General features: G+C 61.3%; 115 protein-coding genes and 2 tRNA genes (2 of these 117 cut by a window edge). 61 read left to right on the forward strand and 56 right to left on the reverse strand.

The window, feature by feature from the left end:
- The 6 genes from topA to BW967_RS04255 form a co-directional block, all read left to right on the forward strand.
- Positions 1 to 1687, forward strand: the 3' portion of a protein-coding gene (topA, locus tag BW967_RS04230; protein WP_076483806.1) for a type I DNA topoisomerase. 1016 nt of this gene lie to the left of the window's left edge; 1687 of the gene's 2703 nt are visible here — the last part of the coding sequence; its start codon lies beyond the left edge, outside the window; the stop codon is at positions 1685 to 1687.
- 77 nt (positions 1688 to 1764) lie between these two features.
- Positions 1765 to 2517 carry a CoA transferase subunit A gene (locus BW967_RS04235; RefSeq protein WP_076483807.1) on the forward strand — a complete coding sequence of 251 codons (753 nt, stop codon included), beginning with the start codon at positions 1765 to 1767 and terminating at the stop codon, positions 2515 to 2517.
- 2 nt (positions 2518 to 2519) lie between these two features.
- On the forward strand, positions 2520 to 3149 hold the full coding sequence (locus BW967_RS04240; protein ID WP_076483808.1) for a CoA transferase subunit B: 630 nt from the start codon (positions 2520 to 2522) through the stop codon (positions 3147 to 3149).
- Positions 3150 to 3260: 111 nt separating this feature from the next.
- Positions 3261 to 4262 carry a lysylphosphatidylglycerol synthase transmembrane domain-containing protein gene (locus BW967_RS04245; protein WP_308811420.1) on the forward strand — a complete coding sequence of 334 codons (1002 nt, stop codon included), beginning with the start codon at positions 3261 to 3263 and terminating at the stop codon, positions 4260 to 4262.
- The gene (locus BW967_RS04250; RefSeq protein ID WP_076483810.1) at positions 4259 to 5551 is read left to right on the forward strand and encodes an FAD-binding oxidoreductase; all 1293 of its coding nucleotides are present in this window, start codon (positions 4259 to 4261) and stop codon (positions 5549 to 5551) included. The genes BW967_RS04245 and BW967_RS04250 overlap by 4 nt, the downstream gene beginning before the upstream one ends.
- Before the next feature lie 3 nt (positions 5552 to 5554).
- A complete protein-coding gene (locus tag BW967_RS04255; protein ID WP_076483811.1) occupies positions 5555 to 6286 on the forward strand; it encodes an SDR family oxidoreductase in 732 nt (243 codons plus the stop codon).
- Positions 6287 to 6304: 18 nt separating this feature from the next.
- On the opposite strand, the gene BW967_RS04260 is transcribed toward BW967_RS04255, so the two are convergent.
- Entirely contained in the window at positions 6305 to 7090 is a 786-nt protein-coding gene (locus tag BW967_RS04260) for a crotonase/enoyl-CoA hydratase family protein (RefSeq protein ID WP_076484003.1), read from the reverse strand.
- Positions 7091 to 7197: 107 nt separating this feature from the next.
- Here BW967_RS04260 and BW967_RS04265 point away from each other — a divergent pair, with 107 nt between their 5' ends.
- The 3 genes from BW967_RS04265 to BW967_RS04275 all read left to right on the forward strand — a co-directional run bounded on the left by BW967_RS04265 (position 7198) and on the right by BW967_RS04275 (position 9277).
- Positions 7198 to 8316 (forward strand): pyridoxal phosphate-dependent aminotransferase, encoded by a 1119-nt coding sequence (locus BW967_RS04265; protein WP_076483812.1) that lies wholly within the window; start codon positions 7198 to 7200, stop codon positions 8314 to 8316.
- A 58-nt stretch (positions 8317 to 8374) separates the two neighbouring features.
- Entirely contained in the window at positions 8375 to 8770 is a 396-nt protein-coding gene (locus BW967_RS04270; RefSeq protein ID WP_076483813.1) for a DUF6858 family protein, read from the forward strand.
- A 120-nt stretch (positions 8771 to 8890) separates the two neighbouring features.
- Entirely contained in the window at positions 8891 to 9277 is a 387-nt protein-coding gene (locus BW967_RS04275) for a DUF305 domain-containing protein (RefSeq protein WP_076483814.1), read from the forward strand.
- Between the two features lie 3 nt (positions 9278 to 9280).
- Here BW967_RS04275 and BW967_RS04280 read toward each other — a convergent pair whose 3' ends face one another.
- A complete protein-coding gene (locus tag BW967_RS04280; protein WP_076483815.1) occupies positions 9281 to 10483 on the reverse strand; it encodes a pyridoxal-phosphate-dependent aminotransferase family protein in 1203 nt (400 codons plus the stop codon).
- Between the two features lie 254 nt (positions 10484 to 10737).
- Here BW967_RS04280 and BW967_RS04285 point away from each other — a divergent pair, with 254 nt between their 5' ends.
- The 3 genes from BW967_RS04285 (at position 10738) to BW967_RS04295 (ending at position 13796) form a co-directional block, all read left to right on the forward strand.
- Positions 10738 to 12402 (forward strand): ABC transporter ATP-binding protein, encoded by a 1665-nt coding sequence (locus tag BW967_RS04285; protein ID WP_083951959.1) that lies wholly within the window; start codon positions 10738 to 10740, stop codon positions 12400 to 12402.
- A 34-nt stretch (positions 12403 to 12436) separates the two neighbouring features.
- Positions 12437 to 13168 (forward strand): CAF17-like 4Fe-4S cluster assembly/insertion protein YgfZ, encoded by a 732-nt coding sequence (gene ygfZ, locus BW967_RS04290; RefSeq protein WP_076483817.1) that lies wholly within the window; start codon positions 12437 to 12439, stop codon positions 13166 to 13168.
- 307 nt (positions 13169 to 13475) lie between these two features.
- Positions 13476 to 13796: a DUF6280 family protein gene (locus BW967_RS04295; protein ID WP_076483818.1), complete on the forward strand. Its 321-nt coding sequence runs from the start codon at positions 13476 to 13478 to the stop codon at positions 13794 to 13796.
- Between the two features lie 95 nt (positions 13797 to 13891).
- Here BW967_RS04295 and BW967_RS04300 read toward each other — a convergent pair whose 3' ends face one another.
- The 3 genes from BW967_RS04300 to BW967_RS04310 all read right to left on the reverse strand — a co-directional run bounded on the left by BW967_RS04300 (position 13892) and on the right by BW967_RS04310 (position 17581).
- Positions 13892 to 15298, reverse strand: a complete 1407-nt coding sequence (locus tag BW967_RS04300) for a hypothetical protein (RefSeq protein WP_076483819.1) — start codon at positions 15296 to 15298, stop codon at positions 13892 to 13894.
- 123 nt (positions 15299 to 15421) lie between these two features.
- Positions 15422 to 16810 (reverse strand): TolC family outer membrane protein, encoded by a 1389-nt coding sequence (locus tag BW967_RS04305; RefSeq protein WP_076483820.1) that lies wholly within the window; start codon positions 16808 to 16810, stop codon positions 15422 to 15424.
- 120 nt (positions 16811 to 16930) lie between these two features.
- On the reverse strand, positions 16931 to 17581 hold the full coding sequence (locus tag BW967_RS04310) for a protein-L-isoaspartate O-methyltransferase family protein (RefSeq protein WP_076484004.1): 651 nt from the start codon (positions 17579 to 17581) through the stop codon (positions 16931 to 16933).
- 456 nt (positions 17582 to 18037) lie between these two features.
- Here BW967_RS04310 and BW967_RS04315 point away from each other — a divergent pair, with 456 nt between their 5' ends.
- Both BW967_RS04315 and BW967_RS04320 read left to right on the forward strand, forming a co-directional pair.
- Entirely contained in the window at positions 18038 to 19108 is a 1071-nt protein-coding gene (locus BW967_RS04315) for an ABC transporter substrate-binding protein (protein ID WP_076483821.1), read from the forward strand.
- Between the two features lie 137 nt (positions 19109 to 19245).
- Positions 19246 to 19319: transfer RNA gene (locus BW967_RS04320), tRNA-Cys, on the forward strand.
- A gap of 68 nt (positions 19320 to 19387) precedes the next feature.
- On the opposite strand, the gene BW967_RS04325 is transcribed toward BW967_RS04320, so the two are convergent.
- Genes BW967_RS04325 through BW967_RS04335 form a run of 3 tightly spaced genes read right to left on the reverse strand, consistent with a single transcriptional unit; the run spans position 19388 to position 21273 of the window.
- Positions 19388 to 20416: a site-specific integrase gene (locus BW967_RS04325; RefSeq protein ID WP_076483822.1), complete on the reverse strand. Its 1029-nt coding sequence runs from the start codon at positions 20414 to 20416 to the stop codon at positions 19388 to 19390.
- Complete coding sequence (locus BW967_RS04330; RefSeq protein ID WP_076483823.1) at positions 20413 to 20601, reverse strand: hypothetical protein; 189 nt, start codon at positions 20599 to 20601, stop codon at positions 20413 to 20415. The genes BW967_RS04325 and BW967_RS04330 overlap by 4 nt, the downstream gene beginning before the upstream one ends.
- A 6-nt stretch (positions 20602 to 20607) precedes the next feature.
- Complete coding sequence (locus BW967_RS04335; protein ID WP_076483824.1) at positions 20608 to 21273, reverse strand: hypothetical protein; 666 nt, start codon at positions 21271 to 21273, stop codon at positions 20608 to 20610.
- Between the two features lie 95 nt (positions 21274 to 21368).
- Here BW967_RS04335 and BW967_RS04340 point away from each other — a divergent pair, with 95 nt between their 5' ends.
- A complete protein-coding gene (locus BW967_RS04340; protein ID WP_076483825.1) occupies positions 21369 to 21629 on the forward strand; it encodes a hypothetical protein in 261 nt (86 codons plus the stop codon).
- Between the two features lie 43 nt (positions 21630 to 21672).
- Here the strand turns inward: BW967_RS04340 and BW967_RS04345 are convergent, their stop codons facing one another.
- Both BW967_RS04345 and BW967_RS04350 read right to left on the reverse strand, forming a co-directional pair.
- Positions 21673 to 21930 carry a hypothetical protein gene (locus BW967_RS04345; RefSeq protein ID WP_076483826.1) on the reverse strand — a complete coding sequence of 86 codons (258 nt, stop codon included), beginning with the start codon at positions 21928 to 21930 and terminating at the stop codon, positions 21673 to 21675.
- The gene (locus tag BW967_RS04350) at positions 21927 to 22163 is read right to left on the reverse strand and encodes a hypothetical protein (protein WP_076483827.1); all 237 of its coding nucleotides are present in this window, start codon (positions 22161 to 22163) and stop codon (positions 21927 to 21929) included. The genes BW967_RS04345 and BW967_RS04350 overlap by 4 nt, the downstream gene beginning before the upstream one ends.
- Positions 22164 to 22263: 100 nt before the next feature.
- On the opposite strand from BW967_RS04350, the gene BW967_RS04355 reads away from it, so the two are divergent.
- The gene (locus BW967_RS04355) at positions 22264 to 22515 is read left to right on the forward strand and encodes a hypothetical protein (protein WP_076483828.1); all 252 of its coding nucleotides are present in this window, start codon (positions 22264 to 22266) and stop codon (positions 22513 to 22515) included.
- 180 nt (positions 22516 to 22695) lie between these two features.
- Here BW967_RS04355 and BW967_RS04360 read toward each other — a convergent pair whose 3' ends face one another.
- From BW967_RS04360 to BW967_RS04400, 9 genes are all read right to left on the reverse strand, one after another.
- Positions 22696 to 23760 (reverse strand): phage portal family protein, encoded by a 1065-nt coding sequence (locus BW967_RS04360; protein WP_076483829.1) that lies wholly within the window; start codon positions 23758 to 23760, stop codon positions 22696 to 22698.
- A 1-nt stretch (position 23761) separates the two neighbouring features.
- Positions 23762 to 24316 (reverse strand): HK97 family phage prohead protease, encoded by a 555-nt coding sequence (locus tag BW967_RS04365; protein ID WP_076483830.1) that lies wholly within the window; start codon positions 24314 to 24316, stop codon positions 23762 to 23764.
- Entirely contained in the window at positions 24316 to 25578 is a 1263-nt protein-coding gene (locus BW967_RS04370; protein WP_076483831.1) for a phage major capsid protein, read from the reverse strand. The genes BW967_RS04365 and BW967_RS04370 overlap by 1 nt, the downstream gene beginning before the upstream one ends.
- Entirely contained in the window at positions 25571 to 25921 is a 351-nt protein-coding gene (locus BW967_RS04375; protein WP_076483832.1) for an HNH endonuclease, read from the reverse strand. The genes BW967_RS04370 and BW967_RS04375 overlap by 8 nt, the downstream gene beginning before the upstream one ends.
- Positions 25912 to 27564, reverse strand: coding sequence for a terminase large subunit domain-containing protein (locus BW967_RS04380; protein WP_108188604.1), 1653 nt, complete (start codon positions 27562 to 27564; stop codon positions 25912 to 25914). The genes BW967_RS04375 and BW967_RS04380 overlap by 10 nt, the downstream gene beginning before the upstream one ends.
- Positions 27561 to 27872 (reverse strand): head-tail connector protein, encoded by a 312-nt coding sequence (locus BW967_RS04385; protein ID WP_076483833.1) that lies wholly within the window; start codon positions 27870 to 27872, stop codon positions 27561 to 27563. Before BW967_RS04385 ends, BW967_RS04380 begins: the two co-directional genes overlap by 4 nt.
- Before the next feature lie 187 nt (positions 27873 to 28059).
- Entirely contained in the window at positions 28060 to 29331 is a 1272-nt protein-coding gene (locus BW967_RS04390; protein ID WP_245826433.1) for an AAA family ATPase, read from the reverse strand.
- A complete protein-coding gene (locus BW967_RS04395; protein ID WP_076483834.1) occupies positions 29331 to 29519 on the reverse strand; it encodes a hypothetical protein in 189 nt (62 codons plus the stop codon). Before BW967_RS04395 ends, BW967_RS04390 begins: the two co-directional genes overlap by 1 nt.
- Positions 29516 to 29788 carry a hypothetical protein gene (locus BW967_RS04400; RefSeq protein ID WP_076483835.1) on the reverse strand — a complete coding sequence of 91 codons (273 nt, stop codon included), beginning with the start codon at positions 29786 to 29788 and terminating at the stop codon, positions 29516 to 29518. Before BW967_RS04400 ends, BW967_RS04395 begins: the two co-directional genes overlap by 4 nt.
- Positions 29789 to 30391: 603 nt before the next feature.
- Here BW967_RS04400 and BW967_RS18675 point away from each other — a divergent pair.
- The 3 genes from BW967_RS18675 (at position 30392) to pdxY (ending at position 33545) form a co-directional block, all read left to right on the forward strand.
- Positions 30392 to 30550, forward strand: coding sequence for a hypothetical protein (locus tag BW967_RS18675; RefSeq protein ID WP_175610415.1), 159 nt, complete (start codon positions 30392 to 30394; stop codon positions 30548 to 30550).
- A gap of 1 nt (position 30551) precedes the next feature.
- On the forward strand, positions 30552 to 32492 hold the full coding sequence (locus BW967_RS04405; RefSeq protein ID WP_076483836.1) for a hypothetical protein: 1941 nt from the start codon (positions 30552 to 30554) through the stop codon (positions 32490 to 32492).
- A 201-nt stretch (positions 32493 to 32693) separates the two neighbouring features.
- Positions 32694 to 33545, forward strand: coding sequence for a pyridoxal kinase (pdxY, locus tag BW967_RS04410; protein ID WP_076483837.1), 852 nt, complete (start codon positions 32694 to 32696; stop codon positions 33543 to 33545).
- 50 nt (positions 33546 to 33595) lie between these two features.
- Here pdxY and lepA read toward each other — a convergent pair whose 3' ends face one another.
- Entirely contained in the window at positions 33596 to 35395 is a 1800-nt protein-coding gene (lepA, locus tag BW967_RS04415; RefSeq protein ID WP_076484007.1) for a translation elongation factor 4, read from the reverse strand.
- Between the two features lie 128 nt (positions 35396 to 35523).
- Between lepA and BW967_RS04420 the strand changes: the two genes are divergently transcribed.
- Positions 35524 to 35712, forward strand: a complete 189-nt coding sequence (locus BW967_RS04420) for a heavy-metal-associated domain-containing protein (RefSeq protein WP_076483838.1) — start codon at positions 35524 to 35526, stop codon at positions 35710 to 35712.
- A gap of 165 nt (positions 35713 to 35877) precedes the next feature.
- Positions 35878 to 36177 carry a hypothetical protein gene (locus BW967_RS04425; RefSeq protein ID WP_076483839.1) on the forward strand — a complete coding sequence of 100 codons (300 nt, stop codon included), beginning with the start codon at positions 35878 to 35880 and terminating at the stop codon, positions 36175 to 36177.
- Here the strand turns inward: BW967_RS04425 and BW967_RS04430 are convergent.
- Positions 36162 to 36611, reverse strand: coding sequence for a low molecular weight protein-tyrosine-phosphatase (locus BW967_RS04430; RefSeq protein ID WP_076483840.1), 450 nt, complete (start codon positions 36609 to 36611; stop codon positions 36162 to 36164). The genes BW967_RS04425 and BW967_RS04430 overlap by 16 nt on opposite strands.
- A 28-nt stretch (positions 36612 to 36639) precedes the next feature.
- Between BW967_RS04430 and BW967_RS04435 the strand changes: the two genes are divergently transcribed.
- Both BW967_RS04435 and rpmB read left to right on the forward strand, forming a co-directional pair.
- Positions 36640 to 37335, forward strand: a complete 696-nt coding sequence (locus BW967_RS04435) for an NAD-dependent deacylase (RefSeq protein WP_076483841.1) — start codon at positions 36640 to 36642, stop codon at positions 37333 to 37335.
- Between the two features lie 128 nt (positions 37336 to 37463).
- Entirely contained in the window at positions 37464 to 37751 is a 288-nt protein-coding gene (gene rpmB / locus BW967_RS04440; protein ID WP_076483842.1) for a 50S ribosomal protein L28, read from the forward strand.
- Positions 37752 to 37806: 55 nt separating this feature from the next.
- On the opposite strand, the gene meaB is transcribed toward rpmB, so the two are convergent.
- The gene (meaB, locus tag BW967_RS04445; RefSeq protein ID WP_083951961.1) at positions 37807 to 38799 is read right to left on the reverse strand and encodes a methylmalonyl Co-A mutase-associated GTPase MeaB; all 993 of its coding nucleotides are present in this window, start codon (positions 38797 to 38799) and stop codon (positions 37807 to 37809) included.
- Between the two features lie 122 nt (positions 38800 to 38921).
- Here meaB and BW967_RS04450 point away from each other — a divergent pair, with 122 nt between their 5' ends.
- Both BW967_RS04450 and hrpB read left to right on the forward strand, forming a co-directional pair.
- Entirely contained in the window at positions 38922 to 39650 is a 729-nt protein-coding gene (locus BW967_RS04450; RefSeq protein WP_245826435.1) for a DUF3108 domain-containing protein, read from the forward strand.
- A 7-nt stretch (positions 39651 to 39657) separates the two neighbouring features.
- Positions 39658 to 42096 (forward strand): ATP-dependent helicase HrpB, encoded by a 2439-nt coding sequence (gene hrpB / locus BW967_RS04455; protein ID WP_076483844.1) that lies wholly within the window; start codon positions 39658 to 39660, stop codon positions 42094 to 42096.
- Here the strand turns inward: hrpB and BW967_RS04460 are convergent.
- The 3 genes from BW967_RS04460 to BW967_RS04470 all read right to left on the reverse strand — a co-directional run bounded on the left by BW967_RS04460 (position 42093) and on the right by BW967_RS04470 (position 45384).
- A complete protein-coding gene (locus BW967_RS04460; protein WP_076483845.1) occupies positions 42093 to 43031 on the reverse strand; it encodes a class I SAM-dependent DNA methyltransferase in 939 nt (312 codons plus the stop codon). The two genes, hrpB and BW967_RS04460, sit on opposite strands and share 4 nt — an antisense overlap.
- A 175-nt stretch (positions 43032 to 43206) precedes the next feature.
- Complete coding sequence (argF, locus tag BW967_RS04465) at positions 43207 to 44133, reverse strand: ornithine carbamoyltransferase (RefSeq protein ID WP_076483846.1); 927 nt, start codon at positions 44131 to 44133, stop codon at positions 43207 to 43209.
- Positions 44134 to 44202: 69 nt separating this feature from the next.
- Positions 44203 to 45384, reverse strand: coding sequence for an aspartate aminotransferase family protein (locus BW967_RS04470; RefSeq protein ID WP_076483847.1), 1182 nt, complete (start codon positions 45382 to 45384; stop codon positions 44203 to 44205).
- Positions 45385 to 45711: 327 nt separating this feature from the next.
- Between BW967_RS04470 and BW967_RS04475 the strand changes: the two genes are divergently transcribed.
- The 6 genes from BW967_RS04475 (at position 45712) to BW967_RS04500 (ending at position 53268) form a co-directional block, all read left to right on the forward strand.
- Positions 45712 to 47673 carry a heme lyase CcmF/NrfE family subunit gene (locus tag BW967_RS04475; protein WP_076483848.1) on the forward strand — a complete coding sequence of 654 codons (1962 nt, stop codon included), beginning with the start codon at positions 45712 to 45714 and terminating at the stop codon, positions 47671 to 47673.
- A 3-nt stretch (positions 47674 to 47676) separates the two neighbouring features.
- Positions 47677 to 48129 carry a cytochrome c-type biogenesis protein gene (locus BW967_RS04480; protein ID WP_076483849.1) on the forward strand — a complete coding sequence of 151 codons (453 nt, stop codon included), beginning with the start codon at positions 47677 to 47679 and terminating at the stop codon, positions 48127 to 48129.
- Positions 48130 to 48409: 280 nt separating this feature from the next.
- Positions 48410 to 49186 carry an enoyl-CoA hydratase-related protein gene (locus tag BW967_RS04485; RefSeq protein WP_076483850.1) on the forward strand — a complete coding sequence of 259 codons (777 nt, stop codon included), beginning with the start codon at positions 48410 to 48412 and terminating at the stop codon, positions 49184 to 49186.
- 48 nt (positions 49187 to 49234) lie between these two features.
- Positions 49235 to 49320 (forward strand) — tRNA-Leu (locus BW967_RS04490).
- Between the two features lie 118 nt (positions 49321 to 49438).
- A complete protein-coding gene (locus BW967_RS04495; protein WP_076483851.1) occupies positions 49439 to 51226 on the forward strand; it encodes an ABC transporter transmembrane domain-containing protein in 1788 nt (595 codons plus the stop codon).
- Positions 51227 to 51375: 149 nt separating this feature from the next.
- A complete protein-coding gene (locus BW967_RS04500; RefSeq protein ID WP_076483852.1) occupies positions 51376 to 53268 on the forward strand; it encodes an acyl-CoA synthetase in 1893 nt (630 codons plus the stop codon).
- 111 nt (positions 53269 to 53379) lie between these two features.
- Here BW967_RS04500 and BW967_RS04505 read toward each other — a convergent pair whose 3' ends face one another.
- From BW967_RS04505 to ettA, 3 genes are all read right to left on the reverse strand, one after another.
- A complete protein-coding gene (locus BW967_RS04505; protein WP_076483853.1) occupies positions 53380 to 53517 on the reverse strand; it encodes an entericidin A/B family lipoprotein in 138 nt (45 codons plus the stop codon).
- 181 nt (positions 53518 to 53698) lie between these two features.
- Complete coding sequence (locus BW967_RS04510; RefSeq protein WP_076483854.1) at positions 53699 to 54745, reverse strand: SIR2 family protein; 1047 nt, start codon at positions 54743 to 54745, stop codon at positions 53699 to 53701.
- A 60-nt stretch (positions 54746 to 54805) separates the two neighbouring features.
- Positions 54806 to 56461: an energy-dependent translational throttle protein EttA gene (ettA, locus tag BW967_RS04515; RefSeq protein ID WP_076483855.1), complete on the reverse strand. Its 1656-nt coding sequence runs from the start codon at positions 56459 to 56461 to the stop codon at positions 54806 to 54808.
- A gap of 123 nt (positions 56462 to 56584) precedes the next feature.
- On the opposite strand from ettA, the gene BW967_RS04520 reads away from it, so the two are divergent.
- From BW967_RS04520 to BW967_RS04530, 3 genes are all read left to right on the forward strand, one after another.
- Positions 56585 to 57346 (forward strand): ion channel, encoded by a 762-nt coding sequence (locus BW967_RS04520; RefSeq protein ID WP_083951933.1) that lies wholly within the window; start codon positions 56585 to 56587, stop codon positions 57344 to 57346.
- A gap of 231 nt (positions 57347 to 57577) precedes the next feature.
- The gene (locus tag BW967_RS04525) at positions 57578 to 57994 is read left to right on the forward strand and encodes a hypothetical protein (protein ID WP_076483856.1); all 417 of its coding nucleotides are present in this window, start codon (positions 57578 to 57580) and stop codon (positions 57992 to 57994) included.
- 601 nt (positions 57995 to 58595) lie between these two features.
- Entirely contained in the window at positions 58596 to 59012 is a 417-nt protein-coding gene (locus tag BW967_RS04530; RefSeq protein ID WP_076483857.1) for a hypothetical protein, read from the forward strand.
- 73 nt (positions 59013 to 59085) lie between these two features.
- Here the strand turns inward: BW967_RS04530 and BW967_RS04535 are convergent, their stop codons facing one another.
- The 3 genes from BW967_RS04535 to BW967_RS04545 all read right to left on the reverse strand — a co-directional run bounded on the left by BW967_RS04535 (position 59086) and on the right by BW967_RS04545 (position 62115).
- Complete coding sequence (locus BW967_RS04535) at positions 59086 to 59478, reverse strand: hypothetical protein (RefSeq protein ID WP_076483858.1); 393 nt, start codon at positions 59476 to 59478, stop codon at positions 59086 to 59088.
- 133 nt (positions 59479 to 59611) lie between these two features.
- Positions 59612 to 61237, reverse strand: a complete 1626-nt coding sequence (locus BW967_RS04540) for a calcium-binding protein (RefSeq protein WP_108188603.1) — start codon at positions 61235 to 61237, stop codon at positions 59612 to 59614.
- Positions 61238 to 61371: 134 nt separating this feature from the next.
- Positions 61372 to 62115, reverse strand: coding sequence for an N-formylglutamate amidohydrolase (locus BW967_RS04545; protein ID WP_076483860.1), 744 nt, complete (start codon positions 62113 to 62115; stop codon positions 61372 to 61374).
- Between the two features lie 132 nt (positions 62116 to 62247).
- On the opposite strand from BW967_RS04545, the gene pyk reads away from it, so the two are divergent.
- From pyk to BW967_RS04595, 10 genes are all read left to right on the forward strand, one after another.
- A complete protein-coding gene (pyk, locus tag BW967_RS04550) occupies positions 62248 to 63693 on the forward strand; it encodes a pyruvate kinase (protein ID WP_076483861.1) in 1446 nt (481 codons plus the stop codon).
- Between the two features lie 30 nt (positions 63694 to 63723).
- On the forward strand, positions 63724 to 63954 hold the full coding sequence (locus BW967_RS04555) for a hypothetical protein (RefSeq protein WP_076483862.1): 231 nt from the start codon (positions 63724 to 63726) through the stop codon (positions 63952 to 63954).
- 121 nt (positions 63955 to 64075) lie between these two features.
- Positions 64076 to 64276, forward strand: a complete 201-nt coding sequence (gene rpmI / locus BW967_RS04560) for a 50S ribosomal protein L35 (RefSeq protein ID WP_076484010.1) — start codon at positions 64076 to 64078, stop codon at positions 64274 to 64276.
- Positions 64277 to 64292: 16 nt separating this feature from the next.
- Positions 64293 to 64661, forward strand: a complete 369-nt coding sequence (gene rplT / locus BW967_RS04565) for a 50S ribosomal protein L20 (protein WP_076483863.1) — start codon at positions 64293 to 64295, stop codon at positions 64659 to 64661.
- 124 nt (positions 64662 to 64785) lie between these two features.
- A complete protein-coding gene (gene pheS, locus BW967_RS04570) occupies positions 64786 to 65868 on the forward strand; it encodes a phenylalanine--tRNA ligase subunit alpha (RefSeq protein ID WP_076483864.1) in 1083 nt (360 codons plus the stop codon).
- Positions 65868 to 66398 carry a hypothetical protein gene (locus BW967_RS04575; protein ID WP_076483865.1) on the forward strand — a complete coding sequence of 177 codons (531 nt, stop codon included), beginning with the start codon at positions 65868 to 65870 and terminating at the stop codon, positions 66396 to 66398. The genes pheS and BW967_RS04575 overlap by 1 nt, the downstream gene beginning before the upstream one ends.
- 176 nt (positions 66399 to 66574) lie before the next feature.
- Positions 66575 to 67093, forward strand: coding sequence for a DUF4760 domain-containing protein (locus BW967_RS04580; protein WP_139327795.1), 519 nt, complete (start codon positions 66575 to 66577; stop codon positions 67091 to 67093).
- Between the two features lie 134 nt (positions 67094 to 67227).
- On the forward strand, positions 67228 to 67509 hold the full coding sequence (locus BW967_RS04585) for a YrhK family protein (RefSeq protein ID WP_076483867.1): 282 nt from the start codon (positions 67228 to 67230) through the stop codon (positions 67507 to 67509).
- 9 nt (positions 67510 to 67518) lie between these two features.
- Positions 67519 to 69927 (forward strand): phenylalanine--tRNA ligase subunit beta, encoded by a 2409-nt coding sequence (pheT, locus tag BW967_RS04590; RefSeq protein WP_076483868.1) that lies wholly within the window; start codon positions 67519 to 67521, stop codon positions 69925 to 69927.
- 78 nt (positions 69928 to 70005) lie between these two features.
- Complete coding sequence (locus tag BW967_RS04595; protein ID WP_076483869.1) at positions 70006 to 71619, forward strand: GMC family oxidoreductase; 1614 nt, start codon at positions 70006 to 70008, stop codon at positions 71617 to 71619.
- Here the strand turns inward: BW967_RS04595 and BW967_RS04600 are convergent.
- From BW967_RS04600 to BW967_RS04610, 3 genes are all read right to left on the reverse strand, one after another.
- Complete coding sequence (locus BW967_RS04600) at positions 71616 to 72344, reverse strand: rhomboid family intramembrane serine protease (RefSeq protein WP_076483870.1); 729 nt, start codon at positions 72342 to 72344, stop codon at positions 71616 to 71618. The genes BW967_RS04595 and BW967_RS04600 overlap by 4 nt on opposite strands.
- A 42-nt stretch (positions 72345 to 72386) precedes the next feature.
- Positions 72387 to 72803: an META domain-containing protein gene (locus BW967_RS04605; protein ID WP_076483871.1), complete on the reverse strand. Its 417-nt coding sequence runs from the start codon at positions 72801 to 72803 to the stop codon at positions 72387 to 72389.
- 74 nt (positions 72804 to 72877) lie between these two features.
- Positions 72878 to 73720 carry a MerR family transcriptional regulator gene (locus tag BW967_RS04610; RefSeq protein WP_083951935.1) on the reverse strand — a complete coding sequence of 281 codons (843 nt, stop codon included), beginning with the start codon at positions 73718 to 73720 and terminating at the stop codon, positions 72878 to 72880.
- Between the two features lie 112 nt (positions 73721 to 73832).
- Between BW967_RS04610 and BW967_RS04615 the strand changes: the two genes are divergently transcribed.
- The 3 genes from BW967_RS04615 (at position 73833) to BW967_RS04625 (ending at position 76354) form a co-directional block, all read left to right on the forward strand.
- Positions 73833 to 75116: a 4-aminobutyrate--2-oxoglutarate transaminase gene (locus BW967_RS04615; RefSeq protein ID WP_076484012.1), complete on the forward strand. Its 1284-nt coding sequence runs from the start codon at positions 73833 to 73835 to the stop codon at positions 75114 to 75116.
- Between the two features lie 3 nt (positions 75117 to 75119).
- On the forward strand, positions 75120 to 75587 hold the full coding sequence (locus tag BW967_RS04620; RefSeq protein WP_083951937.1) for an Lrp/AsnC family transcriptional regulator: 468 nt from the start codon (positions 75120 to 75122) through the stop codon (positions 75585 to 75587).
- A gap of 110 nt (positions 75588 to 75697) precedes the next feature.
- Positions 75698 to 76354, forward strand: a complete 657-nt coding sequence (locus tag BW967_RS04625) for a GcrA family cell cycle regulator (RefSeq protein ID WP_076484014.1) — start codon at positions 75698 to 75700, stop codon at positions 76352 to 76354.
- A 64-nt stretch (positions 76355 to 76418) separates the two neighbouring features.
- Here BW967_RS04625 and BW967_RS04630 read toward each other — a convergent pair whose 3' ends face one another.
- On the reverse strand, positions 76419 to 77687 hold the full coding sequence (locus BW967_RS04630; RefSeq protein ID WP_076483872.1) for an OmpP1/FadL family transporter: 1269 nt from the start codon (positions 77685 to 77687) through the stop codon (positions 76419 to 76421).
- Between the two features lie 158 nt (positions 77688 to 77845).
- Positions 77846 to 79012 (reverse strand): hypothetical protein, encoded by a 1167-nt coding sequence (locus tag BW967_RS04635; protein WP_139327796.1) that lies wholly within the window; start codon positions 79010 to 79012, stop codon positions 77846 to 77848.
- Between the two features lie 669 nt (positions 79013 to 79681).
- On the opposite strand from BW967_RS04635, the gene rimO reads away from it, so the two are divergent.
- From rimO to pnp, 3 genes are all read left to right on the forward strand, one after another.
- The gene (gene rimO, locus BW967_RS04640) at positions 79682 to 81076 is read left to right on the forward strand and encodes a 30S ribosomal protein S12 methylthiotransferase RimO (protein ID WP_076483874.1); all 1395 of its coding nucleotides are present in this window, start codon (positions 79682 to 79684) and stop codon (positions 81074 to 81076) included.
- A gap of 217 nt (positions 81077 to 81293) precedes the next feature.
- Positions 81294 to 81500: a cold-shock protein gene (locus tag BW967_RS04645; RefSeq protein ID WP_076483875.1), complete on the forward strand. Its 207-nt coding sequence runs from the start codon at positions 81294 to 81296 to the stop codon at positions 81498 to 81500.
- Between the two features lie 332 nt (positions 81501 to 81832).
- Entirely contained in the window at positions 81833 to 83980 is a 2148-nt protein-coding gene (gene pnp / locus BW967_RS04650; protein WP_076483876.1) for a polyribonucleotide nucleotidyltransferase, read from the forward strand.
- 72 nt (positions 83981 to 84052) lie between these two features.
- On the opposite strand, the gene BW967_RS04655 is transcribed toward pnp, so the two are convergent.
- Positions 84053 to 84268, reverse strand: coding sequence for a DUF1127 domain-containing protein (locus BW967_RS04655; protein ID WP_076483877.1), 216 nt, complete (start codon positions 84266 to 84268; stop codon positions 84053 to 84055).
- Positions 84269 to 84488: 220 nt separating this feature from the next.
- Between BW967_RS04655 and BW967_RS04660 the strand changes: the two genes are divergently transcribed.
- From BW967_RS04660 to BW967_RS04680, 5 genes are all read left to right on the forward strand, one after another.
- On the forward strand, positions 84489 to 85925 hold the full coding sequence (locus BW967_RS04660; RefSeq protein WP_076483878.1) for an aldehyde dehydrogenase family protein: 1437 nt from the start codon (positions 84489 to 84491) through the stop codon (positions 85923 to 85925).
- A gap of 60 nt (positions 85926 to 85985) precedes the next feature.
- Positions 85986 to 86774, forward strand: a complete 789-nt coding sequence (locus BW967_RS04665; RefSeq protein ID WP_076483879.1) for an exodeoxyribonuclease III — start codon at positions 85986 to 85988, stop codon at positions 86772 to 86774.
- Positions 86775 to 86842: 68 nt separating this feature from the next.
- Complete coding sequence (locus tag BW967_RS04670) at positions 86843 to 87754, forward strand: thioredoxin family protein (RefSeq protein ID WP_076483880.1); 912 nt, start codon at positions 86843 to 86845, stop codon at positions 87752 to 87754.
- A gap of 26 nt (positions 87755 to 87780) precedes the next feature.
- Positions 87781 to 88419, forward strand: coding sequence for an LON peptidase substrate-binding domain-containing protein (locus BW967_RS04675; protein WP_076484015.1), 639 nt, complete (start codon positions 87781 to 87783; stop codon positions 88417 to 88419).
- A 68-nt stretch (positions 88420 to 88487) separates the two neighbouring features.
- Entirely contained in the window at positions 88488 to 88640 is a 153-nt protein-coding gene (locus BW967_RS04680; RefSeq protein ID WP_245826447.1) for a Trm112 family protein, read from the forward strand.
- A 3-nt stretch (positions 88641 to 88643) separates the two neighbouring features.
- Here BW967_RS04680 and BW967_RS04685 read toward each other — a convergent pair whose 3' ends face one another.
- Positions 88644 to 89870 (reverse strand): UbiH/UbiF/VisC/COQ6 family ubiquinone biosynthesis hydroxylase, encoded by a 1227-nt coding sequence (locus tag BW967_RS04685; RefSeq protein WP_076484016.1) that lies wholly within the window; start codon positions 89868 to 89870, stop codon positions 88644 to 88646.
- Positions 89871 to 89960: 90 nt separating this feature from the next.
- On the opposite strand from BW967_RS04685, the gene BW967_RS04690 reads away from it, so the two are divergent.
- The 4 genes from BW967_RS04690 (at position 89961) to BW967_RS04705 (ending at position 96389) form a co-directional block, all read left to right on the forward strand.
- Entirely contained in the window at positions 89961 to 91277 is a 1317-nt protein-coding gene (locus BW967_RS04690) for an amidase (RefSeq protein WP_076483882.1), read from the forward strand.
- Positions 91278 to 91395: 118 nt separating this feature from the next.
- Positions 91396 to 92574: an aminotransferase class I/II-fold pyridoxal phosphate-dependent enzyme gene (locus BW967_RS04695; RefSeq protein ID WP_076483883.1), complete on the forward strand. Its 1179-nt coding sequence runs from the start codon at positions 91396 to 91398 to the stop codon at positions 92572 to 92574.
- Positions 92575 to 92586: 12 nt separating this feature from the next.
- Positions 92587 to 95700 carry a DNA translocase FtsK gene (locus BW967_RS04700; protein ID WP_076483884.1) on the forward strand — a complete coding sequence of 1038 codons (3114 nt, stop codon included), beginning with the start codon at positions 92587 to 92589 and terminating at the stop codon, positions 95698 to 95700.
- A gap of 89 nt (positions 95701 to 95789) precedes the next feature.
- Positions 95790 to 96389: a LolA family protein gene (locus tag BW967_RS04705; protein WP_076483885.1), complete on the forward strand. Its 600-nt coding sequence runs from the start codon at positions 95790 to 95792 to the stop codon at positions 96387 to 96389.
- A 3-nt stretch (positions 96390 to 96392) separates the two neighbouring features.
- Here BW967_RS04705 and BW967_RS04710 read toward each other — a convergent pair whose 3' ends face one another.
- Positions 96393 to 96968, reverse strand: a complete 576-nt coding sequence (locus BW967_RS04710; protein ID WP_076483886.1) for a transglycosylase SLT domain-containing protein — start codon at positions 96966 to 96968, stop codon at positions 96393 to 96395.
- Positions 96969 to 97189: 221 nt separating this feature from the next.
- Here BW967_RS04710 and hspQ point away from each other — a divergent pair, with 221 nt between their 5' ends.
- Positions 97190 to 97516: a heat shock protein HspQ gene (gene hspQ, locus BW967_RS04715; RefSeq protein ID WP_076483887.1), complete on the forward strand. Its 327-nt coding sequence runs from the start codon at positions 97190 to 97192 to the stop codon at positions 97514 to 97516.
- A gap of 6 nt (positions 97517 to 97522) precedes the next feature.
- Here the strand turns inward: hspQ and BW967_RS04720 are convergent, their stop codons facing one another.
- Both BW967_RS04720 and BW967_RS04725 read right to left on the reverse strand, forming a co-directional pair.
- Positions 97523 to 98020: an ATP-binding protein gene (locus BW967_RS04720; RefSeq protein ID WP_175610416.1), complete on the reverse strand. Its 498-nt coding sequence runs from the start codon at positions 98018 to 98020 to the stop codon at positions 97523 to 97525.
- Positions 98010 to 98357 (reverse strand): STAS domain-containing protein, encoded by a 348-nt coding sequence (locus BW967_RS04725; protein ID WP_076483888.1) that lies wholly within the window; start codon positions 98355 to 98357, stop codon positions 98010 to 98012. The genes BW967_RS04720 and BW967_RS04725 overlap by 11 nt, the downstream gene beginning before the upstream one ends.
- Positions 98358 to 98522: 165 nt before the next feature.
- Here BW967_RS04725 and BW967_RS04730 point away from each other — a divergent pair, with 165 nt between their 5' ends.
- A complete protein-coding gene (locus tag BW967_RS04730; protein ID WP_076483889.1) occupies positions 98523 to 99176 on the forward strand; it encodes a pseudouridine synthase in 654 nt (217 codons plus the stop codon).
- Positions 99177 to 99179: 3 nt separating this feature from the next.
- On the opposite strand, the gene BW967_RS04735 is transcribed toward BW967_RS04730, so the two are convergent.
- The 15 genes from BW967_RS04735 to madB all read right to left on the reverse strand — a co-directional run.
- The gene (locus BW967_RS04735; RefSeq protein WP_076483890.1) at positions 99180 to 100148 is read right to left on the reverse strand and encodes a bile acid:sodium symporter family protein; all 969 of its coding nucleotides are present in this window, start codon (positions 100146 to 100148) and stop codon (positions 99180 to 99182) included.
- A 91-nt stretch (positions 100149 to 100239) separates the two neighbouring features.
- Positions 100240 to 100812, reverse strand: a complete 573-nt coding sequence (locus BW967_RS04740; protein WP_076484018.1) for a biotin transporter BioY — start codon at positions 100810 to 100812, stop codon at positions 100240 to 100242.
- Positions 100813 to 100817: 5 nt separating this feature from the next.
- Entirely contained in the window at positions 100818 to 101474 is a 657-nt protein-coding gene (locus BW967_RS04745; protein ID WP_076483891.1) for an energy-coupling factor transporter transmembrane component T family protein, read from the reverse strand.
- Entirely contained in the window at positions 101471 to 102232 is a 762-nt protein-coding gene (locus BW967_RS04750) for an energy-coupling factor ABC transporter ATP-binding protein (protein ID WP_245826437.1), read from the reverse strand. The genes BW967_RS04745 and BW967_RS04750 overlap by 4 nt, the downstream gene beginning before the upstream one ends.
- A 68-nt stretch (positions 102233 to 102300) precedes the next feature.
- On the reverse strand, positions 102301 to 103065 hold the full coding sequence (madM, locus tag BW967_RS04755; RefSeq protein ID WP_076483892.1) for a malonate transporter subunit MadM: 765 nt from the start codon (positions 103063 to 103065) through the stop codon (positions 102301 to 102303).
- Between the two features lie 6 nt (positions 103066 to 103071).
- Positions 103072 to 103452 (reverse strand): malonate transporter subunit MadL, encoded by a 381-nt coding sequence (madL, locus tag BW967_RS04760; protein WP_076483893.1) that lies wholly within the window; start codon positions 103450 to 103452, stop codon positions 103072 to 103074.
- Between the two features lie 62 nt (positions 103453 to 103514).
- Entirely contained in the window at positions 103515 to 103724 is a 210-nt protein-coding gene (locus tag BW967_RS04765) for a biotin/lipoyl-containing protein (protein WP_076483894.1), read from the reverse strand.
- 24 nt (positions 103725 to 103748) lie between these two features.
- Positions 103749 to 104477, reverse strand: a complete 729-nt coding sequence (gene mdcG, locus BW967_RS04770) for a malonate decarboxylase holo-[acyl-carrier-protein] synthase (RefSeq protein WP_076483895.1) — start codon at positions 104475 to 104477, stop codon at positions 103749 to 103751.
- Between the two features lies 1 nt (position 104478).
- Positions 104479 to 105579, reverse strand: a complete 1101-nt coding sequence (locus BW967_RS04775) for an acyl carrier protein (RefSeq protein WP_076483896.1) — start codon at positions 105577 to 105579, stop codon at positions 104479 to 104481.
- A gap of 32 nt (positions 105580 to 105611) precedes the next feature.
- Positions 105612 to 106505, reverse strand: a complete 894-nt coding sequence (gene mdcE / locus BW967_RS04780) for a biotin-independent malonate decarboxylase subunit gamma (RefSeq protein WP_076483897.1) — start codon at positions 106503 to 106505, stop codon at positions 105612 to 105614.
- A 23-nt stretch (positions 106506 to 106528) separates the two neighbouring features.
- Entirely contained in the window at positions 106529 to 107485 is a 957-nt protein-coding gene (locus BW967_RS04785; RefSeq protein ID WP_076483898.1) for a biotin-independent malonate decarboxylase subunit beta, read from the reverse strand.
- Positions 107486 to 107500: 15 nt separating this feature from the next.
- On the reverse strand, positions 107501 to 107818 hold the full coding sequence (gene mdcC / locus BW967_RS04790; RefSeq protein WP_076483899.1) for a malonate decarboxylase acyl carrier protein: 318 nt from the start codon (positions 107816 to 107818) through the stop codon (positions 107501 to 107503).
- Between the two features lie 15 nt (positions 107819 to 107833).
- Positions 107834 to 109507: a malonate decarboxylase subunit alpha gene (gene mdcA, locus BW967_RS04795; protein ID WP_076483900.1), complete on the reverse strand. Its 1674-nt coding sequence runs from the start codon at positions 109505 to 109507 to the stop codon at positions 107834 to 107836.
- Positions 109504 to 110313 (reverse strand): biotin--[acetyl-CoA-carboxylase] ligase, encoded by an 810-nt coding sequence (locus BW967_RS04800; protein ID WP_245826439.1) that lies wholly within the window; start codon positions 110311 to 110313, stop codon positions 109504 to 109506. The genes mdcA and BW967_RS04800 overlap by 4 nt, the downstream gene beginning before the upstream one ends.
- A 109-nt stretch (positions 110314 to 110422) precedes the next feature.
- Positions 110423 to 111165, reverse strand: partial view of a Na+-transporting malonate decarboxylase, carboxybiotin decarboxylase subunit gene (gene madB, locus BW967_RS04805; RefSeq protein WP_076483902.1) — the 3' portion only. The gene runs 466 nt beyond the window's last position; the window shows 743 of its 1209 coding nt (coding positions 467-1209); its start codon lies beyond the right edge, outside the window; its stop codon occupies positions 110423 to 110425.

Consider the following 111165-nt stretch of genomic DNA (forward strand, 5'->3'; position numbering starts at 1 on the left):
GCACGAATGCATTCGCCCCACCGATATGAGCACCAGCCCCGACAAGCTGAAACTGGCCGATGATCAGTGGAAGCTTTACGACCTGATCTGGAAGCGCACGCTGGCCAGCCAAATGGCGGCGGCGATGATGGAGCGCACCACGGTAGATGTGGGCTCCGCCGATGGTCAGGTGGAACTGCGCGCCACCGGCCAAGTGCTGACCTTTGACGGCTTTCTCAAAATCTACGACCAAGGCCGCGATGATGATGAGGGCGAAGACGGCGCGCGCCTGCCGCAAATCATGCAAGGCGAGCCTGCCAAGAAGGGCGAGATCACGCCCGAGCAGCACTTCACCCAGCCGCCGCCGCGCTACACCGAGGCGACGCTGGTCAAGCGGATGGAAGAATTGGGCATTGGGCGGCCCTCCACCTATGCCTCGATCCTGACAACGATCGTGGACCGTGGCTATGTCCGCAAAGACAAAAACCGGCTCATTCCCGAAGACACCGGGCGGCTGGTGACGGCGTTCCTGACCAATTATTTCCGCCGCTATGTGGAATATGATTTCACCGCCGATATGGAGACGGAGCTCGACGACATCTCTGCCGGGGATCGCCACTATAAAGAGGTGCTTGCCCGGTTTTGGCGCGATTTCTCAGCCGCGATTGGCGAAACGGCGGATCTGCGCATCGGCGAGGTGCTGACCAAAATCGACGAGGTTTTGGCCCCGCACCTTTACCCGCCGCGCGCCGATGGCGGCGATCCGCGCGCCTGCCCGCTGTGCAACGAGGGCCGCTTGCACCTGAAAACCGCGCGTTCGGGCGGGGCCTTCATTGGCTGCGGCAACTACCCCGAATGCCGCTATACCCGACCGCTCTCTGCCCCCGGCGATGATGAAACCGCCGCCCTTGATGGCAAGGTTCTTGGCCAAGACGAAGGGCAAGACATCACGCTCCGCATTGGCCGCTTTGGGCCTTATGTGCAAAAAGGCGAAGCTTCCGAAGAAGTGCCCAAACCCCCCCGCGCGAGCCTGCCCAAGGGCTGGTCGCTCGAAAGCATCGACCTTGAGCGCGCGATGATGCTTTTGTCCTTGCCGCGCCAAATCGGGGCCCACCCCGAAGATGGTGAACCCGTTGAAGCCGCGATTGGCCGCTTTGGCCCCTATGTGAAGCACAACAAAACCTATGCGAACCTGCCCGATGTCGAAGAGGTCTTCACCATTGGCATGAACCGCGCGGTTGAGGTGTTGGCGCAAAAACTCGCCCGAGGTCCGGGCCGGGGGGCTGCGGCGCAACCGCTCAAAGATTTGGGCGAACACCCCGATGGCGGGCCGGTGCAGGTGATGCCGGGGCGCTATGGGCCCTACGTCAAATGGGGCAAGGTCAATGCGACGCTTCCCAAAGACGTTGAACCCGCCGATGTGACGATGGAAATCGCCCTGCCGCTTCTGGAGGCGAAAGCCAGCAAAGGCGGCAAGAAAGCCACCGCCAAAAAGCCCGCCGCCAAGAAAGCGCCCGCGAAAAAGCCCGCCGCCAAGAAAGCGCCCGCGAAAAAGGCGGCTGCCGAAAAAACGACGGCAGCGAAAAAGACCACTGCCAAGAAAACAACCGCCAGCAAAACCACTGCGGCGAAAAAAGCGCCCGCCAAAAAGGCAGCGCCCAAGAAAGCAGCCGAGCCAACGCCCGGCGATGACGTGATTGAGGGCTGAGCCAACGCCGCAACGCGGCAATTGACTTGCGCCCCGGGCTTCGTCACAACTTTCCGAAGGGATTTCGGGAGGTTTAGATGAACAAAATATATGGCTCGGCGAAAGAGGCCCTTGAGGGGCTTCTGTTCGACGGGATGACACTGGCCGCGGGAGGGTTTGGCCTATGTGGGATCCCGGAGCTTTGCATTGATGCGCTGGTCGAAAGCGGAGTGAAGGATATCACCATCGCCTCGAACAACTGCGGCGTCGATGGCTTCGGTCTGGGCAAGCTGCTCGACACCAAGCAAATCAAGAAGATGATCTCGTCTTATGTGGGCGAGAATGCCGAATTTATGCGGCAATATCTGTCGGGTGAGTTGGAGCTGGAGTTTAACCCCCAAGGCACTTTGGCCGAGCGGATGCGCGCGGCGGGCCACGGCATTCCGGGCTTTTACACCAAGACCGGCGTCGGCACGGTGATTGCCGAGGGCAAAGAGCACAAAGACTTCAACGGCGAGACCTATATTCTGGAAACCGGCATCTTCGCCGATGTCTCGATCGTCAAAGCGTGGAAGGCCGACACTTCGGGCAACGCGATTTTCCGCAAGACCGCGCGCAACTTCAACCCGCCCGCCGCGATGTGCGGCAAGGTCTGCGTGATGGAGGTTGAAGAAATCGTGCCGGTGGGCAGCCTTGACCCCGACCACATCCACCTGCCGGGCATCTATGTGCACCGCCTTGTGCAGGGCCAGCATGAAAAGCGCATCGAACAGCGCACCACGCGCAAACGCGCGGATGCCACCACCCCGGCGGGGGCCGGTGGCGGCTGCGGCGACAAAGGGGAGGCGTGATCATGGCGTGGGATCGCAACCAAATGGCGGCGCGCGCCGCGAAAGAGCTGAAAGACGGCACCTATGTGAACCTTGGCATCGGCATTCCGACCTTGGTGCCGAACTTCATCCCAGAGGGCGTCTCGGTCACGCTGCAATCGGAAAACGGCATGCTGGGCATGGGCCCCTTCCCCTATGAGGGCGAAGAAGACCCCGACCTGATCAACGCGGGCAAGCAAACCATCACCGAACTGCCGCAAACCGCCTATTTCGACAGTGCCACCAGCTTTGGCATGATCCGTGGTGGCAAGATCGCGATGGCGATTTTGGGTGCGATGGAAGTCAGCGAAGAGGGCGATCTGGCGAACTGGATGATCCCCGGCAAGCTCGTCAAAGGCATGGGCGGGGCAATGGATCTTGTGGCTGGCGTCAAGCGCGTGGTGGTTGTGATGGATCACACCAACAAGCACGGCGATTCCAAGGTTTTGCACAAATGCACCCTGCCGCTCACCGGTAAAGCGGTTGTGGACCGGATCATCTCCAACCTTGGCGTGATGGATGTCGTGCCGGGCGGGTTGAAAATTGTGGAACTCGCCGATGGCGTGACCGAGGCAGAGTTGCGCGCCGCAACCGAGGCCACCATCGTCGACTGAGCAAACCGCAAAAGCCCCGCCCAGCGCGGGGCTTTTCTTCGTTAAAATTGTTCGCGAACCCGCAACAACATCATATTCCTGCCCCAATTAACCACTAGATGCAGGGCAATGATGAGCCTGAGCCAAAATACGCCCCCTGCCCCCTCCTCCCTCCGCCGTTGGCGCGACAAAGCGCTGATCCTCGGGCTTTTGGCGCTGGTGGGCCTTGGGCTTGCGGGTCTTGCCTCGGCCACGGGCTGGGAAGAAACTTGGGCGCAACTGACTCGCCTGCATCTTTGGCAGATCATCGCGCTTTTGGGGCTGTCGCTTGCCAATTACGGGATGCGCGGCCTGCGCTGGCACATTTTGGCACGCCGTTTGGGGCTGCCGACACATCTCGCCCAAGATTTCCGCCACTACCTTGGCGGTTTTGCCATGTCGGTCACGCCGGGCCGGGTGGGGGAATTGGTGCGGATGCGCTGGCTCAAACGCGAAACCGGCTGGGCGGTCGAACGCACCGCGCCCTTGGTGCTGATGGACCGCGCCGGTGATCTGGCGGTGATGGGGCTGATCTTGGCACTGGCCATCTCGCTCGCAGCAGGCGGGATTGCGGGGGCGCTGCCGGTGACGGTGCTTGCGCTTGCTGCCGCGGTGGTCGCCACGCGCCCCAAACTCCTCGCCGCACTTGTTACGCTCGCCTATCGCGCCTTGGGCCGCTTGCCGCGCATTTTTGCCCGCGCCCGTCAGGCCGCGCGCTCGCTTGCACGGTTCAGCCACGGCCCGACGCTGACGCTTGCGCTCACGCTTGGCTTTGCGGGTTGGATGGCAGAGGGCTATGCCTTCCATCTGCTTTTGGGCTTTATGGGGGCCGACATCGGGCTTTGGAAAGCGGTTGCAATCTTTGTCTTTTCCACGCTCGCGGGCGGCCTCACGGGCGCACCGGGTGGCCTTGGCGGGGCCGAGGCGGCGATGGTCGCCCTTCTCAGCCTTGATGGCGTCCCGCTTGAGGTCTCTGTCCCCGCAACGGCGGTGATCCGGCTCACCACGCTTTGGTTCGCCATTGCGATCGGGCTTGCGGTCTTTCCGCTCGCCGAGCGCGCCTCGCTCCACGCGCCGCAAGGAGGCGGCCAATGACCAAAGACACCCATTATACCGGCTGGGGCCGCGCGCTGCGCGCCAAAGGCCCGGTCGCCCGCCCCGAGAAACTCCGCCATCTGGCAGAGTTGCCGCCAACGCCAGCTTTTGGGATGCGCCGCTCCTATGGCGATGCGCCGCTCAATTCAGGCGGGGCGATGGTGGATATGAGCGGCTTTGATCGGTTTCTGGCCTTTGACCCGGAAACCGGCTGCCTCACCGTTGAAGCAGGCGCCCGGATCGGCGATGTTGCCACCGCCTTCGTGCCGCAAGGCTGGATTCCGGCGGTGATGCCCGGCACCGGCTTTGCCACCGTGGGCGGCTGCATCGCGCAAGACGTGCATGGCAAGAACCATCATCACGTTGGCAGCTTTGGCGCGCATGTGACCGAGATTGTACTGTTGCAAAATGGGGTCGAACTGACCGCCACCCCCGGCACGGCGCTGTTTCAAGCCACCGTTGGCGGGCTTGGCCAAACCGGGGTGATTTTGCGCGCCACGCTGCGGCTGAAGCGTTGCGATGGCAATCTGATGCTAGTCACCGAACGCCGCGCGCGCAATTGGGAAGAGCATCTTGCGTTCTTGGATGCCTCTGAAGCCAGCTATACCGTCGGCTGGATTGATGCGACCGCGACCGGCCCCGCGATGGGGCGCGGCATTGTCGAAGAAGGCGAAATCGGCAAAGGCTTGGTGAAAGAACGCAAGCGCACCGCGAAAGTGCCGCTTGATGCGCCGCATTTTGCGCTGTCTTCGCCCGTCGTGCGCGCCTTCAACCAAGCCTATTACCACCGCGTGCCCGCGCATGGCCGCACCATTGCGCGCCCGATGGCGGATTTCTTCTTTCCGCTCGATAAAATCCACGACTGGAACCGCCTTTATGGGCGGCGCGGCTTTCACCAGTTTCAATGCGTGGTGCCGCTTTCCTCGGCCCGTGCGCTGCGCGCGATGATGGAGCGGATCTCCACTTCGGGCCTTGCCTCGCCCTTGGCGGTGCTCAAGCGCATGGGGGCGGGACGCGCCGGTTACCTCAGCTTCCCGATGGAGGGCTATACGCTCGCTATCGACTTTCCAAACCGCGCCGCGGCGCGCGATTTGATCCGCACGCTAGAGATTGAAACCGCCGAAGCGGGCGGGCGGCTTTACTTTGCCAAAGACGCTTTGGCCGAGGGTGCGCGCATCCGCACAATGTATCCAGAGCTTAATCTCTGGCAGGAAGAGGTCGCCCGCGCCGACCCGACCGGCGCCTATCAAACCGACCTTGTGAGACGCTTGAACCTGAGGAGTGCCTGAGGCATGCAAAACTGGATCGTACTCGGGGCCACCTCTGGCATGGCCCGCCCCTTCCTGCGCCGCTTGGCCATTGATGGCGCCCGGCTGATGCTGGCGGGCCGTGATATGGAAGAGCTGGAAACGCTCGCAAAAGACTGCAAATTGCGTGGCGCCGCCGAGGTGGAGGTGATTGCCTTCAACATCCGCGACACCGCCGCCTTCCCCGCGCTGATCGACAAACTCGCCGCCACGCAAGGCGTGCTGAACCTTGCCTGTTTTGTCGGCACCATGCCCGAGCAAAGCGCAATTGATGCCGACCCCATGCTGATCGACGAGGTGGTGACCGACAATTTCACCGGCCCGGCCAAATTCCTGTCGCTGCTTGCGCCCGTGATGGAAGCGCGCGGCGAGGGCGTGATTGTGGGCGTGGGCTCGGTCGCGGGCGACCGTGGCCGCGTGGGCAACTATGTCTATGGTGCCGCGAAGGCGGGCTTTGCGACCTATCTTTCGGGCCTGCGCAACCGCCTTGGCCGCAAGGGCGTGCATGTGATGACGGTGAAACCCGGCCCGGTGGAAACGCGCATGACGGAGGGAATGAAACTGCCCTTCATGGCCAAACCCGAGCAAGTGGCCGAAGATATCATGGGCGGCATCGAACGGCGCGCCAATGTGCTTTACACCGCGCGGATCTGGTATTTCATCATGATGGTGATCCGCGCGATCCCGGAGCCGATCTTCAAGAAAATGTCGATCTAACGGCAGACTGGCGCGCGCCTAGTCAAACCTTGGCGCGCGGCCCTGCATATTCGCGGCAATCACCTCCATCTGATCGGGTTTCCCGATCAGATCGGTCTGCTCGCGGCTTTCGCGCTCCAGCACCTCCGCCTCGGGCGCGGTACAGGCGACCTCGATCAACCGCTTCGCCGCGCGAATGGCCGAGGGAGATTTGCCTGCAATCACCTGCGCCAACGCCATTGCACGGGCAAGAGGATCTTCGGCAATCTCGGTCACGAGACCGATTTGCAGCGCCTCTTCGGCGCTCACTTCCTCTGCCGTCCATGTCATGCGGCGCAGATGATCGGCGCGCAAAATCTCGGGCAGGGTCACCATGCCGCCCATATCGGGCACAAGGCCCCATTTCATCTCCATGATCGACAGCCGCGTGCCCGGCGCGGCAATGCGCAAATCGGCCCCCGCAGCCAGTTGCAGACCCGCGCCAAAAGCCACGCCGTGGAGCGCCGCAATCACCGGCACCGGCAGCGCCCGCCAAGCGAGTGAAAACTGCTGAAACCGGTTTGCCGCCCCATGACTGCGCGGCATGATCAGCCCCTCGGGGTCACCCAAAGCAAGGGCCGAGAAATTCGCGACATCAAGCCCCGCGCAAAAGGCGCGCCCCTCGCCCGTAAGCACCACAGCGCGCAGGGCTGGGTCGGCCGCCAAATCCTCCGCCACAGCGATCACCGCGTCGATCATCTCAAAATCGACCGCATTCATCTTTTCGGGGCGGTTGAGCCGCACCACGGCCACGCCCCCCGCGCGTTTTACACTGACCCGGTTCATCATCCCCTCCGCTTTGCCCCATCCAAGCACAAAGCCCGCCCCCGCGCGCGCATGACGCTGCGAAACATGCTTTACGGCTTAGCGCTTTGCCCCTAGCCATAAGGCTTATGACCCAGCCCCGTTACACCCCGCTTGTTGCCGCCCTGCCCGCCACCGTGCCCTTTGTCGGCCCTGAAGCGCAGGAGCGTGCCCGTGGCCGCCCCTCTGCCGCACGGCTTGGCGCAAATGAAAACGGCTTTGGCCCCTCGCCACGCGCGATTGCGGCTATGGCCGCAGCCGCAGGCGATGCGTGGATGTATGGCGACCCGGAGGTGCATGACCTGAAGGCAGCGCTCGCCGCGCATCACGGTTGCCGCCCCGAAAACGTGGTCATTGGCGAAGGGATCGACGGGCTTTTGGGCTATCTCTGCCGCCTGCTGTTGGAACCCGGTGACCCGGTGGTCACGTCCGAAGGGGCTTATCCGACCTTCAACTTCCATGTCGCGGGGTTTGGCGGGATGCTGCACACGGTCCCCTACCTAGGCGATCATGAAGACCCGCAGGCGCTTTTGGCCAAGGCCATCGCGCTGCGCCCCAAGCTGATGTATATCGCCAACCCCGATAACCCGATGGCCTCGCATCACCCCGGCCAAACCATTGCCGAGATGGTCACGCAGGTGCCCGAGGGCACTTTGATGGTGCTGGATGAAGCCTATGTCGAATTGGCACCTGAGGGCACCGAAGCCCCGATTGACGCCGATGACCCGCGCGTGATCCGGATGCGCACCTTTTCCAAGGCACATGGGCTGGCGGGCGCGCGGGTGGGCTATGCGCTTGGCCACCCCGATCTGATTTCCGCCTTTGACAAGATCCGCAACCATTTTGGCATGAGCCGTATTTCCCAAGCGGGCGCACTGGCCGCGCTGTCTGACACGACATGGCTGGCCTATATGCGCCGCTTGGTGGACGGCGCGCGCGAAACCATCGCGCAGATCGCACGCGACAATGGGCTTACGCCGCTTCCTTCGGCCACCAATTTCGTGGCGGTGGATTGCGGGCAAGACGGGGCTTTTGCCACAGCGGTTTTGGAAGAATTGGCCGCCGCCGATGTGTTTGTCCGCAAGCCCGCCGTGGCCCCACAAGACCGCTGCATCCGCATTTCTTGCGGCCCAGAGGCTGAGATGAAAGCCCTCGCCACCGCGCTGCCTAGCGCCTTAAAACGCGCCCGCGACAGAACGTCCGGTTGACCCGCTCGTCAACCCTGTGCAGCCATTCGAAAAGATACATCCAAGGGAAAGGTCAGACATGAAACAGTATTTGCTGATGGAGAAATATCCGGTCTTCGATCTGACCCTGCCGAAGGCAGAAACCAGCTGTGCCACCGTCGATGACGTGATGGCCAAGCTGAAAGAGAAAATCGACGCCCACCCCAAGGTCGCCTATATCGCCACCTTCGACCATTACGCGCATACGACCGTGATCGAAGGCACGATCGACCGCTCGATCTTGGCCGCGCAGAACATCGTTTTCTGCTTTGGCGTTGCGCTGCCCAATGCCCATGTGCTGGCCGTGCGCCCGCGCGCGATTGGCGTGGCCGATCTGGGCGATGCGTTCCACCTGACCTTCCTTGAGCCGCCGATGGAATTGGCGACGAAGGAAATGGAAGCTTGGTGCAAATCGCTTGCCGATCTGAAAGCCTAAGACTTCAACACCTTGCGAGCCTGCGCCTTTTGGGGCGGGCTCACGCGTCTCTCGCGCGGCCTTGATTTGATGCGCCCGCTCTGGCGCGCCACTGTGACGGCACCGATGAAGGAGTCGTCCATGTCCCCCCGTACCCGTCGTCATATCGCTTTGCTCAGCCCCTTGGCTTTCGCGCTGGCCTTTGGGGCCTATGCCGATGATCTGCCCGCACCGATGATGCGCAGCGCAGCCACCGCCACCGCCGATGCGGCCCCCTCAACCGCAGCGTTTGAGGCGGCAAAGGCGCGAATGGCCACCGATATGGCCGCCCCCTATACCGGTAATGCCGATCTGGATTTTGTCCGCAGTCTGCTGCCACAAAAACAAGCCGCCGTGGATATGGCGCAGATTGTTGTTGAGAACGGCGCCGATCCAGACTTGCGCCACCGCGCCGAGGCGATGGCGGCCCAAGATCAAGCCGAGATTGAATGGCTGATGGGCTGGCTCGAAAAGCATGGCCAGCCCTAAGGCTTAAGCGCCCGCGGCCACCACTGCGGCTGCCGCCTGAATGCCACCCGCGCCATGCGAGATGTTGAGCGCCTGAAGCCCTGCTTCCATCACCGCAAGCACGCCAAGGGTCATATGCGCGTTCACATGGCCCATATGCGCGACGCGCAGAAAATCATCGGCCTCGGCGCTGCCCATCGCCGCCATGCCAAGCCCAATGCCCAACGTCACGCCCGCTTCCGCCTCGCACCAGCGGCGCAGCCGTTCGGCCCCGCCCTGCCCGATCCGCGCGGCGGTGACAGAGCCCGCCCGGAACGCCGGATCAGCGACATTGAGCGCCAGATCTCCGCCCTGCCCCCAAGCCTCAAAGGCCGCCGCCACAGCGCGTGCGAGGGCCTGGTGGCGCGCCCAAACATGCGGCAGACCTTCTTCGTCCAAGATCATCTTGAGCGATTCCGCCATGCCGAAAAGGTGATGCGTCGGCGCGGTGCCACAGAAATGTTGGTAGTAGAAATCTGGCGCGATGCGCGGCGCCCAATCCCAATACGGCGTACGCAGATCGGCGCTGCGGCTCACCGCCAGCGCCTTATCGGACACCCAGACAAAGCCGAGCCCCGGCGGCACCATCAGCCCCTTTTGGCTGGCCGCGATCATCACATCGACGCCCCAGTCATCAAACCGGAACGCATCGCAAGCCAGCGAGGCAATACAATCGACCGCCAAAAGCGCCGGGTGCCCCGCCGCATCCATTGCCGCACGCACCGCCGCCACATCATTGCGGATCGAGGTCGCGGTATCGACATGGGTGAGGAACACGGCCTTGATGTCATGGCCCGTATCGGCGCGCAAAGCGGCCTCGACCCGGTTCGGGTCCACCGGCGTGGTGAGCCCAAAATCAAGCGCCTCGACCGTCACCCCCATCGCCTCCGCCTGCGCGGCCCAGCCCTGCCCAAAGCGCCCGGTTTGCAAAGAAAGCACCTTGTCGCCCCGACTGAAGATATTGGCGATGCTCGCCTCCCACGTGCCGTGGCCGTTGCAGATATAAATCGCGACATGGCTCGTGCTAAGCGCCACACGGCGCAGATCGGCCACCACCTGCCCGGTCAGATCAACCAGATCGCCTTCATAGATATTGGGCGCCGAGCGGTGCATCGCCGCCAACACGCGTTCGGGCATCACCGAAGGGCCGGGAATGGCAAGATAGGAACGACCGTGGGCAAGGCTCATGACAGATCTCCGGGCTTGAACGCACTATCGGTAGTAAGCCGCGCGGGGGTGGTCAACGTTTGGGCTTGTAACGGTCACAAATCCCGCCTGCCTTGCCGCCAAAGGGCAATCGCGCTATCCCAAACCTAGCCAGAATTCATCCGTCAGAGGACCGCGTGACCCAGCCAAAAGATACCGCGCCGAAGGCGGCCTACAGTTCGCGCGTTCTTTTTGGGCGCATCTGGCGCGGCTATCTGCGTGAGCATTGGCCGAAAATGGCGCTGGCCGGGCTTTTGATGGCGGTCGAAGGCGCCTGCCTTGGCGTGCTGAGTTGGATGCTTGAGCCGCTTTTCGACAAGGTTTTCGCCGCCGGCCAATCGGGCTTGATCTGGGTCGTTGGCGGGGTGATCTTTTCACTTTTCGCCATCCGTGCCGTCACCTCGGTCGGCGCGCGCGGCTTGCTGACGGATGTCGCCCAACGCTCTTCGAGCGCGATGCAAGTGGACCTGTTGCGCCATATCCTGCGACTGGATCAAAGCTTCTTTCAAGACAACCCGCCCGGCGCCCTGATCGAGCGGGTGCAAGGCGACACGATGGCCGTGCAAGGCGTGTGGCAGGTGTTTATCACCGGCGCCGGGCGCGACGCGGTGGCGCTGATTTCGCTTTTCACAGTGGCCGTTTCCATCGACTGGCGCTGGACTTTGGCGGCGCTGGTCGGCGCACCGCTTCTGGTAGCCCCGATCGCGCTGGCACAACGCTATATTCGGCGCAAAACCCAGCAAATGCGCACGCAATCGGGCGACCGCGCCACCCGGCTGGATGAGGTTTTTCACGGCATCTCGGCTGTGAAGCTCTACCAGATGGAAGCCTATCAGACGGAACGGTTTGAAAAGCTGGTGGTCGCGATCCGCAAAGCGCTCGTCAAAATGACGCTTTCGCAATCGACGATCCCGGCATTGATCGACCTTGTGACCGGGCTTGGCTTCTTTGCCGTTCTGGTACTAGGCGCTCCCGAAATCGTTGAGGGCAAGCGCACCGTGGGCGAGTTCATGTCCTTCTTCACGGCGATGGCGCTGGCCTTCCAACCCTTGCGCCGGCTTGGCGGACTGTCTGGCACATGGCAGATTGCAGCGGCGAGCCTTGAGCGGCTCTATCTGGTGTTTGACATTCAGCCTTCGGTGCAAACCCCCGCCGCGCCGCTCCCCAAGCCCGCAACCACCGCAGTGCAGTTTGACGATGTGCGCTTTTCCTATGGGACGAAACCGGTTTTGCGCGGGCTGTCCTTCACCGCAGAGGCGGGCAAGACCACGGCGCTTGTTGGCCCCTCGGGCGCGGGCAAGTCGAGCGTGTTCAACCTGCTGACCCGCCTGATCGACGCCCAATCGGGCACGATCTCCGTGGGCGGCGTGCCGGTGACAGCGGTGGATCTGGTGGCGCTGCGGCAGATGTTTGCCTCGGTCAGCCAAGACGCGGCGCTTTTTGACGAAACGATCCGCGAAAACGTGTTGCTTGGGCGCAGCGATATCAGCGAGGCAGAGCTGCGAAATGCGCTTGATGTGGCCTATGTCTCCGAATTCGTCGATGCGCTGCCCGCCGGGCTTGATACGCCCGCAGGGCCGCGCGGCTCGGCGCTTTCTGGCGGCCAGCGTCAGCGGGTGGCGATTGCCCGCGCGGTGCTGCGCGATGCACCGATTTTGCTGTTGGATGAGGCCACCTCGGCCCTCGACACCGCCTCTGAGGCGAAGGTGGCGCAAGCGCTCTCGCGGCTTTCGGAAGGCCGCACCACTTTGGTGATTGCGCACCGCCTCTCCACTGTGCGTGATGCTGACAAAATCGTCGTGATCAACGAAGGACAGGTTGTTGAGGAAGGCACGCATGATGTGCTGATGGCACAAGGCGGTGCCTATGCCACCCTGTGCAAGATGCAACTTGTCGAATGACAGTCCCCGCCCATATCGGGGGAAGGAGGCAACCATGCGCAGTATTTATGAAATTTCCGGCCCGGATCGCGTGCATTTCCTGCAAGGGCTTGTCAGCAACGATGTGAAGAAGCTTTCCGAAGGGCCGATCTATGCGGCTTTGTTGACGCCGCAGGGAAAGTATCTCGCGGATTTCTTTTTGGTGCCCCAAGGCGACAGCGTGCTTTTGGACATTGATGCCAGTTTGGCTGAGGCCACCGTGAAGCGGCTGATGATGTATAAGCTGCGCGCCGATGTGGCGATTACCCCGACCGATTTGCAAGTCGCGCGCGGCACCGGTCCCGCGCCCGAAGGCGCGGTGCAAGACCCGCGCCACCCAGAGCTTGGCTGGCGGCTTTACGGTTCAGAGGCGGGCGATGATGGCACCGATTGGGACGCGCTTCGCGTTGCCCATATGATCCCGGAAACCGGGATCGAACTGACGCCCGAGACCTATATCCTTGAAGCCGGGTTTGAACGGCTCAATGGCGTGGATTTCCGCAAGGGCTGCTATGTTGGACAAGAGGTCACCGCGCGCATGAAGCACAAGACCGAATTGCGCAAAGGGCTGGTGCGGCTGAAAATTGTGGGCGCCGCGCCTGTTGGCACACCGATTGAGGCCGAGGGGAAAACGGTCGGCACGCTTTATACCCAAGCGCAGGGCTTCGCTTTGGCCCAGATCCGCCATGATGCGCTCGCGGGTCCGCTGCGTGCAGGCGATGCGGAACTGAGCGCCACGGAGGCCTAACCGCCTTCACAAGACCGCGAGCCGCGCGCTATCAGCCCTAACAAGGCGTTGCGATGCGCGAACACAAGATGACGTGAAACACAAGCACCCGGCACGCGTTTTGCGGAAAAGAACCTTGAACGCTTGGTCAAACTGACCATATATGGCCGGTTGTTCTCGTTAACAGGCGCTAAATCCGGGGCCACGAGAACCCACCCATGCATTCAACGCATGGCAGCCATGTGTTTGGGGGCATATCGAATCACGTCCCAAGCGCCGTAGATGGCCGCCACGCCAGGAAACGCAAGAGCAATAAAAAGGACAGAAAATGCGCGATTTCGTTGACGGCTCCGCATTCAACTATGAGCAAGGCCAACGTGCACGGAAGCTTTTTGCCGCCGTCGTGCTCGCCGCGCTCGATGATGCGATTGCCGATGACAAGAAATACGGCAACGGCCCCGAGCAGATCGCCCGTTGGGCGCGGTCGCGCGATGGACGCGAAGTGCTGTCCTGCGCCGGGATCGACCCGAACGAGCGCGTGGTGAAAGGCCTGATGGAATTCGTCACCAAAGGTGTGCGGACTTCTGTTGCGCTCTCGCGCGAAGAAAGCGAACGGCGCATGGCGGCGGAAGAAGCCGAAGCGGCGTAAGCCCCAGCCAGATATGGCATTAGCGAACGGCGTGTCCTCCCTCGGACACGCCGTTTGCTTTTTGTGCATCAAAGGGAAAGCGGTGGGGCCGCCGCTTATTCGTAGCCCTGCCCCATCAGCGCACGCTGAATTTCACGGCGCACAAGTTTGCGGACGTTTTGCGTGATCCGCTCACCAAGCGCGCCCCGCAATTCTTCACGCACCATCTGGCCCACCATGTCGCGCAGCGCGGCTTCATCGAGCAGCCGTTCATCGCTGGCAAACTGGGTGTCATCCTCGATCATATCCGCATCGTAATAGGCGGCATCCGCATCCAGTTCTTCACGCAGGCTGTCATAGGTAGAGCGGCGCGACGAAACATGCTGTTCGACTTCCTCAGCATCTTCGAGGCTGAGCCGACGCGGCGCGGCACCACGCGCAAGGTTCAGCGTCGCTTCCGCCCAATCCATGCCCACACTTTCCGTCTCGGTTTCCGCCCAAGCGGCATCCTCAAGATCGGGGTCGGCTTGTTCGGCAGCAAACGCGGCATCGGCCTCGTCTTCGCTGATCGAAGGTGCCTCTTCCAAGATGGCTTCCAGCTCGGCCTCATAGGCCGGTTCCTGCGTGCCCAAGGCGGCCTCGTCAAAGGCTTCCGGCAGTTCCGTCAAAGGCGCCGCGCCCTCGGCCACGAAGGGGTGGCCTTCTTCGGGTTCAAACTCGGTGTCGCTTTCGGCCACCGCGGCCTCAAGCTCGGCAATTGTGCTTTCCAGACGCGCAAGTTCATCGCCCAGATCGTCTTTGGCCGGAGCCTCGGGCAGCGCGACGTCGGCGTCCATATCATCCGCGCCATCAAGCACCGCAGATGCCTCAAGCAGCGCGCCAGAGCCTTCCAGCGCGGCCTCCGCCTCTGCCAAAAGGGCCTCTGCCTCGGTCAACACACGCGGTTGCGGCGCGACTTCGACGGGCGCCTCCGCCATCACGGGGGCATCGTCAGCCATGGGGTCCGGCTCCGCAAGCCCGGTGTCGGGCAGTTCTTCTGCATCGGTCTCATCAATCCGCAACGCCGGGCTCAGGACCAGAAAGTCGTCGGCTTGATCCGTCGCTTCCGAAACCTCGGCCTCAGACACATCTGCGACCGCATCGACAACCGGTTCAAACGTGGGCATCTCCGGCTCGGGGAATTCGTCGACAAGGGGCTCGACCGGTGCCTCGGGCAGCTCAAGCGCGGCTTCCAGAACCATCGGCGGCTCGGGCGCTACATCTTCCACCGGTTCTTCGGCAACCGCGTCCATCACCGCCTTGGGCTCAGACACAACCTCCGGTTCCGGCGCGGCTTCCGGCTCGGCCATCACTTCGGGTTCGGCAACAGGCTCCGGGTCCGGCGCGTGAAGGGGCATCGCGACGGCGGCACTTCGATGCGGCACAGCCGAGGAGCGTGAAGGGCTCACGTCACTCGATACCAGCCGCCGGATCGACGCCAGCACATCTTCGATTTCGATATTCGTCTCGGTTTCCGACATCATGCCCTCAATCCTGCGATCCGACTGCACGTCTGCCCAGCCTTTTGGTGTAAGCAGAATCCCTCATATCCGGGCTGTTGCCCGAACGAAGCAGGTCGGCACCCATAACGCGCCCCTCAGGCAAGCTTATTGCTTACCAATGGCCCGCAAGACGCGATCAAGGCGCTCGCCTTGAACACTGAGAGGCGCGTTCTGCACCGCATTGTAGTAGGCTGCGGGATCATAGGTGGGGATCCCGAGCTTGAGGTCTTCTACCGTCAAAAGACCCATAGCCGACAAAAGTTGATAATATGCTACTTGCAAATCAGCTTCTGCCGTAATCCGCGAAGCGCGGGCATCCAGCAGGTCCTGTTCGGCATCAAGCACATCCAGCGTGGTACGCGCGCCCAGCGTCGCTTCTTCACGCACGCCGCGATAGGCGATGTCGGCCGCTTGGATCTGTTGATCATAGGCGCGGATCTGCGCGCGATAGACCTCGATCATTGCATAGGCATTGGCCACGCCCTGCGCCACCGACACCCCCGCCTGACGCAAGCTGGCCCGCGTGCCTTCGCGCTGGATCACCGCTTGGCGGCGCAGCGACGAGATATTGCCGCCCGAATAAATCGTCTGGCCAATGCTCACGCCCGCCGCGCCCGAATGCCCCACACCATCTTGGTCAGAGAACGAAAGACTGCCGGTGATCGTCGGCAAACGCTGCGCATCGGCCAGCGAAACCGCCAAATCGGTCACTGCGACCTGATGCTGGAGTTGTTTGATCGTCGGATGCTGACGCAATGCCGTGGTGCTCGCGGCCTCAACAGATTTCGGCAGGCTCGGGGCACGCGGCAAAGCCGAGAGGCGGGTCGGATAATGGCCGATCGCGGCTTTATACGCTTCACGCGCCGCCTTGTAATTCCCTTCCGCAGCGGCGAGCGATGCCCGCGCCCCAGCAAGCGAAGCCTCGGCCTGCGAAACGTCGGTCCGGGTCACCTCACCCACATCAAAGCGATCTTGCGCCGCTTTGAGTTGTTCCGAAATCACACGCACGGAGTTTTGGTTGATCGCCACCTGTTCGGCCGTCGCTTTCGCATCGGCATAGGCTTGCACGGCAGACAACAGCACATCTTGTTCGGTCGAGCGCAAAGCCTCACGCGTGGCAAGCACCGTTTCCTTTTGCATGCCGATGCTCAGCTGCGTGCGCCCGAAATCATAGAGCGTCCAACTAGCGCTGACGGCCAGCGTTGCGGAAATATCCGTCCAGTCGCTCGTGCAGGTCGCGGTGCTCGGATAGGTGCAGCGCGAGGTGGCGAAATCCAGCCCCCATTGCACCACCGGGCGCAGCGCGGCGACCGATTGCGCGACATCTTCATCCGCAGCGGCCAAAGTGGCGCGGTAATTTTCGAGCAGATGCGAGTTGCGATAGGCCGAGACCAATGCATCGGCCAAGGTTTCCGCGCTTGCGGCAACGGTTCCGGCCATCAGCCCCAGCCCCGCAGCCGTAGCCAGCAAAAGGGGTTTCAGTGTCTTGCGCATCTCGCTCGTCCTCATTTTTGCCCTGACCACTGCCGCGGCGGGATATGCTCTGGCGCGACCGCGTACCTATCGGGAAATATTCAACTCCCACGATATGACCCGGTTAACACCGTTTTGCAATCAGAGTACGAATTCTTTCGCCAAAGTGAAGCCTTCGAGCAAAGGTGCTGCGGCATTGAAGACATCGCGCCACACTACCACATCGTCGATCTTGCGCCCAAGCCGCACCGTGCCAAGCGCGTCTTGCATGAAAATCGCGATGATCCGGCCACCTTCTTTGAGTTGCGCCTCAATCGCGGCAGGCACCGTCTCGACACCGCCTTCGATCACGATCGCGTCATAAGGCCCGTGTTGCGGCGCGCCTTCGGACAGCACCCCGGCGACCACAGCCGCATTGTCGACATCATGAATCGCGAGTTGCGCCTCGGCTTTCGGCGCCATTTCTTCGGTTTCAAGCGCGACAACGGCTTCGGCCATCCGCGCGATCACCGCCGCCGAATAGCCCATGCCCGCCCCGATATCGAGCACGAGATCGGCGGGCTGAATGTCGATCGCATCAAGCATCTTGGCGAAGTTGCGCGGCTCTAGGAGCACACGCCCGCTTTCCAACTCGATATTCTCGCCGACATAGGCTGCCTCACGCCGCCCTGCGGGCACGAAATCTTCGCGCGGAACCGTGAGCATCGCCTCGATGATGGGGAATTTGGTAACATCGTTCGGGCGGACCTGGGTGTCGACCATCATGGTGCGGCGGGTGGCGAAATCCTGCATGGGGAACTCTCGGTCTGGGGTTTTGTTGCGCGGTTTTGCCACAGAAACCAGGACGGGGCAACGGCGCAGCGGCCAGATGCGGCGCTTTTGCATACCATGGTGCACAGGATCGGTGCTGCAAACAGGGGCACAGCAGGGACTTATCGTCGCAGGGCGCCGAAGAATGCCTCGCCCGTCTCCCGCGCCGCAGCGCTGCGGCGTTTTAGATTCGCCCTAATTTCAGGCATTTCGCCCCATCCGCCAGCATCCGGCCAATGTATACAACGGGCTACAAAACGCAGATCGCCGAAAGGCCGCAAACGACCCTTTCGACGTCGCTTTGCACGCACCCACACCCCGAGCCTTCCGATTATCCGGGATTTGTAAGGGGCCGGTTGGCAAGCGGCACTGATCAGACCGCATACTCCTCCCCGGCTTGATCGCGCCCCTTTTCGAAACACAGGGAACTAAAAACCGATGCAAAAACTCCTTCTCAGCACGGTCCTTGCCTCCTGCTTCGCAGTGAGCGCCCAGGCCGAAGTCGTGGTTCTGAGCTGGGGCGGCGCCTATGGCGCAGCCGAAGTCGAAGCTCACGTCAAACCGTTCATCGAAGCCACTGGCATCAAAACCACGATGATCGACGCTGACAACCCGGCCGCCCCGGTGAAAGCGCAAACCGAATCCGGCAACGTTTCGGTTGATGTCGCCCTGCTCGAATATGCCGATGCTGTGCGCCTGTGCGACGAAGGCCTGCTCGAAGAAATCGACCCGGCGATCTTGCTGCCCGGCGACGACGGCACCCCGGCGGAAGAAGACTTCCTGCCCGGCGCGGTGATGGATTGCGGCATCTCGACCGACCTTTGGGCCAACGTTGTGGCTTATGACGACTCGAAATTCCCCGGCGAGAAACCGACCTCGATTGCTGATTTCTTCGACCTCGAGAAATTCCCCGGCACCCGCGGCGTGAAGAAAAGCCCGAAAACCGTGCTTGAAATGGCTCTGATGGCTGATGGCGTTCCGGCTGCGGAAGTCTATGACGTGCTCGACACCGATGAAGGCCTTGACCGCGCTTTCGCCAAACTCGACACGATCAAAGATCACGCGATCTGGTGGGAAGCCGGTGCGCAACCGCCGCAACTCCTCGCCGATGGCGAAGTGGTCATGACCACCGCCTACAACGGCCGTATCTTCAACGCCGCCATTGAAGAGGGCAAACCGCTCGTCGTGCTGTGGGATGGCCAAGTCTACGAACACGAAATGTACGTGATTCCGAAAGGCGCGCCGCATCTGGAAGACGCGCTGAAATACGTGCAATTCGCGACCTCGACCGAAGGCCTGCGTCGCCAAGCGCAATACATCTCCTACGGCCCGACCCGCTATTCGTCGAACGCTGGCGAGATCATCTTCAAAGATGGCAAAACCGTCATGGGTCCGCACCTGCCGACCTACCCGGCCAACATGGAAAACGCGCTCGAAACCAACCTCGACTTCTGGGTCGACAATGACAGCGAGCTGAACGAGCGTTTCAACGCTTGGCTGGCGAACTAATCGGGCAGAGCCCCTTGGCGCGCGGGATCTTCCCGCGCGCTTTTCGTTTTCCCCTGCGAGAACAGCGCACCAAGCGAAAACCGGCCTGATAACCGCTTGACCGCGCCCTCGGAAATAACTAATCAGACCAAGCTCTCGGCGGGTTGGCGGAGAGGTTACGCAGCGGATTGCAAATCCGTGAAGACCGGTTCGATTCCGGTACCCGCCTCCAATACTTTCAAATACTTGCGCCATCCTGCTCGTCCTTTCGACAGCTTTTTGAAACACCCGTTGAAACATTCACGTTCCGGGCTTGTTCTGTTCCATGCGATTCCGGGCTTCCTGCGCCCGCGTGGCAAGCTCCCGCTGCCGGATCTGCCCTCCATACTTCTTGAGCATTTCCACGCTCGAATGTCCGGTAACTGATTTCACCAGCTCGTCGTCGTTTCCGGCTAAGTAAAGCTCGATTGTCGCGTTCTTCCGCAGACCGTGGGTTACATACTTCGCCTTGTCGGGGTGCTGCATCTTGGCCCGCACGGCCAGCATTTCGTCGTTCACCGCGCGATAATTGGCGGGACGCCCAGCTCTATCGGTGACGACGGCAAGGCCCCGCTTTTCGACCGTCGCCAAATACGCCTTGAGGCGGTTGGTGAGCGGTATCCACATCGGTTTGTCGGTCTTACCTTGGGTCAGGTCGTAGCACCCGCCCTCGAAGTGCCCCCAGCGCGCTTTGAGTATGTCCCCGATCCGTTGGCCAGTGCCGATGCACAGTTCATAGACCAGCCGTGCGCGCGGTGACGCCACCGCCTCAAACTCGGCCCGCACATCATCCGGCCACGGCTCCCAACCGTCGCTTTCCTGCTTGAACAGCGGGATTCCCTTGGCCGGATTGCCGTGCTCTTTCTTGAGAAAGCCGATCAGCCGCGCGTGGTTCATCAGGACAACCATCACCTGCACCAGGTAATTCGCCTGCCGCCAGTGCTCGGCATTGGCGCGGTGCAGCTCATAGATGTGATGCGGCTCGATTTTGGCCGGGTCTTTCGTGCCCCAGATCCTGCGGATGTGCTCGATGTATTTGCGGTAATCCGCTTGGGTGCGCGGCTTCAGCTTCTTGAAAGCCTCGCTTTCAAAATAACTGAGAATTAGCGCCTCGAAGTTCCGCTTTGCCGAAACCGGCTCACGCCCCCTCAAAAGGCGGTTGTAGTGCTCGTAAAACTCCGGCGTTCCGGGCTCTTCTTTCATCATCACGGATTGGCCGCGGGACCGACGAATGAATCTCACATAGCCTCGATCCGCGTAGACGTATTTGGGCAGGTCGGTCTTGGTCATTTGCCCATCCTCAAGTCGCCACTCAGGAAGTCATCGCCGCCGTCCGGTTCGGCCATCGAGGCATCAATGACCGTGGTGCCATCTGGCTTGAGCTCAAATCGCGCACGCGCCCACCCCGCCTCACGCGCGGCTTGGATCAATGCCACCGCATTCTGTCTGGCTTGAGTTTGGGGGTGACGCGCCATGTGGGCTTATTCCTCCCCCCGGAGAAACTTCGCCATCGCCTTGATTGTTCGCCACGAGAACCATTGCATTCGACGCATGTCGCCACCGCGTCCTTGCTTTATGAAGCCTTCTGCCCAGAGTATTGCCTCGTCCGTAGTGTTAGGAACATTCAAGCTATAGTGGTGCTCCTCTCTGAACTCGCCCCCCACGATGAGGGTAATCGCGGCACTCGGCAGAGGGGTCAGCAGACGAAATTCAAGATGCAAGTGGCGCGGCATCACATAATCGCCAACTTTTGATGGCTGCACTCCTTGGAGAGCCGCGTCAATTTCACGGTTCACTTCCGCATCAATGAACGCCCGCAGCGCCTGCCCGAAAGTGTGATCGGGTGGAAGCGACTGAACAGATGGAAGCGGAAAGTCGGCAAGAGACCATTTCCCATCGCCAGAGGAAACGGGGAGGTCAGAATATTCTCTTGCCATCTCGGCAACATCTTTGATGAGGGCGCCGGTCAAAACTGCGATCAGCAGGTTCGTTACATCATTCGAGCCCATTTTTGCGGCGCTCTTGCCGCGCCCTCCCTTGGTCCGCATGCCATGCGATACAAGTTCACGGTCGATCTGCGTCAAGGTCACCTCAGGAACCCCGAGGGTAGTCGCCGCGCACTTCACCATTTCGCCGGGGGTAGTCATGTCTCGATCTCCAGATTTCCATTTGAGACTAGACCGAATGGCGTGATCATGCAAGCCTCATTCGTGATTGCCACAAATGACGGAGACTACGAATCATGACGACCCAAAAAGTGCAGCCCTTCTTTGTCCGCTGCTTCATTGACAACCCCGGCGGGGCCTACGACCCGGCGCCGCTTCATCAGTTCGACCACTATAGCTACTGCCCTCCTGCGGTTGGGGACCGACTGCAAGAAGGTAGAACCGGCGATAGGGTTTATGTCGTGACGCAGCGGCATTTCCATATCTACGGCAACGGGCACGAAAACTGTGCCCTGCTAATTGAGTTGGCCGATCCCAGCCCGCTTGATCGCGTTTAAGGTCATGCGCCCGGGTAACGCCGGGCGCATTCCGTAAGTTCCATCACGCCGCCGCCTCTGGCTGCACCGCCCACGCCCCGCGCTTAGTCTCGCGTTGCAGTCCCTCGGCACTGTTCCCGAGGGCGTGAGAAAGTTCCTCGGCAAGCCCCAGCACGGTTGCCGCTTCATGGCGCGCATCCTCCCCGCTTGTCTCGTTTTCGAGGGCAAGGCGCGCAGTGCGGATCAAAGCCGAGACGGTATAGGCCAGAGGCTCGGCAATATCGCGCGGGTCAGCGGTGCGCAGTTGGTCGAGCGTGATCATTGGGCACCGCCTTTCACCAGATCGGCAACAAGGGCGAGACGGGCGCATATGTCGTCAACCTTGTTAACAGCCTGAGCGCAAGCAAATGAAATGGCGTTGTTTTCGTCGGTCGGGTTATGTTCCGTTGCCATTTCTACTAGGGTGACGATGCTGCGAACGTCGTGCAGGGCGTCCCTTGCATCGTTGATCCTGTGCAAAACTTCATCGGTCGCGCAGGCGCGTTGTTCGGTCATTGCATTTTCTCCACTGTTTGAGTATAGCTTTCAGCATCATTCCTAGCTTGACTTCCAGAATCACGTCAAGCATCATTTCCAGCATAAGGAGCGGCCTTGCATGGAGGACAAAGTGCGGGAAAACAAACTTAGGCGCAAAGCGGAGCGCATCGGCCTTCGAATCGAAAAATCTCGCGTGCGCGACGAAATGGCGCCGGACTATGGCAAGTTCTGGATTCTGTCAGACTACAACCGCAGCAATCTTCTTGACGGCTATGACCAGAACGGAAAGCACTGCCTCACGATTGATGATCTCGAAGACCGCCTGAATGATGCGGAGTATGTTCGGAAGATCACGGCGAGGGCTCACTAAGGCCGGGACAGCGCGCGCGGCCCCGGCCTTATGATCGGCCCCGGTGCTACCCGTGCCGATCTGCGCCGCGCCCCCGAGATGAAAGGATAGGGACCGCGCTATCTCGGGGTTTACCCACTCACCGAGTAACGGGACGTTTTGGCGCAAACTGCGAACGCCGGGGCGTCACCCCCTATTCGATCACGCCAGCGAGTCGCCGCCGCCCCAGTTCACAGCCTTGAGCGCGCCGCCCAGTTCGTCGGGGGAAAGCCCCAATTCCTTGGCACGGCCCATTGCCTCGATCAGCTGCGAGAGCGCACGCGCGCGGCCCCCTGCATCGAAGGCTTGCAGCGGTCGGCCCACATCAATGAGAACATCGGACCCCAGCTTTTCGCGGCATTCCTCGGCCAAGAGTTCGGCCATCGGTTGCAGCACCCACCCGGCCAAATGCCGTTGCGCCTCGCGCACCAGCGGCCCTTGAGCGGCTTGGCTGAACAGCGCGGGAAGCACGCCAAAGGCCGCACAGATCGCGCCCCGCGCCGCTTCGAGGGTTTCGGCCGGCATGGCGCGTTGCAGATCGGGCGTGAGTTGGTCGGGCGATCTGCCAGCGTTCGGGTTCATGCCCGCCGCCGTCGCCTGCGCCACCCCTTCAACAACCAACGAAGCCCCGCGCCGCCCCTTAAGCGCAGCCCGCATTGCCGCCATATCCGAAGCGCTGCCCTCGGGCATGTGCGCGATCTGCGAGCCCATCGGCGCGTTTTGCCATGTATCGCGCAGCGCGGTTTCCACCTCTTGCAGCAAGCTCGCCGTGAGGCTGGACCGCCGCAGCGGCGCTTGCCCCGTCCAAGGTGCCACCGGATCAACACCCAGCCGCAAGTGAATGACCTCACCCGCCAAGACGGTTTGCGAGGTCGAGCCGCCCGCTTCGGAGATGGAGACGCGATAGGCGCGCGGGATGCCGTCGCGGGTGCTTAAATCCCAATCGGCGCAGGGGATAAGCCGGTCCCGGATCAGCAACACCGATTCGCCCCGGATCGCCGCAGAGCGGGCAATGAGGGCCATCGTCTTGCGGTCCAGAAGGTCGGTGCCGGTCACATCGGCCAGAGCGAAAGCCGATTCCCAGAGCGTGACGCAGGTTTGAACCGTCGCCGTCAGTTCCGCGATGCCAGAGACGCCCGCGATATAGGATTCGCGCGCCGCCAAGATCGCCGCCGTGTAGCCGGTCGCCACATCGCGCTTTTCCAATTTGCGTTTGAAAGGCCACATGTCAGAGCCTCCACCGATTGAGGGGGTTCACCGCGCCCCGGTAGGGCTGCCGATCTTGATGGGTTTCCCATGCCCGCGCCTCGATCTGCGCAGAGGGATAGGCCGGGACCGTGACCGCAGAGACTTCAAACAGCGCCGCTTGTGTCACCGTGCGCACCAGATCAGCGCCGCGCCGTTCCACCTTGTCGCCGCCGCTCGGCACCCGGAAGCCGGGGGAAAGCCCCCGGATCAGCCCAGCGCGATGGGCGGCAAGGAAGTCCTTCGCCCAGGTGGTCGAGGCGTCAACCGTCGCTTCGATCTCTACGGCAAGGTCAGTGCTGCGAAGCCGCAGCGTGCCCGCCGCCGTGCTGGCAAGAGGCTTGGTGTAATCGTGCTGGGCAAGCAGGTGGATTTCCTCGCCCGCTTCGATGCGTCCCCGGAAGGCGTGAGGGGCGAAGACCTCGCGCCGCCCCGGTGCCAGTTCGGTTTCGGCTTGATAGGGGAACCGCGCCGAAAGGTGAGTTGCCCCACCTTCCGCCCGAATTTCCAGCGTCCCGAGATTTCCGCCCCAGAGCATCACGCCACCTGCACGCCGGTCAGGAGTTCGAGTTGCGCACCGCGCGCGACGGTCGTGTCAACCGTGGTCAGCGCGGTCAGGCGCAGGCCACCCGAGGCCGCATCGCTGAACGGATCGCGGATCAGGTCCACCGCGCCCCACATGCCCACGAATACCGGGGCAACACCGCCCGCCGAGGTGGTCAGAAGCGAAGTGCAGGCCAAGGGGTCGCCGGTCGGAGCCGCCAGCGCGGTCGAAGACATGGCAATGCCGCCCATCTTTTCCGCCATGCGGTCAAACTCGAATTTCGGCGCAGAGGTCGCGGTCAATTGGTCTTCCATGAAGTCCCAGACCTCGGGCCGGATCAGCGCGCGCACATCGGCGGGGGTCGAGGCGGCATTGCGCGCCATGAAGCGCACCACGGCGCTGCGATAGGTCGCCCAAGACGCCGCAGCATCAACCGCGGTCGAGGTGATGCCATAGGTCGCCGCCCCGGTGATCACGCCCAGCGGTTGCCCATCCGCGCCGGTGCCGAGGAAGATCGCGCGATCAAGTTCCGCGCCCATCGCCCCGTTCATGTCGCGCCGGATCGCCGCTTCCAGAGCCTCGCCCGATTGCAAGAGCGCCTTGCGGGTGACCCGCATTTGAACGCCCATCGTCTGATTGGGGGCTAGCGCTTTGTCGATGGTGCCGTAGGCGGTCGGGTCGGGAATGTTGCCAGTTTCGCCGTTCGCCCAGCCCGCCGTGACGGCAGAGGTCGAAACCGGCCATTCGACAGCACCGGAACCGATAGCGATCATCTGGGCACCCATGCGCGCGGCCACGCTCGCCGGGAAAAGCCGGTCGATGATCGGGCGCGTTTGCATCGGGTCGGGCGTGCCGGTCGAGACGGTTTCACCGGCCCGCGCTTCGAGCGCCAAGAGCGGCACGGGAATGCCGCGATAACCGCCCGCGTTGCGCAGCTCGGCCACGACTTCGGCGGTTTTCCCTTCAAGCGCGCGGCCTTCATTCAAGGCCCCGATCACTTGGCGCATTTGAAAGCCCGCGATCAGGTCGGACCATTCGCGGCCCGCGCGGGTTTCCAGATCGGCCCCGGCCTCGCGGCGCTCGGTATCCTCGGCAATGAGGCTGGCACGCAAGCGGGTTTCGTTGGTGCGATATTCCGCATCGAGGCTTTCCATCGAGCGGGTTTCGTCTTCGGTCGGGGTCGCCTTGCCGACAAGGCCCGCAAGGGCTTGGCGGATCTCGGATTGCCGACGCTGAATTTTCACGCTTTCAAGCATGGTCGTTTCCTTCACTGAGGGGGAGGGTTTCCGCTGCCAGATCGGCAACGGCAGTCGCCCAAGCCTTGCGCTCGGGGGATTTCTCTTTGTGCCCGCATTCGATGCGGGTTTTGCGAGTGTGGCAGCGCGGGCAGAGCGCTTGCAGGTTGCGCGGATCAAAGGCCAGATCAGGCCGCAGCCGAACCGGCTGGATATGGTCCACCTCAAGGCGGCGTCGTTCACCGCAGCACCGGCACGCCCAGCCGTCACGCTCAAGGATTTGGTGCCGCAGCACTTGCCAGCGGCGGGTTGAGGTGACGCGCTTCGAGTGCCGCGCATATTCCTTGCGCTTGCTCATAGCCATGCCACCCTTGGCTTGCGCTCGGGTGTGGCCTTCATGCGCGCGCCCTGCGCCACGGCCAGCACCGATGCCGCCGCCGCGTCGATCCGGCCAAGGCTTCGGGCCTTCGCCAGCTTGTGGTTGCCTGCCGGATCAACCAGCGTGATTGCATCCGAAAAGGCGCTGCGCAGAAGCATGGAGGGGGCAACAAAGATTTCGCCGTCAAACAGCGCGCGCCGGAATCGCTCAATGTCTTCGGAGCCGTCTTTCCACCCGAAGCCGCGCCAGATGAACGGCACCCGCGACAGGCCCGCCGCGTTCATCGCCTCAACAAATTCGGCATTGCGGAAACGGTCGCCACAGATGCAGGCCGGTTGCACCCCATCGAGGCGGCGCACCACTTCGGCCAGCCATGCGCCGGGGGGAACCGTCGCCTCGCCCAGAACCGTCAACTCGCCCCGGTCAAACATCTGCGAATAGCGCTCGCCCACGCCGTCAGCCGCGCCCCTATCGGCAAGGCTGGGGGTGCTGGGGAAGGTGCCCACGGCCTCAAGACGCCCCGTCTCGGGCCAGTAGAACGCCGCAGCCGACATGCTGCGAGAGCCGCCCAGATCAACGCCCAGCACGCAAGGCCCCGCCCGCTCGGGCAGTTCATCGGGCGAGACTTCCGCCGACAGCCATTCGTCAACCGTCACCAAAACAGACCGGCTTTCGCTCGAAACCCGTTCGTTTCGGTTCAGGTTGCGGAAGCTGGACAGCGCCGAACCGCCCCGCGCAATCGCGCGCCGCGCCTGTGCCACAAGCCAATCGGGCGTTGAGCCGATGCCCTCGGTCGCGCCGGGGTTGGCTTCGAGCAGGCTTTCCAGATCATCGGCAGGCAAGCCAAAGGCGGGCCGGTGTTCCTGCACATAGGTGCCGGGGGGCGGATCATCGAGCCACCGGGAAAAGGCGTTGGTATCGTCGGGCGCAGAGGTCGAGATGATCAGCGCGCGGCCATCACGTTTGCCAAGGCCCGACAGGATCGCGTTTTCCAGTGTCTCGCCCTTGGCCGGTTCCCATGCCGCCCGTTCATCGAGAACCGCCAGCGTCGGAGCGCCGCCCAAGATCGACTTGCCATCGGCAGCAATGACGCGGGCCAGCCCGCCGCCGTTGCCCTCAAACTCAACTTCCAGCTTTGAGCCGCGCCGGATCGTGAAAAGCGCTTGATCCTCTTCGGGCAAGCCTTCGATGTAGCCGACAAGGAAGTTGAACGCGGTCTTGGCTTGGTCCCGGTTGCGGGCCGCAAAGAGGATTTCGCGCTTGGGCTGGGGCTTCGCATCGAGCGCGCCCACCAGCTCGGCCAGCGACAGGCCAGCGCTCAACGCGGTTTTGGCATTGCCGCGACCGATCGACAAAAGGCCCACCATGACGCCATCGGCCAGCGCACCGCGCACGAACCGCTTTTGAAACCCGGCCAGCTTGAGCGGCTTTCCCGCCGTGCGGCCCTCGGGGATGCGCAGTTGTGCAAGGAAGGCAAGCGCCCGGTTCGCCCGATTTTTCCCCCGGATTTTTTTCAGGAGAGAGAATTGTAAACTCAGACCGCCGGTCCCGGCCTCGGCAGAAACCGGGGCATTGGGACCATTCTTGCGCGGTCGCCCCCTCGGGCGCTTGGTCGCGGCCTCGGTCATTCCGGCACCTCGCCCAGCGAAACACCGCGATAGCGCGCGCAGATGCGAGACGCGGCCAGCGACAGCCCAAGCGGCCTATCCCGCTCGGTCGCCCCGCCCCGGTTGTCGTAAAGCATCGAGCATTGGTCATAGATCGCGAAGGCCAGATCATCGGGCAGCGCGCCATCCTCGGGCGCGGTGTAGTTGGCAGCGGCCAGCACATCGCCCTGAGCGGCTTCGAGCATCTGCATCAACGCTGCGTCTTCGTCGTCGCCATCCACACGGGCAACAAGTTTGGCTTGGGAAAGCTGAATGCTTGCGAGGGTCATTGGTGGGTGTCCTTCAAGGCGTTGGGGCGCGCCCCAAGGGCGCCCCAAAAGCCCCTTACGTAGTAAGGGGGAGAGAGGGGGAGGGGAGATGAAGGGGAGATGAAGCAGGATTGAAAGGGAGATGAAGGGGAGATGAAGCAGCCCAAAACCGGAGATGAAGGGGAGATGAAGGGGAGATGAAGGCCGCTCATTTCGCCACCTCAACGAGTTTGGTGGTCGGCTTGGACGGCGAACCGCCCGCCTCAATGGCGATCTTTCCGGCATTCAAGAGGCTATCCATCGCCCTCTTGAAGCCGTCCTTCGTCACCCCCTCATTGTCTTGGTGCGAGGCGAATTGAGACGGCGCATAGGACGGCCCGCTGTTGCTGTTCACCTTCCGGCCTTGCTCGGTGAACATGCGCAACAGCTTCATGAACACCCGTTCCGCCTTAGACGCCTTCGCCATGCGGTCGAGGCCGGTTTCGCTCGGATCGGCCACGAAAACACCGTCGAGCCACGTCACCGCGATTTCGGCCCCGCTGCGCCCGTAGTTCAGCTTCTTGTTGCTCAGAATGCGGGCGTCTTCGTCGGCTTCCTCGCCGTTTACCATGACGCGCTGGAAATAGAGCCGCGAACGGGCGCTTCCGTTCCAAGCAGTGTTGCCCGAGGTGCCAGAACCGCTCGCCATGCCCGAAAGCGACGGGTGCGCAAGCATGACAACTGCGCAGTCATGTTGTAGGGCAAGCTTCTTGAGCATCCCCACAAATTGCCGCACTTGCGCCTTGTCGTTCTCGTTGCCGGGGAACAGATCGGCCAGCGTGTCGAGCACCAGAAGCGCGGGGTTGAGGTCGGTCAGGATCGCCCGAATCTCATCATACAGGCCCGAGGGGATAAGCGGCTTTCCTGCCCCATCCGCGCGCGCCAGAAGCGCATCCTCGCCCGCAAGGCTGGCATATGTCAGGCGTTGGAGGTCGGCCAGCGTAGCGCCCTCGCTGCGCACAATGTCAGCGAAGCGGCGGTGCAGCTCGTCTTGCTCGTCTTCTGCCGACAGGAACACCGCGCGGCCCTCGGTCACACCGCGCCCGATCCATTGACGCCCGAGGGCGACGGCGCAGGCCAGTTGCGCAGAGAGCAGAGATTTGCCGGTGCCGCCGTCGCCATAAAGCAGGGTGACTTCGCGGCCCGGAATGAAGTCGCGCACCAGCCATTTGCGTTCCGGCACCTCAAGCCCTTCGAGGTCAGCGGCACATTTGAACCGGCTTCCCTTGGCCTCACCCCGCGCCGGTTCGCCCATGTCGCCGTAAGCGTCCAGCGGGGTCAGAGGAACATCGTCGCAGCCTGCCGGGGTGCTATCCGGTGGGGGGTGGACTTGGCGCAGCGGCGCGCGGGTCGAGGTCACACCCTCGCGGCGGTCGCGCTCATTGCGCCAGTCTTCGAGCGCCTGCCGTGCCTCGGGCGTGTTGAAGATGCCGTCTTCCATCACGCGGCCCCCCGCTTGGCGAAGGGCAGCACCTTGGCGGAATGAAGCAGATAGGGAACGCCTGCGGTCGAGGCACGGGCGTATTCAATCGCCTCGCGACGGGTCGCAAACTCGCGCAGGAAGTCGCCGCAGAATGTCACCCAAAAGACGCGCACCCCGTGGGCTTCGAGTTCCTCGATAGCAATCACGAAAGCACCCCCGCAAAAGCGTGGTCGATGATCGCCGCAGCTTGATCAGGCTTGAGAGAGTGCAGCGCGGCCATGAGAATTGCCGCCCGCTCGCCCGTGGTCAGCCGCACCGCCCAGACGCTTGCCACCGCCTGCCACGCCTCGGGCGTGTCGAGGATCAGGCCATAGCCGAGAAGCTTCGAGGCGCTCTTGTGCGCGGGCTTGGCAAAGGCAGAGATTGCGTTGCGGGACGGGCTGCGGTATCTTTTGCCAGTGGTTTCTTGACCCAAGCTTTTGGCCCCGGTTGCGCCTGCACGCGCACCGGGGTTTTCATTTGCGCCGGTCAGATGGGCACTTGAAACTTTCTCCGAAAGTTCACGCTTTGTCTGGGCCTGTTTTGAAACAGTTCCCCTTTGATTTTCTTGCGAAACAGGCTGGATTGCAAATCCGTGAAGACCGGTTCGATTCCGGTACCCGCCTCCAAATCTCCCAAGCATTTCTCGGACACGGCAAAAATCGGTTCACGCGCTGAATTGCGCGTTCCCGTTCCGTTGGCCTTTTGCCCGCGTCGGCTTCTGTGATGACTTAGCGCGATTCGTAGCGCGCGTGCGGCTCTTGCCAGCCGATCCCCAGACCTCCCGAATTTACGCTCAAGGCTCTGAATTAAAGACCTATTCTTTCGTGACCAAAGCTCCGAACGGTGCGTTTGCAGAGCATCAATCTGGCTCTGTCAGCTTTCCTTCCCAACGACCCAAGGAGTTGATGATGAGCAACCGCTTTCAGAGCACTCTGTGCACCAGCGCAGGACCGGCAGAACAGGTGGGGCCTACTTGCCGCAATCGGCAGCGCTGCCCCCTAATCCCCGCCCCCGGCCAGCAGATCAGGGGGCAAGGATGCAACGCATGATCGGGCTGGGCGGCCTTGGGCTGGGCGGCCTCGCAACCCGCCCAAATAGCACCGGCACACCGACGGGATTCCTCCGTGTCCTGACCGTTAACGGCGCCATCGTCGTGAACGCCGCGGGTGCGGCATATGTTTTGGAGGCGCAGTGATATGGCGATCACCTCATTTCCGATTGAAACCATCTCTGGCGACGGGCTGATCGCGCAGATCACGGCGGCGCGTGACCTGGCGCTGGCTGGCTCGCCGTATCGGCTCGCAAGCTTTGCCGAACTGGCGACACGGCTTGTGTATTCCGGGGCAACGGCTGGCCAAATCACCGTGACGGCGGGCGATGTGATCGACGTGATCGGCTGCGGAGCTTACACCGTCGCGGCATCTGGCGCGACCGACGCCGACCTGTCTTACGCCGTCAAGCTTTATGCTTTGCCTGACAAGGGCACCTTGAGCATAGAGCAATTTGGCGGCGGGACCGCCGTGGCCGACAACTCGCCTCCTGCCAATTTGGCGATGGCGGCGATTGAGCGCGTCGGTGGTGCGGCGCTGGTGTTCTCGGCGCCGGGCACTTACGATTTTGGCGTGAGCAAAAACAACCCCTATGGCGCGGGCAAATGTTGCGTCGACATGACCTCCGACAAAACAACCGTGATCGTTGGCCCCGGCGCCACGCTCAAACTTTCTGATGGTGCGCAGACCGACGCGACGGGCCCAGTTTATCTGTTTGCAGGTGATGTCGCGCGCTCTGGCATCCGGTTTGAGGTGGATGGGACCATCTCGAATAACAAAAACGGCCAGCCCGGTTGGACGGGGGGCTATTCCCAAGCGGGTGCGGGGGGATGCTGCGTGCTGTTCAAGGGCAGCACGCCCGGTGGCCGCTATGAATTTGTGGGCACCGGCACGATTGGCGATTGTTTTTCAAACCCCATCGACATTAGCGCCGCAATAGCGCGCGGCGGGAGCGTTCATTTCGGCCAGATCACCTATACCAACTGCGGTGAGGGGCCGGAGATCGCAGGTTTTGATCAGGTGACGGGAACACCCTGCTACGTCCTCGACGAAGATTTCCAGATGGCCGGTGACGGGATTGAGATCGCCCGTTGCGGCGATGTGGTGCTGGAGAACATACGCGTCGAATGTCGCCAAGGCAGCCCGAAAGGGTCGGCGCTAGAATTCTATGGCTGTGAAACCGTCACCGTACAGGGATACACCGTATTAAACTGGTGGGATTTGATCGGCCTCGGGGCACCGTCTGGGGGGATGAATGCTTTCGTCTTCCCGAAGCCCGTGTTGATGAATGGCCGCGTGATTGGGCTGCAATCCTCAACCGGGATCGTAGATGGCTATCAAGGGCTTACAAACCCTAACCGGATTGTCTTTGATGGGCTGCATATGTCGGACAGCCCGAACACGATCCCACTTTACGTCACGGGTGACAGCACGGCCGAACCGATCGAGTTCTACAACGTCAAATTTGACAACTGCAAAAAGGTGATCGTTCTTTCCGATCGTCACCACATCTGGCACGGCGGCGGAAACGCCAACAGCTCTGACGTTGCCTTTGAGTTCCAAGCACAGAAAGATGATGACGCGCGCAGTATTGATTGGCGCAATCTTGATTTTACGGGCTCGGTATCCGGGGCCCGGATCAACTCGCTCACCCGGACGGGGTTCAAGATCAAAGGCGTGATCACGAATTGCCACATGGATACGCTGGCCCAATGGCCGAATGGCGACAGCGATGTGGACTATTCTGAGCTTATTTCGGACGGCAACAAACCAGATGTCTATGTGGGTACGTCTACGGATATCGGGGCGTTCATGCGCTGCCAGATTCGCAGCGCGCCGGGGGGCTTTGTCAACGAAGTGCGCAACCCGAGCGCGGGGATGGTGTTGCAGATCATGAACCAAAGCGGCAGCGCCATGACGCTCGCGCATGATAACAGCTCTGTCGCAGATGCCCCGCTTCGCTATGCGCCGCTGTTCAATCTTAGCGGCGTGAATGATGTGCTCGCGACCGGACACTCGCGTTCTTACCGTTTCTTGAACGCAAGCGAGGCACCGGACGGCGCTGCGGGTATGTATGAGATCGGCTGACCTCATCTGAAGCGCTGAAGATTGTGCGCCCGCCCGTTGCATGGCGGGCGCGCACCATGGGCGCTTTTCGGTGGTTTGCCGGATGCCAAGCGGCTTTAAAGCCCAGAAGAAGCCCCAACCTCGTGGTTGAACCGCCGTGCCCACGGGTCTATGGCGAGGGAACCCCTTTTTCTGGTTTTCAAGCCCGCGGGAGCTTCGCGCATGATGCAGCCTCCTTTTGTGATTTCGATTCAGAGCCAAGTCGTCTTTGGCCATGTTGGCAATTCGGCGGCGCTGTTTCCGATGCAGGCGGCGGGGCTGGAGGTGGCGGCGATTCCGACGGTCGTCTTCTCGAATACCCCCGACTACCCCACCCTGCGCGGCCAAGCCTTGCCGCCAGAGTTCTTTGCCGATTTGCTGCGCGGGGCGCATGAGCGCGAGTTGCCACAACGCGCGGATTTCTTGCTGACCGGCTATATTGGGTCGCGCGATGTGGCCGAGCAGGTGGCCACCTTTGTTGCCGAGGCGAAAGCGCTGAACCCAAAGCTGATTTATCTGTGCGATCCGGTTCTGGGTGATGAGGGGCCGGGACTTTATGTGCCCGAAACCATCGCCGATGTGCTGCGGGATCGGCTTTTGCCCTTGGCCGATATTGCCACCCCAAACCCGTTTGAACTGGCTTGGCTGACGGGGCAAAGCATCACCCATCTGAAAGACCTTGAAGCGGCGCGCGCGCAATTGGCGCTGGCCCCAGCGGCGCATCTGGTCGCCACCGGCTGCCGGTTGCAAGACACGCCCAAGGGGCAGATCGAGAGCGTGGTTCTGAGCCCGGAGGGCACAACGCGCCTTGCCGCCGAATATTTGCCGATCGCCAAACCCGGCACTGGGGATCTGTTTGCCGGGCTGATTGTTGCAGGGCTGGGCCGTGGGATGCGCCTGCCGCAAGCGGTAGAAATGGCGCAGAAGCTTGTGGGCCGCTCACTCGCCCATGCGGAGGGCTTGGGCGCCGGTGAAGTGGTGCTGAGCGAACCCAGCTTCCGGCAAGAACTGTTGTCTTTGGGAACGCAGCCCTAATCCGAAAGTGCTCCAGAAAGACTTGACCCCGCCAAGGGCGGGGTCTGAGATCATTCGTCCATTTTAAGCGCGGCGATGAAGGCCGATTGCGGGATTTCCACTTTCCCGAACTGGCGCATCTTCTTCTTCCCGGCTTTTTGCTTTTCGAGCAGCTTTTTCTTCCGGGTCGCGTCGCCGCCATAGCATTTCGCCGTCACGTCTTTGCGCATGGCGGAAAGCGTTTCGCGCGCGATCACGCGGCCCCCAATGGCGGCTTGGATCGGAATTTTGAACATGTGCCGCGGGATCAGGTCTTTGAGCTTTTCCACCATCGCGCGGCCACGGCTTTCGGCGCGGTCGCGGTGAACCATGATCGAGAGCGCATCCACCGGCTCGTCGTTCACAAGGATCGACATTTTCACCAGATAGTCTTCGCGATATTCGGCCAACTGATAGTCAAAGCTCGCATAGCCTTTGGTGACCGATTTCAGCCGGTCGTAAAAGTCGAACACGACCTCCGAAAGCGGCAGGTCATAAACCACCATCGCGCGGGTGCCTGCATAGGTGAGGTCGAGCTGAATGCCGCGACGGTCTTGGCAAAGCTTGAGCACATCGCCCAGATAGTCGTCGGGCACCATGATCGTGGCTTTGATGCGCGGCTCTTCGATATGGTCGACATAGGTGAGGTCGGGCATATCGGCGGGGTTGTGCAATTCGCGCACCTCGCCGTCTTTCATGTAGAGCTTGAACACAACGCTCGGTGCGGTGGTGATCAGATCAAGATCATATTCGCGCTCAAGCCGGTCCCGGATGACCTCAAGGTGCAATAGCCCCAAGAAGCCGCAGCGGAAGCCAAAGCCGAGCGCGGCGGAGGTTTCCATCTCATAGCTGAAGGACGCGTCGTTCAGCGCCAGCTTTTCAATCGCGTCACGCAGCGCGTCGAAATCGTTGGAATCGACCGGGAACAGGCCGCAGAACACCACCGGCTGCGCGGGTTTGAAGCCCGGCAGGGGTTTGTCGCAGGGCTTTTTCTCATGGGTGATCGTGTCGCCCACGCGGGTATCGCGCACCTGCTTGATCGAGGCGGTGAACACGCCAATCTCGCCCGGGCCAAGTTCGGCAATATCGACCATGCGCGGCTTCAGCACAGCAAGCTTGTCGATGCGGTAGGCTGCACCGGTTTGCATCATCTTGATCTGGTCGCCCTTGCGGACCACCCCATCCATGACGCGGATCATCACGACGACGCCAAGATAGGCATCATACCAGCTGTCGACCAGCATCGCTTTGAGCGGCGCATCGCGCACCCCTTCGGGGGCGGGCAGGCGCTGCACGATGGCTTCAAGCACATCGGGAATGCCAAGACCGGTTTTGGCCGAGATCGGCACCGCATCCGAGGCGTCAATGCCGATCACGTCTTCAATATTGCTTTTCACAGCCTCCGGGTCGGCGGCGGGCAGGTCGATCTTGTTCAGAACCGGCACGATCTCATGGCCCGCATCAATCGCTTGATAGACGTTGGCGAGGGTCTGCGCTTCCACACCTTGCGAAGCATCAACCACCAAAAGCGAGCCTTCGACGGCGCGCATCGAGCGGGAGACCTCATAGGCGAAGTCAACGTGGCCGGGGGTGTCGATCAGGTTCAGGATATAGGTTTGCCCATCCTTCGCCGGATATTCGATCCGCACGGTGTTCGCCTTGATGGTGATACCGCGCTCGCGCTCGATATCCATGCTGTCGAGCAATTGCTCTTTCATCTCCCGGCTCGCCACTGTGCCCGTCATCTGGATCAGACGATCGGCCAGCGTGGATTTGCCGTGGTCGATATGCGCCACGATGGAGAAATTGCGGATGTGATCGAGCTTGTTCATGCGGCGCATATAGCCGCAAATAAAGGGGCCGGGAAGGGGGCATGCACGCGTGTGATGACGCGAAATTGCCATTGACCATGCCAAGCGCTTCGCGGATCAATCGCGCCATGAAGCCCCGGAGGTGCCCAATGATCCTTTCCGTCCCGAACATGACCTGTGGCCATTGCAAATCGGCCGTTGAAAACGCCATCACCGAAGTGGGTGGCACCGCATTGGTGAGCCTTGAAGACCGTGAGGTCGAGGTGAATGGCCTGCCCGAAGAAACCGTGCTCGCGGCGCTGAAAGCGGCGGGCTATGAGGCTGAGGTGATCGCCTGACTCAATAGGTTGGGGGATATCGCGTCGCTGCCGCAACATCTGACCTGACCTTTTGAACTTGGCAATTTATTGCCGAGACAATTGTGCCCTGTTGCCAGATCCCTTAGAAATAGCGTCAAATTCAAGGGATTTGGCACCGAACCTCCCGCAAATCAGAGGCAGCAGATGAAACATCTTCTCACCGCTACGGCGTTTGTTCTGGCTGGGACAGCCATGGCACATGCCGGGCCGATTGACACCGCTTGCTTGAAAGCTGGGCGCACCTCGGACCGCGCGCTGTGCGGCTGTATTCAGCAAGTGGCCGATCATGTGCTGTCGAAATCGGACCAGCGCCGCGCCGCGAAGTTCTTTGCCGAACCCGACATGGCGCAAGAAGTCCGCATGTCGAGCCGCGCGGCGGATGAAGATTTCTGGCTGCGCTACAAAGGCTTTGCAGAAACCGCCGAAGCTTATTGCGCCCCCTGAAGCCGCGCGAGCAGCGCTTTTGACCCTGCCTCGATGATGTCGAGGCAGCCGTTGAAATCGCGAGTGTAGTAAGGGTCGGGCACCTCTGACGTGCCCTGCGCCCCTTGCAAGAACATTTCCAGCCGGGCGGTGGCATCTGTCGGCATCACCGCCTGTGCATCGCGCAGGTTTTGCCGATCCATCGCTAGAATCAGATCGAACTCATAGAAATCGGCCGGCGCCAATTGCCGCGCGCGCAGATCAGACAGGTCATAGCCGCGCTGACCCGCTGCCGATTGCATGGGGCCATAGGGCGCATCGCCCACATGCCAGCCCCCCGTTCCGGCACTATCAATCGCCACCGCAAAACCGGCGTCTTGCGCCATTTTGCGAAACACCCCCTCCGCTGCGGGGGAACGACAAATGTTGCCAAGGCAAAGAAACAAGATACGCATGGGGCTGTTTTAGCGAAGGATCGAACGCATGGCTAGAATCGTGATTCTCACCGGAGCGGGGATTTCAGCAGAAAGCGGGATTCGCACCTTCCGCGCCAGCGATGGGCTTTGGGAAGAGCATCGAATCGAAGAGGTCGCCACGCCAGAGGGCTTCGCGCGCGACCCGGTTTTGGTGCAGCGATTCTATAATGCCCGCCGAGCGGCGGCCGCAGCGGCGCAACCCAATGCCGCGCATCTGGCTTTGGCCGAGTTGGAGGCTGATGGGCGGCATCAGGTTTTGGTGGTGACGCAGAACGTCGATGACCTGCATGAACGGGCGGGCACGCAAAACCTGATCCATATGCACGGCACGTTGACCGGGGCGCTTTGCGCGGCTTGCGGCCATCGCTGGCCCGCGCCCCAAGAAATGAGCGCCAAAGACCCCTGCCCTGCTTGCAGCAAACCCGCAACGCGGCCCGATATCGTTTGGTTTGGCGAAATGCCTTATAGAATGGAGGAAATCTGGCCTGCGCTGCGCCGAGCGGACTTGTTTGTCTCGATTGGCACCTCCGGCAATGTCTATCCGGCGGCGGGCTTTGTGGCTGATGCAATGCATGCGGGCGTGCCGACGCTGGAATTGAACCTTGAGCCCTCGACCGGGACGCGTATGTTTGACGAGGCCCGTCACGGCCCCGCCACGCAGGTGGTTCCGGCTTGGGTGCGCGAGATGCTGGCGCAGGGGTAGATGAATCGCTTGACGCCGGGCGGCTTTGCCCTTATGCCCCGCGAACGGATTTCCGGGAACCGCGCTTAGCGGGTCTCGCAGTATTGGAAGTGGGCCGCGAGTGCCCGAGGAAACGAAGGAACATCGCCATGTCGCGCGTCTGCGAACTGACCGGCAAAGGCCCGATGTCGGGCAACAACATCAGCCACGCGAACAACAAAACGCGTCGCCGGTTTCTGCCGAACCTGAATGACGTCACCCTGATCTCTGACGTGCTGAACCAATCGTTCAAGCTGCGCGTGTCGGCCGCTGGCCTGCGCACCGTCGATCACCGTGGTGGCCTCGACGCCTTCTTGATGAAAGCCTCGGATGCCGAGCTTTCCTCGAACGCGCTGAAAATCAAGAAAGCCATCCTGAAGGCGCAAGCCGCGGCCTGATCGCTTCCTTGATCTGTGCAAGGCCCCGCCTCGGCGGGGCTTTTTGCATTTGCAATCAGCGTTGTAGGGCTGCCAGCATTTCCGCGGCGGCAGCGGCGGGTGCGGTTTGCCCCTCGGCCACGGCAGAGCCCAGCGCCTGCATTTGCGCGCGAATCTCAGGGTCGCTTTGCAGCCGGGCCAAAAGCCCCTCGCGCACCTCGGTTTCAAACCAATGCCGGGCTTGTTCGGCGCGGCGGCGGTCAAAATGCCCGTTCTCGCGGCGCCATGCGGTCAGCGCGCCCATATCTTCCCAAGCGGCTTTCAGCCCCTCTTCCGCCAAGGCCGAGACCGCAACGGCTTTCGGGAAACCTTCGGGGTCTTGCGGGCGTTTGCGCAAGAGCCGCAGCGCGCCGGCGTAATCTGACATCGTGCGCAAAGCGGCGGGCTTCAGATCCCCATCCGCTTTATTGACGAGAATCATATCGGCCATTTCCATGATGCCGCGCTTCACGCCTTGCAATTCATCGCCCCCCGCAGGGGCCATCAGCAGAATGAAAAGGTCGGTCATCTCCGCCACCAGCGTTTCGGATTGCCCCACACCCACGGTTTCAATCAACACCACGTCAAAGCCCGCCGCTTCGCACAGGCTCACCGCCTCGCGGGTGCGGCGCGCCACGCCCCCCAATTGCGCTTGGCTGGGCGAGGGGCGGATGAAGGCATTGGGTTCGCGCGAAAGCCGCTCCATCCGCGTTTTATCGCCCAAGATCGAGCCGCCCGAACGCGCCGATGACGGGTCCACCGCCAGAACGGCGACCTTAAGCCCCTGCCTCACCAGCATCATGCCAAAGCTCTCGATGAAGGTGGATTTCCCCACCCCCGGCGTGCCCGAAAGGCCGATCCGCAAGGCTTGTTTGCCCGCGCTCGCAAGCCGCTCCAAAAGCGCGGTTGCTTGGGCGCGGTGATCGGCACGCCCCGATTCCACCAAGGTGATCGCCCGTGCCAAGGCTCTGCGTTCTCCGGCCAAAATCCGGGGGGCAAGCTCGGCGGCGGGATCGGTCATCAGCGTCATGGTCACCTTCATATACACGGGCTTTTGACAAGCCTGTCATCGGGTCATCGAACTGTTTCGGTTTCATGCCCTTTTCAGGCGGTGTATGTCCAGAGGCTAGGCCATCGATGAAAGGGGCACCGATGAACCGACCTTTCCGCATAATGACGACCTTTGCGCTGCTCGGGGCTTTGGCGCAGCCGGTTGCCGCAGATCAAACCGATCACATTGCTTTTGATGTCGTTCTCAAAGGGATCAAAGCAGGCGAATTGGTGATTGATGGCAAAATCCAAGGCAATCGCTATGGCGTGCGCGGTGTGATGCAGACCACGGGCCTTGCCGGGGCGATCAAGAAAATCCGCTACGATGCCAGCGCCGATGGGACATTTTCACGCGGCCGGTTCAGCCCGCGCAGCACTGCGGTGTCCGCGCAGCGCGGCAATTCGCGTTCCAAGAACGCAGTCATTTATAACGCTGGCGTGCCCTCTTCGGTGATCCATGAGCCGCCCCGCACACCCCGCAGCAGCGATGTGGACCCCGCCAAACAAGGCGGCACGATCGACCCGCTGACCGCGCTTTACGCCGTGCTGCGCGATGTCGACCGGGACGAGGCCTGCAAGCTCAAGGTGACCATGTTTGACGGCACGAAACGCTCGCAAGTTGCGCTTTCGTCCCCGCAGGCGGCGGGGGATGGTGTGGTCTGTTCGGGCGAATACCGCCGCTTGGCCGGTTTCTCAGACAAGGACATGGCGGAAAAGACCCGCTTCCCCTTCACCCTGACCTATGCGCCCACGCCCGATGGGCAGCGCTTGCAGGTGGTGGAAATTTCCACCGATACGATCCTTGGCAAAGGCCGCCTGAAACGGCGATAAGGGCCGGGTGAAAGACCAACTGCCCATAGATGCCATTTTGCCCGAACTGTGCCGCACGCTTGCTGCGGCAGGACGTATTGTGCTGATGGCGCCACCCGGCGCGGGTAAAACCACCCGTGTGCCGCTTGCGCTGCTTGGCCAGGTGGCAGGCCGCATCCTGATGCTGGAGCCACGCCGTTTGGCCGCGCGCACCGCCGCAGAGCGGATGGCGCAGACCTTGGGCGAAAAGGTCGGGGAAACGGTTGGCTACCGCATTCGCGGCGAAGCGAAGCTTTGCAAAACCACCCGGATCGAAGTGGTGACCGAGGGCATTTTGACCCGGATGCTGCAATCCGACCCAGAGCTGTCGGGCGTGGGCTGCGTGATCTTTGACGAATTTCACGAACGTTCGCTCAATGCCGATTTGGGCCTTGCGCTTGCATGGGAGGCCCGCAGCGCGCTGCGCCCAGATCTAGCGCTGGTGGTGATGTCGGCCACGCTGGATGCCGCGCCGGTGGCCGCGCTTTTGGACGAGGCGCCGATCCTGCGCTCGGAGGGGCGCGCCTATCCGGTGGAAACCCGCTGGCTGCCGCGCCCGGTTGCGCAAGGGATGCGGCTTGAGGCCGCCGTGGCGGGGCTTGTGAGCCAAGCTTTAGAAGAAAGCCCCGGTAGCGTGCTGGTCTTCTTGCCCGGCGAGGGTGAGATTCGCCGGGTTGAGGCGCTGTTGCGTGACCGTCTGCCCAAAGACGTTGCCCTGCGCCCGCTTTTTGGCGCGATGGACTTTGCCGCCCAGCGCGCCGCAATCGCGCCTTGCGCGGCGGGGCGCAAAGTGGTGCTGGCCACGGCCATTGCCGAAACCTCGCTGACCATTGAAGATATTCGCGTGGTGGTGGATGCGGGCCGCGCGCGGCGGCTGCGGTTTGACCCGGCCTCGGGCATGGCGCGGCTGGTGACCGAGCGCGTGTCCCGTGCGGAGGCAGAACAGCGCCGGGGCCGCGCCGGGCGCGTGGCGGAAGGCACCTGTTACCGGCTTTGGACCAAGGGCGAGGAAGGCGCGCTGCCCGCCTTTGCGCCGCCAGAAATGGCGGTGGCCGATTTGGCGGGGCTTGCGTTAGAATTGGCCAGTTGGGGCAGCGATGGCGCGGATTTGGCCTTTTTAACCCCGCCGCCTGCGCCCGCCTTGGCCGAAGCGCGCGCGCTTTTGCAAAGCCTTGGTGCGCTCGATGGGCTGCGCATCACCGCGCATGGCAAGGCGCTGGCTGCGCTGCCTGTCCACCCGCGCTTGGCGCATATGCTGGTCACCGCAGGCCCCAAGGCCGCGCCCTTGGCAGCGCTTTTGGAAGAGCGCGACCCAATCCGGGGGGCCCCGGCAGACCTAAGCTTGCGACTGGCGGCGATCCGCGATCCGGGCCGCTATGAGGCGAACCACCCCGGCCAGCTTCATCGCGGCACGATTGAGCGGATCAAGACCGAGGCGAAGCGGCTTGCGCGGATGGTGCGCGACGTGCCCGAGCGCTACAGCCCCGCCGAGATGTTGGCGCTGGCCTACCCCGACCGGATCGGCCTGCGCCGCAAGGGCGATGCCGCACGTTATGTGCTGTCTGGCGGCAAGGGCGCGGTGGTGGATGAGGCCGATGGGCTCGGCAAGCATCGGCTGATCATCGCGTCGGACCTAGATGGCGATCCGCGCGAGGCCCGCGTGCGCCAAGGGTTGGTTTTTGCCGATGCCGAACTGCGCCGCCTTTATGGCGATCAGATCGGCTGGCAGGATGTCTGCGCTTGGTCCAAGCGCGAAGGCCGCGTGGTGGCGCGCAAGCAAGAGCGTTTTGGCGCGCTGGTGCTGGAAGACCGCCATTGGCCCGATGCCCCGCCAGAGGCTTTGGCGCGTGGTGCGCTCGACGGGTTGCGGCAAATCGGGCTGACGCTCAGCCCCGGCGCGGCACGGTTTCGCGCGCGGGTCGATATTTTGCGCGGCGATGGGGGCGATCTGCCTGATTTGTCTGATGAAGCGCTCCTTGCGAGCGAAGCGCTGCTGCCGTGGCTCAAACGCGCCCGGACCGAAGCCGATCTGCGCAATCTTGACCTGACCGAGGCTTTGCGCGCCCAGCTTGACTGGAGCCAGATGGAAGAGCTTGACCGCCTTGTGCCGGGCCATTTTGAAACGCCCTTGGGGCGGCGCGTGCCGATTGATTATGGCCCAGAGGTGCCGACGATCGAGGTCAAACTGCCCGAGATGTATGGCCTCACCATCCACCCCAGCGTGGGGCCGAAGCGCCACCCTTTGCGGATTGCCCTGCTCTCGCCCGGCAATAAACCGATTCAGGTCACGATGGACCTGCCGGGATTTTGGGATGGCTCTTACGCCGAGGTGCGCAAGGAAATGCGCGGCCGTTACCCGCGCCACCCTTGGCCGGAAAATCCGCGTGAAGCGGACCCGACGACGCGCGCAAAACCCCGCGGCACTTAAGCCAGCGCCATATCCTCCCCATCGGATTCACGGCGCGCGGCCGAGCCGATGCGTTCGGCATGGACCACAAAACCGATGATCGGCTGCCCACGGTCTTGGCGCAATTCCGCCCGGCTGATCTGCGCCGCAAAGCCCGCCTGTGTGAGCAGATCGCGCAAATAGGCTTCCGCATGCGCATAGCGGCAGCTTTCACGCAAAACGAGCGGTTCAGGCCCCTCATGCGCCTCGGTCGTGAAAGCAAAGCGCCCCGCCGGTGCCAAGGCAAGCGCGACCCAAGCGATGATCTGTTCCAGCGCGCCAAGGTAGGCAAAGACATCCGCTGCGGTGATCAAATCCCATTGTTGGGCGGGCGCGGGCAAATCTGAGAGGTCACATTTTGAAAGCGCATCATAAAGGCCCTTCGCCCCGGCCTCATGCAGCATTTGGGAGGAAATATCCCAGCCCTCGAGCCAGTCGCACAAAGGGCGCAACTCGGCCCCCATCAGCCCGGTGCCACAGCCCAAATCCAGCGCGCGGCCAAACGGACCGGTGATCTGCGCCCCAAGCAATTGCGGGGCACGATAGGCGAGCGTGTCCACAAGCGCGTGATCAAAGCGCGGCGCATATTGGTCAAACAGTGTTTCCACAAAGGCCGAGGGCATGGTTTCGGCCTCGGGCCGCGCGTTGAGCAACTCAAGCCGCAACGCCGCGCCCATTTGGTCTGCAGGGTCCAAACGCAGGGCTTCGGCAAAAGCCTCTGCTGCCTCAGGCAAACCGTGTTCGGCGCGGATATCGCCAAGCCGGAACCAACCCGCCGCCCAACCGGGGGCGAGTGCCAAGGCTTGGGTATAAAGATCGGCGGCGGCCACCGCATCGCCAGAGGCCAAGAGCCCCTCGGCGTAATCGGCGCGACGGTCGGCGACCAAATCGCCGGAAGAAAACTGGATCGTGGACATGATGCTCCTGAACGCTGGGAAAACCGGGGTTCAGGAACGGGCTACGACAGAGGCTGACGCATGTGGGGGCTACCAAAAGGGAACGCCGCCATTAGCGCCGTCGCCCGTGCTGCGTCAAGAGAGGATAAGGATAGCAAACAGGGGGCAGACCTGCCCCCCGCTGAAGGTGTTTGTCTTACTTGCCCAAGGCCCAGCGCATGATCGCTTTTTGCGCATGCAGACGGTTTTCGGCCTCGTCAAAAATCACCGAATGCGGGCCGTCCATCACCGCGCTTGTGGCCTCGTCATTGCGGTGCGCGGGCAGGCAATGCATGAACAGGCAATCGGGCTTGGCTTTCGCCATCAGCGCCTCGTTCACCTGATAGGCGCGCAATTGGTTGTGGCGGCGTTCTTTGGCCGATTCCGGGTCGTGCATGCTGACCCAAGTATCGGTGACGATCAGATCGGCGCCTTCAACCGCTTTTGCCGGATCCCGCTCAATCGCTACATTCACGCCTTTGGAACGCGCGAATTCGATCCATTCGCGTTCGGGGTCGAGCGTTTGCGGGCCGGTGAAGGTCAGATCAAAGCCAAACTGCCCCGCCGCATGCAGGAACGAGGCGCAGACATTGTTGCCATCGCCCGACCAGACCACCTTGCGCCCGGCAATCGGGCCGCGATGCTCTTCATAGGTCATGATATCGGCCATGATCTGGCAGGGGTGGGTGCGGTTCGTGAGCCCGTTGATCACCGGGACCGAGGCATATTCCGCCATCTCCAGCAGCGTTTCTTCCTCAAACGTGCGGATCATGATCAGGTCCACATAGCGCGACAGCACGCGGGCGGTATCGGCAATGGTCTCACCATGGCCCAATTGCATATCCGAGCCAGACAGCACCATCGTCTGCCCGCCCATCTGGCGCACGCCAACGTCAAAAGACACGCGAGTCCGGGTCGAGGGCTTTTCAAAGATCAGCGCCACCATGCAGCCATCGAGCGGCTTGTCATCATCGGGCGCGCCTTTCGGGCGCCCTTGGCGGGCGTTTTTCATCGCGCGGGCACTGTCGATCATCGCGCGCAATTCGGCCGGATCGGTAGTGTGGATATCAAGGAAATGGGTCATTTGTTTTGTCCTTTCGGAATGGCCGGGGGTCTCCCCCGGGCTCCCGAGGTCTTTTGGGGCCAGTCGCAGTTAGGCCGGGTTGGATTCGAGCGCCAAAGCAGCCGCGTCGAGGCGACGCACTGCTTCGGCCATGTCGTCTTCAGAAATGGTAAGCGCAGGCAAAAGCCGCAGCACATTATCCGCCGCAGGCACGGTCAACAGATTTTGCGCATAGGCCGCCTGCACCAGCTCCACCGGGGCAGGTTTGCATTTGAGCCCGAGCATCAGACCTTGGCCCCGCACTTCGGTGAAAATGTCAGGATGCGCAGCCACCAGACCTTCCAGCCGCTGGCGCAAGAAGGCGGCCTTACGGCTGACCTCTTCCATGAAACCTTCTGCGGTGACGATTTCCATCACCTTCGCGCCAATCGCGCAGCCCAGCGGGTTGCCGCCATAGGTGGAGCCATGCGTGCCCGCCGTCATGCCAGAGGCCGCGTTTTCGGTTGCCAGCACCGCACCCAGCGGGAAGCCGCCGCCAATGCCTTTGGCGACCATCATCACATCCGGCGTCACCCCGGCCCATTCATGGGCGAAAAGTTTGCCCGTGCGCGCCACGCCGCATTGCACCTCGTCAAAGACCAAAAGTGCGCCGGTTTCATCGCAAATCTCGCGCAGTGCCTTGAGGAACGCATCCGAGGCGGGGCGGATGCCGCCCTCACCTTGGATCGGTTCAATCATAATCGCGGCGGTGTTTTCGGTGATTGCGGCTTTCACCGCCTCAATGTCATCCCACGGCAGATGCACAAAGCCCTCAAGCAGCGGGCCAAAGCCTTTGACCATTTTTTCTGACCCAGCCGCGGCAATGGCCGCAGAAGACCGACCATGGAAAGCGCCCGCAAAGGTCAAAATCTCCACCCGCTCGGGTGCGCCTTTCTCATACCAATATTTGCGCACCATCTTCACGGCGAGCTCACAGGCTTCGGTGCCCGAATTGGTGAAAAAGACGGTATCGGCAAAAGTGTTCGCGACCAAAAGATCCGCAAGCTTTTGCTGCTCGGGAATTTGGTAGAGGTTCGAGACGTGCCAAAGCTTGCCCGCTTGCTCGGTCAGCGTGGCCACCAGTTCGGGCGCAGCATGGCCCAAAGCATTGACCGCGATCCCCGCGCCCAAATCCAAATATCGGCTCCCATCCGCCGTTTCGAGCCAAGAGCCTTCGCCCTTCACAAAGGCAAGGGGCGCACGCGAATAGGTCGGCAAGATGGAAGCGATCATGTCAAGCTCCGAAAAAGGAAGGCCAAGGGGTGCAACGGCGCAGGCGCGCTGTCAACGGCTTCGGGCCAAAGGGGACGGTTTTGTGGAAGGATGTGGCAGCACGCCACGGCAGATCAGACGTCAGGCGCTAAAGCGGCGACGTCGCGAACGGGCGATATATGCGGTCCGAGTGATCATGCGTTGCGCTTAGCGCTGACAGATGCGGCTGTCAAAACAATTGCACGGGCTCTTCACGCTTTTGCGAAAGGTGCATTGAAAATGCGCATCCCGCTTGGCCCAGGCCGCGTGCGCCCCTATGATCCGCCCGACTTGAGGAGGACCCGCCGGATGATCGTCGAAACCGGGCACTTTGCCCTGATCCTCGCGCTGTTTGTGGCGCTGGTGCAAACCACCGTGCCCTTAATTGGCGCGCAAAAGGGCTGGAGTGGCTGGATGGCGGTCGCCGCGCCCGCGGCGCTTGCGCAGTTTTTGCTGATTGCCACGGCCTTCGCAGCGCTGACCTATGCCTTTGTGACCTCGGATTTCTCGCTGCAATTGGTTTATGCCAATTCGCATACCGATAAGCCGATGCTTTACAAAGTCTCGGGCGTTTGGGGCAACCACGAAGGCTCGATGCTTTTGTGGGTGATGATCTTGGCGATCTTTGGCGCGGCGGCGGCGGCTTTTGGCGGGGCTTTGCCCGAACGGCTGCGCGCGCGTGTGCTGTCTGTCCAAGGCTCGATCGGGCTCGCCTTTTTGGCCTTTATCATCTTCACCTCAAACCCGTTCACCCGGATCATTGATGTGCCCTTTAACGGGCGCGACATGAACCCGCTGCTGCAAGACCCCGGCCTCGCCTTCCATCCGCCGTTCCTTTACCTCGGCTATGTGGGGCTCAGCATGGCGTTTTCCTTCGCTGTGGCCGCGCTGATTGAGGGGCGGGTGGATGCCGCTTGGGCGCGCTGGGTGCGGCCATGGACGCTGGCGGCGTGGATTTTCCTGACCATCGGCATCGCGCTTGGCTCTTGGTGGGCCTATTACGAGCTTGGCTGGGGCGGGTTTTGGTTTTGGGACCCGGTCGAGAACGCGTCCTTCATGCCGTGGCTTTTGGCGGCAGCGCTGCTCCATTCCGCCATTGTCGTTGAAAAGCGCGAGGCGCTCAAAAGCTGGACCGTTCTGCTTGCCATCATGGCCTTTGGCTTCAGCTTGATTGGCACCTTTCTGGTGCGCTCGGGCGTCATTTCCTCGGTGCATAGCTTCGCCAATGACCCGGAGCGGGGGGTGTTCATTCTCTTCATCCTCGCGTTCTTCACCGGCGGCGCGCTGACGCTTTATGCCGCCCGCGCGGGCGAGATGCAGGCCAAGGGCATCTTTTCGATGGTCAGCCGCGAATCTGCGCTGGTGATGAACAACATCCTGCTCGCCGTTTCGGCGCTGGTTGTGTTCACTGGCACCGTTTGGCCGCTGGTGGCGGAACTGTTCTGGGACCGCAAGCTCTCGGTCGGGGCGCCGTTCTTTGAAAAGGCCTTCACCCCCTTCATGGTCGCCTTGGCGCTGCTTTTGCCGATTGGCGCGATGATGCCGTGGAAAAGGGCGAACCTTTCTAAGCTCATCCGCCCGCTGCTGCCTGCCGCGATCTTGTCGCTTGCGGTAATGGCACTGGTTTGGACGATGGCAACGGGCCGCCCGGTGCTGGCGCTCGCCTCGGCGGGTTTGGGATCGTGGCTTGTGTTTGGTGCGCTGGCCGAGATTTGGCAGCGCGCGGGCCGCACGCCCGCCCGTATCGCGCGCCTGCCGCGCGCCGATTGGGGCAAGGCGCTCGCACACGGCGGTTTGGGCATTGTGATCGCCGGGATCGGGCTTTTGATGGCCGGTCAGGTTGAAGATATTCGCGTCGCGAAAGCGGGCGATCATTTCACCGTTGCAGGCTATGAAATCACCCTTGTCGGCGTCGAAACCGTGCCGGGGCCGAACTTCAGCGCGCAACGCGCAACGATGGAAGTGCGGGTCGGCGATAAGCTTGTCACCACGCTGCACCCGGAAAAACGCATCTACCCCGTGCAAGCCATGCCCACGACCGAGGCCGATATCGACAATGGCTTCTGGCGTGATGTTTATCTGGTGATTGGCGATCCGCAAGACGGCGGTGGCTGGGCGGTGCGCACCTATATCAAGCCCTTCGCAAACTGGATTTGGGCGGGCTGTCTGATCATGTCCTTCGGTGGGCTGCTTAGCCTCACCGATCGGCGCTATCGTGTGGCGGCGGGGGCGCGTAAAACAGCCCCTATCAACGCTGTTCCTGCGGAGTAAGCCATGCTCAAACGCCTTCTTTTGCTGTGTCTGCTCGCCGCGCCTGCCTATGCGGTGCAGCCCGATGAGGTTTTGCCCGATGCCGCGCTTGAGGCGCGCGCGCGGCAAATTTCCCAAGTGCTGCGCTGTCCGGTTTGCCAAGGCGAAAATATCGACGAATCGAACGCTTCGGTCTCGCGCGATCTGCGGCTGGCGGTGCGCGACCGGCTGGTGGCGGGTGATAGCGACAGCCAAGTGATCGACTATATCAAGGACCGGTTTGGGGAATATGTGCTCTTTGAACCCGAACGCACTGGGGCGAACCTGATCCTTTACTGGATGGGGCCGGGGGTGTTGATCATCGCCTTGGGCGGCGTGTTCTTCTGGCTGCGGTCACGCCGCAAGGAAGAAATGCCCGCCGCTGTGGCGCTGAGTGCCGAGGAAGAGGCGCGGCTGAAAGAGCTGTTGCAGGACTAAGAAAGACCTGAGGGCGGCGCCCGACCGCCGGGTGGGCGTCTGCCATAGGTCTTTCGCGCTTTATGGTGCAAGGTCTGCGGACGCCCGTGTTGAGCACTGCCATTGCAAAGCGCCCGCCCGAGGGGGCGGTCGGGCGCTGCCCGGGCCGCTCGCGCGGCTGCTCCGGGCATAGGCTTTTTTCTAAAGCCCGCCCTCATACTGCGCCTTCACCGTGACGCGGGGTTTTGCTTTGCCGCGTCCCTCAGCCGGGGCAAACTGGCCGCAAAGGGAGGCGCCGCCAATGCACTTTGAAACGATCCGCTATGACCTAACCGAGGCGCTTGCGGTGATTACGCTTGACCGCCCCGAGGTGATGAATGCGCTCAACACCCAAATGCGCACCGAAATCACCCAAGCGCTGACACAAGCGGCGGGCGAGGCCCGCGCGGTGGTGCTGACGGGCACAGGCCGCGCCTTTTGTTCGGGCCAAGATCTGGGCGATGGGGCAGCCCTAACCGGCCCGGATCTTGAGCGGATTTTGCGCGAAGAATATGAGCCGATGCTCGCCGCTGTGACCGAATGCCCGGTCCCGGTTATGGCCGCGGTGAATGGCGCGGCAGCGGGCGCAGGGGCGAACCTTGCGCTTTGCGCGGATCTGGTGATTGCCACCCATTCCGCCGCCTTCATGCAAGCCTTCACCCGGATTGGCCTGATGCCCGATGCAGGCGGCACTTGGGCGTTGCCGCGCCAAGTGGGGCTCGCACGCGCAATGGGCTTGGCGCTTTTTGCCGAAAAGATCAGCGCCGAAGAAGCCGCGCGGATGGGGATGATCTGGGAAGCCGTGCCCGATGTGGATTTTGAACACCATTGGCGCGCCCGTGCGATGCATCTGGCGCAGGGCCCGACCGAAGCGTTCAAAGCCGTGAAACAGGCTCTGCGCGCAAGCTTTGACCATGATCTGCCCGCGCAATTGGCTTTGGAGGCAAAACTCCAAGGCGCCTTGGGCGAGACGGAGGATTTCCGCGAAGGGGTTCAAGCCTTCTTGGACAAACGCGCCCCCGCCTTCCGGGGCAAGTAAGCCCGATAGACTTGCCCCCGCGCGCCTTGCGCGCTAGGCAAGGCGCACGCGGGCGTGGCGGAATGGTAGACGCATGGGACTTAAACTCCCTGGGAGGTAACTCCATGCCGGTTCGAGTCCGGCCGCCCGCACCACTTTCCTTCCCGCCGTTTTGCCTTTCACAGCTGCGTGTGCCCGACGGGTGACCCGACAAGAGCCTTGCCCTGTGGTCAAGCCGCTCCTAAACGAGATCAAACGCATCAGGGAGAGACGATGGCCCGCAGTCCGCAAGCCCCGCTGGAAGACCGTCCTAAGACCAAACGCGTCGCCGGATTAAGGGGCCTTGCGCCCTTCCTTGCCCCCTACAAGATGATGGCCGTGGCCACGCTCGCCGCCCTTGTGGCCACCGCTTGCGTGACGCTGATCTTGCCAGTGGCGGTGCGTCGCGTAGTGGATAGCTTCCAATCGGGCGGTGAACTGCTCGACGAATATTTCCTCGCCGCCCATATCATTGCCGCGCTTTTGGCGCTTGGCACGGCGGTGCGCTACTGGCTTGTGTCGCGTTTTGGCGAACGGGTTGTGGCCGATATTCGCAAAGCGGTGTTTGACCGGGTGATTGGCCTTTCGCCCGCCTTTTACGAAAAGATCCTGACCGGCGAGATCATCTCGCGGATCACCACCGACACAACCTTGATCCAATCGCTGATCGGCTCTTCCGTTTCGGTCGCGCTGCGCAACCTGCTGATCTTGATCGGTGGGTTGATCATGCTGATGCTCACTTCGGCCAAACTGACCGGGTTGGTGCTTTTGATCGTGCCGCTTGTGGTGGTGCCGATCATCATCATGGGGCGGCGGCTGCGCAAGCTGAGCCGTGAAAACCAAGATTGGATCGCCTCTTCTTCCGGCTCCGCCTCTGAGGCGCTTTTGTCGGTGCAAACGGTGCAAGCCTTCACCCATGAGCCGCGCACCCGCGCCGCCTTTTCCGATGTGACAGAGAAAGCCTTTGGCGTGGCCTCGGCCCGGATCACGATGCGCGCGGTGATGACGGCGCTGGTAATCTTCTTGGTCTTTGCCGGGATCGTTGGGGTGTTGTGGATCGGCGCGCGCGATGTGCGTGCGGGCGCAATGACGGTGGGCGAACTGGTCCAGTTCGTCATTTATGCGGTGATGGTTTCTGCCGCTGTGGGTGCGCTGAGCGAGATTTGGGGCGAGCTTTTGCGCGCCGCGGGCGCGACCGAGCGGCTGGTGGAACTGCTCAATTCCGAGGATTCGGTGCAAGACCCGGCTGAGCCCAAAGCTCTGGCCTTACCCGCAAAAGGCGCGATCACCTTTGACGATGTGACCTTCCATTACCCGTCGCGGCCGGAAATGTCGGCGCTGAACACGGTCAATCTTTCGATTGAACCGGGGGAAACGGTGGCGCTGGTTGGCCCCTCGGGCGCGGGGAAAACGACGATCATTCAAATGATCTTGCGGTTCTATGACCCCGAAACGGGTCGCATTTTGATTGATGGGCAAGATCTGCGCAGCCTCAAACGCGCTGATTTCCGCCGGGCCATTGCACTTGTGCCGCAAGACCCGGTGATCTTTGCCACCACGGCGCGCGAAAACATCCGCTTTGGGCGCCCCGAGGCGACGGATGCCGAGGTGGAGGAAGCCGCCCGCGCCGCCCATGCGCATGATTTCCTCTCGGCCCTGCCGCAGGGCTTTGACACCTATGTGGGCGAGCGTGGCGTGATGCTGTCTGGCGGGCAAAAGCAACGTATCGCGATTGCGCGGGCGATTTTGCGCGATGCACCGATCTTGCTGCTTGATGAAGCGACCTCGGCGCTGGATGCCGCCTCGGAGCGCGCGGTGCAGGCCGCCTTTGACGAAATGCGCGCCGATCGCACCACGCTGATTGTGGCGCACCGTCTGGCCACTGTGAAGAAAGCGGACCGGATCGTGGTCTTTGACCAAGGCGAGATCATTGCCCAAGGCACGCATGAATCGCTGGTGGCCGAAGGCGGGCTTTATGCGCGGCTCGCGCGGTTGCAATTCACCCAAGGTGGTGAAGAGTAACGCCCTTTTGCGATTGGCCGAAAACAGGTTTTCGCCGCGTCATCGGGTGATTACGTGACGTTTTGCCGCCGCCCACCCTTGCCCAATTGCTCGTTTTTCCGGCATTCTGGGTTCAAGGTCCGCAGAGGAACGGGCCGGGGAGGAAGATCATGACAGAGACTTTTGCGACCGTGGCCGACCGGGACCGCGTCGAGCAGCAGATGCCGTGGGAAGAACGTGACCGCGCGCTCACGATGTATGATTTCCTCTCTCGGGTGAAAGCGCAGCATGGCGCGCGCCCGGCGCTGACCTTCCAGATCACTTCGGGGCCCAAAGACCCGGCGGTGACATGGACATGGGATCAGGTGCATGCCCGTGTGACGCAAGCCGCGAACCTTCTGCGTAGCCTTGGCGTGCAAGAAGATGATACCGTCGCCTACCTGCTGCCCAACTGCCTTGAAACGGCGGTGGTGTTGCTGGCGGGCTCGGTCGCCGGGATCGTGAACCCGATCAACCCGCTTTTGGAGGCTGAACAGGTCGCCGCGATCTTGCGCGAAACCAAGGCCAAAGTTCTGGTAACGCTGAAAAGCTTCCCCAAAACCGATGTCGCACAAAAGGCGGCAGAGGCGGTGAAACACGCGCCGAACGTCAAAGTGGTGCTGGAGGTCGACCTCAACCGCTACCTGACCGGGGCGAAAAAGCTAATCGTGCCCTTTATCCGCCCGAAAACGCATCTGAAGCATCATGCTGACGTTTATTGCTTCAATATCGCCTGTGATGGCATGCCCGCTGATCATCTGGTGTTTGACGATGCCACGGGCGACCGTGTTTCCGCCTATTTCCACACTGGCGGCACCACCGGCATGCCCAAGGTCGCACAGCACAAATATTCGGGCATGGTCTATAACGGCTGGCTCGGCGGCACGCTATTGTTTGACCATAAAGACGTGATGATCTGCCCGCTGCCGCTCTTCCATGTGTTTGCAGCCTATCCGATCTTGATGTCTGCCATTGCCTCGGGCGCGCATGTCGTCTTCCCCACCCCTGCGGGCTATCGTGGTGAGGGGGTCTTTGACAATTTCTGGAAGCTGGTGGAGCGCTGGCAAGTGAGCTTCCTGATCACCGTGCCCACCGCGATTGCCGCGCTGATGCAGCGCAAGGTGGATGCCGATATCTCAAGCCTGCGCACGGCGATTTCTGGCTCGGCCCCGTTGCCGATAGAGCTTTATAACCGCTTCAAAGAGGCGACCGGGGTCGAAATCTGCGAAGGTTACGGGCTGACCGAAGCCACCTGCTTGGTCGCCGTAAACCCGGTCGATGGCGTGAAAAAGGTGGGGTCGGTCGGCCTGCCCCTGCCCTATTCCCATGTGCGGATTTTGCGCCGGACAGACACCGGCTTTGACGAATGCGGCGTGGATGAGGTGGGTGAGATTTGCGTCGCCAACCCCGGCGTGTTTGAGGGCTCGACCTATACCGAGGTGGACAAAAACCACGATCTTTTCGCCGAAGAACGCTTCTTGCGCACCGGCGACTTGGGGCGGCTCGACCCCGATGGCTATTTGTGGATCACCGGGCGGGCGAAAGACCTGATCATTCGCGGCGGCCACAACATCGACCCCGCCGAGATTGAAGAGGCGCTGCTGAGCCATCCGGCGGTCAGCTTTGCGGGCGCCATTGGCCAGCCCGATGCTTTTGCGGGCGAATTGCCCAGCGCTTATGTGGAGCTGGTGGCAGGTGCAAGCGTCACGCTGGACGAGCTGGCCGCCCATGCCAAACGTCACATCCACGAACGCGCCGCCGTGCCCAAACATATCGAGATTTTGGAGGAACTGCCCAAAACCGCTGTGGGCAAAATCTTCAAACCCGATCTGCGCAAACGCGCGATCACGCGGGTGCTGAACGTCGCCTTGGCCGAGGGTGAAGTGGCCGCGCATGTGGTGGCGGTGGTCGAAGACAAAAAGCGCGGCCTTGTCGCGAAACTCGCCACCACCGGCGAGTTGGACGAGACCAAACTGCGCCATGTCTTGGGGCAATTCACCGTGCCCTGGGATTGGGCGGAGTAGGCTAAGGGGCATCGACTGGAAGACCAGTCCCCGTCCGATTTCGCGACCACCCAGAATAAAAAAGCCCCGGCACAAGGCCGGGGCATCGCGCATCTTGGCAAATGAACGAATTTACATCTCGCTTTGCGCCTCGGCGGCCTCGCTCGTCACGGCGGAGCCGGCGGCTTGCATGTCGCGCCCGGCGCCTTTGACGGTTTCACAAGCGGTCAGCGCAAAAATGGCCAGCAGCGGAATTGCGATCTTGGTCATCGGGTCTCTCCCTTGGCTAATCTTTCCACCCAAACGCACAAAAGCCGCGAAGGGTTCCCCTCGCGGCTTTTGGCATGATGTCGGGGCAACGAAGTGGATAACCGTTTCAGCCGCAGAAAGCTTAACCAGACGGCAAGCTGCACATTCAGGTTTCGAACCCGCGAGGATCCCACCACTCAGATCAGTCTTTACCTACGGCAGGACAATACCACTCTCGAAACTCTTGAATGTTTTCCAGACGAACTATTTTGAAATCATCGCGATTCAATGCCTCGCGCCATTTTTTGTCGCGCTCTAGATCGGCATCTTCTCCACGATACTCGACAATGCGGATAGAGTTCGCGGGAGCCTTCTTAGAGAGCAAATCGTTGAGGTGAACATCTTCACCTCCATAACCCAGCAAAATAATATTATTGGATCTCGGAACGATAGCTCTAAATTTTCCCCAATACTGCCTAAGAATCTCGGAACTTTGTATTATGTAACGTTTAAACTTCACACTCGTCAGCACAAGGTGCGTGCTGCCATGTCCATGATAATCTGCGAGTTGCGCACGCGTAACTTTCCGTGGCTCACCATCTTCATCAACAAACAGCGGCGACCCATGAAGATGTAGGAACCAGCCCTCCTTTTCAGCATCGTAGAAGCCTTCGGCCATCGAAAAATCAAACTTTCCCTTTTTAAAAAAACCATCTCTTAGAAGATGTCTATTAAAAATATCCGTACCACAAAATGCTTCGTAAAGAAGATCGTCATAATTCAACGTAGCAATGTGAGCACCATGCGAGCGAATGTGATCACGCAAGCATTCAGAAAAATCGGCTTTGACCTCCGAATCTAGCCCCTCAACCTTAAGAGAATCCCGATCCAGAAAATAGCATGCTGCGTGGTGAAAATATCTGCGGATTGCGGCAGGAAACTCACGCCCATGGCCTGACAACCAGCCTTCTCCGGCGCCATTTCCAAGGCGGTCTTCAGTTTTGGATATAATGTCACAGGCGGATAGAATGCGCTGTAACTCTTCTAGTTGGTCCTCTCTCTGCGGAGCATCCGCGTCTTCATCTTCAATTACCTCATCCGGCAAACACGCACGAATCAGTTCTTTTTGATGTTCCGTCAAGCCATCTTCAACGTTCCAAGCATGTTCCAACGCACGTTTCAAATCGAAGAAATCGTTTGAGATAGAACGCCCCAAGCCATTGCCGAATATGAATAGTGATTTAACCAAAATAAAGCCTCCGCACCTGTGGCGCGAAGGCTACTATCATAAAAGATACGAGTAAATCTATTAACGCGTAAACTTCTTATACTTCACCCGCTTCGGTTCCACCGCATCGGGGCCGAGGCGGCGGATTTTGTCTTCTTCGTAATCTTCGAAGTTGCCCTCGAAGAACTCGACATGCGCCTCGCCTTCAAAGGCAAGGATATGCGTGCACAGACGATCAAGGAAGAAGCGGTCGTGGCTGATGATGATCGCGCAGCCGGCGAAATCTTCGATCGCCGCTTCCAGCGCTTGCAGGGTTTCCACGTCCAAGTCGTTGGTCGGTTCGTCGAGCAGCAGCACGTTGCCGCCCGATTTGAGCAGTTTTGCCATATGGACGCGGTTGCGTTCCCCGCCCGACAAAAGGCCCACTTTCTTTTGCTGATCGCCGCCTTTGAAGTTGAAGGCGCCACAATAGGCGCGCGAGTTCACCTGCGCGTCGCCAAGCTCGATCAGTTCCGCCCCGCCGGAAATCTCTTCCCAAACGGTTTTATTGGCATCGAGCGCGTCGCGCGACTGGTCCACATAGGCGAGCTTCACCGTGTCACCATAGCTGATGTCGCCGGCATCGGGGGTTTCTTGGCCGGTGATCATCCGGAAAAGCGTGGATTTACCGGCGCCGTTCGGCCCGATCACACCCACAATCGCCCCCGGCGGGATGCTGAAGGACAGATTTTCGATCAGCTGGCGGTCATTGTAGTGCTTAGCCAGACCTTCGACCTCGATCACCTTGCCGCCAAGGCGCGGCCCGTTCGGAATGATGATCTGCGCGGTCGAAATCCGGTCGCGTTCGGATTGATCGGCCATTTTCTCATAGGCCGAGATACGGGCTTTCGACTTGGCCTGACGGGCCTTGGCCCCGGCACGGATCCACTCAAGTTCTTTCGCCAGCACTTTTTGCTTGGCTTTATCCTCGCGGCTTTCCTGCTCAAGGCGTTTCGCCTTTTGCTCCAGCCAGCTCGAATAGTTGCCCTCGTAGGGGATGCCCCGGCCGCGGTCGAGTTCCAAGATCCAGCCGGTGATGTCGTCAAGGAAATACCGGTCGTGGGTGACGATCAGGATCGTGCCTTTGTATTCGATCAGGTGCTTTTGCAGCCAGGCGATGGTTTCGGCGTCAAGGTGGTTGGTCGGTTCGTCGAGCAGCAGCATGTCGGGCGCTTCAAGAAGCAGCTTGCACAAAGCGACCCGGCGGCGTTCGCCGCCCGAAAGCGTCGCGACATTGGCATCATCGGGCGGGCAGCGCAGGGCTTCCATCGCCACGTCGATCTGGCTGTCGAGATCCCACAGGTTCTCTGCGTCGATCTCGTCTTGAAGCTGCGCCATTTCCTCGGCGGTCTCGTCCGAGTAGTTCATCGCCAGATCATTGTAGCGCGCGATTTTCGCGGTCTTTTCCGCGACGCCGAGCATGACGTTTTCGCGCACGCTCAGGCTTTCATCCAGCTGCGGCTCTTGCGGCAGGTAGCCGATCTTGGCGCCCTTGGCGGCCCAAGCCTCGCCGGAGAAATCCTTGTCCCAGCCCGCCATGATGCGCAGAAGCGTCGATTTACCGGCGCCGTTGACACCGACCACACCGATTTTCACGCCGGGCAGGAAGTTCAGGCGGATGTTTTCGAAGCATTTCTTGCCACCCGGATAGGTCTTGGAGACACCATCCATGTGGTAGACATATTGATAGGAAGCCATGCGCGCACCTTTGGGAATGAGGGTTTGGTGGCTAGATAGGGGAAATGGCCCTTCGGGGGAAGGGGCGGAAAGGCGCAGTTGGCAACTGCGCAAGGGTGTTTTAGCCTGTCTTCAGAGGTGGGCATGCTGAAGACACTGAGAAAACTCTACTTTGGCAATTCGAAACGCGCCCATGCGTTTCGCTACGGGCTATTGGCCTTTGACCTGCTGACGGTGGTCTTTGTCATCACCACCTCCTTTTTTCCCCACACTGCGGCGGTTGAGACGGCCGATGAGGTGATTGGCGTGGTGATCGTGCTCGATTTCCTGGCCCGCTTCGCGATTGAGCCGCGCAAGCTGATGTTCTGGGCGCGGTTCTCCACCTGGGCCGACCTTGTGGCTTTGGTGTCGTTTATCGCGCCCGTGGCAGGGGAAAGCTTTGGCTTCATGCGGGTGCTGCGCACGCTGCGGCTCCTGCACGCCTATCAGATGCTCAGCCGCCTACGGCAGGATTTCAGCGCGTTTCGCCGCCATGAAGAGGTGATTTTGGCCACGATCAACCTGCTGGTCTTCCTGTTTGTGATGACCGGGCTGATCTATGCAACGCAGTTTCCCTCGAACCCGCAGATCCAAAACTATGCCGACGCGCTTTATTTCACGGTGACCACGCTCACGACCACCGGCTTTGGCGACATAACCCTGCAAGGCACCTCGGGTCGGCTTTTGGCTGTGGCGGTGATGATCTTTGGCGTGACCCTGTTTTTGCGGCTGGCACAGGTGCTCTTTCGCCCCTCCAAGGTGAAATACGAATGCCCCACCTGCGGGCTCAAGCTGCATGATGCCGATGCGGTGCATTGCAAGCATTGCGGCACGATCGTGCATATCGACACCGAAGGCTACACCTGACCTTTCCCATCGCTGCCAGATTGATGCGCTGCAACGGGTCGTTGCGGTGGCAAAAAAGTTCCCGTTTTTCCAGTTCACATCCACGCGACAATGGTTTTTCAGCGCACAATAGATGGTGCGTTTCGATGAATTCACACACCAAGCGCACAGGCCTATATCTCCCTCATGACGACGGAACAACCCGCCGACCCAACCTAAAACACTGATAGATATAGAGAACTGGAGAATATCATGCGTACCACTGTTGCCCTTGCCGCTGCCGCCCTTGCTCTGAGTGCAGGCTTTGCCAGCGCCGCCGAACCGAACCAAGGCCTGAAACAAATCGCGGCCTATCTGGGCGTGGATGCGGGCGCCTACAGCGCGACCGAACTGCACGAACTGCTCGCGGCGCGCAAAGACGGCGACCAATCGACCTACGCTTATCTGCTTGAGCGTGGCGACCTGAACAAAGATGCGGCCACCTCGGCGGGTAAATCCCAACTCGCGGCGCAGCTGAAGCTTGACCCGTCGGAATACACCTCGAACGAGTTGACGCTGATCAGCGAAGCCCGCCGCGATGGCGACCGGAATGCGGAAAACTTCCTGCTCAAGCACGAAAACCGCAACAACATCTACCACCCGGTGCCGCAAATCGGCCGCGACAGCTGATTTGAGATCACAGACAACCAAAAGGGCAGCTCCTCACGGGGCTGCCCTTTTTGCATTTAGCCCCATAGTTCCCAGCGCTCCGAAGCCGGATCGCGGCTAAGCGCAATACCTCAATCATGGTGCGAAGCCTCCGCTCAAGCGTCGCAGCGCAGATCCGATTGCCGTGACGAGTGCGCTCCGCATGCGCGACGCATTCCACACCGATCCCCGCACCGCGCCGCTTGAGCGCTGGTGACAGGCGAGTCGCCAGGGCCAAGCCTCTCCTCCCTGATGAAAGATTGCTACCCACCTGCAGACAGAAGCTGCCTCCGCCTAGGCAGTGCATTCCGCGCCATTCTGCCTATTGCGGCCCTATGAGGCCTCAGGCGGCGACGCCCCTCCCGCACCTTGACGAAGGCGAGCACCCAAACGGAAGCGGCCCGAGTTGGTTCCGTATACCATCGCTCACAAACGTGCGATTTTGGTTCATTTTTGCACATTAGTTGGCTTAATTAGATAAATTTACAGTCCATTCGCACAGTCCTATATCTTCCTCATGAAGACGAAACGAGCCGTCAAAAAAACCTAACACACTGATAGATATAGAGAACTGGAGAACATCATGCGTAACACCGTAGCCATCGCCGCCGTCGCCCTTGCACTTGGCACCAGCTTTGCCAGCGCCGCCGAACCGCGCCAAGGCCTGCAACAAATTGCCGACTACCTTGGCCTTGATGCGGGCGCCTATAGCGCGACCGAACTGCACGAACTTCTGGCCGCGCGCGATGCCGGCGACCAATCGACCTACGCTTATCTGCTTGAGCGTGGCGACCTCGCCAAAGATGCCGCCGCCTCGGATGGCAAATCGCAGCTTGCCGCGCAGCTTGGTCTGGATGCGTCGGCCTTCACCTCCGCAGAACTCACCCAAATCAGCGATGCCCGTCGCGATGGCGACCGGAATGCGGAGCATTTCCTGCTCAACCATGAAAACCGCAACAACATCTACCACCCGGTGCCGCAAATCGGCCACGACAGCTAATCCGATGCGACAACAAGAAAGGGGCAGTTCCTGACGGAGCTGCCCCTTTTTTTATGGAGATACGGCAGCGCGCCTAGGCGCTGCGAAACCGGATCACGGCGGGATGCAGCAAGGCTGCGTGCGTGGCTTCCACGATCACAGCGGGAAACCCCTCGATCAGCAAACGCACATCGCGCCCGATTTGCTCAAATTGCAAATCCTCTGCGCGGGGCACTGGCCCTTCGATCGCCAGTTCGATCTCATCGCCCGGCCGAAAGCCCGTGATCCGCGGCAAGGCCTCAAGCGGCACATCCTCAACACGCCGCGCCGATGGAGCTGCTCTGAGACGCGCGCTGCGCCGTGGCTTCAAGGGCTCGAGGGGTTCAAACGCCTGATACTGTGCAGCACGCCGTGCAAACAGCCGCCGCAACTCGACCCAAAGCACAATCACGATTGCGCAGCTTAAAGAGAGGATCAGTGCAAACATTGACCCTGTCCTCCTTGCAAGGTTTCAGATCGACCGGACACCCAACCGACAGATCGCAAAAGACAGATCGCTTTGAAACCCCTCTCGCACCAAAGGCGCGAGAGGCTGTGGTAATGCCCTAAGCGCGAAAGCCTCAGGCTGATTCCACCAAGCGCACGTTGACGCTCGTGACCGGGAATTGCGCCGGGTCGACCCCGTCGATGACCATAAGCGCTTTGCCGTTATAGCTGATCAGCGTGCTATTGCTGCCATAAGCCGAGGTCGTCACCGTGCCAGCCAAACTATCGGTCAGCACTTCGACAGCATCGCTGCCCACCTCAAAATCAGTCACATGGACTAGATCGTAGGTGTCAGGCTCATCGGTTGCGGCCAGGAAGGTGTCGTTCCCGCTCCCCCCCGTCAACAGCGCCCCATCCTCACCGGCGAGCGTGTCATTGCCCGCACCGCCATCAAGGATCGACGGACCGGATGCAGACGCTTCGCCAAGCGCGCCAAGGAAATCATCGCCATCGCCGCCAAGCAACGTATTCATCCCGCCCGTCGCAACAAGCGAGTCATTGCCTGTGCCGCCATCAAGCAAGTTGTTCCCGGCAGTATCGACCAACACATCATTGTCAGCGCCGCCGTTCAGCGTGTCATCGCCATCGCCGCCGTTGAGAAGATCGCCACCCGTGTAACCATTGAGCAGGTCATTGCCAGCACCGCCGAGAAGGAGGTCTGTATCACTGCCCCCATCGAGGTTGTCATCCCCAGCGCCGCCGTCCAAGATGTCATTGCCGGTGTTGCCGATCAGATAATCATCGCCGTCACCGCCCTCGAGGCTGTCATCGCCTGCTTCGCCGTAAAGCGTATCGCCGTTGCCGCCGCCCAAAAGCGTGTCATTGCCATCGCCGCCAAACAGGGTGTCGAAGCCATAACCGCCATTGAGCAGGTCATCGCCGCCAAGCCCCTCGATGAAATCGGCCCCAAGCCAGCTTGCGATATCATCATCGAATTCGGTGCCGGTCAGGCTGTCAGCCCCGTTGGTGCCAACCATTTGCAGGCCAGCCTGCTGCTGTGCGCCAACCAAAGTCGGATAGATGACGGTTGTGTCATCATCTTCGATGGTTAGCGAAACCTGCCCATCCAGATCGGCGGCCGAACCGCCATCAAAGAAGGCCACGGTCTCCCCGCCGAAGCTGAGCGACGCGCCGCCATCGACATCTTGCAAGGTGAAGGGCGTGCCGGGTGTGTAAGAGCTCACGCCGAGGATGAACTCCTGATCCTCATCCGGCGTGAAATCGGAAACGATGACAGGGTCATCGCCGCTTTGCCAAACAGACACAAAGAGGTCACTGCCATCACCGCCAACGAGCGTATCGCCATCATCGCCAACCAGCGTGTCATTATTCGCGCCGCCTTGAATAAGGTCCGCGCCGCTGCCGTCCAGATCAACGGCTGCAACAAAGTCGTTGCCATAGCCGCCATGCAGCGTGTCAGAACCCGCGGTGTCAATCAGCTCATCCGCCCCGAGGTTGCCGCGCAGAACGTCGTTGCCCGCGCCGCCAAGGATCGAGTCATTGCCGTGGCCACCGTCGATATAATCATTGCCGTCGGTGCCGATGAATTCCTCGTCGTCGTCGTCGCCGAAAATCGTTACGCCGAGACCGGTGTTGGACTGTTCGTTGTTCGAGGAACCATCGTCGTCATCGTCGCCCCCCGCGAAGGCCAAACCAGCGAGCAAGAAAGGGAACATCGAAAGAAGAATGAGACTGCCCATGGCACGCTCCAATAAATACACGTTAATAAATCGCTACCTTCCAGCCATACTTTTGGCAAGAAGACCCTAAACCTTGGATGATAATTGGGAAATTATGGAAACAATGCGGCACGCAGACGGCATTTGTTTCGCGCTCAAAGGCCGCTCTGCCTCAATGTTGCCATAAGAATGAAGGCGAGCCGCGCAGCCCAATCAGATTGGCCCGATTCGGTCTCAATCAGATCCTGACGCAGCTCAATCAGCACATTTGGCCGCCCCAGCCCCAAGGCGTGGCGGTCGATGCTGTCGCCCACCAAATGCCCGGCATAGGGTTCATTGTCGCCTACACAGATCCCTTCTGCCTCAAGCGCCGCAATCAGCGGGAGCGCCAAACGACTATCAAGATGCGAATGCAGGATGCCGACCTCCCACGGGCGCGGCGCACGCCCGCGCAACCGCGGCGTAAACGAATGGATGGCGCAAATCACCGTATCGGAGGAACGCGCCGCCAACAGCTCCAACGCGTCGTGATAAGGCCGATGCAGCCGCGCAAGGCGTTCCTCCACGCCCGCCGCCGATATGCCCCGGTTCGCAGGGATCACTGTGCCATCATAGAGTTGCATGACCAAAGTGGGATCGTCTTCACCCCGGTTCGGGTCGATCACTAGGCGCGAGAAATCGGACCAGATGATCGGCGCCTCCAGATGCGTTGCCAATTTTTGCGCCAGACCAAGTGCCCCGATGTCATAGGCGATGTGGCGCCCCATCTCGGCGGGCGCGATCCCCAGATCGCCGCCCCCCACCCAATCGGGCACACGATTGGTGGCGTGATCCACCGTCACAAGCCAGCGCGCGGCACGATTTTCGGTGATCTGATGAAAAGGTGCATCCACAGTCATGGTTTCTTCGTCATTATGTTGCACTGAAGATTTAGACGGCCCGCAGGCGGAGTGCCAGTTGCCCTGAGCAAAGTTTTACGGCATAGAGAACGCGGCCCACGAAATGACAGCAACACGAACACCCGAGGACGCATGAGACGCCTTCGCAATGTCAAGATCGTGGCCACGCTTGGCCCCGCATCTTCTGATTACAAAACCATCCGCGCATTGTTTGAGGCGGGCGCAGACGTGTTCCGGCTCAACATGAGCCATGGCACGCATGACGAACACCGCGTGCGCTATGACATCATCCGCCAGATCGAGGCCGATACCGGGCGCCCGGTGGCGGTTCTGGCCGACCTTCAGGGGCCAAAGCTGCGCGTCGGCACCTTTGCCGCCGTCGCCGCCGAGCTTGAAGAAGGCCAAATGTTCCGGCTCGATCTCGACCCGACTGAGGGCGACAGCCACCGTGTGTGCCTGCCCCACCCGGAGATCTTCGCCGCCCTCGAAGCGGGCGCGCGGCTGCTCGTCAATGACGGGAAGATCCGGCTCAAAGTGTTGGACTGCGGCCCCGATTACGCCAATTGCGAAGTGATGGTGGGCGGCACGATCTCCAACCGCAAGGGCGTGAACGTGCCTGATGTGGTTCTGCCGCTGGCCGCACTGTCCGACAAAGACCGCGTTGATCTGGAATTTGCCTGCGAACTGGGGGCCGACTGGCTTGCGCTCAGCTTCGTGCAGCGCCCCGAAGACGTGATCGAAGCCAAGGAGCTGGCCAAGGGCCGCGCGATGGTGCTCTCGAAAATCGAGAAACCCTCGGCAGAGCGCGCCTTTGACGAAATCCTTGAGGTCTCCGACGGGATCATGGTCGCGCGGGGCGATCTGGGCGTGGAACTGCCTGTTGAGGCTGTGCCGCCGATCCAAAAGCGCTTGATCCGCAAATGCCGCGCCGCCGCCAAGCCGGTGATCGTGGCGACGCAGATGCTCGAAAGCATGATCGAGAGCCCGATGCCGACCCGCGCCGAAGTGTCGGACGTGGCGACGGCCATCTATGAAGGCGCCGATGCGGTGATGCTTTCGGCGGAATCCGCGGCCGGGCGCTACCCGATTGACGCGGTGCAGACGATGAATGCGGTCGCCCAATCGGTCGAAAGCGACAGCACCTACCGCGACATCATCGAAGCCAGCCGCTCGGCGGTGCGTCAAACGGTGACCGATGGCATCGTGGCTGCGGCGCGCGAAATCGCCGAAACCACCGATGTTTCGGCGATCTGCTGCTACACCCAATCGGGCAAAACCGTGGGCCTGGTGTGCCGCGAACGCCCGCGTGTGCCGATCATTGCGCTGTCGCCGATCACGCAAACCCTGCGCAAGCTGTGCTTGAACTGGGGCGTGCATGCGGTGCGCTGCGATAAGGTGAGCCGCTTCAAAGAAGCCGTGGTCAATGCCGCCCGTGCGGCGCGCGACTATGGCTTTGCCGATGAAAGCCACCAGATCATCGTTGTAGCCGGTGTTCCCTTCAACGTGACCGGCACCACCAACATCTTGCGCGTCGCGCCTTGTGACGAACGATTGATCTACCGCACCGACCCGGAGTAACCTTCGTTAACGAAGACTCCGGAGGCCACGATGCATAGCGCCGATCTCTATCTTGTTTTGGGCATCATCGTGGCCGCGTTTGCGATCCCGGCGGTGATTTCCGCGTTTTCCGATAGCCGCCCGCCCCGCGCCGCCGCGATTGCGGTGCTGGTGGGCGGCGGGTTGATCCTCTTCGCCTTCATCTCACGGCCGGGCGGCTACACGCCCGACCAGATCCCTGCCGCCTTCACCCGCGTTCTGGCTTGGCTCCTGAACCAATAGAAAAAGGTCGGTTTTCCCTTGCCAAAAGCTGCGGGGCAGTCTAAAGGCCCCCACCTACCCCGCGCGGCCGGCCAATAGTGGCATGCCGAGTCGTGCGTTCACTCTCGAAAAGGAGATGAAAATGCCCAAGATGAAGACAAAATCGGCCGCCAAAAAGCGGTTCAAATTCACCGCGTCCGGCAAAGTTATTGCTGGTCCGGCTGGTAAGCGCCACGGCATGATCAAGCGCACCACCAAGTTCATCCGCGACAGCGCGGGCACGATGATCTTGTCCGATGCGGACGCGAAGATCGTCAAAAAATACATGCCCTACAACCGCTGATCAGGAGGCCTGAAACATGTCCCGCGTTAAATCCGGCAAGGTGACTCACGCCTCGCACAAAAAAGTTCTGAAGAAAGCGAAAGGCTACTACTCGGCCCGTTCGCGTAACTTCCGTACCGCGACCCAAGCCGTCGACAAGGCGAACCAATACGCCACCCGCGACCGTAAACAGCGCAAACGGAATTTCCGCGCGCTGTGGATCCAGCGTATCAACGCTGCTGTGCGCGCGTTCGACGCCGATATGACCTATTCGCGTTTCATCAACGGTCTGGCGCTCGCCGGGATCGAAGTGGACCGCAAAGTTCTGGCCGATCTCGCGATCGCTGAGCCGGAAGCGTTCGGTGCCATCGTCGAAAAGGCGAAGGCTGCCGCGGCCGCTGCCTAATTTCCCCTTTCGGGAACACATTGACCCCCGCGCGGCACCGCCCTCGCGGGGGTTTTTCTTTGATCTGCTTGAAATCGGGGCGCGGCGCGGTATGAACAGCGCAACCACCCCAAGGAGAGACGTCATGACCGCGCTCGATGTGCTTAAAGCGAAATATCTCGAAGGCATCGAGGCCGCTTCCGATGAGGCGAGCCTGGAAGAGTTGCGGCTGGCCGCGCTGGGTAAAAAGGGCGAGATCAGCCTGAAAATGCGCGAACTGGGCAAAATGACCCCGGAAGAGCGTCAAACCACCGGCGCCGCGCTGAACCGTCTGAAAGACGAGATCGACGCCGCCCTGCGCGCGAAGAAAGAGGCGCTTGCCGATGCGGCGCTTGAAGCGCGCCTGCAATCGGAATGGCTGGATGTGACGCTGCCGGGCCGCCCGCGCCGCCAAGGCACGATCCACCCGGTTTCCCAAGTGATGGATGAAGTCACCGCGATCTTTGCCGATATGGGCTTTGCCGTGGCCGAAGGCCCGCAGGTGGAAAGCGATTGGTATAACTTCGACGCGCTCAACATCGCGCCCGAACACCCCGCCCGCCAAGAGCATGACACGTTCTTTATGGCGCGCGACGCGGCCGACCCGCGCCCGCCGCATGTGCTGCGCACCCACACCAGCCCGGTGCAAATCCGCTCCATGCAAGCGCAAGGCGCGCCCATCCGCATTATCGCGCCGGGCCGTGTTTACCGCATGGATATGGACCAAACCCACACCCCGATGTTCCACCAAGTCGAGGGTCTGGCGATTGGCAAAGACATCTCGATGGCGAACCTGAAATGGGTGCTCGAGGAATTCTGCAAGACCTTCTTTGAGGTGCCCTCGGTCGAACTGCGGTTCCGCGCCAGCCACTTCCCCTTCACCGAACCCTCGGCCGAGGTGGATATTCGCTGTTCGTGGGACAATGGCCAGTTGAAGATTGGCGAGGGCAATTCGTGGATGGAAATCCTTGGCTCGGGCATGGTGCACCCCAAAGTGCTGAGCGCCGCCGGGATCGACCCGAACGAATACCAAGGCTTTGCCTTCGGCATTGGCATCGACCGTCTGGCCATGCTGAAATACGGCATCCCCGACCTGCGCGCTTTCTTTGAAAGCGACCTGCGCTGGCTGCGCCACTATGGCTTTGCGGCGCTGGATTTGCCGACGGTGTTTGGGGGCTTGAGTAAGTAATGCAAGAAATTACGGCATGTCAGGAAATATGCCGGGATTTCTCGTGGCTTGGCGCTATACCTACGATTTTGGAAGGGATCGTAGATGTGGCCCCCGCCGCCGCAATAGTATGGGCGAGTTGGAGTTACTTCAACAAAGTGCGCCTCGACAGAGACGCTGATCTCAGAAGACTTCGTCAAGAAGTGTATGGAAAATACTTGTTTGAGGTGGCGGAAGCGGAAAAAGAAATGTTCAAAGTAGGCGGTTTTGATCCTGCAAAACCTGCCATGCGCTTCCACGAGGAATTGACACTGATCGCTCCGAAACCCGTCCTAGACGCGTCAAAAGAATTCATTCGGACAGTCTTCTTTATCGGCCTAGACTTTGGGATGAAAAAGCGAGCCGAGGGTGCCGAACTCGCGGAACTGATCGAAAAAGAAAAGGCTTCGCGAGCAACTTATGCTACTGCCCATCAGAAACTTCTTACCGCTATGCGCCAAGATCTATTGGCGGGGAGTTCGATTCCAGTTGCACTCGGCGACGAAGAGTAACAATCACAATAATTCACCTCTCTCACTAACAGCCCCCACCCCGCGCTAACTGATCTTTCATTTGACGCCTGCATGCTTGGCCCCCATATTGTCTCTAACGGCAACCACAAAGGGGTAAGCCCATGAAGACCAGCAGAACCGTTGACCTGCCGCGTGAAGGTTGGGGCGGCTAATCCGTGACGGAGCCGCTCCCGCAAGCCGTGATGGCCAGCGGAAATGTCTTTATCAGCTACGGCCCTCTCATCTCGGCGGGGGCCGTTCTTGTATCGGCCATCGTGGCGGGCATCATTGCGCTGCGCAACATTGCCGAACAGCGCAAGATCGCGCGCCGCCGCGCCACGCTGGACCTGATCTCGCACCGCGAATGGGATGGCGATTACATCCGCATCCGGGCCGAGTTCAACAAACTCAAGCTCTCGCACCCGCCGCTCGAGTTCTGGGCCGCCGAGGAACATAAGGATTCGCCCCAGATCACCGTGATCCGCTCCATCTTGAACGATTACGAAATGATCTCGATCGGCATTCGCGAAGGCATTTTGGACGAGGCGCTTTACAAACGCTGGTTCCGCAGCAGCCTTGTGAACGACTATCAAAAAGCCAAGGCAACGATTGATACGATCCGGCAGCGCACCGGCGTGCCCACGATCTATGCCGAGTTTCAGGCGCTGGCAGAGCGCTGGACCAGCAAAAAGTGACCTTTTCGCCTGCATTTCATCGTTTCACAGTTGGCGGGAGTGGACTAAGAAGCCCACAACCCGCTGGGCAGGCGTGGCGGCGTTAAGCGCCCTCTGCCCGGCCCCACCCTTGACCTGGCCACCCGCATCACCGCATGTCTTCGCTTTTTGAAACAGATCACCGTCAAGGCTCGACCGAGCAGCGCCGCTTGTATGCGCTGTTTGAGATTGCCTATACCTTGGTCGATTTCGGGGCGGCGCTGTGTTTCATCGTGGGCTCGGTCTTTTTCTTTTACGACACACTCGTCTTTCCCGGCACATGGCTCTTCCTGATCGGGTCGATCCTGTTTGCCGCCAAACCCACCCTGCGCCTTGTGCGCGAGTTGAAACTGCTGCGCATGGGCGATTATGCCGATATCGCCGAACGCCGAAAATAGGGGTCCACTATGAAATTCACCCTCTCCTGGCTGAAAGACCATCTCGACACCGACGCTTCGGTGGACGAGATCGCTGAAGCGCTCACCGACCTTGGCCTTGAGGTTGAGGAAGTCGTGAACCCTGCGGCGAAACTGGCCACCTTCACGCTGGCCAAAGTGCTGCATGCCGAAAAGCACCCCGATGCGGATAAGCTGCGCGTGTGCAAAGTGCTGACGAACGAGGGCGAGAAGGTCATCGTTTGCGGCGCGCCGAATGCGCGTGAAGGCATCACCGTCGTTTTGGCGAAACCGGGCGACTATGTGCCGGGCATTGATGTCACCCTTGGCGTGGGCAAAATTCGCGGCATCGAGAGCCACGGGATGATGTGCTCCGAACGCGAGTTGGAACTGTCGGACGAGCATAACGGCATTATCGAACTGCCCTCGGGCGAGGTCGGGGACACATTCATCGACTGGCTGGCCGAAAACCGCCCCGAAGCGGTGGACCCGGTGATTGAAATCGCGATCACGCCGAACCGCCCCGATGCGTTGGGCGTGCGCGGTGTGGCGCGGGATTTGGCCGCGCGCGGTATTGGGCAGTTGAAACCGCTCGAAGTGGAGGCGGTGCCGGGCGGATTTGAGAGCCCGATTTCGGTGCAAATCGACCCGGCGCTGAAAGAAAAAGGCTGCCCGCATTTCACCGGGCGTTTGATCCGTGGCGTGAAGAACGGCCCCTCCCCCGCATGGCTGCAAGCGCGACTGATGGCGATTGGCCTGCGCCCGATCTCGGCCTTGGTCGATATCACCAACTACTTCACCTATGATCTGAACCGCCCGCTCCACGTCTTTGACGCGGCGAAAGTGGCGGGCAATCTGCGGATCATCCCCGCCAAGGGCGGCGAAGAACTGCTGGCGCTGGATGGCAAGACCTACACGCTCAGCACCGGCCAAATGGTGATTTGCGACGACAAAGAGCCCGAAAGCTTGGCCGGCATCATGGGCGGCGAACTTTCCGGCGCGACCGAAGACACGGTCGACGTCTTCCTCGAAAGCGCCTATTGGGACCCGATCACCATTGCCGCCACGGGCCGCGCGCTGAAAATCAACTCCGATGCGCGCTACCGCTTTGAGCGTGGCGTGGACCCGGCCTTCACGCTGCCGGGGCTGGAACTGGCGACGCAAATGGTGCTGGATCTGTGCGGCGGTGAAGCCTCGAACGTGGTCTCGGATGGTGCGCCGCTGGATACCACCCGCGCCTATAAGCTCGACCCGGCCCGCGTGATTTCGCTTGTTGGGATGGATATCCCGGAAGCGACGCAACGCGAAACGCTCACCGCGCTTGGCTTCACGCTTGAGGGCGATATGGCCACCCCGCCGAGCTGGCGCCCCGATGTTTTGGGCGAAGCCGATCTGGTCGAGGAAGTGGCGCGGATCGCCTCGCTCACCAAGCTTGAAGGCAAGCCGATGGCGCGTGAAACCACGGGCGTGCCCGATGCCATTTTGACGCCGCTGCAAGTGCGCGAACGCACGGTGCGCCGCACGATTGCCGCGCTTGGCTACAATGAATGCGTGACCTACAGCTTCATTGATGCGAAATCGGCCACCCTTTTTGGCGGCGGGGCCGAGGCCACGCGGCTGGAAAACCCGATCTCCTCGGAAATGACCCATCTGCGCCCCGACCTTTTGCCGGGGCTCTTGCAAGCCGCCGCCCGCAACCAAGCGCGTGGCTTTGCCGATCTAGCGCTGTTTGAGGTTGGGCCGGCCTTCACCGGCGGCGAACCGGGCGACCAAGTGCTGCAAGCGGCGGGTCTTTTGGTTGGCGCATCCGCCCCGCGCGACCCGTGGGGCTCGCGCCGCGCGGTGGATGTTTATGACGCCAAGGCCGATGTCGAAGCCGTGCTGAGCGCCATCGGTGCGCCTGCACGCGCGCAAATCAACCGCAAGGTCGCGGGCTGGTTCCATCCGGGCCGGTCGGGCAATATCGCGCTTGGGCCGAACCTGATGGCGAGCTTTGGCGAAGTGCACCCGAAAGTGCTGCGCGAAATGGGCGTGAAAGGCCCGGCAGTCGCGTTCACGCTGCATATCGCTGCCGTGCCCTTCCCGAAGGTGAAAACCCCCACCCGCGCTGCGCTGAAACTGAGTGATCTGCACGCCGTGGAGCGCGATTTCGCCTTTGTGGTGGATGCGGGCGTCGAGGCGATCACCGCCGTAAACGCCGCCTACGGCGCCGATAAAACGCTGATCGAGGCGGTTTCGGTCTTTGACCAGTTCACCGGCGCGAAAGCCGAAGAACAGATGGGCCCGGGCAAAAAGTCGATCGCGCTTTCGGTGCGGCTGCAACCGCGCGACAAAACGCTGACCGATGCCGAGATTGAGGCCGTGGCGCAAAAGGTGGTCGATAAGGTCACTAAAGCCACCGGCGGCACGCAACGCAAATAACCGCGCGTCGCGTGACGCAAGTCACGCTGTGCAAAGGGCAAAAACAGGTTAGGCTCCTCCCATCCGGGAGGGGCCTTTTTGCAATTCGATTATGTGATCTTGGGCGGCGGCTCGGCGGGCGCGGTTCTGGCGGCACGGCTCAGCGAAGATGCCGATATATCCGTCTGCTTGGTCGAGGCGGGAGACGAGGCGCGCGATATTTTGGTGCGAGCACCCGCATTGGTGGCGGCTTTGGTGCCGGGCTATTTGCGCGCGCATAACTGGGCGCTGCACACCGTTCCGCAACCGGGGCTCAACGGGCGGAGGGGGTTCCAGCCGCGTGGGCGGGGGTTGGGCGGCTCTTCGGCCATTAACGCGATGCTCTATGTGCGCGGCCACCCGTCAGACTATGATCGCTGGGCCGAAATGGGCGCCACGGGCTGGGCGTGGGGGGATTGCCTGCCGTGGTTCAAAACGTCCGAGCGCAATATGCGCGGGGCGTGCGCCTTGCATGGCGATGCCGGGCCGCTGCAAGTGGGCGATCAACGCCGCCCGCGCAAAATCTCGCAAGCCTTTATCGAGGCTTGCGGCGCAGTCGGCTGCGCACCGAATGAGGATTTCAACGGGCCAGACCAAGAAGGCGCCGGGCTCTACCAAGTCACGCAATTTTGGGATGGGCCGCACAAGGGCGAGCGCTGTTCGGCGGCTGCCGCCTATCTGCACCCGGCAATGCAGCGCCCCAATCTGACCGTGCTGACCCGCAGCCGCGCCGACAAGATCCTGCTTGAGGATGGGCGCGCGGTGGGCGCTTTGGTGCGCCAAGGCCGCAAACGGTTGCGGGTTGAGGCGCGGGCAGAGGTGATTGTGTCGGCGGGCGCCTTTGGCTCCCCCCAGCTTTTGATGCTTTCGGGCATCGGCCCCGGCGCGCATCTGCAAAGCCTTGGCATTGCGGTGCGAAATAACCTGCCCGGTGTCGGTGAAAACCTGCATGACCACCTTGATTACATCATTTCCTATACCTCGCCCCGGCGCGATGTGGTGGGGCTGAACCCCGGCGGGCTGATGCGGCTTGCCCGCGCCGCAGGGGGCTGGCGCAAACATGGCGAGGGGCTTTTTGCCTCCCCCATGGCAGAGGGCGGGGCGTTCTTGCGCTCCTCGCCTCAAGAGCCGATCCCGGATTTACAGATGCATTTCGTTGTCGGCATCGTCGATCAGCACATGCGCAAGATGCATACGGCCAATGGCTGGTCTGCCCATATCTGTGCCCTGAGGCCCCATGGGCGCGGCACGCTGCGTCTGGCCTCAAGAAACCCGCGCAAAGCGCCGCTGATTGACCCCGCCTTTTTGGCGGATGCGCGCGATGAAGCGCTGATGCTGCGGGCCGGACAGGTGCTGGAAAAGATCACCTCAGCAGCGCCGTTGGCGCCGTGGCGGGGCGAGCGGCTGTACCCGCATGATGGATCAGATGCGGCGATCATGGCCGATATCCGCGCCCGCGCCGACACCGTTTATCACCCCGTTGGCACCTGCCGGATGGGCACCGATGAGCAGGCCGTGGTGGACCCAAAACTGCGGGTGCGCGGCATTGCAGGGCTGCGGGTGGTTGATGCCTCGGTCATGCCGCAGCTTGTCAGCGGCAATACCAATGCCCCAACGATCATGATTGCGGAACGCGCGGCGGCCTTTATCCGCGCCGATCGCAAAGGCGGTTAGCGCCGCCTGCGTGGCACGATCGGCACCGAGGTCGCTTGATAGTCGATGGACGGATGGGGCGGTTGGCCCTGCGTTTGCCCCCAAAACGCCGGGCCGCCAAGGCGCAAAAAGCGCGGCAAAATCATCGCAACGCCCGCCACGAAGCCCCCCACATGCGCCATATAGGCCACGCCATCGCTGCCCGCGCCAAGGCTGTTAAACAGCTGAAACGCGAACCATGCCCCCAGCACCCAAAAGGCGCGCAGGGTGAAAATTTTGTAGATGATGATGAAGATCACCAAAATATCGACACGGGCGCGGGGGAAGAGCAGCAAATACCCCCCCATCACCGCCGCCACCGCGCCAGAGGCCCCAACCATTGGCACCGAACTATGGGGCTCAAGCGCGATTTGCGCGGCCGCAGCAGCCAATCCGCCCAGCAGGTAAAAGATCGCAAAGCCAAAATGGCCAAGCTGGTCTTCTAAGTTGTCACCAAAGACCCATAAAAACAGCATATTACCGCCGATATGCATGATCCCGGCATGTAAGAACATGTAGGTGAACAGCCCATGCAGCCAGACGCCATGCGTGACCGCCTCGGGATACAGCGCGCCCTGCAGCCACAGCCCGCGCATATTGCCCCCCCAATCTACGGTGAGCAGATAGATGATAAGATTGAGCGCAATGATCGCCCAAGTGACCCAAGGCGTGCGGTTCGACGGGTTGTGATCGCGGATCGGGAACATGAGGCGAGCCTTTCGGAAACCTGTGGCGGCGTCAAGCGGGGCTCATTTATGTGCACGGATCAGCGGCTTGCCTTCAAGATCGGTGAATTCCAGCGTCTCGCCCACAAGCCGCAGCCCCTTGGCGCGGCCAATCGTGGAATGGAAGGCCTGCTCCACCTCCATCTCCGTAGGCGGGCACATCATCCGGGTGCCGCTCAGCGCGCCGACATGCAACAGGTTTTCACGCATCTCGACCCGGCCAGAATAGCGATTGCAGCCAGATTGCCCCGCAATCACCCCCGGTTCAGGCGCGGTCATCGTGACCGCGATCCCATCGGGCACCACCATGCCCGCAATATCGAACACATGCCATTGGCTCGCGTGATCGAGCAGGTTCAGCGGATCGGTCAAAGGTTTGGGCACCTCTTCCTTGCAGGCGGCAAGGGCAAGGACCAGAACAAGCAGCAGGCTCGGGCGCATGGGCACTCCATCAATTTGGACGAGACTGCGCTTGCCCAGACGACGACGCAAGCCGCCTCACGCAAAGGTGTGCCCTAGAACGTGGGCGGCGTGTTCACCCAGATCACCACCGTGCGCCCGTCAGCGGCATTGGCCCAAGCATGCGGTCGGCGGCTTTCAAAATAGATGCTGTCGCCGGGGCCAAGTTCGTGCAGTTCATCGCCATCTAGGGTGATGCGAAAGCGCCCCTCAATCACGGTGATAAACTCTTCGCCCGCATGGCCATAGCCGCCCTCAGACGCGGCACCGGGGGCGAGAATGAAGCGGTGGCAATCCATCTGCCGCTCGCCCTCAGCCAAAACTTCGACCCGCACGCCCTCGACCGGCATCGGCCAAATCCGCGCCGCGCCCGCGCGCACAACGGGATGCCCCTCTTCCTCCTGCCCAGAGAGGCGCGAGACCGTGGTGCCATAATATTGCGCGAGATCGGCAAGCGTCTTGAAGGACACGCCTGCCCCGGTGCGCTCAAGCGTGCTGAGCCCAGAGGCCGAGGCCCCAACGGCCTGCGCCACCGCCTCCAGCGTTTCGCCGCGCGCTTGGCGCAATTGGCGCAAAGCCGCGCCAAGCGGTTCGTTGGTGATCGCGGCCTCAGTGGGTGCGCTGTTTTCACTTTCGAGCGCGGCCCGAATGGCCGCCGGGTTCAACCCCGCCTCGCGCCGCAAATAAGCGATGCGCTGCAACCGCGCCACATCCGCCGCCGCGTAAAGCCGCTGCCCAGAGGCACGGCGCTGCGGTGTCACCAAGCCTTGCGTCTCCCACAGCCGCAAGGTGGAGGGCGCAACCCCCGCCGCGCGTGCCGCCTCGGTCACCCGAAACAGCGGGGGCGGCGCATCGGGTTCCGTGTCGGAGGAAACAGGTTTGGGCAATGGATCAGTCATTTTTGCAGCCTTACGCCCAGAAGATGCGCCCTGCCACCGAAACTGACAAGAATTTTCTTGCAGAAAAAATGCAAAGTGATGAAGGATGGGGCATCTCGAATCGGAGCCCCCCATGACTGTCCAGACCTCGCCGGAACTCACCGCACGCCGCCAAGACGCCATCGCCAAGGGCGTTGGTATGACGACGCAGATCTATGCCGAACGGGCAGAGAATGCGGAGATCTGGGACAAAAACGGCACCCGTTACATCGACTTTGCGGCGGGCATCGCGGTGGTGAACACCGGGCACCGCCACCCAAAGGTGATCGAGGCGGTGAAGAAGCAATTGGATGCGTTCACCCACACCTGCCACCAAGTCGTGCCTTATGAAAACTACCTCGCGCTGGCCGAGCGGCTGAATGCGCTGGTGCCGGGGGATTTTGCGAAGAAAACCATCTTTGCGACCACTGGGGCGGAAGCGGTGGAAAACGCCGTGAAGATCGCGCGGCACTATACCGGGCGCGCGGGCGTTGTGGCCTTTGCGGGCGGCTTTCATGGCCGTACTTTCATGGGCATGACGCTGACCGGCAAGGTCGCGCCCTATAAAGCGGGCTTCGGCCCGATGATGAATGATGTTTGGCACCTGCCCTTCCCCTGCCCGCTGCATGGCGTGAGCGCCGAAGAGGCCGTCGCGGGGCTGGAGCGGCTCTTTAAAGCGGATATCGAACCGGGCCGTGTGGCGGCGATTATCGTTGAACCCGTGCAGGGCGAAGGCGGCTTCTACCCGGTGCCCGAAGGGTTCATGGGCAAGCTGCGCGAACTTTGCGACAAGCATGGGATCGTGCTGATTGCCGATGAAGTGCAGACTGGCTTTGCCCGCACCGGCAAGCTTTTCGCGATGGAACACCACGGCGTTGCGGCGGACCTCACCACGATGGCGAAGGGGCTGGGCGGGGGTTTCCCGATCTCGGCGGTGACCGGGAAAGCCGAAATTATGGACAGCCCGAACCCCGGCGGGCTGGGCGGCACCTATGCCGGTGCGCCGATTGCCGTGGCTGCCGCCCATGCGGTTTTGGATGTGATCGAAGAAGAAGACCTTTGCGCCCGCGCCGAACGCTTGGGGGCACGGCTCAAACAACGCTTGGCGGCGATGCAAGACGCGGTGCCGGAAATCGTCGATATCCGCGGCCCCGGCTTCATGAATGCGGTCGAATTCAACGTCGCCGGCACCGAGACGCCGAACCCCGAAATGACCAACCGCATCCGCGAAGAAGCGCTGAAACGCGGCCTGATCCTGCTCACCTGCGGGGTTTATGGCAATGTGATCCGCTTCCTTGCGCCGCTCACCATCCCCGATGCAATCTTTGACGAGGCGCTTGATATCCTTGAAGCCTCGATCCTTGCGGCAAAGGGCTAAACGATGTGGGGCGAGGCACCGCACGGGCCTGAGCGGCTGGATACCACCGACCAACGCCTGATCGCGGCCTTGCGCCGCGACGGGCGAGCGGCGGTCTCTGACCTTGCCGGGCACTTAGGTCTGTCGCGCGCCACGGTGCGCGCGCGGATTGAGCGGCTGATGAACCGGGGGGAAATTTCGGGCTTCACGGTGATCACCCGCACCGATGTCGCCACCGCCCCGGTGCGCGGGCTGATGATGCTGGCCATCGACGGGCGGCAAACCGAAAAGATCGTCACGCGCCTTTTGGGTCTGCCGCCGGTGCAAGCCGTGCACACCACCAATGGGCAATGGGATCTGATCGCGGAAATTGGCGCACGGTCTTTGGCGGAACTGGACGAGACACTGTTGCAAATCCGCCGTCTTGAGGGTGTCAGCCGCACCGAGACGAACCTACAGCTCTCGTCGCGCCGCCCCGCAGCCCGGTTCTAGGCGAACTCGCGCGCGAGGCCTTGAATTTCCGGGTCTTCGGTTGTATCTCGCCACGTCCCGGTTAGAATGGGTCAAGACCGCCCCCGAAGGGCGCCAACGAAGGTATGCCGATGTCCTGGACCGATGAACGCGTCGAACTTCTCAAGAAGATGTGGACCGAGGGGCAATCTGCCAGCCAGATCGCTAAGGAACTGGGCGGGGTGACCCGCAATGCCGTGATCGGCAAGGTTCACCGGCTGGGCTTGTCGAACCGGGTGGAAGGGGGCGCAAGTGCCGCCGCTGCGGCCCCTGCCGCCGCGCCCGCGCCCAAACCCGCCGCACCGGAACCCACGCCCGCCCCCGCCGCTGCGGCCCCTGCCGCGCGCCCGGAACCCGAGGTTGAAGTCGAGCCCGTGCGCCCGGCTGCCGCCGCAACCCCGCGCCCGACGCCCGCGCCCGCTGCTGCGCCTAGCGCCCCCACGGCGGCCCCGGCACCTGCGCTGCGTAAACCGGGCATTGTGCCCGCTGGCCAACCGCTGCCGCCGCAGCCCTCGCTCAATGAAATCAGCCCTGAGACGCTGGCTTCGGTCCGCGAAGTGGAAAAACGCTCGCGCAAAATCTCGCTGATGGAACTGACCGAGCGCACCTGCAAATGGCCGATCGGCGACCCGGCAACGGACAATTTCTATTTCTGCGGCCTGCCCGCGCAAGCTGGCAAACCCTATTGCGAGGCGCATGTCTCGGTCGCATTCCAACCGATGAGCGCCCGCCGCGACCGCCGTCGCTAAGTGCGACAAAAATCAAAGCAAAAAGGGCGCCGCGTGGCGCCCTTTGTTGTTTCTGGAGAAAGGCTTAGAACTTCCGGGTCCAGCCAATCGCGGCAGAAACTTGGTGCATCTTGATCTCTACTGCACCGCCGCCCATTGCCAGTGGAATCGACGGGTTCGACACGCTGTTCGACAAGACGTAGCTGACCGAGAAATCAAGCTGATCGCGATCATTGAGCCGTTTGGAGCCCCCGACACTGAAGTGATCTTCGACCACGCCGGGCGCCAAAATGTTCAGCGCGACGTCTTCCGGCCCAATTGGGTTCGTGGCATGGGCATAGCCTGCGCGCCACGTCATATCGGGCGATTGCTGCCACTCGGCCCCGATGCGAATGACATCCACATCATCCCAGCCAAAGCCTGCGCCGCCCGCAGCCCCAAAGGCCCCGGCATCGGTCGCATTCCCGACCGCACCGATATCGCTATAGAAAATGCGCTGCACATCCAAAAGCAGCGTCAGATCACTGCGCGCCTTAAACGCCAAACCAGCGGTGATCGAGGCCGGAATGTCAAAATCCCCGCCATCTTCAAAAAGCCCGGCATATTTGTCGAATTTCGACATATCGAACCGGGTTTGCCCAGACAGACCAAGCGTCAACTGCGGGCTCACCTCATATTGCATCCCAAGCCGTAGCCCGACGCCATAAGACATCTCATGCGCCATATTGGTCATGTTTGCCCCGTTGACAGACATCCCAGCGAAAGCACCCAGCCCCTCTGCCCCAAAGCTTTGAATGGCGAGCGTCGGCGCAATCCCCCAACTAAACGCCCCGTCTTTTTTCGCATAGGTCGCCGAAATGAAAAGCTGCGTCAGGTCCACACCCGCTTCGCCGCCGCAAAAGACCCCGGTGCCCCCGCCACACCCGAGCGCGCTATTCGCAACAGCCGGATAAGAAGTGTTCATGCCGCCATTGCCATAAACGGCAAAGTTCAAGACCGCGCCATTGGCGAGCGGGCGGTTATAGGCGAAGTTCGGCACCGGAAAGATGTTTTGGTCGCTTTTCACCGTGCCGGGGGCAATCATCATGGTGCCCGTGCCGGTATATTCCCGAAACGGCGCGAACAGCTCCACGCCCATATTCATCTGATGCCCGACCGAGGCAACGGCAGCCGGGTTGATCGCGCCGGACATCGCATCTTGGCTAAAGGCCACACCTGCGCCCGCCACGCCGCGTTGCGCAGTGCCGTAGCCAAGAGCAAAATAGCCTTCGGTCGCCTGCGCCGCGAAGGGAAGCCCGGCCAAGAGGCACAGCGCCACGCCCCCAGCCAAACGGGATTTCGCAGAGAAATTCATAGGGTCCTCCATCAGCGCCGGAGAGGGGCTTTGGGTCTTCCCGACACACGAAGCCCCCGGCCCGACCCCGCGCATCGTGACTTCTGCACAGCGAGCATAAACTTTCCGTGATCTAAATCATATATTTCATTTTCACTGAGTGATTGGGGCGGGAAGGCTCAGTCTTTCTTGCCTAGCACCCCGGTGAACACCGCCGCCGCCGTGGCCAAAAGCAACCAGCCCGAAAGCTGCACAGCCCAACGCGCCCAATAAAGCGTTAGGCCAAACGCGCCCCGATCTTTGGAAGGCGCCCAAGCATCTTCCTGCCCCAATGTGTCGAGCGGTAAGAACAGGTCAAGAGCATAAAGCGCGGGCGAAAAGGTCTCGTAATCGCGGTAGGCGGTGCTTTGCTCCCAAAGCTGCAACGGCATGGTGCAACCTTCAACTTGTTGCGCTTTGCACCCCTGCTGAGAGGCATCGAGCCATTCCGCCGAAGTTAGCACCACGGGCGAGGCGGGGGCAAATTCCCCGCGTTGATAGGTTTGATCGGAGAGCCACCACGTCGCAATCAGGATCAACAGCGCTGTGCGCAAGGCTTTGAATGGGGCGTGACCAAAGCCAAAGGTATCTCGATATATCCGGCCCCAAATAAGGGAAAGGATAGCGGTCCCTTTCCCAAATGTATCGGGCTTTGATTGCGCCATGGCACGCGCGAAGGCCGCCCACATCAGCCGTTCATCGCGGGCAAACCGCACCTTGGCCGCATCAATACGGTGGCCCATGCTTTCGTAAACCTTGGCAAGCTGACTATAAGGCTGCGGGTCGAAATCTCTTCGCGTTGAAGGTTTTGTTGTTGGGGAAGTAAGCGTCCGCTCCCCCTTCCGCGCCAAGAGAGCGAGGCGGTCCTGCACCGTCATATCGCTTTGAATCGAGTCGTAGCGGAATCCGGAGAGTTTGGCGGTTTCGACGCAGGCCCAAGAGGCGGTGTCGTCGGTCAAGCGGGAAACGCTGGTTTCGGTGAGGTCGAGAGCTTCGACGGCTCCAGAGATTTCTTCCCAGAAGAATCCGCCGCCGATCTTTGCGCCCTCGGCGTCGAAAACCCCCTCGATCTTTGCTGATCGGCAACGAAGATTTCCTGTCACCTCTGTCCGCACGAAGTTCACCTCGCCCGTGGCGGTGAACCCGTTGCGCAAGAACACATTCGCTCCGATCACGGCGCTATCGCAGTTCAAGGCGCGACCCTGCAGTGCCGAGAAACTGCCGCCATCGCAAGAGAGTTGCCCGGTGATCTTGGCCCCCACGAAGTTCACCTCGCCCGTGGCGGTGAAACCGTCGCTCAGGAACACGGCCGCCCCGATTACGGCGGCATCGCAATTCAACGCGCGGCCCTCAGTCACCGAAAGGGTGCTGCCGATGCAGTCCAAAGTGCCAGCTATGCGCGCCCCTGCCAGATCGACCAGGCCGTTCGACTCGAGGCCCTTTCGCAGAAACACATTTCCCGCGCAAGTCAGCCTGTGGGCATTCAGCCCCGGCAGTATTGATCCCTGAAGGAACAGGTGTTTCAGGTGTGCATCTTGCAGCAGCGGGGGCGCTTCGAAAACGCAAGCGTTTGCTTTTAGCGAGCGGCCGCAGTCCACTTCCTCCAGATCAAGTTTGTTCCCGATCCAGAGTCCCCACAATTCGACCCCTTCGTGGCGGCAGGTCACGCCGGGCAGGTCCTTGGTCAGCAGCCAGCGGATAAGCCGTGCGTCAAAGCGGTTTTCGTCGGTCGCGACCTCGGGGCTTCTCAGGTCGGCCCAATTTAAATCGTTGCTGCGGGCCCACCCCCCCGACACGATAAACTCTCGCTCCCGTGGCCAAAGCTCTCGCTCCAGTCGCTTCTCCGCCCATTCAAACGGGTCACTCAAATCATTACCGGCCATACGAGCCCCTCCAATATCGGGCCATCGTGCGCAGTCACCAGCTTTCGCGCAAGGTGCTTCCCGTCGCAGGGGTTCCCGGTGTATAGCGCTGCCATGAGCCAGAACCCGCCCGATCTTCGCCCCGACCTTGCGCCCAAAGCGCAATTGACTGATGCGCCGCGCCCCGGCCAGCCGACCATTGGCATGGTCAGCCTTGGTTGCCCCAAGGCGCTGGTGGATAGTGAGCGCATTCTCACCCGCCTGCGGGCCGAGGGCTATGCGATCTCGCCCTCTTACCAAGGGGCCGAGGCGGTGATTGTGAACACCTGTGGTTTCCTTGACAGCGCCAAGGCCGAAAGCCTTGAGGCGATTGGCGAGGCTTTGGCGGAAAACGGCAAGGTGATTGTGACCGGCTGCTTGGGCGCGGAGCCCGAGTTCATTACCGGGGTGCATCCCAAGGTTTTGGCGGTGACGGGGCCCGAGCAATATGAACAGGTGCTCGATGCTGTGCATGGGGCCGTGCCGCCCAAGCCCGACCCGTTTGTTGATCTGCTGCCGCCGACCGGGGTGAAGCTGACGCCGCGCCATTTCAGCTATTTGAAAATTTCAGAGGGCTGCAACCACGCCTGCAAATTCTGCATCATCCCCGATATGCGCGGCAAGCTGGTGAGCCGCCCTGCCCATGCAGTCCTGCGCGAGGCGGAAAAGCTGGTGGAGGCGGGCGTGCGGGAGTTGTTGGTGATCAGCCAAGACACCTCCGCCTATGGGCTGGACCGCAAGCATGAAGCGAGCCCGTGGAAAGAAGGCGAGGTGCGCGCGCATATCACCGACCTGACCCGCGCATTGGGCCAAATCGCGCAGCCTTCGGGGGCTTGGGTGCGGCTGCACTATGTCTACCCCTACCCGCATGTGCGCGAGATGATCCCGCTGATGGCGGAGGGGCTGGTGCTGCCCTATCTGGATATTCCGTTCCAACACGCCCACCCAGATACGCTCAAACGCATGGCGCGGCCCGCGGCTTCGGCCAAAACGCTTGATGAAATCGCGGCGTGGCGGCGCGATTGCCCCGAGATCGTGCTGCGTTCGACCTTTATCGTCGGCTACCCCGGCGAGACCGAGGAAGAGTTCCAATATCTGCTTGATTGGATGGATGAGGCGCAACTCGACCGGGTGGGCTGCTTCCAATATGAAAACGTGGCCGGGGCGCGCTCCAACGACCTGCCCGACCATGTGCCTGACGCGGTGAAGCAAGAGCGTTGGGACCGTTTCATGGAAAAAGCGCAAGCGATTTCAGAAGCGAAGCTCGAAGCCAAAGTGGGCAGCCTGCAACAGGTTCTGGTCGATGCCGTCGATGATGAGGGCGCCACCTGCCGCACCCGCGCCGATGCGCCCGAAATTGATGGAAATCTCTTCATCGACGAAGATTTCGAGGGGCTTAGCCCCGGCGATATGGTGACCGTCGAGGTCGAAGAAGCCTCTGATTATGACCTCTGGGGGCGGATCGTCTGATCCCCCCATAGGCCGCAATGTCGCGTGCCAAAATGCCCCGCGTCCCAATGACCATTGCAATTTCCTTGCTTTTTCGGTGCGTTTGCGGGCATACAACTCCCGCGCAACGCGCTAGCTCGACGACCTGCTCCGTTACCGGCTTCAGTAGTTCTCGATCGTGACGTGACTGAGCCGGGCCGCCGCAATTTCGCGGGCGGCATGTAAAAGGAGACGACGGATGGCCAACGGCACCGTGAAATGGTTCAACCAAACCAAAGGCTTCGGCTTCATCGCCCCGGAAACCGGTGGCAAGGACGTGTTCGTCCACATCTCGGCGGTGGAACGCGCCGGTCTGCGTGGCCTCAATGACGGCCAAGCGGTGACCTTCGACCTCGAAAAAGGTCGTGACGGTCGCGAATCGGCGATCAACCTCGCGCTGGCCTAAGCCTAAGCGCAGAGATGATGCGAAGCGGTCCCATCGGGGCCGCTTTTTTCTTTGTGCAAAAGGATTTCTGGCGATGAGAGGGGCGGTGATGCGGCCCGCGCGCCGAAACACCTCAGGATGCACCAGCGAATCACCGCAAAACCCAAGGTTGTAGCACCGCCTTCAAACTCCATGCTTCCCAAACGCCTTATTTTCCTGTATGCGCGCCCCATCTGCGACGTGAGTCCACGCCCCCGGGACACATGCGAAGGATAGGGGGCGGCGGCAATGGGGCCGCCATATGCCGGGAGACATGGGACGGGCCCATGCGTGCTCCCAGACAGGATACGCTGATGTTCAACGTTACGAAAAAATCGATCCAGTGGGGCGAAGAAACGCTCACTCTGGAAACGGGCAAGGTTGCCCGTCAGGCCGATGGCTCGGTGATCGCCACTTTGGGCGAGACCTCGGTCATGGCCAACGTGACCTTCGCCAAAGAGGCGAAGCCGGGGCAGGATTTCTTCCCGCTGACCGTGCACTACCAAGAGAAATACTATGCCGCGGGCAAAATCCCCGGCGGCTTCTTCAAGCGTGAAGCGCGTCCTTCCGAAAAGGAAACGCTGACCTCGCGCCTGATCGACCGTCCGTGCCGTCCGCTGTTCGTGCCGGGCTTCAAACATGAAGTGCTGGTGATGGCCACGGTTCTGTCGTGCGACCTCGTGAACGACCCCGACGTTGTGGCGATGATCGCCGCTTCCGCCGCGCTCACCATCTCGGGCGTTCCCTTCATGGGGCCGATCGGCGCCGCGCGCGTGGGCTTTGTGAACGGCGAATACGTGCTGAACCCGGCCATGGACGACATGACCAAGCTGCGCGACAACCCCGAGCAACGCCTTGACCTTGTCATCGCCGGCACCAAAGACGCCGTGATGATGGTGGAATCGGAAGCTTATGAGCTGACCGAAGAAGAAATGCTCGGCGCCGTGAAATTCGGCCATGACGCGATGCAACCGGTGATCGACCTGATCATCTCGCTCGCCGAAGACGCCGCGAAAGAGCCCTTCGACTTCACCCCGCCCGATTACTCGGATCTCTATGCGAAGGTGAAAGAAGCTGGCGAAGCCGAAATGCGCGCCGCTTTTGCGATCAAAGACAAACAAGAGCGCTCGAACGCGATTTCGGCGGCGGTCGACACGATCAAGTCGAAACTGTCGGAAGACGATCTGGCCGACATCAACCTCGGCTCGGCGATCAAAAAGCTGGAATCGGGCATCCTGCGCGGTGACATCATCAATGGTGGCGCCCGTATCGACGGCCGCGACACCAAAACCGTGCGCCCGATCGTGGCGGAAGTCGGCATGCTGCCGCGCACCCACGGCTCGGCGCTGTTCACCCGTGGCGAGACCCAAGGCCTTGTGGTCACCACGCTCGGCACCGGCGATGACGAACAAATCATCGACGCGCTGAACGGCAACTACCGCTCGAACTTCCTGCTGCACTACAACTTCCCGCCCTACTCGGTTGGCGAAGTGGGCCGTGTGGGCTCGCCCGGCCGTCGTGAAATCGGCCACGGCAAACTGGCGTGGCGTGCGCTGCAAGCGGTTCTGCCCGCAGCGACCGACTTCCCCTACACGATCCGCGTGGTGTCGGAAATCACCGAGTCGAACGGCTCCTCGTCGATGGCTTCGGTCTGCGGCGGGTCGCTCTCGATGATGGATGCGGGCGTGCCGCTCAAAGCCCCGGTGGCTGGCGTGGCGATGGGCCTGATCTTGGAAGATGACGGCAAATGGGCCGTGCTCACCGACATCTTGGGTGACGAAGACCACCTTGGCGACATGGACTTCAAAGTGGCGGGCACCGAAGCCGGTATCACTTCGCTGCAAATGGACATCAAGGTTGCGGGCATCACCCCGGCGATCATGGAGCAGGCGCTTGCGCAGGCGAAAGATGGCCGGATGCACATCCTTGGCGAGATGAGCAAAGCCCTTTCGGCTGGCCGTCAAGAATTCTCGGCCCATGCCCCGCGCATTGAAACGATGCAGATCCCGACCGACAAGATCCGTGAAGTGATCGGCTCGGGCGGCAAAGTGATCCGCGAGATCGTTGAAGTGTCGGGCGCCAAAGTCGACATCAATGACGACGGCATCATCAAGATCGCCTCGGCCAATGCCGAAGCCATCAAGAAGGCCTATGACATGATCTATTCGATCGTGGCTGAGCCGGAAGAAGGCAAAATCTACCGCGGCAAAGTCGTGAAGCTCGTCGATTTCGGCGCCTTCGTGAATTTCTTCGGCAAGCGCGATGGTCTGGTGCACGTCAGCCAAATCGCTGGCAAACGCCTGAACCACCCGAACGAAGCGCTGAAAGAAGGCCAAGAAGTTTGGGTCAAGCTGCTGGGCTTCGACGATCGTGGCAAGGTGCGCCTTGGCATGAAGATGGTCGACCAAGAGACCGGCGAAGAGATCGTGGCCGAGAAAAAGGAAGAGCAGCCCGAGGGCTGATCTGACCAAGCCTAAAAATGAGCGCAGCCCCCGCTATCGGCGGGGGCTGTTGCGTTAGAGCTTCAGCTTTTCTTAGCGGCCGTAGACGGTTTGACGGGCAATTTCATGCGCGTTCAAACGCGACAGACCGATATCGTCCCAGTCACGGTTGCTCATGTTTTGCAACTCGTCGAGCAGCGCAAGATATTTGCTGTGCTTTGCACGGGCCGCGCGGAATTGTTCGATCTTGCGGGCGATGGGTTCCAGCGTCAGGCGCCGGGGCAGAGCTAGGGAAGCGGCGAAGGTCATGTGAGCCTCGTTGGTTTAAAGTTTTCCTCCCGATAACGCTAACCTAGTGCTTTGCAGGCGCGCGCACAAACGGCGATCCGGAATTGCCGCAATGCAGAAAGCGCATGACTGGTAAGGTCTTGTTACCAGATAGCGCAAACATTGTGCAAAGCACCCCTGACAGTGATGGCTTGTGTTGCACTCTGTGCCCTGTCACGCTGGCCCGATCAGGGAGGGAGCCATGATCGAAAAACGCGAGTTCTACATTGGCGGCCATTGGGTCGCCCCCGCCATGCCGCGCGACCATTTCGTGATCGACCCCTCGACCGAAGAACCCTGCGCGATCATTTCTCTGGGAGATCAGGCCGATACCGATGCCGCCGTGGCCGCCGCGCGCAAGGCCGGGCCGGGGTGGGCCGCCACGCCCCCGGCGGAGCGGCTGGCCTTTGTGGAACGGCTCCTTACCCTCTACCAAGCCCGCGCGGAGGAAATGGCCCGCGCGATCAGCCTTGAGATGGGTGCACCAATTGATATGGCGCTGGCCTCTCAGGTTGAGGCGGGCACGTGGCATATCACCAACTTCATCACCGCCGCCAAAGCTTTTGAGTGGGTGCACCCCTTGGGCGATGGCACCTCCGGCGCGATGATCGCTTATGAACCGGTGGGCGTGGTGGGCCTGATCACCCCTTGGAACTGGCCAATGAACCAGATCACGCTCAAGGTGATCCCGGCGCTGCTTGCGGGCTGCACGATGGTGCTCAAACCCTCGGAAGAGGCGCCGCTTTCCGCGCTTTTGTTCGCGGAACTTGTGCATGAGGCGGGCGTGCCCCCCGGTGTGTTCAACCTTGTGAACGGCGATGGTTTGGGCGTGGGCACGCAGCTTTCCACGCATGCAGATGTGGAAATGATCTCCTTCACCGGCTCCACCCGTGCGGGGCGCGCGATTTCCAAAGCGGCGGCAGAGACATTGAAGCGCGTCTGTCTTGAACTGGGCGGCAAGGGCGCGAACCTGATCTTTGCCGATGCCGATGAAAAGGCGGTCGCGCGCGGGGTTCGGCATTGCTTCCAAAACTCCGGCCAAAGCTGCAACGCGCCAACGCGGATGCTGGTGGAGCGCGCCGCCTATGACCGCGCGGTGGACATTGCCACCGAAGTCGCCGCACAAACCCGTGTTGGCTCGGCGCATGAGGCGGGCCGCCATATCGGCCCGGTGGTGAATGAAGCGCAATTTGAGAAAATCCAAAGCCTGATCGAAACCGGGATCAAAGAAGGTGCCCGGCTTGTGGCGGGCGGGCTTGGCCGCCCCGAAGGGCTGAACAAGGGGTTTTACATCCGCCCCACGGTCTTTGCCGATTGCACGCCAGAGATGACCCTTATGAACGAAGAAATCTTTGGCCCTGTGCTCTCGATCATGCCCTTTGACAGCGAAGAAGAGGCCGTCGCCATCGCGAATGCCACGCCCTATGGGCTGACGAATTACGTGCAATCGCAAGATGGCACACGGCGCAATCGGCTGGCGCGGGCCCTGCGCGCGGGCATGGTAGAGATGAACGGGCAAAGCCGTGGCGCCGGGGCACCCTTTGGCGGAGTGCGCGCCTCGGGCCGTGCGCGCGAAGGCGGACGCTGGGGGATTGAAGAATTTTGTGAGGTGAAGTCGATCTCGGGCTGGGAAGAGTAAGCCCCGCCCTTGCCCTTTTGGCCATGCCGGGCCATTCTCGCGCGCCCAAAGGAGAGACGCATGACCTTCACCCTCGCCACTTGGAACATCAACTCGGTCCGCCTGCGCGAGGCGCTGGTGTGCCGCTTGATGACCGAGGAAGCCCCCGACGTTTTATGCCTGCAAGAATGCAAAAGCCCGGTCGAAAAGATCCCCTTCGCGGCCTTTGAAGCCTTGGGCTACCGCTACATGGTGGCACGTGGGCAAAAGGGCTATAACGGCGTTGCGATCTTGTCGAAACTGCCGATGGAAGAGGCCGCGGCAGAAGATTACGCCAACCTCGGCCACGCCCGCCACATTGCCGGGCAGCTCGAAAACGGGGTGACGATCCACAATTTCTACGTGCCCGCAGGCGGCGATGTGCCCGACCGAGAGCAAAACGTGAAATTTGGCCAAAAGCTCGATTTCCTGACCCATATGCGCGATGATTTCATGGCCGCCAAACCGCAAAAGTCGATCCTCGTGGGGGATTTGAACATCGCCCCGCGCGAAGATGACGTGTGGAACCACAAGGCGCTTTTGAAGATCGTGTCGCATACGCCGATTGAGGTGGAGCATCTCACGCAGGTGCAAGCAGCGGGCGATTGGGTCGATGTCACCCGCAAAGACATCCCCGAGGGGCGGCTTTATTCGTGGTGGTCTTATCGCTCACCCGATTGGGATGGGGCCGATAAGGGACGCCGTCTCGACCATCTTTGGGCCACGCCCGATATTGCGAGCGCCGCGCATTCCAGCCGCATTCTGCGCGCGGTGCGGGGTTGGGAACAGCCCTCGGATCACGCGCCCGTCTTCGCCACATTCGATCTTTGAGATATGGCCCCTTGGCGTGGTGCAAGTGGCACCGCATATAGGGGCAAAGACCGCGAAAGAGGATTTCCATGTTCGGAACCGAAACCACCCCAGCGCAAAGCTATGTGAAAGACGTCACCGAGGCGAATTTCATGGCCGAGGTTGTCGATGCCTCGATGGCGACCCCGGTGATTGTTGACTTTTGGGCGCCTTGGTGCGGCCCGTGCAAACAGCTTGGCCCGATGCTTGAAGAGGCGGTGAATGCCGCCAAGGGCAAAGTGCTGATGGCCAAGATCAACGTTGATGACAACCAACGCCTCGCCCAAGCTTTGGCGCAACAGGGCCTGCCTTTGCAATCTATCCCCACCGTTGTGGCGTTCTTTGAAGGCCGCCCGGTGGATATGTTCCAAGGCGCGGTGCCCGCTTCGCAGGTGAAGGCGTTCGTTGAAAAACTCGCCGCACTTGCGGGAGATGGCGGGCTTGGTGAAGCGATTGCCGCCGCCGAGGAAATGTTGGCCCAAGGCGCGGCCGTTGATGCTGCCGAGACCTTCGCCGCAATCTTGGGTGAAGAGCCGGAAAACGCGGAAGCCTATGGCGGGCTGGTGCGGGCGCATCTGGCCACCGGCAATTTGGATCAAGCCGAGCAACTGCTTGCCGCGACGCCTGAAAAAATTGCCACCGCCGCCCCGGTTGAAGCCGCGCGCGCGCAACTCGCGCTTGCCAAACAAGCCGCTGAAGCTGGCCCGCTTGATGATCTGAAAGCCAAGATTGAGGCCAACCCCGACGATCATCAGGCCCGGTTTGACTATGCCACCGCGCTTCATGCGGCGGGTCAGGTAGAAGAAGCGGTCGAGCAATTGTTGGAGCTTTTCCGGCGTGACCGCGAATGGAACGAGGCCGCCGCGAAAACGCAGCTTTTCACCATTTTTGACGCGCTTAAACCGACCGATCCGATTGTTGCCAAAGGGCGCCGTCGGCTCTCGTCGATGATATTTGCCTGAGGCGAGAGGCGGGCTATTTGATGCTTATGATCAAGCCCAGTGACCTGCCAGACCAGATCCCGCTGTTCCCGTTGCCCGGGGCGCTTTTGCTGCCTCGGGGGCGGTTGCCGCTGCATATCTTTGAGCCGCGCTATTTGCAGATGGTGGAAGATTGCCTGAAAACGCCGCAACGGCTGATTGGCATGATCCAACCTTGCAAGGGGCGCGACGGCGAAGAGCGGCTTTCCGTAATTGGCTGCGCCGGGCGGCTCACCGGTTTTTCGGAAACTGAAGATGGTCGCTATATGATCACGCTTTCAGGCGTTTCGCGCTTTCGCCTTGGCAAAGAGATTGAGGGATTCACCCCCTATCGGCGCGCCGAAGTGAGTTGGGCGCATTTTGAGCGCGATCTGGGCATGACAGAACATGACCCGGAATTTGACCGCGAAACCTTCTTGGAAACGCTCGCGCGTTATTTCCATGCGCAAGGGTTGGACACCGATTGGGAAGCGCTAAAAGATGCGGAAGATGAGTTGCTGATCAACTCGCTTTCGATGCTCTTGCCGCTCGAACCCGAAGACAAGCAAGCCTTGCTTGAGGCCCCAAGCCTGACCACGCGGCGCGAAACGCTGATCACGCTGTTGGAATTTGTGCTCCACGGTGGCGGCGACGAGCGCAAGCAATGAGCGAGGCAGAGGCCGAAAACCTGCCCGCCGTCGTGCCAGAATCGCAGCGCGGTGGGTTTGATCGGCGGATGCTGGAGGCGCTGGTGTGCCCGTTCACGCAAACCACCCTGCGCTATGATGCCGAGCGGCAGGAATTGGTGTCAAAAGCCGCCGGGCTCGCTTATCCGATCCGCGGCGGCATTCCGATTTTGCTCGCCGATGAGGCGCGGCGGCTGAAGTAACGATTAGACCGGGCGACCCTGCATCAGTTTGGGCAAGGGACCAGCAATCCCTGCGGCTTGTCGCATGAAGCCGCGCCGCAGCGGGCCAATTGCTTGAACGATCCCCATGCCCAAATCGCGCCCCGCGCGAAGGACCGGGTTATCATTCGAAAAAAGCTGGTTCACCGCATCCATGCCCAAAGCCATCGCGGTGGAGTCAAACCGCCGCCAAGTTTGATACCGGTCGAGCACGAAGGTCGTGCCGTAGTCTTCGCCCCGGCGCAGCGCCTCAATCACCACTTCTGCCAAAGCAGCGACATCGCGCAGGCCAAGGTTGAGCCCCTGCCCCGCGATCGGGTGCACCCCATGCGCAGCATCGCCGATCAGCGCGACGCGCGGCGCGACATAGGCTTTCGCAAGCGTCAGATTGAGCGGATAGCTAAAGCGCGGCCCGGCGAGCCGAATTTCGCCCAGAAAATCACCAAAGCGCGGGCGAACAAGCGCCATGAAATCCGCGTCATCAAGCTTTTGCACCACGGCGGCGTTTTCATCCCGCTCGCTCCAGACAATCGAAGAGCGATTGCCCATCAGCGGCAAGATCGCCAGCGGACCCGAGGTCATGAACATCTGATAGGCAATGCCTTCATGCGGCTTTTCATGTTCAATCGCAGCCACAAGCGCGGTTTGGCCATAGCCCCAACCCTCGCGGGTGATGCCCGCACGCTCGGCCACGCCAGAACGCCGCCCATCGGCTCCCACCAAAAGCTTGCCCGTCAGGCTGCGACCATCAGAAAGCGTCGCCTTAATGCCGCCGGGCAGTTCTTCTTGCGCTACAACCGAGGTTTCGGAGATCAGCGTGATCTGCGGATTGGCTTCCACTGCCGCCATCAAAGCGCGATAGAGAAACCGATCTTCGAGCATGTAGCCGACGGGCTTTTGATCCAGTTCGCGGCTGTCGAAATGCAAAAAGAACGGGGCCACCCCCTCGCCGGGGCGACCGTCAAAGGCTTTCACATCATTGATCGGCTGCGCTTTGGCGGCGACCGCGGGCCAAAGGCCAAGCGCGGTCAGCAGCTTTTGCGAGCCAAGTGCCAGCGCATAGGCGCGGCCATCGAATGCATCCTCGGCGCGGCGCGTTGCGGGCGCCGCGTCAATCACGGTCACGCTCAGCCCCGCTTGCGCAAGGGCCAAGGCAAGCGCGGGGCCATTTAGGCCGCCACCAGCGATAAGAACGTCGGAATCCTGTGTCATGCGCCCAATATGGCGCGTGCTGCGGGATTGTCCATTGCCCAAGCGAGGGCTAGCTTGCGAAGAATACACCCTGTGGGCGAGGAGGCGGGAATGCTAGAGCGGTTCTGGTCGGCGGCAGCACAAGGACAGGCGATGGCCGAGGGGCGGCTGGACCCGGTCGAATTGGCGGAATCCTATCTGGAGGCAGCCGAACCCCGCCACGATGTCTACGCAAGGTTGACCGCGGATCGCGCGCGGTTTGAGGCCATGGCCGCGCGCACACGGCTTTTGGACGGCTTGGGGCGCGGCCCGCTGGATGGCGTGGCGCTCAGCTGGAAAGACCTGTTTGACAGTGCCGGCACGGTGACAGAGGCAGGCTCGCTTTTGCTGGCCGGGCGCGTGCCCGACGAAGATGCCGAGGTGCTGCGCCAAGCCTCACTGGCGGGCACGGTTTGTTTGGGCAAAACGCATATGACCGAACTGGCCTTTTCCGGCCTTGGGCTAAACCCCAACACCGCCACGCCCCCCAATGCGGTGACGCGCGGCTTGGCCCCGGGGGGATCTAGCTCGGGCGCGGCGGTCTCGGTCAAGCTGGGGCTGGCGGCGGCGGCGGTAGGGTCTGACACCGGCGGCTCGGTGCGCATTCCGGCGGCATGGAACGATATTGTCGGGCTTAAAACCACACACGGGCGGGTCTCCACCCGCGGGGTGGTGCCGCTGTGCAAGCGGTTTGACACGGTCGGTCCGCTGGCCCGCACGGTGGAAGATTGCGCTTTGGTGCTCGCCGCTTTGGAAGGCAGCAAGGCCCCCGATTTGCGCGGGGCAACGCTCGATGGTGCGCGGCTTTTGGTGCTGGATGGCCTACCCTTTGACAGTATCCGGGAGGCCCCAGCACGGGGCTTTGAAAGTGCCGTGGCCAAACTTGCGCGCGCAGGCGCGACGGTCGAGCATATGGCGCTGCCAATGGTTGGCCCGGCGATGGACCTTTCCGGCCTTCTATTCGCGCCCGAGGCCTATGGGCTGTGGCACGACACCATCGAAGCCGCGCCCGAGAAAATGTATCCGCTAATTTTGCAACGCTTCCGGGGCGGCGCGCAGGTCAGCGCGGCTGTGTATGTGAAGGGCTGGGATGATCTGGCCCGCTATCGCGCGGAATTTTATGCCGCCACTGCCGGGTATGATGCGGTGCTGGTGCCCACCGCGCCGATCTTGCCGCCCGATGCCTTGCGGCTTTTGACCGATGCCGCGTATTTTGAAACCGAAAACCTGCTTGCGCTGCGCAACACCCGCCTTGCCAATATCTTCGGCCTTTGCGCGTTGACGCTGCCAACGGGTGAGCCGATGTGCGGGCTGTCGCTGATGGGCAAGCCGATGCGGGAAGAGGCATTGCTGCGTCTGGGCATGGCGGTTGAAGCCGCGCTTGGCTGAAAAGTCACAGATCAGGCACGGCACTCCCTCTAAGAGTGTGCTTTTGGTGGACGCAGCCGCCGCGCTTGAGTAGTTTTAATCGCAAACGGGGCGCAACGACCCCGAAAATGAGGCACAGATGGACTATCCCGAGCGGTTTGCGAACCTGCCCGAATACGCATTTCCGCGTTTGCGGCGGCTGTTGGATGCGCATGCACCCGGCGGCGAACCTATTGCCATGTCAATCGGCGAACCGCGTCACCCGATGCCCCCCTTCGTGGGCGAGGTGCTGGCGGCGAATTTGGCAGAGTTTGGCAAATATCCCGCAAATGACGGCACCCCTGAACTGCTAAGCACCATTTCCGGCTGGCTCGCACGGCGTTTTAAGGCGCAGGTGTCGGAAGACCGGATCATGGCGCTCAATGGCACGCGCGAGGGGCTTTTTAACGCCGCTGTCGCGCTGTGCCCCGAGGTCAAGAACGGCAAGCGCCCGGTGGTGCTGATCCCGAACCCGTTTTACCAAGTCTATGCGATTGCCGCCGCGACCGTGGGGGCCGAGGCCGTTTTCGTGCCAGTGACCGAGGAAAACGGCTTCTTGCCCGATTTTGAGAGCCTGCCCGCCGAGGTGCTGGACCGCACGGCGATTGCCTACCTTTGCACCCCCGGCAACCCGCAAGGCGCGGTCGCCCCGCGCGATTACCTCGCCCGGCTTTTGGCCTTGGCCGAAAAGCATGATTTCAAGATCTTCTCGGATGAATGCTATTCGGAAATTTGGCGCATTGCGCCGCCGCCTGGCATGTTGGAAGTGGTGCAAGACACCGGGGCCGACCCCGAGCGCGTAGTGGTGTTCCATTCGCTTTCAAAACGCTCGAACCTGCCCGGTCTGCGGTCGGGCTTTTGTGCCTCTGGCCCGAGCAACATCAAAGAAATCCGTCAGTTGCGCGCCTATTCCGGCTCTCCGCTGCCGCAACCGATTCAGCGCGTCTCGGAACGCGTTTGGGCCGATGAAACCCATGTGGAAGAAAACCGCGCCCTTTACATGCAGAAATACGCTGATGTGGCGGAGATTTTCTCGGGCGTGAACAGCTTCCGGCTGCCCGATGGCGGCTTTTTCCTGTGGCTGCCGGTTGATGATGGCGAGGCCGCGGCGCTCAAAATCTGGCGCGAAACCGGGGTGCGCGTGCTGCCCGGTGCCTATCTCGCGCGGGAAGTGAACGGGCAAAACCCCGGCAAAAATTACATTCGGGTGGCCCTTGTCGCCCCAAGAGAAGAAACGCAGCGCGGGCTGATCAAGCTGCGCGACTGCTTGCACAAGTAAGGACGGTTCGGCATGGCATCTTATCAGGCAAGGCAACGCGACCCGCTTCTGGACCAAGACACGCAAGCGGTGCTGGAACGCCGCGGGCGCGAATTGTTGGGCGGCGGGTTTGTGCTTTTGGGCGTTCTGGTGGCAATGATGCTCGTGTCTTACGCGCCCGAAGACCCAAGCTGGATGGCGGTTTCAGATGCCCCGGTGCAAAACTGGCTAGGCCGGTTTGGGGCCGGGATCGCCTCGCCGCTCATCGTGATTGTGGGCCGGGGCGCTTGGCTATTGCCCATTGGTTTTGTGATCTGGGGGCTGCGCCATTTGCTGCATCGTGGCGCCGAACGCGCGATGGCGCGGATGGTGTTTTTGCCGATCGCGATTGCCGTCGCCGCCGTTTACGCCGCGCTTTTGGTGCCGGGCGAGGGCTGGCAGCAGGCTTACGGGCTTGGCGGCAATTTCGGCGATATGATCGCAGGCTCTCTTTTGGGCCTTTCGCCGATCTCGGGCTCGATTGGGCTCAAGCTGATGACGGTGGTGATGGCTTGTGCGGCTTTGGCCGCGGGGCTCTTTGCCACCGGGTTTGACCGTGCTGAATTGCGTGCCGCCGCGCGGTTCTTGATGCTGGGCATGGTGATGCTTTACGACATGGCGCTGCGCGCCGCTGGACGGGGGGCAACCGCCTCTGTGCGTATGGCGCAAGGGGCCGCCGAAGCGCAACGCGCCCGCAAAGCTGCCGCAGCCGAACGCGCCGCGCAAGAGGCCGCATGGCAGGCCCAGCAAGCTTGGGAGATGGCACAAGCCGCCCCTGCAAGCGCCGCGCAACCGGCCTTTGCCTCGCGCGTGCGCCGTGCGCCCGAGCCGGAAATGGACTTTGGCTATAGCGATTATACCCCCGAGCCGGAGCTCGTGGAGCCGATGCAGGCTTGGGATATTCCCGCCGAGGCCCCGCCCGAAGATCGGATCAAGGCCCGCATCCAGCAAGCGGTGAAAACCCGCAGCGCCGCGCAGGCCCCGGCAGAGCCGATCTTGCGCGCCGAACCCATGCTGCAAGCGCCCGAACCCACCTGGGAAGACCCGGTGATGGAGGAGCCCGCGCCGCCGCCTGCGCCCACGACCCCGGCCTCGGTTCTGGCCGCCGTCTCCGCGCGCCTTGCGCGCGGCCCGAAGCCCGCACCTGCCCCCCTTCTGCGCGCGGAACCGCCTTTGCAAGCGCGCCCCCGCTTTATGCCCGGCGCGGCCCCTGCCCCGGTTGTTCCCGCGCCCGAACCGATGGCCTTTGCCGCCCCCGAGGCGGAGGCTTATGACGAGACCGACTTCAGCTTTGAACCGACGGTTGAGGTGGATGAAGACAGCTGGGCCGCCGCTGTCGAAGCCTTTGAAACCGCCGATGAAGCGCTCGACGATCTTGGCCCGGACATGCGCAATGTCTTTGCCGATATGGACGAGGATGACATTCCGCCAATGCCCGAACCTGTGGTGCCCAAGCTGCGCCCGGTGCTGAACCGCGCGGTGGTCCCCCCTGCCCCCGAACGGCGCGTGGTCGCGCCGCCGCGCAAACCGCCCGCGCCCTCCAAACAAGCTTTGGCAGAGGCACAACCGACGCTGCGGTTTGAAACGCCCGAGACCCCGGCCTATGAAACGCCGCCGCTCAGCCTGTTGACCAACCCCAACACGATCCAGCGCCACCAGCTTTCGGATGAAGCGTTGGAAGAAAACGCCCGCATGCTTGAAAGCGTGCTCGATGATTACGGTGTAAAGGGGGAGATTGTCTCGGTCCGCCCCGGCCCCGTTGTCACCATGTATGAACTTGAACCCGCGCCGGGGCTGAAAGCGAGCCGCGTGATTGGCCTTGCCGATGACATCGCCCGGTCGATGTCGGCGCTTTCGGCGCGCGTTTCGACCGTGCCCGGACGCTCGGTGATCGGCATTGAATTGCCGAACGCGCATCGCGAAAAGGTGGTGCTGCGCGAAATCCTGTCCGCGCGCGATTTTGGCGATAGCAACATGCGCCTGCCGCTGGCCCTTGGCAAAGACATCGCCGGGGAAGCCGTGGTGGCGAACCTAGCGAAAATGCCCCACTTGCTTATTGCGGGCACCACCGGCTCGGGCAAATCGGTCGCGATCAACACGATGATCCTGAGCCTGCTTTACAAGCTTTCCCCCGAGGAATGCCGGCTCATCATGATCGACCCGAAGATGCTGGAACTTTCCGTTTATGACGGCATTCCGCATCTGCTCTCCCCCGTTGTGACCGACCCGAAAAAAGCGGTCGTCGCGCTCAAATGGGTCGTGGGCGAGATGGAAGAGCGCTATCGCAAAATGTCCAAAATGGGCGTGCGTAACATTGAGGGCTACAATGGCCGCGTCCGCGAGGCGATGGCGCGTGGCGAGATGTTCAAGCGCACCGTGCAAACAGGCTTTGACGAGGATAGCGGCGAACCGGTCTTTGAGACCGAAGAATTCCTGCCCCAGCCCTTCCCCTATATCGTGGTCATCGTTGATGAGATGGCGGACCTGATGATGGTGGCGGGCAAGGAGATTGAGGCCTGCATCCAACGCTTGGCGCAGATGGCACGGGCCTCGGGCATTCACCTGATCATGGCAACGCAGCGGCCTTCGGTCGATGTGATCACCGGCACGATCAAGGCAAACTTCCCGACCCGGATCTCGTTCCAAGTGACCTCGAAAATCGACAGCCGAACGATCTTGGGCGAAATGGGTGCCGAGCAGCTTCTGGGCATGGGCGACATGCTTTATATGGGCGCCGGTTCGCGGATCACCCGTATTCACGGCCCATTTGTGAGCGATGAAGAGGTGGAAGAGATCGTCAGCCACCTCAAGAGCTTTGGCCCGCCGGAATATATGTCGGGTGTGGTTGAAGGACCCGATGACGAGGTGGCATCCGATATTGATGCGGTGCTGGGCCTTGGTGGCAACACCGATGGCGAAGATGCGCTTTATGACCAAGCGGTGGCGATTGTGATCAAAGATCGCAAATGCTCCACCTCTTACATCCAGCGTAAATTGGGCATTGGCTACAACAAGGCGGCGCGTCTTGTGGAGCAAATGGAAGATCAAGGCGTTGTGACCCCGGCCAACCATGTCGGCAAACGCGAGATTCTGGTGCCCGAGCAATAAAGCGCCTGCCCGCTTGAAAGTGATGAGCGCCCCGCATGACGTGATCATGCGGGGCTTTTTATTCCCGCACGTTCCGCTAGATTTGCCTCATGAACCTATTGCGTCTCGCCCTTGCGCCCGTTTTTGTCCTTGCTCTCGCCGCGCCTGCGCTGGCGGAGAAACTGCCCTTGTCGGTGATTTCTGGTTATCTCAACGGGATCAAAACCGCTGAGACAGCCTTTACCCAGATCAACGCAGATGGGACGCGCGCGAAGGGCATGCTTTATATTCAGCGCCCCGGTCGGATGCGGTTCGAATATGCCGAAAATGACCTTCTGGTTCTGGCATCTGGCGGCCAAGTGGCGATTTTTGACCCGAAGTCGAACCAAGTGGCCGAGCAATATCCGCTCAAGCGCACGCCCCTGAACCTGATCTTGGCCGCGAAAGTGAACCTTGGGCAGGCGCGTATGGTGATTGGCCATACCGAGGAAGATGGCGATACCGTCGTGGTCGCCCAAGACCCGGAACACCCTGAATACGGCACGATCCGCATGGTCTTTTCTGCCAATCCGGTCGCGCTCAAGCGCTGGACCATCACCGACCAAAGCGGTCAGCGCACCGCCGTGCTTTTGGACGGGCTGCAAGAGGGGGTGAAGATCGGCCCCTCCAAATTCTCGATTGTGTTCGAAACCGAACGGCGCAAGCGCTAAAGCTTAGCGTCCGCAGCGGCTCAACTGTTCGCGATACATCTCAGCCCGCGCCTGCACTTTATCCGCAACGGCGAGAAGCCAGCCCTTCGACTGGTAGCTGCCACGCGCATAGCCCGTGCGCCCTTCGTGATAGGCAAGGTATTGAGCCCGCGCATCATATTTGGAAATGCCGAGCTTTTCTGACGACCCGTCCATATACCACCCCATGAAATCGGTCGCGTCCTGAATACGGGTACGCTTGGCGCCGTAGCGGCGGGTGTCGCGTTGGTATTCCTCCCATGTGCCATCCAGCGCTTGGCTAAAGCCCCGTGCCGAGCTTTGCCGCCCGATCGGGATCACACCAAGCGCATAGCGATGCGGGGTTTTCGCATTCGCCACGAAGCGCGATTCTTGGTGGATCGTCGCCATCTGCACATGCACAGGCACGCCCCAGCGCGCCTCTGTGCGTTTCATCGCCGAATAATAGGAGGGTTTTTCGCGCACCAAGAGGCAAGCGTTATCAAGGTTGCGCGGCGCTTGGGACGCCCCCCCGCATGACCCCAGAATCAAGATGGAGGCCAACAACAGGTATTTTTTCATGGCGAATCTGCCTGTATCTGCTCTGGTTCTTGCCGTTTCGGCATTGTTATGCCCAGTTTACGCAATTCCAGCGCCCGGCGAAAGAGAAACCGCTTCACGGCAGCGTCAGCGCCCAGAAAACGACTGTTTGGCGGGATTCGACAGTCTGTTTCCCCGGTGCGACCGGGCAAATGATGGACATCACGGATTTCAGGGTTTAGTTACCGAGGACGAGGGATGCCATGCAGACGACGCTTGCAAAATATCATATCGGCCAGATCGTCCGGCACAAGAAACACCCGTTCCGGGGTGTGGTCTTTGATGTGGATGCGATCTTTTCCAACACCGAAGCTTGGTATGAGGCGATCCCAGAGGAAAGCCGCCCAGACAAGGACCAACCCTTCTACCATCTGCTCGCCGAAAACGACGAAAGCTATTACGTCGCTTATGTTTCCGAGCAAAATCTGGTGGCAGATTATTCGGGTGAGCCTGTGACTCACCCGGATCTGGAAGACCTTTTTGGGGATTTCGAAGACGGGCGCTACCCGCTTCAATTCCAACTGAACTAAGCGCCCTTATTTCACCTGAACCGGAGGCAGCGGCAGGCGGAAAGCCAAAAGGTTGCGCCCGTTCGCGCGGTGGTAGCCCAGATCTTCGACCAGGTCATGGATCAGGAACCAACCAAAACCGCCCTCGGGAAGGTTTTCCGGTTCGGGACGATGCGTGTCATCGACCGAACGCGCCAAGCAGCTTGGCGGCAGTTCCACCCCGTCATCGCTGATTGAACAGCTTAAACCGCGATGGTCACGCACCAAAGACAGCGAAATCGTGCCATGCCCGGTTTCGCCATAGCCATGCTCGACGATGTTGTTGAGAACCTCTGCCAAAACCAGTTCCAGCGTCCCCGCCTCATCCGGCGAAAGCTGGCGCAGGAATCGCGCCAAAGCGGTGCGCAACGCCGTCCGCACCGCGATTGGCGTGGCCGCAAAGGAATGATGAAAAATCTTCGCTTCAGGGCGGACGGGAGCTTGTTCGTTCCCGTTGGAGCCCGGTTGCGATCCGTCAGCCAACATGGCGCAACCCCTTGCGCAGCGCCGCATCCACATCTTCATGCAGCGAAAAAACCGAATCCATCCGTGTGAGACGGAACACCTTTTCAACATTGGGGCGCAGGCCCGCGAGCTCGAGTTGCCGCTCTGGTGCCAGCGCTTTCATCACGGCCACCACGGCGCCAAGGCCCGAACTGTCCAGAAACTCAACCTCAGAGAGGTCAAGCACCACTCGTTGAGCCGGCTGCATCGTCACCTCGCGCATCCGGTCTTTGAACCGGATCGCAATGGCAGCGTCGAGCCGCTCTTCCTTGACCGAAACCACGAGGGCACCGCTCCTCGCTTCAGCGTAAAGATTCATCTTGCCTCTCCGGCGTCGAAACGTTTGGCTCAGCCTAAGAGCGAAAACTTACCAATCGGTATCCACCGGAAAGAATAGCGCCGCCGCGGCCGGATATTTCGCGACGACAAACCCTTCACACGCTCAAGCCTTGACGGCACCGCCCCGCCGCGCCATGCGAGGGGCATGAGCGAACATGCCTATGCCCCGCCCGATGAGCCGCCGCGCATTTTGCACGCCGATCACGAGATTCTCGTGGTTGATAAGCAATCGGGCCTTTTGTCCGTGCCGGGCAAAGGCGCGCACAAAGCCGATTGTCTGATCGAGCGGCTTAAGGGCGCCTTTCCGCAGGTGCTTTTGGTGCATCGGCTCGATGCCGACACCTCTGGCGTGATGGTCTTTGCGCTGACGCCCCATGCGCAACGGCATTTGGGGCTGCAATTTGAACATCGGCAAACCAAGAAGCACTATCTTGCGCGGCTTTGGGGGCATTTGGAGCCGAAGACGGGCCGTGTTGATCTGCCGCTTTGTGTCGATTGGCCGAACCGCCCCCGCCAGCATGTAAACTACGAGATGGGCAAGCCCGCACAGACCGATTGGCGGGTGCTGCGCCATGACGAGGATGGCACGACCCGCGTGCGGTTGACGCCGCTCACCGGGCGCAGCCATCAGTTGCGGGTGCATATGCTTTCGCTGGGGCATCCGATCTTGGGCGACCCGCTATATGCAGAGGGCGCGGCGCGGGACTTTCCGCGCCTTATGCTGCATGCAGAAAGTCTGCGCCTGCGCCACCCCGATGGTGGGCATCACATGACCTTCACCGCCCCCTGCCCGTTCTAAACCTCACATCGACGCATTGCGTTGGGCGCGCTGCGAAACGAAGGCACAGATCAAAAGCTGGGTGATGTGATACATCATCGCGGGCAGCACGATGGCCCCCACCTCCGCCGCCGGAAAGAGCGCCGAGGCGATCGGAATGCCGGTGGCGATGCTTTTCGTCGAGCCGCAATAGAACAGCGCGGCGCGATCGGGGTAATCCATCCGGAAGCCACGGCCCGCCGCAATCATCAGCCCCATGCTGATCGCCAAAAAGATCAAGATCACAACCCAAAGCGTGAACAGTTTCGGCAGCGGCACGGTATCCCAAAGGCCGGTGCGGGTACCCGCGCTGAAGGCGGAATAGACGATCAGCAGAATTGAGCCGCGGTCAACGTAGAGCGTCACCTTTTTGTGGCGCGCGATGAAGGCGCCAAGCCACGGGCGCAGCACTTGCCCAAGGATGAAGGGCAACAAAATCTGCGTGCCGATGCGCAGCACCGCATCCAGCCGCACCTCGCCGCCGCCCGTTTGCAGCATCACCGCAACCAATGCGGGCGTCAGTGCCACGCCAAGCAGGTTCGATGCAGAAGCCGCGCAGATCGCACCGGGCACGTTGCCGCCTGCGATGCTGGTAAAAGCGATGGAGCTTTGCACGGTGGAGGGCAGCACGGCGAGGAACAGCACCCCAAGCGTGACCTGTGCGCCCAAAAGCGGCCCAAAGACCTGTGCAAAACCGAGCCCCAAGATCGGAAACATCGCGTAGGTGGCAATCAGCGTCAGCCCTTGCAAGCGCCAGTTCAAAAAGCCTGCGCGCACCGAGGACGGGTCCAGCTTGAGCCCGTAGAGCAAAAACAACAGCGACACCGCCCAATAGGTGACCTGCTTCAGCGTCGCGGCGGCAAAGCCCTGCGCCGGAATAATCACCCCCAAAATGACCATGCCGATCAACAAAAGCATGTAGGTGTCGATGCCCAGACGTCTAAGGAAGTGCATGGTCTCTCCTGTGGCTTTCAGGCCTTGCAGATATGACAAGACGGGCCCCCGATGGAAGGCCCGTCCGAGACAGTCTCTTGCGCGTTTCGCGTTAGGCAGGCTGGCTCTGGCGGACCTCGATGATCGGATGGGCGCGCTTGACCGCCATCGCAATCACCCCGGTCAAGGCGGCCTTAATCAGATCGCCGGGAATAAAGGCGGCGGAACCGAAAAGCGCCGTCTTGAGCGGCAGGCTCGCATGCACCGCCAGCACCGGCACGCCAATCGCATAAAGCACGATGATCCCGCCGATCATCGCATGGGTGAAGGAGCCGATCACAGTCAGCTTACGCCAGCCCAGTTCATGCAGCAGCCCCACCACCCAAGCGGCGGGAATCCAGCCAAGCAAGAAGCCCACCGTCGGCCCAGCAAAGACCCCAAGCCCACCTCGGCCACCGGCCAAAATCGGCAGACCAATCGCCACCAGCGCCAACAGCAGCACCATCGACAGCGCGCCGCGCTTGGCCCCCAAGATCGCGCCTGCCAGCATCGGCCCCATCGACTGCGCGGTAATCGGCACGCCCACCAACGGAATGGTGATTGGCGGAAACAGCGCAAGCGCAGCCGTGAGCGCCGCGAAAAGTGCGATATAGACAATATCGCGGGTCGAGAGGCTGGTGGACATAGCGATCATTCCTTCACTGTTTTGAGCGCGGCCAGCGGGTTGAACCGGGCCCGGCGCTGGGGCTTTTCTTGAGGGCAATCGGGGTCGTCGTGCCCCGAGCGCGCCTCGATGGCATCAGCGATATCTTCGGCAGATTTGAGCACCCGCACGATCAGCGGCAGCGCGAGCGCAAGGGGCGAGTTGCCAAGACCGCGTGCAGATTGTGCCTCGTGCACGCGCTCGGCTTCTTCGGCGATCACCGGCAAGAAGCGCAGCGCCAAAGAAAAGGCGAGGCTCACTTTGCCCGGATTCACGCCCAAAGGCGCAAGCGGTGTGAGCAGGCGTTCAACGGTGGCGATCAGATCTTCGGTGCGGGTGGTCAGCGTAACCAGCCCCGCCATCAGCACCAGCGTCGCGATCCGCGCGATCACCAGCGCGGCTTCGGTCCATGAAGCCATCAGCCCTTGGGCGAGAAACAGCACCACCAGCATCGGCAATAACGGGCGGAGTTGCTGCACCAAAGCGCCACGCCCTAACCGTGCCACCGGGAAAGCGAGCGCGACGAGGAGCAACAGATCAACCATCACCCGCCAGTCAGAGACCCAGATCACGGCGCTGCCCGCAGCGGCCAGCGCGGTGAGTTTGAGCCCCGCAGGCAAGCGATGCAGGATCGAGCGGCTCATTGCATCCGCCTGACGTATTCAGACAGCGCTTTCGAGGGCACGTCATCGGCAATGATCCGGCCTTGATCAAAGACCAAAACGCGATCAAACGCCTCGATCAGCGGCAGGTCATGGGTGACCACAATCGCGGTTTGCGCCAGCGTATTAATGACTTGGCCCACCATGCGCGCATTGCGCAGATCCAAAAGCGTCGTTGGTTCGTCAAAAACCACATAGTCAGGCCGGGTGATCAACACACCAGCCAAGGCAAGCAGTTGCTTCTGCCCGCCGGAAAGCTTGTGGGCGGGGCGGTCGCGCAGGTGCTCGAGCCCATATCGGGCGAGAATTTCTTCCACGCGTTCGGCCCGCTCGTCGGCAGAAAGTTTCTGCCCTTTGAGCCCGAAGGCCACATCTTCCGCCACGGTGGGGAAGACGATCTGGTTGTCGGGGTTTTGGAACACAAAGCCGACTTTGCGGCGCACCGCCTTGGCAGCATTGGCCGTATCATGGCCATCCACCGTTACGCGGCCGCGTTCGGGAACCAACAACCCATTGAGAAGTCTTGAAAAGGTACTTTTGCCGGAGCCATTCGCGCCAACAATCGCAATGCGTCTTTCGGTGAGCGTTACGCTGACGTTGCGCAGCACCTCGGTGTCGCCAAACCGATGCGAGACCTCAGCGATCTCGATACCGGGGGCCGCAGGCAGCGAAGGGACGCTGACGCTGCCTGCGGCACCATGCAACCGGGGAAACATATGTCCAACACTTGAACGGATCATCTTGTCGGCCTAGTTCACATAAGGTTGCATGATTTCAGATGTGTCTGTTTGTGAGCTCTTGCCGGAGATCAGTTGCCAAACAGAGCAAGCAGGGCCATGTAGCCGACCGACGGCACCACGAGGCAGCCAAAGCCCGTGTAGAACGTCGCGGTCAGGGCACCATAAGGGACCAGTTTCGGGTCGGTCGCGGCCAGACCCGCGCTGACGCCGCTTGTGGTGCCCATCAGACCACCGTACACAGCCGCCGCCGCCGGGTTATCAAGACCAGCAACTTTGGCGAGGAACGGGGTGAGGATCATCACGGCGATGGATTTCACCACACCAGCAGCCACCGAAAGCGCGATCACTTCCGAGGACGCACCGAGCGCAGCACCAGTCACCGGGCCGACGATGAAGGTCACGGTACCGCCACCGATGGTGGCCATGTCAACTGCACTGGTATAGCCGAAGGCATAGGCGGTCGCCGCACCAAGAACGGTCGCGATCACAACCGACACGACAAGGGCAACAGCCCCAGCGAGACCGGCTTTTTTCAGTTCTTCGAGCTTAACGCCGAAGGCCGTCGACACGATGGCGAAGTCGCGCAGCATGCCGCCACCCATCAGGGCAAAGCCCGAGAACAGCGTGATGTCAGAGATACCTTTTTTCTCGCCGGTGATGGTGCCGCCGATGTAGGCGAGGATCAGACCGATGAGAATGGCGATCGCCGAACCGTGAATCCGGTTGTTGGTCATTTTGCCGAGCGCATAGGCCGCCCACATGATGATACCAACCGTGACGAACGCAGTGATAAGCGGAACCTTGTTCAGCGTGGTGTAAAGGATGTCGAGCATATCTTGTTACTCCGCGAGCGAGGGTTCAGCCGATTTCGGGCTCAGAGCCGCAATCGGACGGATCAGCAAGAAGCCAGCAGCCACCGAGCCGAGACCGGCGATGAAGGCCAGCGCGCCCGCGTTGAACGCCGCGACGACGTTTTGGCTGGCGGCCATGGCCACCACGATCGGGATATACATCGCCGCCCAGAACTTGATCCCGTCCTGCGCAAGTTTCGAGAATTTCTCGCGATCCATCAGGTAACGCGAGACAACAACCAAAAGCAGCATGGCGATACCCACGCCACCCACGTCGGAATTCAGGCCGACGAGCCAACCGATCGTGCGACCGATGAAAGTCCCTACGAGCATGCAGCCACCCATCAGGGCGACACCATAAATAAGCATTTTCAGTCCTCCTTGATCTTGGAACCATGGGGCGGCGACCCTGCCGCCCCACGGCAGATCGATTATTCGATGGTCATGACAACCGCGCCCGGTTTCACCCGGTCGCCAACTTGCACGGCAATCGATTTCACCACGCCGTCGCAGGGCGCCGGGGTGTTGTTTTTCATTTTCATCGCTTCGATCACGGCGACGTTTTGGCCTTTCGTCACGGTCGCGCCTTCAGCGACTTCCAACGACACGATGACCGACGGCATCTTAACTTTCACATCCATAGCCTTCTCCTTTGCGGCATGATTCTAGGGGTTCTCGTATTCTCGCTCGGTTTTAGCGCTACCGTGCGAAGGCGACATGATCTCGCTCAATCGATTGCGCGAAATCAATTCCACGCCCGAAATTGTTTTGCCCAACACCTGATCGGCACTGGAAACAAGCTCGGACAATTTCACACCGATGGACCCAGAGAGTTCCACTTCGGCGTCGATTTTCAGCCCCGTACGCGCACTCAAAGCGCCCAGTTCAGCGTGAAAATCCATAAGACTATCAAGGGCTTTCCCCCGAACGACGATATCGACATCGGAGCCGGGGCGCAGATAGCGCAGCCCCGTCACAACCTGCATCGCAAGCGAGCCGATCAGCCCGATTTTGCACCCGGTTTCGTCGCAAATCGCGGACAGCGCGGGAATCACCGGATGCGCGGTGTCACCCAGCATCTCAGCCAAGCCCATCACCTCCCAAGGCGTGACGCCAGCGGTGACTTGATCGACCGAAACAGCCACCGCGGCACGCACCCGCTGCTCTTCCAAGCGAATCGGGAACGAGAAGCCAAGCTGGCCGCCACCTTTGGGAACCGGGCCCGTCGGACGACAGGCAATGCCCGGAATCCGGTCTTTCAGGAAGATACCGCCCACCTGCGCCTCAAGCGCAGGGTAGCGCATCGGGGCTGGCAGCGAGTCGAGCAGCGCGGGCAAAAGCACTTTGCGCGCCGCATCGTCCACATAAACCAGCGTATGGCGGGTGCTCAGCATCTTAGCGACCTTTCACCCAAGCCGGATCGGTCTTCGCGTGGCTGCTCATATCGCGCTGCGCTTGCACCATGGCTTCAAAGAGTTTGGTCGCCTGCGGCCCTTCGATCACGATTTTCTCAGCCGCATCGGCAGTTCCGCCAACCACGCCGGGCACCAGTTCGAGCCGCGTCGTTTCGGCGCCCGTCACCAGATCGGGCGAGATTTTCACCACGCGGCTTTTGATCCGCAGGATCGTCCGGGCGGCCTTTTCAATCGTATCGGCAGCGGTGGCGGTGGTGTGGGTCACCACCACTTCATATTCTGGGTAAGTCCGCGCCCGGCGATAGGTGATGATCTCACCTTCACGGTCACAGACATGGCCAACTTTCGAGACAACAAAGCTATCGCCCATCGGCAGGCCGCCGACCACGAGCTCACGCCAAGCGTCGCCGCGCGGCGAAGGCACAAGCGAGATGTCGTCGCGCAGCGGGCGACCATCAAGCGCCAGCCAGCCAAATTCTTGGCAGCCGTAAAGGTCATGCACGGTGTAGCCAAAGCTGGCGGCGCGCGCGATCAGCTCTTCGTCAAGGGGGGTGCCGGCGCACAGAAGCACGCAGCCCTCGGGCATCTGTGCGCGCAGCCCCAACGCATCCGCCTGTTCAAGGCTGGCGCGCAGGAAAGAGGATTCACCAAGGATCACCTGCGGTTGCTCTTTACAAGCGGCCAGCAACAGCGCGTCGCGGCTCGACCGTTTCAGGTGGCTCCAGGTCACAGCGCTGTCTTCCAGCGCCTGTTTGGAAAAGACGTTGACGAGGGGGGGGTAGGTGACGAGCATCTTAGCCCCCCCCTCCAGGTTCAGCCGTCCAAAGATTTCGCGAGCAACGGCGCTGCGGTCGGGGAGTTCCGCGTGTGTAACACCCACGATATTTTGGAAGGCTGAAGAGCCCGTGGTGAAGGTCAGATAGGCCAGGTTGAACGGCGTATGCACCTCTTCGATGACATGGGCCGCGGTCGGGCCAGCGATACCCTTATCCGCAAGGTTGCGGCGCGGCATCTCATCGAGAGTCGGCACAGTACCGAAGATTTCCAGGGCATCTTCGATCGCTTTAAGTTCATCCGACATATCTGACTTCCTTTCAGGGCTCTGTTCGAGGCTTAGCGAGCGGGCGCGTATTGCTCCGCCACAGCCGCGAATTCACGGTTCATCAGCTCGATGATTTTCGGGCGTGCGACCCGGCCACCGCGCTCAGCACCCAGCGCACCACGACCCCACGGGCCGAGCGTGTCCTGTTTGCCTTCCGCTTTCGCTTTTTGAACTTCCGCGATCCGCTCGATGAGCGCGGGGCGCATACCGTCGACGTTGTCGATCAGAGCGCCGACGCCACCCAGCGAGTAGAAGAAGCGCGGACCCGCCGCGAAGACCGGGCTTTTCGTCGACAGATCTTCGAGAACTTCGAGCGGCTTTTTGATGATCCGCGAGACCGAGGTCAGCGGCATCACGTGGATCATCGTGCCGTAGTTCGCGTCGAGCGACAGGATGCTGTCGGCTTGCAGACCGTGGCACAGGAAGGCACCCGAGATCGCGCGGCCAATCACCATAGCGATGATCGCGTGACCTTTCAGACGGGCTTCCGCCAGCGCCAGCTGGTAGGCCGCGGTCGACTTGTTCATGCCGAAGATCTCTTCGACTTTGCCCGGACCGTTACCGGGGGTGTCGACGATCAGCACCAGCGCGCGCTTTTCTTCCAGCGGCTTGTCGGCATCGGCTGCGATCGAGGCATAGACGGCTTGCGCCATCTTGTAGCCTTCTTCCATGCCGATGATGCCCGCATAGACGACCGGGAACTTCTCGTTGAACGCATTGCCATCCGACGCGATGATCGTGGTGGTTTTGCCGTCCAGCGTGGCGGTCCCCACAACGGCGCCGGGGCCGAATTCGGGATCGTCGAAGCTTTGCGCGCCAACGGTGTTTTCTTGGAAGGACTCCGGGTCCACGATCATATCGATCGCGTCACGCCCCCGGCCCATCATGCTTTCTTGCATCTCCATGATTTTCTCCTGTGTTTCGGGGGTCAGACGGAGAGCCGTTTGACGGTGCTCATGAATTCCGCAAACGGCACGTCCAGAAGACCGGCGGCGTTTTCGTTGCCCGCTTTGGCCCAGACATCGACGGCGTCTTTGGGCTGCATTTCAGCGGCCAGAGCCACCAAGCGCAGTTGGTTTTCGACCTTCTCGGGCGAGCCGATGCGGCGCATCGCTTCGAAGTCAGCCACCGGCAGCGGCGCCAGTTCGGCGACTTGCTTGCGGAAGGCTTCGACCGTGTCTTGCACGAGGAAGTTGGCGTCACCCATGATGTATTTGTGACGGCCACCGGTGGTGCGGTAGACAAGGGCGCGGTCCGATGCGTCGAACTCTTCTTTGCCCATTTCTTGCTCGATCACTTCCGGGCCCGTCAGGCCAAGACGGCCGAACTCGCTCATGATGATCGCGTCAGTCGCTGCCGCCACGAAGCCCATGCCGCCGAAGCCGCCGACTTTGGAGCCGATGACAGCAATCACCGGAACCTTGCCGCGGGCTTTTTGCAGCTGGTCCATCACTTCAGCGTGGGCCAGAAGACCGGCGTTCGCTTCGTGCAGACGCACACCGCCCGTTTCGAACGAAATCACCACAACGGGTTTTTCTTCGTCGGTCAGGTCGGGGTATTTGGCGACCAGATCGTCGTGGAAATCGATCGCGGTTTTGATGGTGTTGACCATCTTCGCGCCGCCGATTTCGCCAACGGACCCACCGATGAATTTGCCCTCTTGCGAGATGACAAACACGGGGGTCTTACCGATCCGCCCGATGCCCGTGACGATCCCGTCGTCAAAGGCGACGGCATCCCCCAGAAGCTCAAGATGCGGGCTCGTCACCCGATCGAACGGACCGGCAAGCTCGGTGAAGCTGCCCTCGTCGACCAGGCCGATGGCCCGGTCACGCGCGCTGGCTTCAAGGAAGCTGCGGGGTTGAAGATTTTGCCAGTTGGTCATGGTTTACCCTCCGCCTCAGGCCGCGTTCGCTGCCGTGTAGGCCTGATGCAGGCGCAGCAGCACGACGGCCGGAGTGGCGTTGTTGTCGTTGATCTCGATCCGGGTGTCGGACAGCGAGGTTTCGTCGATGAACTTGCGCAGGACGCGCTCCCACAGGGCGTCGAAACCGGTCACCGGGGTGACAAGTTTCACCGACACCTTGCCCGAGAGGTCTTCGGGTTGGATCAGCACTTCCAGATCGCTCGAACCGGTGACGCCGATATGGGTCGGCGCTTTCACCGGGCCAGCGGCCGTTGCGGGTTCGAGGGTGAGCTCGAGAGTATGCAAAGCCATTTGTTCAAGCCTTCCTTACCAGTTGCGGAAACGCGCGGGCGGGTTGTAGAGGCCGCCGGACCAGGTCACGAGATCGCGCATGTTTTTCGCCGCGAGCAGGTCGCGGGTCGCACGCGAAGGATCGATGCCCAGATCGGACGGGGTCTTGACGATGCCGGCCTCGCGCAGGGCTTTCGTCTCTTCGGGTTTGGCGGTCAGACCGATTTCGGTGAAACCAGCCACAGCACGGATCGCCGCCATGCGGGTTTCCATGTCTTTGCAGCGGTTGAGGTACGCAATGCCCTCTTCCGTCACGATGTGGGTGAGGTCGTCGCCATAGATCATGACCGGCGGGATATCGAGGTTGGCACTCTTGGCGAGTTTCCACGCGTCGAGTTCATCCACGAACACCGGTTTGCGGCCTTCACCGAAGGTTTCGACACCTTGCACCACCAGACGCTTGCCGCGCGGCACCGAGCCGGTGAGCGAGTCAAGCGAGGGCAGTTCCTCACCGCATTTGAGCCAGGCACCCGACGGGTGACGACGGCCTTTGGGGTCGCAACCCATGTTCGGCGCACCGCCGAAGCCCGCCACACGACCAGCGGTCGCGGTCGAGGAGTTGCCGTATTTGTCGATCTGCAGCGTGCCACCGATGAACATGTCGGCCGCATAGTGACCGGCCGTTTGCGCGAAAGCGCGGTTCGACCGCAGCGTCCCATCGGGGCCGATGAAGAACACGTCGGGGCGCGATGCCACGTAGTCTTCCATGCCCAACTCACCACCGAAGCAGTGGATCGCTTCAACCCAGCCTTCTTCGATCGCGGGGATCATCGTCGGGTGCGGGTTGATGATCATATGGGTGCAGATTTTGCCTTTCAGGCCAAGTTCTGCGCCATAGGTCGGCAAGATGAGCTCGATCGCCGAGGTCAGGAAGCCGATGCCGTGGTTCATCGAGGTGACGCCGTATTCACCGTAGATGCCTTTGAGGCACATCATCGCCAGAAGGATCTGGTTGTCGGTGATGTTGGCCGGGTCACGGGTGAACAGCGGTTCGATGAAGAAGGGTTTGGGCGATTCGATGACCGCATCCACCCAGTCGCCCGGGATGTCGACGCGCGGCAGTTCGTCAACGATTTCGTTGACTTGCGCGATCACGATGCCGTCTTTGAACTTCGTGGCTTCCACGATCACCGGGGTGTCTTCAGTGTTGAAGCCGGTGTAGAGGTTGCCTTTGCGGTCCGCTTTATAAGCGCAAACGAGCGAGACGCGCGGCGTCAGGTCGAGGAAGTAGCGGCCAAAGAGTTCCAGATAGGTGTGGATCGCACCGAGTTGGATTTTGCCGTTGTCGATGAATTCGGCAACGCGCGCGGCTTGCGGGCCGCCGAAAGCGAAGTCGAGTTTTTTCGCGATACCATTGTCGAACAGATCGAGGTGCGATTTCAGCGGCACCGCCGATTGCACCATGTGCAGATCGTGGATCTTCGATTTGTCGACTTGGTTGAGGCAATCGGCCAAGAAGTCAGCTTGCTTCTGGTTGTTGCCTTCAATGTTGATGACGTCACCTGCCCGGATCACTGCTTCAAGCAGCGCCACGGTATCTTTGGCGAGAACTTCTTTGCCCTTGGCGAAGAGCGGCGCTGCCGCTTCTTTCCGCGCGGCGGTATCGGCCGCTCGCGTGCGCCAATCTTTGCGCGTGTCGTGTTGGGTCATTTGCTTTCGTTTTCCTCCTTTGCAGGTGCATTCCTCGGAAGGTCGCCGTGAGTGATGATTTCCGGGGGGGAACCGATTTCGCCGCAGATGGCGTTGTGAAGTTGGCCGTCCGCGTCGCGCAGCGTGAGGCTGCCGTCGGTTTCAAGCCGGATGGCGATGCCCCGCAGGGGCAGGCCGTTGGTATTCAAGGTGATCTGGCTGCCGAGCGTGCACGAGCGTGCGCTCCAAGCTTGCCGGATCGGTTCAAAGCCTGCGCGCTCCCAATGCGTGAGCCACACTTCGAGTTGCTCCAGCACTTCATTGAGCATCTCGAGCCGGTCGATCTTGCGCCCGGTTTCAAGCGCGATCGAAGTGGCAAAGCCTTGCAGGGCAGACGGAAAATCGCTGACGCGGTGATGAAGGTTCAGGCCGACACCCGCGATGATATGGGCGGGATCACCGTCGTCGTTCAGCACCAACTCACACAGGATGCCGCCCAGTTTGCGCCCGCCGACCATCAGGTCATTGGGCCATTTGATCGAAGTTTCGAGACCGGCCAATTGCGAGATCGCTTCAGCAATCGCAACGGCGATCACGAGCGTGGTCTGGGCCAGGTCTTCGACAGGACGCGCGGGACGCAGCAAAACCGAGAATGTAAGGCTACTTTCGGGGAGGGACGCCCATTCACGGTCGTATTTGCCACGCCCCGCGGTCTGTGCGTCGGCGACAATCACCGTGCCGGTGCGCGTTAGCGCGGGGGAGGAGCCGGCAGCGAGATCGGAGAGGTACCGATTGGTTGAGTCGACGACGGGAAGATGATGGATCACACACCCGACCCCGGCTTGCGGCCGCTGAGGCCGCGCAGTGCACGGAAGCTCGGAGGCTTGGGCTTGAGGGGTCGGATGCGCGTTCATTGTTTTGCTCCGGTTCGAAGGCTTAGTTCACAAGACCGATGGTCGAGGCGAACACACCCACAGCGATGGCCGAGACGATGACACCGCAGATCGAGGCACCCATAGCGAGCGGCATGATCATGGCGTGGGGGCTGGCAGCGAAGGCTTCACGTTGAGCGATCTTCGCGGTCGAGGGCATGCAGGACACACCAGCGATACCGATCACGGGGTTGTAGTTGCCGTTCGAGAGCTTCCACACGAGGTAGCCGCCGCCGATACCGCCCACCGCCGAGATAGCCAGCGCGGTGATGCCGAGGACCACGAGGATGGCCACTTGCGGATCAAGCAGGGTGCCAGCGTCGCACAGCACACCAAGAACCAGACCAAGGAGCAGCGTCGCCGAATAGGTCACGGTGTTTTCGAGCAGTTTTTGATAGGGCTCGATTTCCGCTTCTTTGATCGCCACGCCGAGGAAGAACGACAGGATCAGCGGGGTAGCAACCGGGAGCAGCAAGCAAAGCAGGCCAGCAGCAGCAACGGTGAAGACGAATTTCGCTTGCGGCGTCACGTCCGGGAAATCGTATTCCACTTCGATACCGCGGTGCTCTTCTTTGATCAGCCAGCGCACAAGGTAGGGGTAACCGGCATAGGTCAGCGACAAGTAGAGGTAAGCGATGATCGAGATCGGAACGAACAGTTCTTTGGCCATGATCAGCGAGCCGAACAGAACCATCGGGCCATCTGCACCACCAATGGTGCCCACAGCGGCGGCTTGGTTCGGGGTGA

Source organism: Rhodobacter aestuarii, from assembly GCF_900156655.1.
Lineage (GTDB): Bacteria > Pseudomonadota > Alphaproteobacteria > Rhodobacterales > Rhodobacteraceae > Rhodobacter > Rhodobacter aestuarii.

Coding starts and splice junctions, on each gene's coding strand:
- BW967_RS04235 (WP_076483807.1), top strand. CDS start 1,765: ATGAACAAAATATATGGCTCGGCGAAAGAGGCCCTTGAGGGGCTTCTG.
- BW967_RS04240 (WP_076483808.1), top strand. CDS start 2,520: ATGGCGTGGGATCGCAACCAAATGGCGGCGCGCGCCGCGAAAGAGCTG.
- BW967_RS04245 (WP_308811420.1), top strand. CDS start 3,261: ATGAGCCTGAGCCAAAATACGCCCCCTGCCCCCTCCTCCCTCCGCCGT.
- BW967_RS04250 (WP_076483810.1), top strand. CDS start 4,259: ATGACCAAAGACACCCATTATACCGGCTGGGGCCGCGCGCTGCGCGCC.
- BW967_RS04255 (WP_076483811.1), top strand. CDS start 5,555: ATGCAAAACTGGATCGTACTCGGGGCCACCTCTGGCATGGCCCGCCCC.
- BW967_RS04260 (WP_076484003.1), bottom strand. CDS start 7,090: ATGAACCGGGTCAGTGTAAAACGCGCGGGGGGCGTGGCCGTGGTGCGG.
- BW967_RS04265 (WP_076483812.1), top strand. CDS start 7,198: ATGACCCAGCCCCGTTACACCCCGCTTGTTGCCGCCCTGCCCGCCACC.
- BW967_RS04270 (WP_076483813.1), top strand. CDS start 8,375: ATGAAACAGTATTTGCTGATGGAGAAATATCCGGTCTTCGATCTGACC.
- BW967_RS04275 (WP_076483814.1), top strand. CDS start 8,891: ATGTCCCCCCGTACCCGTCGTCATATCGCTTTGCTCAGCCCCTTGGCT.
- BW967_RS04280 (WP_076483815.1), bottom strand. CDS start 10,483: ATGAGCCTTGCCCACGGTCGTTCCTATCTTGCCATTCCCGGCCCTTCG.
- BW967_RS04285 (WP_083951959.1), top strand. CDS start 10,738: ATGGCGCTGGCCGGGCTTTTGATGGCGGTCGAAGGCGCCTGCCTTGGC.
- ygfZ (WP_076483817.1), top strand. CDS start 12,437: ATGCGCAGTATTTATGAAATTTCCGGCCCGGATCGCGTGCATTTCCTG.
- BW967_RS04295 (WP_076483818.1), top strand. CDS start 13,476: ATGCGCGATTTCGTTGACGGCTCCGCATTCAACTATGAGCAAGGCCAA.
- BW967_RS04300 (WP_076483819.1), bottom strand. CDS start 15,298: ATGATGTCGGAAACCGAGACGAATATCGAAATCGAAGATGTGCTGGCG.
- BW967_RS04305 (WP_076483820.1), bottom strand. CDS start 16,810: ATGCGCAAGACACTGAAACCCCTTTTGCTGGCTACGGCTGCGGGGCTG.
- BW967_RS04310 (WP_076484004.1), bottom strand. CDS start 17,581: ATGCAGGATTTCGCCACCCGCCGCACCATGATGGTCGACACCCAGGTC.
- BW967_RS04315 (WP_076483821.1), top strand. CDS start 18,038: ATGCAAAAACTCCTTCTCAGCACGGTCCTTGCCTCCTGCTTCGCAGTG.
- BW967_RS04325 (WP_076483822.1), bottom strand. CDS start 20,416: ATGACCAAGACCGACCTGCCCAAATACGTCTACGCGGATCGAGGCTAT.
- BW967_RS04330 (WP_076483823.1), bottom strand. CDS start 20,601: ATGGCGCGTCACCCCCAAACTCAAGCCAGACAGAATGCGGTGGCATTG.
- BW967_RS04335 (WP_076483824.1), bottom strand. CDS start 21,273: ATGACTACCCCCGGCGAAATGGTGAAGTGCGCGGCGACTACCCTCGGG.
- BW967_RS04340 (WP_076483825.1), top strand. CDS start 21,369: ATGACGACCCAAAAAGTGCAGCCCTTCTTTGTCCGCTGCTTCATTGAC.
- BW967_RS04345 (WP_076483826.1), bottom strand. CDS start 21,930: ATGATCACGCTCGACCAACTGCGCACCGCTGACCCGCGCGATATTGCC.
- BW967_RS04350 (WP_076483827.1), bottom strand. CDS start 22,163: ATGACCGAACAACGCGCCTGCGCGACCGATGAAGTTTTGCACAGGATC.
- BW967_RS04355 (WP_076483828.1), top strand. CDS start 22,264: ATGGAGGACAAAGTGCGGGAAAACAAACTTAGGCGCAAAGCGGAGCGC.
- BW967_RS04360 (WP_076483829.1), bottom strand. CDS start 23,760: ATGTGGCCTTTCAAACGCAAATTGGAAAAGCGCGATGTGGCGACCGGC.
- BW967_RS04365 (WP_076483830.1), bottom strand. CDS start 24,316: ATGCTCTGGGGCGGAAATCTCGGGACGCTGGAAATTCGGGCGGAAGGT.
- BW967_RS04370 (WP_076483831.1), bottom strand. CDS start 25,578: ATGCTTGAAAGCGTGAAAATTCAGCGTCGGCAATCCGAGATCCGCCAA.
- BW967_RS04375 (WP_076483832.1), bottom strand. CDS start 25,921: ATGGCTATGAGCAAGCGCAAGGAATATGCGCGGCACTCGAAGCGCGTC.
- BW967_RS04380 (WP_108188604.1), bottom strand. CDS start 27,564: ATGACCGAGGCCGCGACCAAGCGCCCGAGGGGGCGACCGCGCAAGAAT.
- BW967_RS04385 (WP_076483833.1), bottom strand. CDS start 27,872: ATGACCCTCGCAAGCATTCAGCTTTCCCAAGCCAAACTTGTTGCCCGT.
- BW967_RS04390 (WP_245826433.1), bottom strand. CDS start 29,331: ATGGAAGACGGCATCTTCAACACGCCCGAGGCACGGCAGGCGCTCGAA.
- BW967_RS18675 (WP_175610415.1), top strand. CDS start 30,392: ATGCAACGCATGATCGGGCTGGGCGGCCTTGGGCTGGGCGGCCTCGCA.
- BW967_RS04405 (WP_076483836.1), top strand. CDS start 30,552: ATGGCGATCACCTCATTTCCGATTGAAACCATCTCTGGCGACGGGCTG.
- pdxY (WP_076483837.1), top strand. CDS start 32,694: ATGATGCAGCCTCCTTTTGTGATTTCGATTCAGAGCCAAGTCGTCTTT.
- lepA (WP_076484007.1), bottom strand. CDS start 35,395: ATGAACAAGCTCGATCACATCCGCAATTTCTCCATCGTGGCGCATATC.
- BW967_RS04420 (WP_076483838.1), top strand. CDS start 35,524: ATGATCCTTTCCGTCCCGAACATGACCTGTGGCCATTGCAAATCGGCC.
- BW967_RS04425 (WP_076483839.1), top strand. CDS start 35,878: ATGAAACATCTTCTCACCGCTACGGCGTTTGTTCTGGCTGGGACAGCC.
- BW967_RS04430 (WP_076483840.1), bottom strand. CDS start 36,611: ATGCGTATCTTGTTTCTTTGCCTTGGCAACATTTGTCGTTCCCCCGCA.
- BW967_RS04435 (WP_076483841.1), top strand. CDS start 36,640: ATGGCTAGAATCGTGATTCTCACCGGAGCGGGGATTTCAGCAGAAAGC.
- rpmB (WP_076483842.1), top strand. CDS start 37,464: ATGTCGCGCGTCTGCGAACTGACCGGCAAAGGCCCGATGTCGGGCAAC.
- meaB (WP_083951961.1), bottom strand. CDS start 38,799: ATGACGCTGATGACCGATCCCGCCGCCGAGCTTGCCCCCCGGATTTTG.
- BW967_RS04450 (WP_245826435.1), top strand. CDS start 38,922: ATGAACCGACCTTTCCGCATAATGACGACCTTTGCGCTGCTCGGGGCT.
- BW967_RS04460 (WP_076483845.1), bottom strand. CDS start 43,031: ATGTCCACGATCCAGTTTTCTTCCGGCGATTTGGTCGCCGACCGTCGC.
- argF (WP_076483846.1), bottom strand. CDS start 44,133: ATGACCCATTTCCTTGATATCCACACTACCGATCCGGCCGAATTGCGC.
- BW967_RS04470 (WP_076483847.1), bottom strand. CDS start 45,384: ATGATCGCTTCCATCTTGCCGACCTATTCGCGTGCGCCCCTTGCCTTT.
- BW967_RS04475 (WP_076483848.1), top strand. CDS start 45,712: ATGATCGTCGAAACCGGGCACTTTGCCCTGATCCTCGCGCTGTTTGTG.
- BW967_RS04480 (WP_076483849.1), top strand. CDS start 47,677: ATGCTCAAACGCCTTCTTTTGCTGTGTCTGCTCGCCGCGCCTGCCTAT.
- BW967_RS04485 (WP_076483850.1), top strand. CDS start 48,410: ATGCACTTTGAAACGATCCGCTATGACCTAACCGAGGCGCTTGCGGTG.
- BW967_RS04495 (WP_076483851.1), top strand. CDS start 49,439: ATGGCCCGCAGTCCGCAAGCCCCGCTGGAAGACCGTCCTAAGACCAAA.
- BW967_RS04500 (WP_076483852.1), top strand. CDS start 51,376: ATGACAGAGACTTTTGCGACCGTGGCCGACCGGGACCGCGTCGAGCAG.
- BW967_RS04505 (WP_076483853.1), bottom strand. CDS start 53,517: ATGACCAAGATCGCAATTCCGCTGCTGGCCATTTTTGCGCTGACCGCT.
- ettA (WP_076483855.1), bottom strand. CDS start 56,461: ATGGCTTCCTATCAATATGTCTACCACATGGATGGTGTCTCCAAGACC.
- BW967_RS04520 (WP_083951933.1), top strand. CDS start 56,585: ATGCTGAAGACACTGAGAAAACTCTACTTTGGCAATTCGAAACGCGCC.
- BW967_RS04525 (WP_076483856.1), top strand. CDS start 57,578: ATGCGTACCACTGTTGCCCTTGCCGCTGCCGCCCTTGCTCTGAGTGCA.
- BW967_RS04530 (WP_076483857.1), top strand. CDS start 58,596: ATGCGTAACACCGTAGCCATCGCCGCCGTCGCCCTTGCACTTGGCACC.
- BW967_RS04535 (WP_076483858.1), bottom strand. CDS start 59,478: ATGTTTGCACTGATCCTCTCTTTAAGCTGCGCAATCGTGATTGTGCTT.
- BW967_RS04540 (WP_108188603.1), bottom strand. CDS start 61,237: ATGGGCAGTCTCATTCTTCTTTCGATGTTCCCTTTCTTGCTCGCTGGT.
- BW967_RS04545 (WP_076483860.1), bottom strand. CDS start 62,115: ATGACTGTGGATGCACCTTTTCATCAGATCACCGAAAATCGTGCCGCG.
- pyk (WP_076483861.1), top strand. CDS start 62,248: ATGAGACGCCTTCGCAATGTCAAGATCGTGGCCACGCTTGGCCCCGCA.
- BW967_RS04555 (WP_076483862.1), top strand. CDS start 63,724: ATGCATAGCGCCGATCTCTATCTTGTTTTGGGCATCATCGTGGCCGCG.
- rpmI (WP_076484010.1), top strand. CDS start 64,076: ATGCCCAAGATGAAGACAAAATCGGCCGCCAAAAAGCGGTTCAAATTC.
- rplT (WP_076483863.1), top strand. CDS start 64,293: ATGTCCCGCGTTAAATCCGGCAAGGTGACTCACGCCTCGCACAAAAAA.
- pheS (WP_076483864.1), top strand. CDS start 64,786: ATGACCGCGCTCGATGTGCTTAAAGCGAAATATCTCGAAGGCATCGAG.
- BW967_RS04575 (WP_076483865.1), top strand. CDS start 65,868: ATGCAAGAAATTACGGCATGTCAGGAAATATGCCGGGATTTCTCGTGG.
- BW967_RS04585 (WP_076483867.1), top strand. CDS start 67,228: ATGTCTTCGCTTTTTGAAACAGATCACCGTCAAGGCTCGACCGAGCAG.
- pheT (WP_076483868.1), top strand. CDS start 67,519: ATGAAATTCACCCTCTCCTGGCTGAAAGACCATCTCGACACCGACGCT.
- BW967_RS04600 (WP_076483870.1), bottom strand. CDS start 72,344: ATGTTCCCGATCCGCGATCACAACCCGTCGAACCGCACGCCTTGGGTC.
- BW967_RS04605 (WP_076483871.1), bottom strand. CDS start 72,803: ATGCGCCCGAGCCTGCTGCTTGTTCTGGTCCTTGCCCTTGCCGCCTGC.
- BW967_RS04610 (WP_083951935.1), bottom strand. CDS start 73,720: ATGACTGATCCATTGCCCAAACCTGTTTCCTCCGACACGGAACCCGAT.
- BW967_RS04615 (WP_076484012.1), top strand. CDS start 73,833: ATGACTGTCCAGACCTCGCCGGAACTCACCGCACGCCGCCAAGACGCC.
- BW967_RS04620 (WP_083951937.1), top strand. CDS start 75,120: ATGTGGGGCGAGGCACCGCACGGGCCTGAGCGGCTGGATACCACCGAC.
- BW967_RS04625 (WP_076484014.1), top strand. CDS start 75,698: ATGTCCTGGACCGATGAACGCGTCGAACTTCTCAAGAAGATGTGGACC.
- BW967_RS04630 (WP_076483872.1), bottom strand. CDS start 77,687: ATGAATTTCTCTGCGAAATCCCGTTTGGCTGGGGGCGTGGCGCTGTGC.
- rimO (WP_076483874.1), top strand. CDS start 79,682: ATGAGCCAGAACCCGCCCGATCTTCGCCCCGACCTTGCGCCCAAAGCG.
- BW967_RS04645 (WP_076483875.1), top strand. CDS start 81,294: ATGGCCAACGGCACCGTGAAATGGTTCAACCAAACCAAAGGCTTCGGC.
- pnp (WP_076483876.1), top strand. CDS start 81,833: ATGTTCAACGTTACGAAAAAATCGATCCAGTGGGGCGAAGAAACGCTC.
- BW967_RS04655 (WP_076483877.1), bottom strand. CDS start 84,268: ATGACCTTCGCCGCTTCCCTAGCTCTGCCCCGGCGCCTGACGCTGGAA.
- BW967_RS04660 (WP_076483878.1), top strand. CDS start 84,489: ATGATCGAAAAACGCGAGTTCTACATTGGCGGCCATTGGGTCGCCCCC.
- BW967_RS04665 (WP_076483879.1), top strand. CDS start 85,986: ATGACCTTCACCCTCGCCACTTGGAACATCAACTCGGTCCGCCTGCGC.
- BW967_RS04670 (WP_076483880.1), top strand. CDS start 86,843: ATGTTCGGAACCGAAACCACCCCAGCGCAAAGCTATGTGAAAGACGTC.
- BW967_RS04675 (WP_076484015.1), top strand. CDS start 87,781: ATGATCAAGCCCAGTGACCTGCCAGACCAGATCCCGCTGTTCCCGTTG.
- BW967_RS04680 (WP_245826447.1), top strand. CDS start 88,488: ATGCTGGAGGCGCTGGTGTGCCCGTTCACGCAAACCACCCTGCGCTAT.
- BW967_RS04685 (WP_076484016.1), bottom strand. CDS start 89,870: ATGACACAGGATTCCGACGTTCTTATCGCTGGTGGCGGCCTAAATGGC.
- BW967_RS04690 (WP_076483882.1), top strand. CDS start 89,961: ATGCTAGAGCGGTTCTGGTCGGCGGCAGCACAAGGACAGGCGATGGCC.
- BW967_RS04695 (WP_076483883.1), top strand. CDS start 91,396: ATGGACTATCCCGAGCGGTTTGCGAACCTGCCCGAATACGCATTTCCG.
- BW967_RS04700 (WP_076483884.1), top strand. CDS start 92,587: ATGGCATCTTATCAGGCAAGGCAACGCGACCCGCTTCTGGACCAAGAC.
- BW967_RS04705 (WP_076483885.1), top strand. CDS start 95,790: ATGAACCTATTGCGTCTCGCCCTTGCGCCCGTTTTTGTCCTTGCTCTC.
- BW967_RS04710 (WP_076483886.1), bottom strand. CDS start 96,968: ATGAAAAAATACCTGTTGTTGGCCTCCATCTTGATTCTGGGGTCATGC.
- hspQ (WP_076483887.1), top strand. CDS start 97,190: ATGCAGACGACGCTTGCAAAATATCATATCGGCCAGATCGTCCGGCAC.
- BW967_RS04720 (WP_175610416.1), bottom strand. CDS start 98,020: ATGTTGGCTGACGGATCGCAACCGGGCTCCAACGGGAACGAACAAGCT.
- BW967_RS04725 (WP_076483888.1), bottom strand. CDS start 98,357: ATGAATCTTTACGCTGAAGCGAGGAGCGGTGCCCTCGTGGTTTCGGTC.
- BW967_RS04730 (WP_076483889.1), top strand. CDS start 98,523: ATGAGCGAACATGCCTATGCCCCGCCCGATGAGCCGCCGCGCATTTTG.
- BW967_RS04735 (WP_076483890.1), bottom strand. CDS start 100,148: ATGCACTTCCTTAGACGTCTGGGCATCGACACCTACATGCTTTTGTTG.
- BW967_RS04740 (WP_076484018.1), bottom strand. CDS start 100,812: ATGTCCACCAGCCTCTCGACCCGCGATATTGTCTATATCGCACTTTTC.
- BW967_RS04745 (WP_076483891.1), bottom strand. CDS start 101,474: ATGAGCCGCTCGATCCTGCATCGCTTGCCTGCGGGGCTCAAACTCACC.
- BW967_RS04750 (WP_245826437.1), bottom strand. CDS start 102,232: ATGATCCGTTCAAGTGTTGGACATATGTTTCCCCGGTTGCATGGTGCC.
- madM (WP_076483892.1), bottom strand. CDS start 103,065: ATGCTCGACATCCTTTACACCACGCTGAACAAGGTTCCGCTTATCACT.
- madL (WP_076483893.1), bottom strand. CDS start 103,452: ATGCTTATTTATGGTGTCGCCCTGATGGGTGGCTGCATGCTCGTAGGG.
- BW967_RS04765 (WP_076483894.1), bottom strand. CDS start 103,724: ATGGATGTGAAAGTTAAGATGCCGTCGGTCATCGTGTCGTTGGAAGTC.
- mdcG (WP_076483895.1), bottom strand. CDS start 104,477: ATGCTGAGCACCCGCCATACGCTGGTTTATGTGGACGATGCGGCGCGC.
- BW967_RS04775 (WP_076483896.1), bottom strand. CDS start 105,579: ATGTCGGATGAACTTAAAGCGATCGAAGATGCCCTGGAAATCTTCGGT.
- mdcE (WP_076483897.1), bottom strand. CDS start 106,505: ATGGAGATGCAAGAAAGCATGATGGGCCGGGGGCGTGACGCGATCGAT.
- BW967_RS04785 (WP_076483898.1), bottom strand. CDS start 107,485: ATGACCAACTGGCAAAATCTTCAACCCCGCAGCTTCCTTGAAGCCAGC.
- mdcC (WP_076483899.1), bottom strand. CDS start 107,818: ATGGCTTTGCATACTCTCGAGCTCACCCTCGAACCCGCAACGGCCGCT.
- mdcA (WP_076483900.1), bottom strand. CDS start 109,507: ATGACCCAACACGACACGCGCAAAGATTGGCGCACGCGAGCGGCCGAT.